The sequence below is a fragment of the Pseudoxanthomonas suwonensis J47 genome (assembly GCF_000513955.1).
In the GTDB taxonomy this organism is placed as follows: domain Bacteria; phylum Pseudomonadota; class Gammaproteobacteria; order Xanthomonadales; family Xanthomonadaceae; genus Pseudoxanthomonas; species Pseudoxanthomonas suwonensis_C.
The window spans coordinates 1-111,793 of record NZ_AZUZ01000011.1; the positions used below are offsets into that span (position 1 = coordinate 1).

Annotated in this window: 102 protein-coding genes, 4 pseudogenes and 1 riboswitch (1 of these 107 cut by a window edge); of the genes and pseudogenes, 54 read left to right on the forward strand and 52 right to left on the reverse strand. The window is 71.0% G+C overall.

What is annotated here, in order from left to right; all coding sequences use genetic code 11:
• Positions 1-180 precede the first annotated feature (180 nt).
• From bktB to M503_RS0103885, 5 genes and pseudogenes are all read right to left on the reverse strand, one after another.
• Positions 181-1,359 carry a beta-ketothiolase BktB gene (bktB, locus tag M503_RS0103865; RefSeq protein ID WP_028919385.1) on the reverse strand — a complete coding sequence of 393 codons (1,179 nt, stop codon included), beginning with the start codon at positions 1,357-1,359 and terminating at the stop codon, positions 181-183.
• Between the two features lie 15 nt (positions 1,360-1,374).
• Positions 1,375-2,145 (reverse strand): annotated as a pseudogene (locus M503_RS15615) (SDR family NAD(P)-dependent oxidoreductase); the annotation flags it as partial.
• Positions 2,146-2,206: 61 nt separating this feature from the next.
• Positions 2,207-3,058, reverse strand: coding sequence for a formyltetrahydrofolate deformylase (purU, locus tag M503_RS0103875; RefSeq protein WP_028919384.1), 852 nt, complete (start codon positions 3,056-3,058; stop codon positions 2,207-2,209).
• Between the two features lie 105 nt (positions 3,059-3,163).
• On the reverse strand, positions 3,164-4,261 hold the full coding sequence (locus M503_RS0103880) for an NADH:flavin oxidoreductase/NADH oxidase (protein ID WP_028919383.1): 1,098 nt from the start codon (positions 4,259-4,261) through the stop codon (positions 3,164-3,166).
• A gap of 69 nt (positions 4,262-4,330) precedes the next feature.
• Entirely contained in the window at positions 4,331-5,203 is an 873-nt protein-coding gene (locus M503_RS0103885; RefSeq protein ID WP_051414216.1) for an NAD-dependent protein deacetylase, read from the reverse strand.
• Positions 5,204-5,379: 176 nt separating this feature from the next.
• On the opposite strand from M503_RS0103885, the gene M503_RS0103890 reads away from it, so the two are divergent.
• The 3 genes from M503_RS0103890 (at position 5,380) to M503_RS0103900 (ending at position 7,251) form a co-directional block, all read left to right on the forward strand.
• Positions 5,380-6,273, forward strand: coding sequence for a fructose bisphosphate aldolase (locus M503_RS0103890; RefSeq protein WP_028919381.1), 894 nt, complete (start codon positions 5,380-5,382; stop codon positions 6,271-6,273).
• Positions 6,274-6,348: 75 nt separating this feature from the next.
• On the forward strand, positions 6,349-6,972 hold the full coding sequence (pncA, locus tag M503_RS0103895; protein ID WP_028919380.1) for a bifunctional nicotinamidase/pyrazinamidase: 624 nt from the start codon (positions 6,349-6,351) through the stop codon (positions 6,970-6,972).
• A 60-nt stretch (positions 6,973-7,032) separates the two neighbouring features.
• Complete coding sequence (locus tag M503_RS0103900) at positions 7,033-7,251, forward strand: oxidoreductase-like domain-containing protein (RefSeq protein ID WP_028919379.1); 219 nt, start codon at positions 7,033-7,035, stop codon at positions 7,249-7,251.
• Here M503_RS0103900 and M503_RS0103905 read toward each other — a convergent pair.
• The 6 genes and pseudogenes from M503_RS0103905 to M503_RS17705 form a co-directional block, all read right to left on the reverse strand.
• Positions 7,248-7,661, reverse strand: a complete 414-nt coding sequence (locus M503_RS0103905; RefSeq protein WP_028919378.1) for an acyl-CoA thioesterase — start codon at positions 7,659-7,661, stop codon at positions 7,248-7,250. The genes M503_RS0103900 and M503_RS0103905 overlap by 4 nt on opposite strands.
• Positions 7,662-7,807: 146 nt before the next feature.
• Complete coding sequence (locus M503_RS0103910) at positions 7,808-8,134, reverse strand: thioredoxin family protein (RefSeq protein WP_028919377.1); 327 nt, start codon at positions 8,132-8,134, stop codon at positions 7,808-7,810.
• Positions 8,106-8,618: a flavodoxin gene (locus M503_RS0103915; RefSeq protein ID WP_028919376.1), complete on the reverse strand. Its 513-nt coding sequence runs from the start codon at positions 8,616-8,618 to the stop codon at positions 8,106-8,108. The genes M503_RS0103910 and M503_RS0103915 overlap by 29 nt, the downstream gene beginning before the upstream one ends.
• Positions 8,619-8,705: 87 nt before the next feature.
• A complete protein-coding gene (locus M503_RS0103920; protein ID WP_028919375.1) occupies positions 8,706-9,749 on the reverse strand; it encodes a ribonucleotide-diphosphate reductase subunit beta in 1,044 nt (347 codons plus the stop codon).
• A 164-nt stretch (positions 9,750-9,913) separates the two neighbouring features.
• The gene (locus tag M503_RS0103925) at positions 9,914-12,406 is read right to left on the reverse strand and encodes a ribonucleoside-diphosphate reductase subunit alpha (protein WP_037060467.1); all 2,493 of its coding nucleotides are present in this window, start codon (positions 12,404-12,406) and stop codon (positions 9,914-9,916) included.
• 179 nt (positions 12,407-12,585) lie between these two features.
• Positions 12,586-12,793, reverse strand: a riboswitch (cobalamin riboswitch).
• A gap of 72 nt (positions 12,794-12,865) precedes the next feature.
• A pseudogene (locus tag M503_RS17705) lies at positions 12,866-13,349 on the reverse strand (2-oxoadipate dioxygenase/decarboxylase family protein); the annotation flags it as partial.
• Between the two features lie 22 nt (positions 13,350-13,371).
• Between M503_RS17705 and M503_RS17890 the strand changes: the two are divergent.
• The 3 genes and pseudogenes from M503_RS17890 (at position 13,372) to M503_RS17960 (ending at position 15,038) form a co-directional block, all read left to right on the forward strand.
• On the forward strand, positions 13,372-13,503 hold the full coding sequence (locus M503_RS17890) for a hypothetical protein (protein WP_269319385.1): 132 nt from the start codon (positions 13,372-13,374) through the stop codon (positions 13,501-13,503).
• 55 nt (positions 13,504-13,558) lie between these two features.
• Complete coding sequence (locus M503_RS15620; RefSeq protein WP_051414238.1) at positions 13,559-14,227, forward strand: DUF998 domain-containing protein; 669 nt, start codon at positions 13,559-13,561, stop codon at positions 14,225-14,227.
• A 131-nt stretch (positions 14,228-14,358) separates the two neighbouring features.
• A pseudogene (locus tag M503_RS17960) lies at positions 14,359-15,038 on the forward strand (fructosamine kinase family protein).
• Between the two features lie 274 nt (positions 15,039-15,312).
• On the opposite strand, the gene zapE reads toward M503_RS17960, so the two are convergent.
• Both zapE and M503_RS0103955 read right to left on the reverse strand, forming a co-directional pair.
• Complete coding sequence (gene zapE / locus M503_RS0103950; protein WP_028919372.1) at positions 15,313-16,413, reverse strand: cell division protein ZapE; 1,101 nt, start codon at positions 16,411-16,413, stop codon at positions 15,313-15,315.
• Positions 16,410-17,075: an alpha/beta hydrolase gene (locus M503_RS0103955; protein ID WP_028919371.1), complete on the reverse strand. Its 666-nt coding sequence runs from the start codon at positions 17,073-17,075 to the stop codon at positions 16,410-16,412. The genes zapE and M503_RS0103955 overlap by 4 nt, the downstream gene beginning before the upstream one ends.
• Positions 17,076-17,332: 257 nt before the next feature.
• Here M503_RS0103955 and M503_RS0103960 point away from each other — a divergent pair, with 257 nt between their 5' ends.
• The 6 genes from M503_RS0103960 (at position 17,333) to M503_RS0103985 (ending at position 21,937) form a co-directional block, all read left to right on the forward strand.
• On the forward strand, positions 17,333-18,193 hold the full coding sequence (locus M503_RS0103960) for a DMT family transporter (protein ID WP_028919370.1): 861 nt from the start codon (positions 17,333-17,335) through the stop codon (positions 18,191-18,193).
• A gap of 59 nt (positions 18,194-18,252) precedes the next feature.
• On the forward strand, positions 18,253-19,077 hold the full coding sequence (gene queF / locus M503_RS0103965; protein ID WP_028919369.1) for an NADPH-dependent 7-cyano-7-deazaguanine reductase QueF: 825 nt from the start codon (positions 18,253-18,255) through the stop codon (positions 19,075-19,077).
• A gap of 112 nt (positions 19,078-19,189) precedes the next feature.
• Positions 19,190-19,489, forward strand: a complete 300-nt coding sequence (locus M503_RS0103970; protein WP_028919368.1) for a LysM peptidoglycan-binding domain-containing protein — start codon at positions 19,190-19,192, stop codon at positions 19,487-19,489.
• A gap of 39 nt (positions 19,490-19,528) precedes the next feature.
• Entirely contained in the window at positions 19,529-20,020 is a 492-nt protein-coding gene (locus tag M503_RS0103975) for a hypothetical protein (RefSeq protein WP_024868441.1), read from the forward strand.
• 140 nt (positions 20,021-20,160) lie between these two features.
• On the forward strand, positions 20,161-20,940 hold the full coding sequence (locus tag M503_RS0103980) for a rhomboid family intramembrane serine protease (protein ID WP_028928106.1): 780 nt from the start codon (positions 20,161-20,163) through the stop codon (positions 20,938-20,940).
• 127 nt (positions 20,941-21,067) lie between these two features.
• A complete protein-coding gene (locus tag M503_RS0103985) occupies positions 21,068-21,937 on the forward strand; it encodes an acid phosphatase (RefSeq protein ID WP_051414222.1) in 870 nt (289 codons plus the stop codon).
• 15 nt (positions 21,938-21,952) lie between these two features.
• On the opposite strand, the gene M503_RS16770 is transcribed toward M503_RS0103985, so the two are convergent.
• Complete coding sequence (locus M503_RS16770) at positions 21,953-22,723, reverse strand: cupin domain-containing protein (RefSeq protein WP_051414224.1); 771 nt, start codon at positions 22,721-22,723, stop codon at positions 21,953-21,955.
• A 141-nt stretch (positions 22,724-22,864) separates the two neighbouring features.
• Positions 22,865-23,341 (reverse strand): Lrp/AsnC family transcriptional regulator, encoded by a 477-nt coding sequence (locus M503_RS0104000; RefSeq protein WP_028928108.1) that lies wholly within the window; start codon positions 23,339-23,341, stop codon positions 22,865-22,867.
• Between the two features lie 126 nt (positions 23,342-23,467).
• Here M503_RS0104000 and phhA point away from each other — a divergent pair, with 126 nt between their 5' ends.
• From phhA to M503_RS0104020, 4 genes are all read left to right on the forward strand, one after another.
• On the forward strand, positions 23,468-24,367 hold the full coding sequence (phhA, locus tag M503_RS0104005; RefSeq protein WP_037060436.1) for a phenylalanine 4-monooxygenase: 900 nt from the start codon (positions 23,468-23,470) through the stop codon (positions 24,365-24,367).
• A gap of 45 nt (positions 24,368-24,412) precedes the next feature.
• Entirely contained in the window at positions 24,413-26,518 is a 2,106-nt protein-coding gene (locus M503_RS0104010; RefSeq protein WP_051414226.1) for a TonB-dependent receptor family protein, read from the forward strand.
• An 88-nt stretch (positions 26,519-26,606) separates the two neighbouring features.
• Entirely contained in the window at positions 26,607-27,425 is an 819-nt protein-coding gene (locus M503_RS0104015) for a TonB-dependent receptor (protein WP_028928111.1), read from the forward strand.
• A gap of 133 nt (positions 27,426-27,558) precedes the next feature.
• Positions 27,559-28,761 (forward strand): aromatic amino acid transaminase, encoded by a 1,203-nt coding sequence (locus tag M503_RS0104020; protein WP_028928112.1) that lies wholly within the window; start codon positions 27,559-27,561, stop codon positions 28,759-28,761.
• 81 nt (positions 28,762-28,842) lie between these two features.
• On the opposite strand, the gene M503_RS0104025 is transcribed toward M503_RS0104020, so the two are convergent.
• Complete coding sequence (locus M503_RS0104025) at positions 28,843-29,025, reverse strand: hypothetical protein (protein ID WP_028919361.1); 183 nt, start codon at positions 29,023-29,025, stop codon at positions 28,843-28,845.
• Positions 29,026-29,174: 149 nt separating this feature from the next.
• Between M503_RS0104025 and M503_RS0104030 the strand changes: the two genes are divergently transcribed.
• The 4 genes and pseudogenes from M503_RS0104030 (at position 29,175) to M503_RS0104045 (ending at position 32,960) form a co-directional block, all read left to right on the forward strand.
• Complete coding sequence (locus M503_RS0104030) at positions 29,175-30,110, forward strand: Ku protein (RefSeq protein ID WP_024868432.1); 936 nt, start codon at positions 29,175-29,177, stop codon at positions 30,108-30,110.
• A 174-nt stretch (positions 30,111-30,284) separates the two neighbouring features.
• A pseudogene (gene ligD, locus M503_RS15640) lies at positions 30,285-31,136 on the forward strand (non-homologous end-joining DNA ligase); the annotation flags it as partial.
• Positions 31,137-31,224: 88 nt separating this feature from the next.
• Positions 31,225-32,331: a sensor histidine kinase gene (locus M503_RS0104040; RefSeq protein ID WP_028919360.1), complete on the forward strand. Its 1,107-nt coding sequence runs from the start codon at positions 31,225-31,227 to the stop codon at positions 32,329-32,331.
• A complete protein-coding gene (locus M503_RS0104045; protein ID WP_028919359.1) occupies positions 32,328-32,960 on the forward strand; it encodes a response regulator transcription factor in 633 nt (210 codons plus the stop codon). The genes M503_RS0104040 and M503_RS0104045 overlap by 4 nt, the downstream gene beginning before the upstream one ends.
• 63 nt (positions 32,961-33,023) lie before the next feature.
• On the opposite strand, the gene M503_RS15645 is transcribed toward M503_RS0104045, so the two are convergent.
• Positions 33,024-33,458, reverse strand: coding sequence for an alpha/beta fold hydrolase (locus tag M503_RS15645; RefSeq protein WP_037060438.1), 435 nt, complete (start codon positions 33,456-33,458; stop codon positions 33,024-33,026).
• Between the two features lie 9 nt (positions 33,459-33,467).
• On the reverse strand, positions 33,468-34,484 hold the full coding sequence (locus M503_RS0104055) for a sugar kinase (protein ID WP_028919358.1): 1,017 nt from the start codon (positions 34,482-34,484) through the stop codon (positions 33,468-33,470).
• 250 nt (positions 34,485-34,734) lie between these two features.
• Between M503_RS0104055 and M503_RS0104060 the strand changes: the two genes are divergently transcribed.
• The 4 genes from M503_RS0104060 (at position 34,735) to M503_RS0104075 (ending at position 46,015) form a co-directional block, all read left to right on the forward strand.
• Positions 34,735-37,494, forward strand: a complete 2,760-nt coding sequence (locus M503_RS0104060) for a TonB-dependent receptor (protein WP_028919357.1) — start codon at positions 34,735-34,737, stop codon at positions 37,492-37,494.
• 228 nt (positions 37,495-37,722) lie between these two features.
• Positions 37,723-40,887, forward strand: coding sequence for a TonB-dependent receptor (locus M503_RS0104065; protein WP_051414228.1), 3,165 nt, complete (start codon positions 37,723-37,725; stop codon positions 40,885-40,887).
• Between the two features lie 213 nt (positions 40,888-41,100).
• Entirely contained in the window at positions 41,101-42,144 is a 1,044-nt protein-coding gene (gene pelA, locus M503_RS0104070; protein ID WP_028919355.1) for a pectate lyase, read from the forward strand.
• 31 nt (positions 42,145-42,175) lie between these two features.
• Positions 42,176-46,015: a LamG-like jellyroll fold domain-containing protein gene (locus M503_RS0104075; protein ID WP_081720931.1), complete on the forward strand. Its 3,840-nt coding sequence runs from the start codon at positions 42,176-42,178 to the stop codon at positions 46,013-46,015.
• Positions 46,016-46,109: 94 nt separating this feature from the next.
• Here M503_RS0104075 and M503_RS0104080 read toward each other — a convergent pair whose 3' ends face one another.
• Together M503_RS0104080 and M503_RS0104085 are read right to left on the reverse strand one after the other, a co-directional pair.
• Positions 46,110-46,370 carry a hypothetical protein gene (locus M503_RS0104080; protein ID WP_028919353.1) on the reverse strand — a complete coding sequence of 87 codons (261 nt, stop codon included), beginning with the start codon at positions 46,368-46,370 and terminating at the stop codon, positions 46,110-46,112.
• Positions 46,371-46,423: 53 nt separating this feature from the next.
• Positions 46,424-47,317: a rhamnogalacturonan acetylesterase gene (locus M503_RS0104085; RefSeq protein WP_231472312.1), complete on the reverse strand. Its 894-nt coding sequence runs from the start codon at positions 47,315-47,317 to the stop codon at positions 46,424-46,426.
• 214 nt (positions 47,318-47,531) lie between these two features.
• Between M503_RS0104085 and M503_RS0104090 the strand changes: the two genes are divergently transcribed.
• Positions 47,532-49,127, forward strand: a complete 1,596-nt coding sequence (locus M503_RS0104090; protein ID WP_028919351.1) for a family 43 glycosylhydrolase — start codon at positions 47,532-47,534, stop codon at positions 49,125-49,127.
• Positions 49,128-49,141: 14 nt separating this feature from the next.
• Complete coding sequence (locus M503_RS15650; RefSeq protein WP_231472313.1) at positions 49,142-50,371, forward strand: sialidase family protein; 1,230 nt, start codon at positions 49,142-49,144, stop codon at positions 50,369-50,371.
• 36 nt (positions 50,372-50,407) lie between these two features.
• On the opposite strand, the gene M503_RS0104100 is transcribed toward M503_RS15650, so the two are convergent.
• Together M503_RS0104100 and M503_RS0104105 are read right to left on the reverse strand one after the other, a co-directional pair.
• Positions 50,408-52,069, reverse strand: coding sequence for a carboxylesterase/lipase family protein (locus M503_RS0104100; protein WP_037060442.1), 1,662 nt, complete (start codon positions 52,067-52,069; stop codon positions 50,408-50,410).
• 2 nt (positions 52,070-52,071) lie between these two features.
• On the reverse strand, positions 52,072-53,088 hold the full coding sequence (locus tag M503_RS0104105; RefSeq protein ID WP_051414230.1) for an alpha/beta hydrolase: 1,017 nt from the start codon (positions 53,086-53,088) through the stop codon (positions 52,072-52,074).
• Between the two features lie 193 nt (positions 53,089-53,281).
• Between M503_RS0104105 and M503_RS0104110 the strand changes: the two genes are divergently transcribed.
• The 9 genes from M503_RS0104110 (at position 53,282) to M503_RS0104150 (ending at position 62,952) form a co-directional block, all read left to right on the forward strand.
• A complete protein-coding gene (locus tag M503_RS0104110; RefSeq protein WP_037060443.1) occupies positions 53,282-54,082 on the forward strand; it encodes a 2-keto-4-pentenoate hydratase in 801 nt (266 codons plus the stop codon).
• Positions 54,079-55,098 (forward strand): TRAP transporter substrate-binding protein, encoded by a 1,020-nt coding sequence (locus tag M503_RS0104115; protein ID WP_028919347.1) that lies wholly within the window; start codon positions 54,079-54,081, stop codon positions 55,096-55,098. Before M503_RS0104110 ends, M503_RS0104115 begins: the two co-directional genes overlap by 4 nt.
• Before the next feature lie 9 nt (positions 55,099-55,107).
• A complete protein-coding gene (locus tag M503_RS0104120) occupies positions 55,108-55,656 on the forward strand; it encodes a TRAP transporter small permease (RefSeq protein ID WP_028919346.1) in 549 nt (182 codons plus the stop codon).
• Between the two features lies 1 nt (position 55,657).
• Positions 55,658-56,938, forward strand: a complete 1,281-nt coding sequence (locus tag M503_RS0104125) for a TRAP transporter large permease (RefSeq protein ID WP_028919345.1) — start codon at positions 55,658-55,660, stop codon at positions 56,936-56,938.
• Positions 56,939-57,021: 83 nt separating this feature from the next.
• On the forward strand, positions 57,022-58,077 hold the full coding sequence (locus tag M503_RS0104130) for a LacI family DNA-binding transcriptional regulator (RefSeq protein WP_024868416.1): 1,056 nt from the start codon (positions 57,022-57,024) through the stop codon (positions 58,075-58,077).
• A 152-nt stretch (positions 58,078-58,229) separates the two neighbouring features.
• Positions 58,230-59,078, forward strand: a complete 849-nt coding sequence (kduI, locus tag M503_RS0104135; RefSeq protein ID WP_028919344.1) for a 5-dehydro-4-deoxy-D-glucuronate isomerase — start codon at positions 58,230-58,232, stop codon at positions 59,076-59,078.
• A gap of 145 nt (positions 59,079-59,223) precedes the next feature.
• Positions 59,224-59,982 carry a 2-dehydro-3-deoxy-D-gluconate 5-dehydrogenase KduD gene (kduD, locus tag M503_RS0104140; protein ID WP_024868414.1) on the forward strand — a complete coding sequence of 253 codons (759 nt, stop codon included), beginning with the start codon at positions 59,224-59,226 and terminating at the stop codon, positions 59,980-59,982.
• 142 nt (positions 59,983-60,124) lie between these two features.
• On the forward strand, positions 60,125-61,258 hold the full coding sequence (locus M503_RS0104145) for a GDSL-type esterase/lipase family protein (protein WP_037060446.1): 1,134 nt from the start codon (positions 60,125-60,127) through the stop codon (positions 61,256-61,258).
• A 371-nt stretch (positions 61,259-61,629) separates the two neighbouring features.
• Positions 61,630-62,952 carry a sigma-54 interaction domain-containing protein gene (locus tag M503_RS0104150; protein WP_028919342.1) on the forward strand — a complete coding sequence of 441 codons (1,323 nt, stop codon included), beginning with the start codon at positions 61,630-61,632 and terminating at the stop codon, positions 62,950-62,952.
• A 42-nt stretch (positions 62,953-62,994) separates the two neighbouring features.
• On the opposite strand, the gene M503_RS0104155 is transcribed toward M503_RS0104150, so the two are convergent.
• The 7 genes from M503_RS0104155 to M503_RS0104185 form a co-directional block, all read right to left on the reverse strand.
• Entirely contained in the window at positions 62,995-64,353 is a 1,359-nt protein-coding gene (locus M503_RS0104155; RefSeq protein WP_037060449.1) for a hypothetical protein, read from the reverse strand.
• A gap of 55 nt (positions 64,354-64,408) precedes the next feature.
• Positions 64,409-65,197 (reverse strand): hypothetical protein, encoded by a 789-nt coding sequence (locus tag M503_RS0104160; RefSeq protein ID WP_028919340.1) that lies wholly within the window; start codon positions 65,195-65,197, stop codon positions 64,409-64,411.
• A 12-nt stretch (positions 65,198-65,209) separates the two neighbouring features.
• Positions 65,210-65,920, reverse strand: a complete 711-nt coding sequence (locus M503_RS0104165) for a C39 family peptidase (RefSeq protein ID WP_024868409.1) — start codon at positions 65,918-65,920, stop codon at positions 65,210-65,212.
• A gap of 151 nt (positions 65,921-66,071) precedes the next feature.
• Entirely contained in the window at positions 66,072-67,553 is a 1,482-nt protein-coding gene (locus M503_RS15655; RefSeq protein WP_231472314.1) for an adhesin, read from the reverse strand.
• A 57-nt stretch (positions 67,554-67,610) separates the two neighbouring features.
• Positions 67,611-68,267: a hypothetical protein gene (locus tag M503_RS0104175; protein ID WP_231472315.1), complete on the reverse strand. Its 657-nt coding sequence runs from the start codon at positions 68,265-68,267 to the stop codon at positions 67,611-67,613.
• Positions 68,264-68,752 carry a hypothetical protein gene (locus M503_RS0104180; protein ID WP_028928117.1) on the reverse strand — a complete coding sequence of 163 codons (489 nt, stop codon included), beginning with the start codon at positions 68,750-68,752 and terminating at the stop codon, positions 68,264-68,266. The genes M503_RS0104175 and M503_RS0104180 overlap by 4 nt, the downstream gene beginning before the upstream one ends.
• Positions 68,753-68,975: 223 nt before the next feature.
• A complete protein-coding gene (locus tag M503_RS0104185; protein WP_028928118.1) occupies positions 68,976-70,073 on the reverse strand; it encodes a PA0069 family radical SAM protein in 1,098 nt (365 codons plus the stop codon).
• 105 nt (positions 70,074-70,178) lie between these two features.
• On the opposite strand from M503_RS0104185, the gene cls reads away from it, so the two are divergent.
• The 3 genes from cls (at position 70,179) to M503_RS0104200 (ending at position 72,767) form a co-directional block, all read left to right on the forward strand.
• Positions 70,179-71,618 carry a cardiolipin synthase gene (gene cls, locus M503_RS0104190; RefSeq protein WP_037060451.1) on the forward strand — a complete coding sequence of 480 codons (1,440 nt, stop codon included), beginning with the start codon at positions 70,179-70,181 and terminating at the stop codon, positions 71,616-71,618.
• 121 nt (positions 71,619-71,739) lie between these two features.
• The gene (locus M503_RS0104195; protein ID WP_028919335.1) at positions 71,740-72,012 is read left to right on the forward strand and encodes a hypothetical protein; all 273 of its coding nucleotides are present in this window, start codon (positions 71,740-71,742) and stop codon (positions 72,010-72,012) included.
• Complete coding sequence (locus tag M503_RS0104200; protein ID WP_028928120.1) at positions 72,009-72,767, forward strand: pyridoxine 5'-phosphate synthase; 759 nt, start codon at positions 72,009-72,011, stop codon at positions 72,765-72,767. Before M503_RS0104195 ends, M503_RS0104200 begins: the two co-directional genes overlap by 4 nt.
• A 126-nt stretch (positions 72,768-72,893) precedes the next feature.
• Here M503_RS0104200 and M503_RS0104205 read toward each other — a convergent pair whose 3' ends face one another.
• From M503_RS0104205 to dnaA, 11 genes are all read right to left on the reverse strand, one after another.
• Positions 72,894-73,307: an ExbD/TolR family protein gene (locus M503_RS0104205; protein WP_024868402.1), complete on the reverse strand. Its 414-nt coding sequence runs from the start codon at positions 73,305-73,307 to the stop codon at positions 72,894-72,896.
• A gap of 3 nt (positions 73,308-73,310) precedes the next feature.
• On the reverse strand, positions 73,311-73,733 hold the full coding sequence (locus M503_RS0104210; RefSeq protein WP_024868401.1) for an ExbD/TolR family protein: 423 nt from the start codon (positions 73,731-73,733) through the stop codon (positions 73,311-73,313).
• A gap of 41 nt (positions 73,734-73,774) precedes the next feature.
• On the reverse strand, positions 73,775-74,530 hold the full coding sequence (gene exbB, locus M503_RS0104215) for a TonB-system energizer ExbB (protein WP_024868400.1): 756 nt from the start codon (positions 74,528-74,530) through the stop codon (positions 73,775-73,777).
• An 80-nt stretch (positions 74,531-74,610) separates the two neighbouring features.
• A complete protein-coding gene (locus M503_RS0104220) occupies positions 74,611-75,282 on the reverse strand; it encodes an energy transducer TonB (RefSeq protein WP_037060453.1) in 672 nt (223 codons plus the stop codon).
• A gap of 146 nt (positions 75,283-75,428) precedes the next feature.
• Positions 75,429-76,601, reverse strand: coding sequence for a tetratricopeptide repeat protein (locus M503_RS0104225; RefSeq protein WP_028928121.1), 1,173 nt, complete (start codon positions 76,599-76,601; stop codon positions 75,429-75,431).
• A 112-nt stretch (positions 76,602-76,713) separates the two neighbouring features.
• A complete protein-coding gene (locus tag M503_RS0104230) occupies positions 76,714-77,490 on the reverse strand; it encodes a M48 family metallopeptidase (RefSeq protein ID WP_231472316.1) in 777 nt (258 codons plus the stop codon).
• Between the two features lie 110 nt (positions 77,491-77,600).
• Entirely contained in the window at positions 77,601-78,368 is a 768-nt protein-coding gene (locus M503_RS0104235; protein ID WP_231472317.1) for a CPBP family intramembrane glutamic endopeptidase, read from the reverse strand.
• A gap of 61 nt (positions 78,369-78,429) precedes the next feature.
• Positions 78,430-80,874 carry a DNA topoisomerase (ATP-hydrolyzing) subunit B gene (gene gyrB, locus M503_RS0104240; RefSeq protein WP_028919330.1) on the reverse strand — a complete coding sequence of 815 codons (2,445 nt, stop codon included), beginning with the start codon at positions 80,872-80,874 and terminating at the stop codon, positions 78,430-78,432.
• Positions 80,875-80,983: 109 nt separating this feature from the next.
• Entirely contained in the window at positions 80,984-82,069 is a 1,086-nt protein-coding gene (gene recF, locus M503_RS0104245; protein ID WP_028919329.1) for a DNA replication/repair protein RecF, read from the reverse strand.
• An 85-nt stretch (positions 82,070-82,154) separates the two neighbouring features.
• Entirely contained in the window at positions 82,155-83,255 is a 1,101-nt protein-coding gene (gene dnaN, locus M503_RS0104250; RefSeq protein ID WP_028919328.1) for a DNA polymerase III subunit beta, read from the reverse strand.
• A gap of 289 nt (positions 83,256-83,544) precedes the next feature.
• Complete coding sequence (dnaA, locus tag M503_RS0104255; protein ID WP_028919327.1) at positions 83,545-84,882, reverse strand: chromosomal replication initiator protein DnaA; 1,338 nt, start codon at positions 84,880-84,882, stop codon at positions 83,545-83,547.
• A 241-nt stretch (positions 84,883-85,123) separates the two neighbouring features.
• On the opposite strand from dnaA, the gene rpmH reads away from it, so the two are divergent.
• From rpmH to M503_RS0104280, 5 genes are all read left to right on the forward strand, one after another.
• Positions 85,124-85,264, forward strand: coding sequence for a 50S ribosomal protein L34 (gene rpmH, locus M503_RS0104260; RefSeq protein ID WP_024868391.1), 141 nt, complete (start codon positions 85,124-85,126; stop codon positions 85,262-85,264).
• Between the two features lie 74 nt (positions 85,265-85,338).
• On the forward strand, positions 85,339-85,791 hold the full coding sequence (rnpA, locus tag M503_RS0104265) for a ribonuclease P protein component (protein WP_028919326.1): 453 nt from the start codon (positions 85,339-85,341) through the stop codon (positions 85,789-85,791).
• A 13-nt stretch (positions 85,792-85,804) separates the two neighbouring features.
• Complete coding sequence (yidC, locus tag M503_RS0104270; protein WP_028919325.1) at positions 85,805-87,508, forward strand: membrane protein insertase YidC; 1,704 nt, start codon at positions 85,805-85,807, stop codon at positions 87,506-87,508.
• Positions 87,509-87,617: 109 nt separating this feature from the next.
• Positions 87,618-88,955, forward strand: coding sequence for a tRNA uridine-5-carboxymethylaminomethyl(34) synthesis GTPase MnmE (gene mnmE, locus M503_RS0104275; RefSeq protein WP_028919324.1), 1,338 nt, complete (start codon positions 87,618-87,620; stop codon positions 88,953-88,955).
• A 181-nt stretch (positions 88,956-89,136) separates the two neighbouring features.
• A complete protein-coding gene (locus M503_RS0104280) occupies positions 89,137-90,126 on the forward strand; it encodes an energy transducer TonB (RefSeq protein WP_028919323.1) in 990 nt (329 codons plus the stop codon).
• 78 nt (positions 90,127-90,204) lie between these two features.
• Here the strand turns inward: M503_RS0104280 and M503_RS0104285 are convergent, their stop codons facing one another.
• The 7 genes from M503_RS0104285 to M503_RS0104315 form a co-directional block, all read right to left on the reverse strand.
• Positions 90,205-91,386, reverse strand: coding sequence for an ABC transporter permease (locus M503_RS0104285; RefSeq protein ID WP_028919322.1), 1,182 nt, complete (start codon positions 91,384-91,386; stop codon positions 90,205-90,207).
• Positions 91,383-92,129, reverse strand: coding sequence for an ATP-binding cassette domain-containing protein (locus M503_RS0104290; protein ID WP_028919321.1), 747 nt, complete (start codon positions 92,127-92,129; stop codon positions 91,383-91,385). The genes M503_RS0104285 and M503_RS0104290 overlap by 4 nt, the downstream gene beginning before the upstream one ends.
• Before the next feature lie 31 nt (positions 92,130-92,160).
• Positions 92,161-93,684, reverse strand: coding sequence for an alpha/beta hydrolase (locus M503_RS0104295; protein WP_051414234.1), 1,524 nt, complete (start codon positions 93,682-93,684; stop codon positions 92,161-92,163).
• 57 nt (positions 93,685-93,741) lie between these two features.
• The gene (locus M503_RS0104300; RefSeq protein ID WP_024868383.1) at positions 93,742-93,936 is read right to left on the reverse strand and encodes a helix-turn-helix transcriptional regulator; all 195 of its coding nucleotides are present in this window, start codon (positions 93,934-93,936) and stop codon (positions 93,742-93,744) included.
• A gap of 10 nt (positions 93,937-93,946) precedes the next feature.
• Positions 93,947-94,534, reverse strand: coding sequence for a hypothetical protein (locus M503_RS0104305; protein WP_051414236.1), 588 nt, complete (start codon positions 94,532-94,534; stop codon positions 93,947-93,949).
• Positions 94,531-94,698: a hypothetical protein gene (locus M503_RS17280; RefSeq protein ID WP_155951956.1), complete on the reverse strand. Its 168-nt coding sequence runs from the start codon at positions 94,696-94,698 to the stop codon at positions 94,531-94,533. Before M503_RS17280 ends, M503_RS0104305 begins: the two co-directional genes overlap by 4 nt.
• A gap of 634 nt (positions 94,699-95,332) precedes the next feature.
• Entirely contained in the window at positions 95,333-96,151 is an 819-nt protein-coding gene (locus M503_RS0104315; protein WP_051414243.1) for a ferredoxin--NADP reductase, read from the reverse strand.
• A gap of 46 nt (positions 96,152-96,197) precedes the next feature.
• On the opposite strand from M503_RS0104315, the gene M503_RS0104320 reads away from it, so the two are divergent.
• From M503_RS0104320 to M503_RS0104360, 9 genes are all read left to right on the forward strand, one after another.
• Positions 96,198-97,148, forward strand: coding sequence for an ABC transporter ATP-binding protein (locus M503_RS0104320; protein ID WP_024868380.1), 951 nt, complete (start codon positions 96,198-96,200; stop codon positions 97,146-97,148).
• A complete protein-coding gene (locus tag M503_RS0104325; protein ID WP_028920474.1) occupies positions 97,145-97,957 on the forward strand; it encodes an ABC transporter permease in 813 nt (270 codons plus the stop codon). The genes M503_RS0104320 and M503_RS0104325 overlap by 4 nt, the downstream gene beginning before the upstream one ends.
• A gap of 10 nt (positions 97,958-97,967) precedes the next feature.
• Positions 97,968-98,915 carry a 2-dehydropantoate 2-reductase gene (gene panE, locus M503_RS0104330; protein WP_028920475.1) on the forward strand — a complete coding sequence of 316 codons (948 nt, stop codon included), beginning with the start codon at positions 97,968-97,970 and terminating at the stop codon, positions 98,913-98,915.
• 63 nt (positions 98,916-98,978) lie between these two features.
• Positions 98,979-99,536 (forward strand): ECF-type sigma factor, encoded by a 558-nt coding sequence (locus tag M503_RS0104335; protein WP_028920476.1) that lies wholly within the window; start codon positions 98,979-98,981, stop codon positions 99,534-99,536.
• A 98-nt stretch (positions 99,537-99,634) separates the two neighbouring features.
• Positions 99,635-100,198: a hypothetical protein gene (locus M503_RS0104340; RefSeq protein ID WP_028920477.1), complete on the forward strand. Its 564-nt coding sequence runs from the start codon at positions 99,635-99,637 to the stop codon at positions 100,196-100,198.
• 8 nt (positions 100,199-100,206) lie between these two features.
• Positions 100,207-103,026, forward strand: coding sequence for a serine/threonine-protein kinase (locus tag M503_RS0104345; protein WP_028920478.1), 2,820 nt, complete (start codon positions 100,207-100,209; stop codon positions 103,024-103,026).
• Positions 103,027-103,115: 89 nt separating this feature from the next.
• Positions 103,116-103,796 carry a hypothetical protein gene (locus M503_RS0104350; RefSeq protein ID WP_155951957.1) on the forward strand — a complete coding sequence of 227 codons (681 nt, stop codon included), beginning with the start codon at positions 103,116-103,118 and terminating at the stop codon, positions 103,794-103,796.
• A 30-nt stretch (positions 103,797-103,826) separates the two neighbouring features.
• Positions 103,827-104,360 (forward strand): hypothetical protein, encoded by a 534-nt coding sequence (locus M503_RS0104355; protein WP_028920480.1) that lies wholly within the window; start codon positions 103,827-103,829, stop codon positions 104,358-104,360.
• Positions 104,361-104,388: 28 nt separating this feature from the next.
• Positions 104,389-105,402, forward strand: a complete 1,014-nt coding sequence (locus M503_RS0104360; RefSeq protein ID WP_028920481.1) for a hypothetical protein — start codon at positions 104,389-104,391, stop codon at positions 105,400-105,402.
• A 12-nt stretch (positions 105,403-105,414) separates the two neighbouring features.
• Here the strand turns inward: M503_RS0104360 and M503_RS0104365 are convergent, their stop codons facing one another.
• Positions 105,415-106,218: a TatD family hydrolase gene (locus M503_RS0104365; protein ID WP_028920482.1), complete on the reverse strand. Its 804-nt coding sequence runs from the start codon at positions 106,216-106,218 to the stop codon at positions 105,415-105,417.
• Between the two features lie 90 nt (positions 106,219-106,308).
• Between M503_RS0104365 and hrpB the strand changes: the two genes are divergently transcribed.
• Positions 106,309-108,804, forward strand: coding sequence for an ATP-dependent helicase HrpB (hrpB, locus tag M503_RS0104370; protein ID WP_028920483.1), 2,496 nt, complete (start codon positions 106,309-106,311; stop codon positions 108,802-108,804).
• Positions 108,805-109,110: 306 nt separating this feature from the next.
• Positions 109,111-109,500, forward strand: a complete 390-nt coding sequence (locus M503_RS0104375) for a hypothetical protein (RefSeq protein ID WP_028920484.1) — start codon at positions 109,111-109,113, stop codon at positions 109,498-109,500.
• Positions 109,501-109,515: 15 nt separating this feature from the next.
• Here the strand turns inward: M503_RS0104375 and M503_RS0104380 are convergent, their stop codons facing one another.
• From M503_RS0104380 to aceK, 4 genes are all read right to left on the reverse strand, one after another.
• Complete coding sequence (locus tag M503_RS0104380) at positions 109,516-110,088, reverse strand: pseudouridine synthase (protein WP_028920485.1); 573 nt, start codon at positions 110,086-110,088, stop codon at positions 109,516-109,518.
• Between the two features lie 41 nt (positions 110,089-110,129).
• A complete protein-coding gene (locus tag M503_RS0104385) occupies positions 110,130-110,429 on the reverse strand; it encodes a putative quinol monooxygenase (RefSeq protein ID WP_028920486.1) in 300 nt (99 codons plus the stop codon).
• Positions 110,430-110,539: 110 nt separating this feature from the next.
• Positions 110,540-111,403: a class I SAM-dependent methyltransferase gene (locus M503_RS0104390; protein WP_028920487.1), complete on the reverse strand. Its 864-nt coding sequence runs from the start codon at positions 111,401-111,403 to the stop codon at positions 110,540-110,542.
• A 166-nt stretch (positions 111,404-111,569) separates the two neighbouring features.
• On the reverse strand, positions 111,570-111,793 hold the 3' portion of the coding sequence (gene aceK / locus M503_RS0104395; protein WP_028920488.1) for a bifunctional isocitrate dehydrogenase kinase/phosphatase. It continues 1,486 nt past the right edge of the window; only the last 224 of its 1,710 coding nucleotides appear in the window; the start codon falls outside the window, past its right edge; it ends in the stop codon at positions 111,570-111,572.

Sequence of the window (111,793 nt, forward strand, 5' to 3'; positions counted from 1 at the left end):
CGCGCGAACGCAGGCCATCCATGGCCTGCTTGCGCCATACCCCCGCGCTGCCGCGGCTCCATCCGAAGCCGACCCACCTTGGCGCCGTTGCTGTTGGCGTTGCCGTTGCTGTTGCTGTTGCTCTTTGCTGTTGTACGACGACGCCTACGTCCCGTCGCAACAACGGGACGCCATGTCCCGCTAGACGCGCTCGAAGATCGCCGCGATGCCCTGGCCGCCGCCGATGCACATCGTCGCCAGGCCGTAGCGGCCATCGGTGCGGTGCAGCTCGTGGACCAGCTTCACCGTGATGATCGCGCCGGTCGCACCGACCGGATGGCCCAGCGAGATGCCGCTGCCGTTCGGATTGGTCCTCGCCGGATCGAAGCCCAGCGCATCGGCCACCGCGCAGGCCTGCGCCGCGAACGCCTCGTTGGACTCGACCACGTCCAGGTCCCCGACCGTCAGCCCCGCCCGCGCCAGTGCCGCACGCGTCGCCGGCACCGGTCCCATGCCCATGTACAGCGGCTCCACGCCCGCATGCGCATACGCGACCAGCCGCGCCAGCGGCTTCAACCCATGCCGCCGCACCGCCTCGCCCGTGGCCAGCACCACCGACGCCGCACCATCGTTGATGCCCGACGCATTGCCCGCCGTCACCGTGCCGTCGGCCTTGAACACCGGCCGCAGCCCCGCCAGGTCATCGGCACCCACTTCCGCGCGCACATGCTCGTCGACGCGGAACTCCGTCTCCCTGCCGCGGCGGCCCACCTTCACCGGCACGATCTGGCCGTCGAACCGGGCTTCCGCGATCGCCCGCGCCGCGCGCCGGTGGCTCTCCAGCGCCGCCGCATCCTGCCGCGCCCGGTCGATGCCATGGCGTTCGGCCACGTTCTCCGCGGTGATGCCCATCAGCACCTTGTCGAACGGATCCTTCAACCCCTCGTTGAGCGCATCCACCATCACCGCATCGCCGAGCTTGCGGCCCCAGCGCTGGCTGGGCACGTGGAACGGCACCCGGCTCATCGACTCCGCGCCACCGGCCAGCGCCACCTCGCAGTCGCCCAGCAGCAGCGACTGCGCCGCCGACACGATCGCCTGCAGGCCCGAACCGCACAGCCGGTTCACCGTGAACGCCGGCGTCTCCACCGGAACGCCCGCCTTCACCGCGACCACCCGGCCCAGGTAGGCGTCGGCCGGCTCGCTGGGCAGCACCTGCCCGTACACCGCATGGCCGATCACGGCGGGCTCGATGCCCGCGCGGGCGATCGCCTCGCGCGCCGTCGCCACGCCCAGGTCCGAAGGCGGCACCTCGCGCAGGCTGCCGCCGAAGGTGCCGATGGCCGTGCGCACGGCCGAGACAACGAATACGTCGGTCATGGGATTCCCCCGCGATCAGGCGGTCACGCCGGACTTTGCATGCCGCTGCGCGCTGGCCACCTCGCGCTCGGCCTGGGTGAAGCCGTAGTCGGGCACGACCTGGCCGGCGCTGTCCGAGACCACGTCCCACGCCGCCATCAGCCGCTCGCCCGCATCGTCGCCACCGCCGATATAGCAGCCTTCGGTCAGGGTCACGTAGGCGCGGGCGAAGTGCCCCGCGCCGGCGCAGACGACCGCGCGCGTCGGCGCGTCGTCCACGACCAGCGGCAGCAGCGCCGGGCTGACCAGCGACGGATCCAGCGCATCCAGCTGCTCCTGCGGCAGGATGCCTTCCATCATCCGCGTGTACGCGGTCGGCGCCAGGCAGTTGACCTTGATCCCGTACTTGGCGCCCTCGATGGCGAGGGTCTGCATCAGCCCGACCAGGGCCATCTTCGCCGCGCCGTAGTTGGCCTGGCCGATGTTGCCGTACAGGCCGCTGGACGAGGTGGTCATGACGATGCGGCCGAACTTCTGCTCGCGCATCACCTCCCACACCGCCTTGCAGCAGATCGCCGCGCCCATCAGGTGCACGTCCAGCACCAGGCGGAAGTCGGCCAGGTCCATCTTGGCGAAGCTCCTGTCGCGCAGGATGCCGGCGTTGTTGATGAGGATGTCGATGCGGCCCCACGCATCCATCGCGCGCTGGACCGTCGCCGCGACCGCGGCCTCGTCGGTCACCGAACCATTCCAGGCCGGAGCGGGCGCTCCCCGGTGGACACGCTGGCGTATGGAATGCCTGCATGCTGGCGCGCGCGGCGAAGCGCGCGCATGTGCAGGCGGTCATGGCGGCGCGGGCGCGCCGCGCTCAGCGGAACACGACGGTCCGGTGTCCGTTGAGCAGGATCCGGTGCTCGACGTGGCGGCGCACCGCGCGCGCCAGCACCTGCGATTCGATGTCGCTGCCCACCCGCACCAGGTCGCGCGGCGTCATCGCGTGGTCCACGCGCGCCACGTCCTGTTCGATGATCGGGCCTTCGTCCAGGTCAGGGGTCACGTAGTGCGCGGTGGCGCCGATGATCTTGACCCCGCGCGCGTGCGCCTGGTGGTACGGCTGCGCGCCCTTGAAGCTGGGCAGGAAGCTGTGGTGGATGTTGATCGCGCGCCCGGCCAGCGCCTGGCACAGCCGCGGCGAGAGGATCTGCATGTAGCGCGCCAGCACCACCAGGTCGATGCGCTCGCGCTCGACCAGGTCGAGGATCGCCTGCTCCTGCTGCGGGCGGTTGCCGGCATCCACCGGCAGGTGGTGGAACGGCACGCCGTAGGAGTTCGACAGCGCGGCGAAGTCGGTGTGGTTGGACGCCACCGCGGCGATGTCCACGCGCAGCTGGCCGCTGTGGGCGCGGAACAGCAGGTCGTTGAGGCAGTGGCCCTGCCTGCTCACCAGCACCAGCAGGCGCGCGCGGCGGCGCGCATCGTGCAGCTGCCAGTCCATGTCGAACTCGCCGGCGAGGTTGGCGAAGCGCTCGCGCACGACCTCCAGCGCCTGCGCCTCCGGCAGCTCGAAGTGCACGCGCAGGAAGAAGCGGCCGCTCTCCTCGTCGCCGTACTGCTGGGCGTCGAGGATGTTGCAGCCCTGGCCGAACAGCAGGCCGGAGACGCGGTAGACGATGCCGGTACGGTCCGGGCAGGAGAGGGCGAGGATGTGGTCGTTGCGCATAGGGCCGCCATGGTAGGCGAGCGCGCGACGCAATGGCACGGCGGTTGCCGGCGTTACCGCCGGCCCGGGGACGCGCCTGCGTCCCGCCGGCGGCCCGGCGCGGGCTCAGCGTGCGAACAGGCCGCGCACCGAAGCCGGTTCGCAGCGCAGGTGCTGCGGCGCCGGCGACAGGGTCGCGCCCAGTTCGGCGGCGGCATGCCATGGCCAACGCGGGTCGTAGAGCATGCCGCGGGCCAGCGCGACCGCGTCCGCGCGGCCTTCGGCCAGCACCGCCTCAGCCTGGCGCGGCCGGGTGATCAGCCCCACCGCGATCACCGCCATGCGCACCTCGCGGCGGATCGCCTCGGCGAACGGGACCTGGTAGCCGGGCACGGCGGCGATCTCCTGGCGCGGATCCAGCCCGCCGCTGGACACGTGGATGTAGTGGCAGCCGCGCGCATCCAGCGCGCGGGCCAGGGCGATGCTCTGCCCGAGGTCCCAGCCGCCCTCGACCCAGTCGGTGGCGGAGATGCGCACGCCCAGCGCGATCCGGTCCGGCAGCGCCGCGCGCACCGCGTCGAACACGCGCAGCACCAGACGCATGCGGTTCTCCAGGCTGCCGCCATATTCATCCGCGCGCCGGTTGCTCAGTGGCGACAGGAACTGGTGCAGCAGGTAGCCGTGCGCGGCATGGATCTCGACCACATCCAGCCCGGCGCGCACCGCGCGGTCCGCGGCCTGGACGAAGTCCCCGACCAGGGCGTCGATGCCGGCGGCGTCCAGCGCCTGCGGCACGCCGTGGTCGGCGTCGAAGGCCAGCGCCGAGGCCGAGACGGTGGTCCAGCCACGCGGATCATCGGCGGGGATCGCACCCTTGCCTTCCCACGGCCGGTGGGTCGAGGCCTTGCGTCCGGCATGCGCCAGCTGGATACCCAGCGGCATCGGCGACCAGCGCCGGATCGAGGCCAGCATCGCCGCCAGCGCCGCTTCCTGGTCGTCGTTCCACAGTCCGAGGTCGGCGTGGCTGATCCGGCCGCGCGATTCGACCGCTGTCGCCTCCAGCATGAGCAGGCCGGCGCCGGACAGGGCCAGGTTGCCGAGGTGGATGTGGTGCCAGTCGGAGACGCAGCCATCGTGCGCCGAGTACTGGCACATGGGCGCGATGACGATGCGGTTGGGCAGCTCGAGCGGCCCGAGCTGGAGCGGGGAGAACAGCAGGCTCATGGAAGGACGCCGGATGTTGGGACGCGCATTGCAGCAGCAGTTGCCGCCGCCATCAACCGCAACGGTGGATCACTGCATCGTCGCGCCGGCCAGCACGGACAGCGCCGACGCACAGTCGGCCCGTACCTTCAGCGCCAGCAGTCCGTCGGCGCGGGTCCGGCCCAGGTTCACCGCGGCCACCGGGATCCCGGCCTCCGCGGCCATGCGCGCGAAGCGGAAACCCGAATACACCATCAGCGAGGACCCGACGACCAGCATCGCGTCGCTGCGGTGCAGGGCCGCCACCGCCTGCTCCACCCGCGCCCGCGGCACGCTTTCCCCGAAGAACACCACGTCCGGCTTGAGCATGCCGCCGCAGTGCGGGCAGTCGGGTACCTGGAAACCGGCATAGTCGGCGCCCTCCAGGTCGGCGTCGCCGTCCGGGGCGATCCGCGCCACGCGCAGTTCCCAGCCGGGATTGGCCTCCAGCAGCGTGGTCTGGAAGGCGGCGCGGTCGCGGCGGTCGCCGCAGCCCAGGCAGACCACCGCATCGAGGCGGCCATGCAGGTCGACCACGGCCTGGCTGCCGGCGCGCTGGTGCAGGCCATCGACGTTCTGGGTCACCAGCAGCTCCACCCGGCCGGCGGCTTCCAGCGCGGCCAGCGCTTCGTGCGCGGCATTGGGCCGCGCGGCGGCGAAGTACTGCCACCCGGCCAGGCTGCGCGCCCAGTAGCGGCGGCGCGTGGCCGGCTCGCCGGTGAAGGCCTGCCAGCTCACCGGCGGGGTGCGCTTCCAGCCACCTTCGGCGTCGCGGTAGTCGGGAATGCCCGAGCGCGTGCTGCAGCCGGCGCCGGTCAGCACGAACAGCCGGCGGTGGCCGGCGATGAAGGATTCCAGCGCGGCGAGCTCCGCTTCCGCGCAGTCGCCGGCCAGCGCGAGGGTTTCATCCGGGACGCTTTGCATGGACAGCGATATTCCGCCGGCGCCGGCGATATGCAAGCCCGCAAACCGGGCGCGGCGATCAGGGCAACCCCCAGGGATGCGCGCCAAGACAGCGCTGTCGGCGGTTTCCGATGCTGCCAGGCCCAAGTCCCCGCGCTACCATTCACGCCTCCCGTAAACCACAGGAAACACCCGTCGTGGCCATCAATCCGCAGCAGAAGGACCGTATCGCTTCCGGCAAGGGCTTCATCGCCGCGCTCGACCAGAGCGGCGGCAGCACGCCCAAGGCACTCAAGCTCTACGGTATCGACGAGTCGGCGTACTCCGGCGATGCGGAGATGTTCGCCCTGGTGCACCAGATGCGTACCCGCATCGTGACCAGCCCGGCCTTCACCGGCGAGCGCGTGCTCGGCGCGATCCTGTTCGAACGCACCCTCGACGACCAGTTCGCCGGCCAGGACGCGGCCACCTACCTGTGGGAAACCAAGCAGGTCGTGCCTTTCCTGAAGATCGACAAGGGCCTGGAGGACGAGGCCAACGGCGTGCAGATGCTCAAGCCGATCCCGGGCCTGGCCGACCTGCTGGCCCGCGCCAAGGCCAAGGGCGTGTTCGGCACCAAGGAACGTTCGGTGATCAAGGCCAACAACCCGGCCGGCATCGCCGCCGTGCTCGACCAGCAGTTCGAGCTGGGCCAGCAGGTGCTGGACGCCGGCCTGGTGCCGATCATCGAGCCGGAAGTGGACATCAAGGCCGCCGACAAGGAAGCCATCGAGGTCGAACTGAAGAAGGGCCTGCTGGAGCGCCTGGACAAGGTCGACCCGGCCACCCCGGTGATCCTCAAGCTGACCCTGCCGAGCGTCGACGGCTTCTTCAAGGAGCTGGTCGAGCATCCGAGCGTGCTCAAGGTCGTGGCCCTGTCCGGCGGCTACAGCCGCGACGACGCCAACGCCAAGCTGGCGAAGAACCCGGGCGTGATCGCCAGCTTCAGCCGCGCGCTGACCGAAGGCCTGACCGCCCAGCAGAGCGACGAGGAGTTCAACCAGGCCCTCGACGCGGCGATCGAATCGATCTACCGCGCCTCGATCGCCTGATCGCGCTGGACGCCAGCGCCAGCGCGCCGGCGTCCTTTCCGTGGCGGGTGCGTCCCGCCCTCCGGCGAGGTCCCGATGTTCCCCGACGACACCGCCCTGATCGTGGTCGACCTGCAGCCGGACTTCATGCCCGGCGGCGCGCTGGCCTGCCACGACGGCGACGCGATCGTCCCCGGCATCGACGCGCTGCTGCGCGCGCGCCGCTACCGCACCGTCGTCGCCACCCAGGACTGGCATCCGCCGGGCCACGCCTCCTTTGCCAGCGCCCATCCGGGCCGCTCGCCCTTCGACACCATCGAACTGCACGGCCATCCGCAGACACTGTGGCCGGACCACTGCGTGCAGGGCAGCGCCGGCGCGGCGCTGGATCCGCGCGTGGACTGGACCCCGCTGGACCTGGTCCTGCGCAAGGGCACCGATCCACGGGTCGATTCGTACAGCGGCTTCCGCGAGAACCATGGTCCCGCCGGCACCCGCCCGGCCACCGGCCTGGCCGGCTGGCTGCGCGAGCGCGGCATCGCCGAGGTCCACGTCTGCGGCCTGGCCCGCGACTACTGCGTGCTGTGGACGGCTCAGGACGCGGCCGCCGCCGGCTTCCGCGTGCGCTTCCTCTGGGACCTCACCCGCCCGGTGACGCCGGACGGCGACGCGCCCACACGCCAGGCGCTGCAGGCGGGCGGCATCGCCATCGGCGTGTAAGCCCGTGTTCCATCCCGTCGCTACGCAGCCGTTGCAACGGCGGCTGCTAGGCTTTGCCGCATGAGTTCCCTGTCCGACCCCACCGGCCCGCAGGCCGCCGGCCACGATCCCGATCCGCCACCGGTGCCGCCGGAGAAGCCGCTGCCGGCCGAATGCTGTGAAAGCGGCTGCCCGATCTGCGTCTACGACCTCTACGCCGAGGCGCTGGACGACTACCGCCAGCGGCGCGCCGCATGGATTGCGCGCCACCCCGAGGCGACGCCGCCGCCGGAGACCTAGCCGGCCGCGGGCGCCGGCAGCGCCGGCACCGGCGTCGGCCGGCCCAGCGGATCCAGCGCGATCATCACGAAGCGCCCGCGCGTGCACAGCTTGCGCTCGCCGCTGAGCAGGTTCTCGGTGACCACTTCCACGTCGACGTTCATCGAGCTGCGCCCGACGCGGACGATGGTGGCGATCACCTCGACCAGGTCGCCCTTGTGGATCGGCTGGTTGAAGTCGACCTGTTCCGAGCGCGCGGTCACCACCGTGGTGCGCGCCCAGCGCGAGGCGACGATGAAGGCGGCCATGTCCATCCACGCCAGCGCCTGGCCGCCGAACAGCGTGCCCAGGTGGTTGGTGTGGTCGGGAAAGACCATGTGCAGCAGGCGTACTTCGGTCGAGCGGACTTCGGCATGTGGAACATCGGTCATGGCACGGTTCTCCATCGGTCTCGGCCTCCCGCGCGCATCATCGCCGATCCCCGGCCTTTCGTAGGAGCCGGCTTGCCGGCGGCCGCGACGTCGGCACAGGCGACGCGTTCACGGTTCCGACGACCGGGTCGCCGGCAAGCCGGCTCCTACAGGTGGGTGGCGACGACCTGGGCGATCTGCGGCGGCGACTGGAAGCCGGGCAGGCGCGCGACCTCGGCGCCGTCGCGGAACACGGCCAGGGTCGGGGTCTGGCGCAGGCCCAGGCCGCGGAAGAAGTCCTCGCCCACCTGCTCCAGCTTCACCTTGAGCAGGACCACGCCGGCCGCGGCCGGCTCGGCGGCGAACTTCTTCAGCGACAGCTCGAGCATGGTGCAGCCCGGGCAGCCGTCCTTGTGGAAGTCCACCAGCAGGCGCGGGTGGGCGGCGACGGCGGCGGCGTAGTCCTCAGGCGACGAAGCGTGCAGGGTCTGCATGGGTGGCGGTCTCGCTGGGCATGCCCGGGGCGGGCGGGGCTTGGGGTTGGGCCTGGGCCAGGACGTGGTCGGTCCAGCGCTGGATCTCCAGCGCGTCGCGCTCGCCGTGCGGCATCTGCTCGATCTCCAGGCGCGGATGCGCGGTGCCGAAGAACGCGGCGATCCGGCGCACCGCGCCGCAGTAGTACTCCGCGCCCCACTGGGTCTCGCCGGTGCCGAACACCGCCAGCCGGGACGGCCTGCCGACCGCGGCGACCAGCTCGGCGATGAGCGCCTTCATCTCCGCCGGCGTGCGCCCGCCGTTGTCGCTCCAGGAGCCGAGCAGGTACAGGTCGTGGCGCGGGTCGCCGGCATCGGCCAGGGCGTGGATCCCGGCCTCGATCCAGCTCACCTCGTGCCCGGCCGCCTCGCAGCGCGCGCGCACCTGGCGGGCGAGATCGCGGGTGTTGCCGCTCAACGAGGCGAAGGCGATCAGGATGCGCAAGGGTCGGACTCGATTTTCGCTCGATGGGGCAGGTTCCGGGGAGATGGCGCGAAAATCGACCCTGACCCCGGTTCTTGCCCGGGCGGGTCAGAGGTCGTCGAAGCCGTTGTCGACGTTGGTCTTCTTGTAGCTGGCGTTGCGCATCTCGAAGAAGTCGGTCTTGGTCTCGGTGAAGTTGTCGGCGTAGGCCTTGATCCACGGCATCACGTTGTCGGTGGTCTCCGCGTACAGCTTCTCGATGCCGAGCATGCCGGACATCTTGTTGGCGCGGTACTTCACGTAGCGGATCATCTCGTCCACGTCGATGCCGTCGATGCCGTCGAGCACCTCGCCGGTCCACTGCGTCTCCAGCTCGATCGCGTGCGCGAATGCCTTGTGCACGTAGTCGGTCAGCTCGTTGGTCTGCAGCTCCGGGTTCTCGCCGACGATGGCGCGGATCACCTCGCTGATGAACTTGGTGTGGGCCAGCTCGTCGCGGTTGATGAAGCTGATGATCTTGCCGGTGCCGGTCATCCGGTTCTGCCGCACCAGGTTGTAGAAGTAGGCGAAGCCGGAATAGAAGTTGATGCCTTCCAGGATCGAGGACTGGATCAGCGAGCGCAGCAGGGTCTCGGCGGTCTTCTCGCGCATGAAGTCGTCGTAGGACTCCATGATCGGCGCGTTGCGCTTGAGGATCGTCGGGTGGGTGCGGGCGATCTCGAACACGCGGTTCTGGTTGGCCAGGTCGGTGATCGAGGCCAGCACGTAGCTGTAGCTCTCGTTGTGGATCACTTCCTGCTGGCCGATGATCGCCGCGTTGGCGTGCGCGGCCGGGTCGGTGATGTACTCGGCGACGTTGTAGATGAAGCGCGTCTGCGGCGAGTCCAGCGTGGCCAGCAGGCCGATGATCGAGTCGTAGGCGTTGCGCTCGCGCGCGGACAGCTCGCCGTACTGCTTGGCGTCGCCCTTCATGTCCACTTCGTCGGGGATCCAGAAGTTGGTCGACAGCTCCTTGTACGCGCGGTAGAAGGACGGGTACGGGATGTCGTTCCAGTTGAGGATGCCGGACGTCTTGCCGTTGATGATGCCGGTCGAACGGTTCGGGTTGCGCGGCTCCAGGATCTTGATGCGGTCGAGCGGTGTGGCGGACATGGGTCTTCTCGTATTTCGGATGTCCAGACAGATCAATCTGGAGGGAAGCCCCCCTGAGTCAGGGGGGCGCGCCGAAGGCGCGGGGGTGTGGGTGCTGATGAGAAGGGGCCCGCGGTTCGCCCTGCGAACCGTGGGGCGTCAGCGCGAATGCGCTGGCGCTTCCCTTAGCTACTACACCACTCGCACTCGGCGACGTCGATGTCGTTGGAGCGCACGTAGTAGGTGGTCTTCAGGCCTTCGCGCCAGGCGCTCATGTGCAGCTCCAGCAGGGTGCTAGCGCGGATGGTGCTGGGCACGTAGAAGTTGAAGCTGATCGACTGGTCGACGTGGCGCTGGCGGCGCGCGTTCTGCCGCACCGAGGCGAACTGGTCGAGCCGGTACGCGCCCTTCTCGTAGTACGGCCAGGTTTCCAGCGACAGCCCCGGGGCGGCCACCGGGCGGCGGAAGTCCTTTTTCTCCTCGTAGTAGAACGCCGAGTAGACCGGGTCGATCGAGGCGGTCGAACCGGCGATCTGCGCGGTCGACATGTTTGGCGCCACCGCCACCAGCCAGCCGTTGCGCACGCCGTTGACCGCCACCTGCGCGGCCAGGTCCAGCCATTGCGGGCCGTTGTAGCCGCGGTCGCGGAAGTAGGCGCCGGTATGCCAGTCGCTGCCCGGGAACATGGCGTAGGTACCCTTCTCCCGCGCCAACTCCATGCTCGCCTGGATGGTCAGGTAGTTGATCCGCTCGTACAGCGCGTCGGCGTAGTCCTCGGCCTCGGTCGAGTTCCAGTGGATGCCCTTGAGCGCCAGCAGGTGGTGCCAGCCGAAGGTGCCCAGGCCGATGGCGCGGTACTTCTGGTTGGTGATCGTGGCCTGCGGCACCGGCAGGTCGTTGAGGTCGATCACGTTGTCGAGCATCCGCACCTGGATCGGGATCAGGCGCTCGAGCACGTCGGTGATCAGGTCGCCCTGGCCCTGCTGCGGAACCACGGCGCGGCCGAGGTTGATCGAGGACAGGTTGCAGACCACGAAGTCGCCGGCCTGCTTGGTGGTCACGATCTGGTTGCCGCTGATGATCTCCTGCATCAGCCGGGTCGGGCTCATGTTCTGCAGGATCTCGGTGCACAGGTTGGACGAATAGACCATCCCGCAGTGCTTGTTCGGGTTCTTCCGGTTGACCTCGTCGCGGTAGAACATGAACGGGTTGCCGGTCTCCAGCTGGCTGACCATGATCCGCTTGAACACGTCGATCGCCTTGACCGTCTTGCGGCCGATGCGCTCGTCGGCGACCACTTCCTCGTACTTCCTGCGGAACGTGCCCTCGCCCTTCTTCTCGTCGTAGAAGTCCTGCAGGTACCAGCCCTTGACCCGCTTGACCTCGTGCGGGTCGAACAGGTACCAGTCGCCGCGGCGCTCGACCGCCTCCATGAAGATGTCGGGGATGCACACCGAAGTGAACACGTCGTGCGCGCGCAGGCGCTGGTCGCCGTTGTTCAGGCGCAGGTCGAGGAAGGCCTCGATGTCGCGGTGCCAGATGTCCAGGTAGACCGCGACCGCGCCCTTGCGCTGGCCCAGCTGGTCCACCGACACGGCGGTGTTGTTGAGCTGCTTGATCCACGGCACCACGCCGCCGGAGGAGTTGGGCACCCCGCGGATCGCCGAGCCGGAGGAGCGCACGTAGCCCAGGTAGGCGCCGACGCCGCCGCCGCCCTTGGAAACCCGGGCGATGTCGGTGTTGGAGTCGTAGATGCCCTGCAGCGAGTCGTCGACCGTGTCGATGAAGCAGCTCGACAGCTGGCCGCCGATCTTGCCGGCGTTCTGCAGGGTCGGCGTGGCCACGGTCATGTACAGGTTGGACAGCGCCCAGTAGGCCTCGCCGACCAGCTGCATGCGCCGCTCGCGGCTGCCCTTGCCGGGCCCGTACTCGTCCTGCATCAGGTACAGCGCGATCGTCAGCCAGCGCTCCTGCGGCAGCTCGAACACCCCGCGCGAGTGGTCGGTGGCCAGGTAGCGGGTGGCCAGCAGGTACAGGCCGTTGTAGGCGAACAGCTTGTCGCGCTCCGGGTCGATCATGCGCCCGGCTTCCTGCAGCTCCTCCTTGGAGTAGGCGCGCAGGATGTCGTTGGAATACACGTTGCGGTCGGCCAGCGATTCCTGCAGGCCGACGTAGGAGCCGTACTTCTGCTCGGCGTCGTAGAAGCGGTTGCGGCTGGCGCGCTTGTACAGGCGGCGCAGGTACAGGCGCGCGGCGAAGTACTCCCACTGCGGCGCGGCCAGGTCCACGCGGGCCTCGGCCTCGCGGATCAGGTGGTCGACCAGGTCGTCGGCGTTGACCGCCTCCTTGCGCTCGACGAAGCCGAACACGCTGCGCTTGTAGTCGCCGATCTCCAGCATCGGGAACTCGGCGTGGATGGCGTCGATGCTGCGCTCCAGGCGGGCGCGGTCGAACGGGATCCGGCGGTTGCCGGCCTCCTTGGTGATCCAGGTGGAGACGCCCTGTTCGTCGGCCGGGGCGGACTCGGGCGCGGTTCCGGCCCGCGGCGGCGGCGGCACGACGTCGGCCGGATCGACCGCGGCATCGTCGCCGGCGGCGGGGGCCGCGGGCGCGGCAGGGCCGGCGGCGGCCGTGGCGTCTGCCGCCGGCGCGACGGCGGCGGGGGTTTCCTGGGGCATGCGCATCCTCCATGGCGTGGTGCACGCCGCGGCCCGCCCGCGCGAATCCGCGAAAGCCGGCCGGAATGGAGGATCGAAAAGCGGCGTCGCAGGAGCCGCGACCGCACGGAGCAACCGGCGGCGGACCTGCTTCGCCAGCCATCTCCCCCCGGAGATTCCGCGGCCGGCACCGCGCGCTGTGCTTCGCGCGGCCGTCGGCAGGTCTTCGGGCTCATGGACGCGGAAGGCGGCGCCTTCCTCCTAGCCCGTCGCTTCCCGGAGCCGTGCTCCAGTGCCAATGACGGGTTCGTTTCCATCTACCGCTGCGGGGCAGCGCCGGCATTGGACCGGCTTCCCTTTTGATCCGGAGGCTTGCGGGCCGCCGGAACCGACGGGCCACAACATAGTGGGGACGGGTCCGGTCGTCAACACTAAATCTGGGAACCGTGACTGCGCGGCGGCTTCCGGCGGGCGCCCCGCTCAGGCGCCGCGCAGTGCCTGCAGCGACTGCTCCTGCAGCGCCGCGTACAGCGCGAACGGATCGGCCACCGGGGCGCCCAGCGCGGCCTCGAACCGCGCCTGGTCCTGGTGCGCGTCGTAGGCCCGTTGCTCGTCGCCGCCGAGGTTGGACTGGAAGATGCCGGCGGCGCTGACCGGCAGGGAATCCTCGTAGACGATCGGGTCGGCGGTGGCATGGCCGGCGGCGACCAGCGCCTCCGGCGACAGCGCCGCGCGCGCCCGGCGCCAGCGCGCGGCCGCTGTCGGTCAGCCGGTAGCGGAAGTAGCCCAGGCCCTGGCGGCGCAGCTCGTCCAGGTCGTCGGGAAAACCGGCGAAGGCCTCGGCCAGCCGCCGCGGGTAGTCGTCGCCGGTGCTGCCGGCGCCGCCCGCCTGGCGGACCCCCGCCAGCAGGCGGTCGTAGAGCGCGCGCCCGGCGGGGGTCAGGGCCAGCCCGCGCTGTTCGATCGAGAAGGCGCAATCGCTGGGCGTGCGCATTGAAGTCCTGCCGGAACCGTTGACCCACATGGAGATCAACCGCGAGCTCGGCGCCCCCTCGGAGTACACCCGGCGCGTTGCCGCGTTCGTCGACGACGCGCTTGCCGACCACGCGCCGCGCTGACGCGGCGGATGCGCGTGGCATCATGCGCGCCGGCATGTCCGGCAGCGGGAAGGCGATGCGTGACGAGGGAAACACGGCAGAACGGCGCACGGCGTGGCTGGTGATCGCGCTGGTGGCGGCGTTCGCCGTCGCCGCGATCGCGGTGCAGGCGCTGCGGCGAGAATACGACTGGTGGCATGCGCCGCTGAGCTTCTACCTCGCCGGGCCCCACGGCGGCTGGCTGGTCGCCGCGTACTGCCTGCTCGGCGCCGGGCTCGCCGCGCTCGCGCTGGCGGTGCGCGACGTGACCGCGCCCGCCGCGCGCTACGCGCTGACGCCGGCGCTGTTCGTCGGCGGCGGCGCGTCGCTGGTGGTCACCGCGTTCTGGCCGGGGTCGAGCCCGGGCCATCCCGCCGATGCGCTCGGCGAACTGGTCCACGGCCTCTCGGCGGTCGCCAGCTTCCTCCTGGTCGGGCTGGGCATGCTGCTGCAGTCGCTGGGCCTGCTGCGCGATCCCGGCTGGCGCGGCGCGGCGAAACCGCTGGTGGCGCTGGCCGCGCTCGCGTTCATCGCGCTGTGGACCCACGTGCTGTGGCGCGAACTGCCGCGCGGCGCCTCGCAGAAGGCGGTGATCGCGCTGTACCTGCTGTGGGCGCTGCTGCTGGCGTGGCGGCTGCGCGGCCGCGCAACGGCGCCCGAATCCGCGTCGGCACCGGCATCGCGCGCGGCGCCGGAGCCGCACTAGCGCCGCGCATGCGCGGCGACCTCGCGTCGCGGATCGCCGGGCTCGGGGACGGGCTGCACCGTCTGCGCCTCGGCGACGGCCGCGCCGCGGTCGTCAAGCGGCGCCGGGGGGCGCCCGCGGGCTTCTTCGCGATGGAGGCGCACGGGCTTGCGCTGCTGCGCGACGCCGGCGGCCTGCGCGTGGCGGAGGTGATTGCAGTCGGGGACGGCGCGATCGTGCTGGAGGATCTCGGCACGGGCCGACCCTCGACGGCGCACTGGCGGGCCGCCGGCCGCGCGCTCGTGCGGCAGCATGCGCGGGTGTCCGATCGCTTCGGCCTCGATCGCGACGGCTGGTGCGGCGACGGCGCGCAGGCCAACACGCCGATGCTCGACGGCTGGCGGTTCTTCGCGGAGTGCCGGCTGCTGCCGCAGGGACGGCGCGCGTTCGATGCCGGGCTGCTCGGCGCCGCGGACGTCGCCGCGCTGGAACGGCTGTGCGCGCGATGCGCGAATGCGTTCCGCGACAGCCGCCCTCGCTGCTGCACGGCGACCTGTGGATCGCCAACCTGCACCCCTGCGCCGACGGCGGCCTGGCGCTGATCGACGCGGCCGCCGCCCACCACGGCTGGGCCGAGGCCGACCTGGCGATGCTGACCCTGTTCGGCGAGCCGCCGGCCGCGTTCTTCGACGCCTACCGCGAAGCCTCCGGCATCGATCCGGGCTGGCGCGACCGGGCGCCGCTGTACAACCTCTACCACCTGCTCAACCACCTCAACCTGTTCGGCGGCGGCTACCTGGGGGTGGTGCGGGCGGTGCTGGGTCGCGTCTGATCCGGGCGGAGGCGGTCGTGCCCGGGCCGGGAACGCGACCGCCGATCGGCTGCGATGTTTGTAGGAGCCGGCTTGCCGGCGACCGCGACGTCGGCGCAGGCGACGCCATCCTGGTTCCGACGACCGTGTCGCCGGCAAGCCGGCTCTTACAGAAGGCGGGCACGAAACCACGGCCCCGGCGCACGAGAGGTTTCCCGGGAGCACCGCCTTCGGCCACTCCTCAGAACGCGGCGGCATTCAGCCGGGTGACGCCCGCCAGTGCCGCGTCGGCGCTTCAGCCGCGATGCGTGCGCGCCAGGTACTCGGCGCTCTGCATCTCGATCAGGCGCGAGGCGGTGCGTTCGAAGGCGCCGGCCAGGCGGGTGCCGGCGTACAGCGCCACCGGCGCGGCGGCGGCGGTGCAGACCAGGGTCACCTGGCGGTCGTAGAGTTCGTCGACCAGGTTGACGAAGCGGCGAGCGGCGTCCTCGTTGCCGGCGTCGAAGCGGGGGATGCCGCCGAGCAGCACCACCTGGAACTCGCGCGCGATCTCGATGTAGTCGGCGGTCGAGCGCGGGCCCTCGCACAGCTCGGCGAAGTCGAACCAGGCCACGCCGGCGGCGCGGGCGCGCACGGCGACCGCGCGGCCCTCGATCTCCAGCGTTCCGCCGCGCACCGGCGCATCGCCCGCCAGCGCGTGCCAGCGTTCCTGCAGCCAGGGCTCGCTGCCGGCGTCCAGCGGCTGCCGGTACACCGGCGAACGGGTGAGCGCTCGCAGCCGGTAGTCCTCGCGGCCGTCGGCCGCCAGTTCCACGCAGTGCGCGCGCAGCTGCGCGATCGCCGGCAGGAAGCGCTCGCGCTGCAGGCCGTCGCGGTACAGGTGCTGCGGCGCGGTGTTGGAGGTGGTCACCAGGGTCACGCCCTCGGCGAACAGCCGTTCCAGCAGGCGGCCCAGCAGCATCGCGTCGCCGATGTCGGTGACGAAGAACTCGTCCAGCACCAGCACCCGCAGGCTGGCGCGCCATTCGCGCGCGATCCGCGCCAGCGGGTCGGCCTGGCCGGCGTGGACCCGCAGCTGCTCGTGCACGCCGCGCATGAAGCGATGGAAATGGGTGCGCTGCTTCTGCGCCAGCGGCAGGCCGTCGTAGAACAGGTCGACCAGGAAGGTCTTGCCGCGGCCGACGCCGCCCCACAGGTACAGGCCCTTCACCGGCGCCGGACGCCGGCCCAGCCCGAGGCGGGCCAGGAAACCGGTCGGCGTGGCTTCCAGCAACTGGCGGTGGATGCGGTCCAGCTCGCGCAGCGCGGCGTGCTGCGCGGGATCGTCGCGCCAGCGCCCGGCGGCGGCACCCTCGGCATAGGCCTGCGACGGCAGGCGCGTGGCGGCCGCGCTCATGCCTGCGGCAACCACGCCTTCACTTCGTGCTGGATGGCGCCACGCAGGTCGATCAGCTTGCGGTGGAAGAAGTGGCTGGTGTCGACCATGCGCACCAGCTGCGGCTTGCGCGGCAGGCCGTCGATCCAGTCGTAGACCGCCTGCGGGTCGACGATCTCGTCGGCATCGCCCTGCACGACCAGCCATGGCACTTCCGGTACTTCGATCGGGCCGAAGTCCCAGCCGCGCCCGCTGGCCGGCGGCGCGATCGAGATCAGCGCATCCGGCTGCAGCCCGGCGGCGGCGGACAGGGTCACGTACGAGCCGAAGCTGAAACCGGCCAGCCACAGCGCGTCGGCCGGGCGCGCCGCGCGCACCCAGTCGACCACCGCGCGCAGGTCCTCGCGTTCGCCGACGCCATGGTCGAAGGCGCCTTCGGAGGCGCCGGTGCCGCGGAAGTTGAAGCGGACGGTGGTGGCGCCCAGCTCGCGCAGCGCGCGGGCGACCATGGTCACCACCTTGTTGTGCATGGTGCCGCCCTCGGTGGGCAGCGGATGGCAGACCACCGCCGTCAGCGCGCGCGCGTCGGCGGGATCGGGCAGGTCGACGGCGACTTCGAGCGCGCCGGCCGGTCCGTCGAGCAGCAGCGTGCCCGACTCGGTGGGGAAGGGGGGATTGGCCATGGGCATATTGTACGGCGCGGCTGTCGGGCCTCCGTAGGCAAGCCCCTCTGCCTCCGGGTGAGGCGGCATGCCTGCGTGCCGCTGGCGCGGAGCGGGGGTTGGGAAGAGGGTTTGTGTCCCGACGACGGTCGGCACTTCCACGTAGCCGGGCTTCCTACCCTCACCCCCGGCCCCTCTCCCGGGGGAGAGGGGAGGGCAGTCGGGGTCCAGACATGGGTGCGGCCATACAATGGCCGCCCCTTCCACGGCACGCCGCCATGCACTTCATCCTGCTGAGCATGACCTGCAGCGTGCTGGTCTCGGTGCTGCTCAAACTGGCGCCGCGGCGGGGCTGGGACGTGGGCCAGATGGTCACCTGGAACTACCTGGGCGCGGCCATGCTCAGCGCCTGGCTGCTGCGTCCGCCGCCGGCCGCGCTGCGCCACGGCGACGCGCCCTGGCCGGAGCTGCTGGCGCTGGCCGTCGTCCTGCCGACCCTGTTCCTCGTGCTGGCCGCGGCGGTGCGCCGCACCGGCATCGTCCGCAGCGATGTCGCCCAGCGCCTGTCGCTGCTGCTGTCGCTGGGCGCGGCCTTCCTGCTGTTCGGCGAACAAGCCGGGGCGATGAAACTGGCCGGACTCGCCCTGGGCCTGTGCGCGGTGGTCGGCATCCTCGCCCGCCCGGACACGCATGCGGCGCCGGACCGGCGCGGCTGGATGCTGCTGCTGGCAGTGTGGATCGGCTTCGCCGTGGTCGACGTGCTGCTCAAGCGGCTGGCCGTGGCCGGCACGCCGGCGACCGCCGCGCTGCAGGTGGCCTTCGTCCTGGCCTTCCTCGGCATGCTGCTGTGGCAGGGCTGGCGGCGGGTGCGCCACGGCGTGCGCCCGGGCCTGCGCCACATCGCCGCCGGCCTGCTGCTGGGCCTGCTCAACTTCGGCAACATCGTGTTCTACGTGCGCGCCCACCAGTCGCTGCCGGAGAGCCCGGCGGTGGTGTTCGCCAGCATGAACATCGGCGTGGTGGTGCTGGGCACCGCGGTCGGCGTGCTGGCCTTCGGCGAGAAGACTTCCACCCTCAACCGGATCGCCATCGCGCTGGCGGTGCTGGCGATCGGGCTGATCTCGCTGGCGCCACGCTAGCAACCGCTTCCCGGGCGCCGCTCGGCCGGCGTTGGGGAAGCAGCCCCTAGAATGTGCGCATGAGTACGCCGCACGAATCCAGCCTCGGCCGCGAGGTCGCCTACCCCACCCGCTACGAGCCGGGCCTGCTGTTCCCGATCCCGCGCGCCGGCGCGCGCGCCGAACTGGGCCTGGCGACGGGCGACGCCCTGCCGTTCGCCGGCCACGACCGCTGGCACGCGTACGAGCTGAGCTGGCTGGACGGGCGCGGCAAGCCCTGCGTGGCCACCGCCACCGTGCAGGTACCGGCCAGCTCGCCGAACCTGGTCGAGTCGAAGTCGCTCAAGCTCTACCTCAACTCGCTCAATGCGCACCGCTTCGACAGCGCGGAAGCGGTGCTGGCATGCATCGCTGGCGACCTGTCGCGCAGCGCCGGCGCACCGGTGACGGTGGCCTTGGGCCTGCCGCCGATGGCTGCCGCCGCGGACGACGAAGGCGAATCGCTGGATGCGATCGAGGCCGACTTCGACCGCTACGGCCCGCCCGATGCCACGCTGCTGTCGGCCCGGGCCGGCGACATCGTCGAGGAGCACCTGCAGTCTTCGCTGCTGAAATCCAACTGCCCGGTCACCGGCCAGCCGGACTGGGCCAGCGTGCACCTGCGCTACCGCGGCCCGCGCATCGACCGCACCGGGCTGCTGCGTTACCTGGTGAGCTTCCGCGAGCACGCCGAATTCCACGAGCAGTGCGTGGAGCGCATCTTCCTCGACGTGCTGCGCCGGTGCGCGCCGCAGAGCCTGTCGGTGGAAGCGCGCTACACGCGTCGCGGCGGCCTCGACATCAATCCCTGGCGCGGCACTGCCGACACCACGCCGCCGCCTGCGCGACGCGACGAGCGCCAGTAAGCGCGTCGCCCGCGACGGGCGACACGCTCCAATGAATGTTTCACGAGCCCCGGATACTTTGTTAACAGGGGCTGTGAGACGGTGGCCGCGCCTTCCGAACCGGGCCACGCGCATGAGCAACGGCAACAAGCCGGACTTCTCCAACGTGCAGGGCGGTGTCCGCAGCACCGAGGGCGAGCGTGCCGATTTCGGCAACGTCCAGGGCGGCGTGCGCTCCACCGAGGAGATCGTCAACCCGCCGGAACAGACGTACACGGTCGCCAAGGGCGACACGCTGTCGGCCATCGCGAAGCAGTTCTACGGCAAGGCCAGCGCCTGGCCACGGATATTCGACGCCAACCGCGACCAGCTCGACGATCCGGACCGGATCCAACCCGGCCAGGTGCTGAAGATCCCGCCGGCGAAGGACTGACGTCCACCGCGCCGCTCCGTGCCCAACAAGGACCCCGACATGAGCCGCAACCGCCTGCTGTATCCCCTTTCCGCCGCGCTGGCCGCCACGCTCGCCCTGTCGGCATGCAAGAAGTCCGAGCCCGCTCCGCCGCCCGCGCCCGCAGAAACGGCGCCGGTCGCCACGCCGATGGAGCCGGCCGCACCGGCCACCGCCGCGAGCGTCACCAGCGTCGATCTCGGCAACAGCGTCGGTCCCGACAACCGCGTCGCCGCGTCGGCTACCACCTTCGCGCCGAACGACACCATCTACGCCGCGGTGACCACGCGCACCGCCGATGCCGCCGCCACCGTGCCCGGCCAGCTTTCCGCGCGCTGGACCTACCAGGACGGCCAGACCGTGCACGAGGAAAGCCGCGACCTGAACCTGACCGGCGACGGCGTGACCACGTTCCAGATCAGCAAGCCCGACGGCTTCCCGGCCGGGCGCTACAAGGTCGAAATCTCCCTCGACGGGTCGGTGGTCCAGTCGAAGGAGTTCGAGGTGAAGTAGGGAAGGACGGCTCTCTCTCCTGCTCTCTCTCCCAGCAGGGCGAGTCAGATTGGGCGCGGTGCGAACCGCGCCCTCTTTTTTGGCCCTTGATTCCCCCGGTCGCGGCCGCCATGGAAGAGGTTCGAACCATGGGAGCGCCCATGCCAGACCATCCATCGCCGCCTGCGCCCGATCCCGCCAGCGACCGCCGGCGCCTGCTGTTCGCCTTCAACTGCAGCCTCGGCTTCGTCCTGCTGCTGGTCGTGGTCGCGGCAATGCAGGCGCGGCTGCCGGTGGCGGCGATGTCGGTCACGCCCGGCACGCTGGCCGGCCTGCCCGGCCTGCTTACCGCGCCGCTGCTGCACGGCTCGGCCGCGCACCTGGCCGCCAACGCGACCGCGCTGCTGATCCTCGGCACGCTTGCTGGCAGCGTCTATCCGCGCGCCACCGTGCGCGCGCTGCCGCTGATGTGGCTGGGCTCCGGACTGGGCGCGTGGCTGCTGGGCGAACCCGGTTCGCACCACCTCGGCGCCAGCGGCGTGACCCACGGCCTGATGTTCCTGGTGACCACGCTGGGCCTGCTGCGCCGCGACCGTCCCTCGATCGCGGCGGGCATGATCGCGATGCTGTTCTATGGCGGCTCGGTGCTGACCGTGCTGCCGCATGGCGATGGAATTTCCTGGCAGTCGCACCTGGGCGGCGCCATTGCCGGCACCGTCTCCGCGCTGCTGTTCCGCCGCCTCGATCCGCTGCCGCCACGCAAGCGCTACAGCTGGGAAATCGAGGAAGAGGAGCAGGCACTGCAGGCGCGCGAAGAGCACGACACCTTCGAGCTTCCACCGCCGCGCGACGTGCCGGTGCTGTGGCGGCGCGAGGACGACGACGGCCCCGGCCAGGTGCTGCCGTTCCGCCCACGGTCGCCGCGCACGCCGCCGGATTGAGCCGCATCCGCCGCGGTGGCTGCGGCCGCGAAGCTTCCATCGATCGCTGCACACGGGGCATCATGCCGCCCGGATGAGGCCGGGACCGTCCGCGGTCCCGGCCTCCCTGCTACCCGGAGAACCCCGCATGTCGTTCCGTCTGTCGCGCCTGGCCGCGGCTTCGCTGTTCCTCGTCCTTGGCGCCTGCGCCACCACCGCCGCGCCGCCCGCCGCGGAACCGGCGACCACGCCGGGCATGCCCGCCGCCGCGGACATGCCCGAGCTGCGCCCGGGCTTCATCGCCGGCTACCTGGCCACCGCCGCGCTGCCCGACAGCCTCGCCCTGGTACCTGCGCCGCCGGCCGCCGGCAGCGCCGCGCTGGAACAGGACCACGCGGTGATGCGCGCGGCGCTGGCGCTGCGTGACACCCCGCGCTTCGAACAGGCGCGGCTCGACGCCGACCTGCACTTCCCGTTCGCGGCCGGCACCTTCGCCTGCGCGCTGGGCACCGACATCACCGAGCAGGACACCCCGGCCACCTGGCGCCTGCTGCGCCGCTCGCTGGCCGACGCCGCCGCGTCCACGCGCAAGGCCAAGAAGCACTACGAGCGCCCGCGTCCGTTCGTGGAGAACGCCGCGCCGACCTGCACGCCGGAGGACGAGGAAGCGCTGCGCAGCAACGGCTCGTATCCGTCCGGCCACACCACGATCGGCTGGATGTGGGCGCTGGTGCTGTCGCAGGCGGTGCCCGAGCGCACCACCGCTCTGCTGGCGCGCGGCCGCAACTTCGGCGAAAGCCGCCTGGTGTGCAACGTGCACTGGCAGAGCGACGTGCTGCAGGGCCGCTTCATGGCCGCCGGCACCTTCGCCCGCCTGCAGTCGCACCCGGAGTTCCGCGCCGACATGGCCGCCGCCACCGACGAGCTGGCCACCCGCGCCGGCCGCGGCACGGTGACCCAGCGCGACTGCGGCGCCGAGGCGGCGGCGCTGGCCCAGGCGCTGGAAGGCGTGCTCTGACGCGACGGCGCCGGTTCAGTTGCCGGCCGGCGCCTCGCACCAGGCGATGAAGGCTTCGCTGCTGCTGGCGAAGCCGCGCACCCGCGCCAGTTCCCACGGCCGTTCGCAGCGGCCGGTGCGCGCGCACCAGCGGAAGCCGGCCGGCGCCAGGCAGCCATGCGCGTCGCGCTGGCCGCCGATGGCTTCCCGGTTCGCCGGCTTTGCGCCCCCTCCGCCGGCCTGCGCCGCTTCCACGCGTGGCGCTTCGGCCTGCTGCAGCCAGCGCTCGTGGCGGCCGGCCAGTTCGATCATCCGTGGCAGGAATTCCGGGTCGCCGCGCTTGACCGTGCGGTTGAGCGCGGCGCGGTCGATGAAGAACTGCTCGAAGCCGGCCGGGGTGATGGTCAGCACCGTCTTCACCGGGGTGGTGCCGGTATTGCCCTGGGCGTGGACCGCGCCTGGCGGGATCACCACGTGCGAGCCGGCCGGATACTCGCGCGTGCCTTCGGCGGTATCCACGGTCAGCGTGCCCTCGACCACGTAGTAGCGCTCCTCCATGGTGTCGTGGCGATGCCACGGCGTGCGGTAGCCGGGACCTTCGTCGAGCTCGATCACCGCGTAACGGCCGCCGGTGGCCTCGCCCGGCACCAGCAGGCGGTAGGTGCCGGCGTCGTAGGCCACCGCCGCCGCGTCGGCCGGCGCGACGCCGTGCACCGCAGCGCGCGCCGGGTCATCCGGTGCCTGCGCTGCAATCGCGCCACCCGCGAATCCCGTCGCCAGCAGCATTGCCAGTCCGATCCTGCGCATCGCCTTCCTCCGGTGGTGGGCATACGTAGCGGGTCAACGCGCCGGCGGCCGGTTGCCGGCCAGCGTCCATGGCCTGTGTACCCATGTACGCGAAGCGCGCCCGCAAAGTGGCAGGCCGTGACCTTGCCACTACCGCGGCGCTCAGCCCGGCAGCGGCAGCCCGCCGGACGCCTTCACCGTGCGCAGCACGAAGCTGGAATTGACGTCGGCCACGCCGGAGGCGTTGAGCAGGCGGTCGAGCAGGAAGCGCGAGAAGTGCTCCAGGTCGCGCACGTAGACGTGCAGCAGGTAATCCATGTCGCCGGTCAGGGCGTGGCAGGCGACGACCTCGTCCCAGTCCTGCACCGCCGCGACGAAGCGCTCGATCCCGGGGGCGCCGTGCTTTTCCAGCTGCACGCGGACGAAGGCCTGCAGGCCCAGGCCCAGCGCCTGCGGGTCCAGCCGGGCGCCGTAACCGGTGACCACGCCGCTGGCCTCCAGGCGCTGGATCCGGCGCAGGCAGGCCGAGGGCGACAGGTTCACCTGCGCGGCCAGGTCGGCATTGCTGGCGCGGCCCTCGCGCTGGAGCAGGGCCAGCAGGCGCAGATCGGTGCGGTCAAAGGCGGGAGTAGCAGCCATTTGTTGCCCTGCAGCATCGGTTTCGTGCAACAAGATTGCAGGCGGGGCGCAGTTTCCTGCAACTTTGCAATCCCGTTGCGCGGCTTCCCGCCTACGCTGGACCCTCAACCGAGGAGCTTGCGACCGATGGCCGAAACCGCCGCCACCCCGCGCCGCGTCGAACACCAGCAGACCGACAAGGGCTACGTCCCGGTCTACACCACGGCCGTGGTCGAGCAGCCCTGGCAGGACTACAGCGCCGACGACCACGCCACCTGGGGCACGCTGTACACGCGCCAGCGCGAACTGCTGGACGGCCGCGCCTGCGACGAGTTCCTGCGCGCGCAGGACGCGATGGGCATGGAGTCGCGCGCGATCCCGCGCTTCGACCAGCTCAACGAGGTGCTGGGCGCCGCGACCGGCTGGACCCTGGTCGGCGTCGAAGGGCTGCTGCCGGAACTGGACTTCTTCGACCACCTGGCCAAGCGCCGCTTCCCGGTGACCTGGTGGATCCGCCGCCCCGAGCAGATCGACTACATCGCCGAGCCGGACCTGTTCCACGACCTGTTCGGCCACGTGCCGCTGCTGATGGACCCGATGTTCGCCGACTACATGCAGGCCTACGGCGCCGGCGGGGTGAAGGCGCACGCGATCGGCCCGGAGGCGCTGCAGCAGCTGACCCGGCTGTACTGGTACACGGTGGAGTTCGGCCTGATCCGCCAGGCCGACGGGCTGCGCATCTACGGCGCCGGGATCGTCTCGTCCAAGGGCGAATCCCTGTATTCGCTGGAGTCGGAGGCGCCGAACCGGATCGGCTTCGACCTGGAGCGGATCATGCGCACCCGCTACCGGATCGACACCTACCAGAAGACCTATTTCGTCATCGACAGCTTCGAACAGCTGATGCAGGCCACCGCCCCGGACTTCACCCCGATCTACGCGCGCCTGGCCGCGCTGGAGACGATCCCGGCCGGCGACGTGCGCGACGGCGACGAGGTGATCCACCGCGGCACCGGCGAGGGCTGGGCCAGCGGCGGCGACGTCTGACTTCCGGCCCTGTACCGGGGCCGGGGCCCCGATACACTGGGCCGCATGCACCGGCCCCGCCGCCCCCACCGGCACCGCGGTGCGCTGCTGGCCGCCGCCTGCAGCGCCGTCGCGGCCGCACATGCACAACCGGCCACCGACCTGCCGGGCGTCTCGGTCACCGCCCGGGTCGAATCGGCACCGGCCTTCGACCTGCCCGCCTCGATCGACGTCATCGCGCTGGACGGCACGTCCACCCGCGCGCAGGCCACGCTGTCCGAAGCGCTGGGCAGCGTGCCGGGCGTGCTGGCGCGCGAACGCCAGAACCTGGCCCAGGACACCCAGCTGTCGATCCGCGGCTTCGGCGCGCGCGCCACCTTCGGCGTGCGCGGCGTGCGCCTGTACGCCGACGGCATCCCGGCAACGATGCCCGACGGCCAGGGCCAGCTCTCGCATTTCGCCCTGGCCGCGGCCGAGCGCGTGGAAGTGATGCGCGGGCCGTTCTCCGCGCTGTACGGCAATTCCTCCGGCGGCGTGGTGCAGCTGTGGAGCGCCGACGGCACGGATGACACGCAGGCGGTGCTGCGCGCCACCGGCGCCCGCTGCGGCAACCGTTCGGCCAGCGCGCGCCTGCTCGGCGAGGCCGGCGGCACCGGCTACCACCTGGCCGCTTCGCGCTTCGAGACCGACGGCTTCCGCGAGCACGGCGCCGCGCGCCGCGATTCGCTCAACCTCAAGCTGCACCGCGAGCTGGACGGCGACGGCCGCCTCGAGCTGGTCGGCAACTTCCTCGACGCGCCCGACGCGCAGGATCCGCTGGGCCTCAACCTTGCGCAGCTGCGCGAGGACCCGCGCCAGGCGCCGCCGCAGGCGCTGCAGTACGACACCCGCAAGTCGGTGCGGCAGGGCCAGCTCGGCCTGGCCTGGAGCCAGCCGCTGGGCGGATCCACGCGGCTGCGGCTGAGCGCCCATGGCGGCCAGCGCCAGGTCGAGCAGTACCTGGCCGTGCCGGTAGCCGCGCAGGCCAGCCCGCTCAGCGCCGGCGGCGTGGTCGACCTGGACGGCAGCTATGGCGGCGCCGACCTGCGCCTGGCCTGGACGCCCGGCGAGGGCGACTTCGAACTGACGGTCGGCACCAGTGCGGAACTGCAGACGCAGCAGCGGCGCGGCTACGAGAACTTCGTCGGCGACCGCCTCGGCGTGCGCGGCCGCCTGCGCCGCGACCAGGACGACCGCGTGCACGGTTTCGACCAGTACGCCCAGGCCTGGTGGCGGCTGGCGCCGCGCTGGTCGCTGCAGGCCGGCGCGCGTTACAGCGAGGTGCGCTTCCGCTCGCAGGACCGCTACGTCACCGCCGCCAACCCGGACGACAGCGGCCGCGCCGGATACTCGGAATTCACCCCGGTGGCCGGCGTGGTGTTCGCCCCGGCCGGGGACCTGCGCGTCTACCTCTCCGCCGGCCGCGGCTTCGAGACGCCGACCTTCAACGAACTGGCCTACCGCACCGACGGCCAGGGCGGCCTGGCCTTCGACCTGCGCCCGGCGGTGAGCGACAACCTGGAGCTGGGCCTGAAGTGGCGCGGCGACGGCGGGCGCCTGCTGCAGGCGGCGCTGTTCCGCGCCGACACCGACGACGAGCTGGCGGTGGGGCGCAACAGCGGCGGGCGCAGCAGTTACCGCAACGTCGGCCAGGCGCGGCGGCAGGGTGCGGAACTCTCGGCGCGGCTGCCGCTGGCGCAGGCCTGGTCGCTGGACCTGGCCGCGACTTGGCTGGACGCGCGCTTCCGCGAGGGCTTCTGCAGCGGCAGTTGCGCCACGCCGGCCGACGCGGTGCCCGCCGGCGCACGCATCCCCGGCCTGCCGCGCCGCCATGGCTGGTTGCGCCTGCAGTACGCCGGCACGGCCTGGGAGCTGGCGGCGGAGGCCAGCGCGGTCTCGGCGCTGGTCGCCGACGACCGCGGCACCGCGGTGGCGCCCGGTTACGGCCTGCTCGGGCTGGAAGCCGCGCGCGCGCTCTCGCTGCGCGACGGCCGCCTGCGCGCCTTCGCCCGGCTCGACAACCTGCTCGACCGCGCCCATGTGGGCTCGGTGATCGTCAACGAGGCCAACGGCCGCTACTACGAACCCGGGCCCGGGCGCAGCCTGCTCGTCGGCCTGGAATGGCGCCCGTGAAGCGGCGCGCGGCGGGCGTATAGTCGTCCCACCGGCCGTCCCGGTCCGCCCGTGGCGGGCCCGGCAGCCTTCCCGGAACGGGGGACGTATGCGCACCTCGCGTCGCTGGGTGACCGCGCTGCTGGCGGCGCTGCTCGCGCCCGGCACCGCCGCGGCCGTGGAGCCGCTGGACCGCTTCAGCTTCAGCATCGGCACCTACCTCACCCGCTTCGACACCCAGCTGCGCGCCGACGGCGAAACCGGCCGCGGCACCCGGGTCGACCTGCGCCGCGACTTCGGCCTGGACCCGGAGGCCCGGATCGCCTTCGCCGGCCTGACCTGGCGGCCGTTCGACCGCCACGAGTTCGGCGTCGGCTATTTCGCCGACAGCGTCGAAGCGGACCGGCGCCTGCAGCGCGACATCGTGTTCGAGGACAAGGTCTACGAGGCGGCGAGCACGGTGCACGCGCGCTACGACCTGGACAGCATCGAGGCGTACTACGTGTGGTGGGCCTTCAGCGAGGACACCTGGGCGCTGGGCCCGCGCGTGGGCCTGACCTGGTACCAGGTGGACTTCGGCCTGAAGGCGACGCTGCAGATGGACGGCACGCCGGCCACCGGCGAGCTGGAGGAACACTACAAGGGCGACCTGCCGGCGCCCACGATCGGCGCCGGCTGGCGCTGGACCCCGGCCCGCGACTGGCGCGTCTCCGCCGACGCCGGCTGGCTGTCGACCGAGGTCAACGGCATCGACGCCGACATCGGGTACGGCCGCGTGGGCCTGGAATGGCATCCGCGCCCACGCTTCGGCGTGCTGCTGGACTACAGCCGGTTCCAGATCGACGCCAGCACCCGGCGCCGCGACTTCACCGGCCACCTGCGCATGCACAACAGCGGCGTGCGCCTGGGCCTGGTGTTCCGCTACTGAGGTCGCAGCCCTCCGTCTCAGCCGAAACGGTCGAGGCCGTCCGGGCGGCCTGTTACGATTGGGCGGTTTGCCGGCGCGCCATCCGCGTGGCCCGCAGGCCGAACATCCTTCCCCCAGCATCCAGAGTGCAGCCGTGTCCTTCTTCACGAACGTCGAACTGGTCCCCGGCGACCCGATCCTCGGCCTGACCGAGGCGTACAACGCCGATTCCCGCTCCACCAAGGTCAACCTCGGCGTGGGCATCTACTACGACGAACAGGGTCGGATCCCGCTGCTGAAAGCCGTGCAGCAGGTCGAGCAGTCGCTCTCGGCCTCCGCGCGCCCGCGCGGCTACCTGCCGATCGACGGCCTGCCGGCCTACACCCAGGCCACCCGCGAACTGCTGTTCGGCAAGGATTCGCCGCTGCTGGCGGCCGGCCGCGTCGCCACCACCCAGACCGTCGGCGGTTCCGGCGCGCTGCGCGTCGGCGCCGAACTGCTGCGCAAGGTGCTGCCGCACGCCACCCTGGCGCTGAGCAACCCGAGCTGGGAAAACCACCGCGCGGTGTTCTCCGCCGCCGGCTTCGAGGTGGTGGACTACACCTACTTCGATGCGGCCACCCACGGCGTCGACTTCGCCGGCATGCTCGCCGACCTGCAGAAGCTGCAGCCGGGCACCACCGTGCTGCTGCATGCCTGCTGCCACAACCCGACCGGCGCCGACCTCACCGTCGAGCAGTGGAAGCAGGTCGCCGCGGTGGTGAAGGAACGGCAGCTGTTCCCGTTCATCGACATGGCCTACCAGGGCTTCGACAAGGGCCTGGCCGAGGACGCCGCGGCGATCGCGGTCATGGTCGAGGCCGGCATCGACAGCTTCATCGTCGCCAGCTCGTACTCCAAGTCGTTCTCCCTGTACGGCGAGCGCGTGGGCGCGCTGTCGGTGGTGGCCGCCAGCGCCGAACAGGCCAGGGCGGTGCAGTCGCAGGTCAAGCGCATCATCCGCACGATCTACTCCAGCCCGTCCACGCATGGCGCGGCGCTGGTCGCCGGCGTGCTCGGCAGCGCCGAACTGCGCGCGCTGTGGGAACAGGAGCTGGGCGAGATGCGCACCCGCATCCACGCGCTGCGCGCGGGCCTGGTCGAGAAGCTGGCCGCGGCCGGCGCGCCGGAGTTCGGCTTCATCAACCAGCAGGCCGGCATGTTCTCGTACTCGGGCCTGGGCCGCGCCCAGGTCGACCGCCTGCGCGACGAGTTCGGCATCTATGCCGTGGGCACCGGCCGCATCTGCGTGGCCGCGCTCAACCAGGGCAACCTGGAGTACGTGGCCAAGGCGGTGGCGACCGTCAGCCGCGGCTGAGGCATTCCGCCGGATGCACGCAGGGAAGGCCCGGTTCGCCGGGCCTTCCGCTTTTCCGGGGTGCTGAATGCGTGCAGGGCGTTATTCGGGCACCTTCGCCGGGACGAACGGCGAGACCGGATCGCTGGCCGGGAAGGTTTCCTCCAGCGCCTCGTCCTGGTTCTCGTCCTCGCGCTTCTTGCGCTCCTCGCGCTCGCGCGGGGTCTCGGGATGGTCGTGCTGCTCGCCCGGCAGCGGGGGATCCTTGCGGTCTCGCGGAGCCATGCTGGCGGTCTCTCGGGGGGACGGGCGGTCATGCTGGCTCCGCTCCCGGGAAGGCGGCGTGATCGGCGGCGAAATGCCCGGTAAACGCCGTCACGGACAGGCGACGGCAGGCGTGGAACGCTGGCGCTTCCGTCACCCGGAGTCCCGCCATGGCCCGCCCGATCTGGACCGGCACCCTGTCCTTCGGCCTGCTCAACGTGCCGGTGTCGCTGATGTCCGGCGAGCGCCGCACCGACCTGCACTTCCGCATGCTCGACTCGCGCGACCGCAAGCCGGTGCGCTACGAGCGGGTCAACGCCGACACCGGCGAGGAAGTGCCGTGGAAGGACGTGGTCAAGGCCTACGAGTACGACAAGGGCAGCTACGTCGTGCTCGAGGAATCGGACATCAAGGCCGCCGCGCCGGAGAGCCACGAGACGGTGGAGGTGGAGACCTTCGTCGACGTTGCCGAGATCGACCCGCGCTATTACGAGAAGCCCTACGTGCTGGTGCCGGCGAAGAAGGCAGAAAAGGGCTACGTGCTGCTGCGCGAGACCCTGCGCGCCAGCAACCGCGTCGGCATCGCCCGGGTGGTGATCCGCACCCGCCAGTACCTGTCGGCGGTGCTGCCGCAGGGGGACGCGCTGATCCTGATGCTGCTGCGCTACCCGCAGGAACTGGTCGACCCGGCCGATTACGCGCTGCCGGAAGGCAAGCCGTCCGACTACCGCGTCACCGCGCGCGAACTGCAGATGGCCGAGCAGCTGATCGATTCGATGAGCGGCAAGTGGAAGGCCGACGACTACCGCGACGAGTTCCGCGAGCGCCTGCACGCGATCATCCGCAAGCGGGTCAAGAGCAAGGGCGGCACGGCGAAGATCGAGGAAGAGGCCGAGGCACCGGAGGAGGCCACCACCAACGTGGTCGACTTCATGGCCCTCCTGCAGCAGAGCCTGGACGCGAAGAAGCGTACCCCGGCGAAGAAGGCCGGCAAGGCGGCGAAATCGACTGCCGGCAAGTCCACCGGCAAGACCGCGGCGAAGACCACCCGGCGCGCACCGGCCAAGAAGGCGCGCAAGGCCCCGGCCAAGCGCAAGGCCGGGTGACCTGGCCTGCCGATACGGACCGTTGCCGAGCCTGAACCCGCCATGCCAGCCCGCAAACCGGCGAAAGCACCCGCGAAGCGTGGCCCGAAGCGTGCGCCAGCGGATACGCGTGCCGCACGTCCACGCCGACCCGGCGGAGCCGCGGACAAGGACGGGTCGACGGTCGCCGCCGGGGTATCGATCACCCATCCGGAGCGGGTGGTATTCGCCGCCGACGGGATCACCAAGGGCGAAGTCGCCGCGTACTACGCCGCGGTCGCACGCTGGCTGCTGCCGGAGGCGGCGCGGCGCCCGCTGTCGCTGGTGCGCTGCCCGGATGGCGCCGGCGGCGAATGCTTCTTCCAGAAGCACCATGGTCCGGGCTTCGGCAAGGCCGTGCATGCGATCCCGCTGCGGCAGAAGAGCGGCGTCGAGGACTACCTGTACATCGAGGACGAGGCCGGGCTGCTGCAGCTGGTGCAGATGAACGCGCTGGAGCTGCATCCCTGGGGCGCGACCATCGACAACCCCGAGCGCGCCGACCGGCTGGTTTTCGACCTGGATCCGGGCGAGGGCGTGCCCTGGGCCGAGGTGCGCGACGCCGCGCGCCTGGTGCGCCGGCGCCTGCGCGCGGCCGGGCTGGAGAGCTTCCTGCGCCCGAGCGGCGGCAAGGGCCTGCACGTGGTCGTGCCGCTGGCGCCGGCGGCACCGTGGGACCGGGCCAGCGCGTTCTGCGAGGCGTTCGCGAAGGCGCTGGCCGGGGACAAGCCGGAGCGGTTCGTCGCCAACATGCGCAAGGACCTGCGCAGCGGCCGCATCTTCCTCGACTGGCTGCGCAACACCCGCGGCGCGACCAGCGTGACAGGCTGGTCGCTGCGCGCGCGCGAACACGCCACCGTGGCCCTGCCGCTGCGCTGGGAGGAGCTGGCGAAGGTCGATTCGCCGGCCTGGCCGAGCATGGCCCGGGCGCTGCAGCGCGCATCGCGCCTGCGGCGCGACCCGTGGGACGGCATCGACACGCTGCGCCAGTCCCTGCCGGACAGCTGAGCGTCGCAGCGCCACCGGCGCAGTGCCGGAAGTCACAACCTGTGTCTCCGCCATTGCCAGGCGCATCGCGGGGCGGGAGCATTCGCGCATGCGCCAGGCTTTCGCCAACCTGCTGCGGCCCCTGCCCCTGGCCGGGCTGCTGACCATCCTCACCGTCGGTTACGCGATGCGCTTCACCGCGCCCGGCCAGCGCCTGCTGGCGGGATCCGCGCTCGGCGTCTTCCTCGTGCTGTTCGTGCTGCTGAGCGTGGTGCCCGAGCGCATGCGCCGGGTCCACCACGCGGTACTGCTGCTGATGCCGGTGGTGATCGTGGTGCTCAGCACGGCCAGCGCCAGGGTCGGCGCGGCGCAGGTGCTGATGGTGGTGTGGGTGGCCTGCGCCTTCACCACCTGGCCGCGGGCGCTGGCCATCGGCGCGGCGCTGCTGGCCAACGCGGCCTTCTACCTGGCCCTGCGCGGCGGCAGCGAAGGCGACCCGCTGCCGATGGTGCTGATCAACATGGGCTTCCAGGCGCTGGCGGCGATCTGCGTGCACTACGCGCGTGCAGCGGAGGAATCGCGCGATGCGCTGGCCCGGGTCAACGCCGACCTGCTCGCCACCCGCGCCCTGCTCGCCGACAGCGCGCGCGACGCCGAACGCCTGCGTCTGGCGCGCGAACTGCACGACGTGGCCGGGCACAAGCTCACCGCGATGCGGCTGAACCTGCGCGCGCTGGCCAGCGACCCGGCGCTGGCCGGGCACCCCGGCATCGCCCTGGCCGAACGCCTTTCGGGCGAGCTGCTGGGGGACCTGCGCCAGGTCGTGCAGTCGCTGCGCGACGACCGCGGCCTGGACCTGGCCACTGCGCTGCGCGCGCTCGCCGCGCCGTTCCCGCGCCCGCTGCTGGACGTCGCCATCGCCCCGGGCGTGCGCATCGCCGACCCGGCCGTGGCCGAGGCGGTGCTGCGCCTGGCCCAGGAAGCGCTGACCAACGCCGCGCGCCACGCCAACGCCGAGCACGTGTGGCTGCACATCGACGAGGAGGACGGCCGCCTGCGTATCGACATCCACGACGACGGCTGCTGCGGCGAGCGCCTGCGCGAAGGCAACGGCATCGCCGGCATGCGCGAGCGCCTGGCCGCGCTGTCCGGCAGCCTGGAACTGGATCGCACCGACCGCGGCGGCCTGCGCCTGCTGGCGAGGCTCCCGGCATGAGCCGCCTGCGCGTGGCCCTGGCCGACGACCAGGCGCTGGTGCGCGCCGGCCTGCGCGCGCTGCTGGAGGGGCTGGGCGTGGAAGTCGCGTTCGAGGCCGAGGACGGGCAGGGCCTGCTCGACGCGCTGCAGCTGCAGGCGGTTGACATGGTGCTCAGCGATATACGCATGCCCGGCCTGGACGGCATCGCCGCCCTGCGCCGGCTGCGCGAAACAGGCGACGCCACCCCGGTGCTGCTGCTGACCACCTTCGACGACAGCGACCTGCTGCTGGATGCGCGCGAGGCCGGCGCCCAGGGCTTCCTGCTCAAGGACGCCGCCCCGGCGGAACTGCACGAGGCCATCGTCCGCGTCGCCGGCGGCGACACCCTGCTGGCGCCGGTCAGCACCGACCCGGTGCGGGCGCGCTACCGCTTCCATGACGAGACCCCGCCGCACGACGGCTTCAACGAACGCGAGGTGGCGATCCTGCGCCTGCTCGCCGGCGGCTACTCGAACAAGGAGATCGCGCGGAGCCTGTTCCTGGCCGAGGGCACGGTGAAGAACTACGTGTCCAACATCCTCGACAAGCTCGGCACCCGCGACCGTACCCGCGCCGTGCTCAAGGCGATCACCCTGCGCATCATCTGACCCGCGATCGCCGGCCGGCGCCATCGGCGCCGCGCCGGCGATGCGTCGCAAGGTCGCGTTTGCTCAGCGACCGGCGGCACGCAGGATCAGGTCGGCGACCTCGCGCGGGTGCGAGACCATCGCCAGGTGGCCGGCGTCCACCTCGATGGTGGTGGCGTCCATGCGCTTGGCCAGGAAGCGCTCCAGGCCCGGATCGATGGTCTGGTCGTCGCGGGCGACGACGTAGAACGACGGGCGTTCGCGCCAGGCCGCGACGGTGGTGCGGGCGCCGAACAGCGAGGTCGCGGTCTCGCCCTGCACCGCGTACAGCTCGCGCGCCTGGGCCGGGGCCACGCCGTTGGCGAAATGGCGCAGGAACGCATCCTCGGACAGGCGCGTGTAGCCGTCGCGGGTCTGGATGCCGGCCCGCGCCGGACCGGCCGGGAACCTGCCAGCCAGGGCGACGAAGTCCTCGCCGGCATCCGGCGCGCGCGCGGCCACGTAGACCAGCGCCGACACCTTCGAGGCTCAGCGCTTCACGTCGAAGCGGCCCTCGCCCATCAGCGCCTCGACGTCCGCCTCCGACACCAGGTTGAAGTCGCCCGGGATCGAATGCTTCAGGCAGCCGGCGGCCAGGCCGAAGCGGATCGTGCGCTCCGGCGCCCAGCCGCGGCACAGGCCATGCAGCACGCCGGCGGCGAAGGCGTCGCCGCCGCCGATGCGGTCGACGATCGGGCCCACTTCCTCCTGCGGCGCCAGCGCGGTGCCGGCCGTGCGCCCCACCAGCACGCCGGACAGGGCGTGGTGGTCGACGTTGCGCGGGGTGCGGATGGTGCAGGCCATCCACTGCAGGTTCGGGAACGCGGCGAAGGCGTCGGCCGCGGCGGCCTCCACCCGCGCCAGCGGTTCGGGCTGCGGGTACTGCCCGCCCAGGACCACGCCCATGTCGCGGTAGTCGGCGAACAGCAGGTCGGCCTCGGCCATCAGCTCCGACAGGATCGCCCTGGCATCGCCCTTCCACACTTCCCACAGTTTCGGCCGGAAGTTGCCGTCGAAGGACACCCTGACCCCGGCGGCGCGCGCGGCGCGCGCGGCGGCCAGGGCCGCGGCGGCGGTGTTGGCGCCCAGCGCGGGGGTCACCCCGGACAGGTGCAGCCAGTCGGCGCCGCCCAGCAGGGCCGGCCAGTCGTAGGCGTCGGCCGGGGCCAGGGCGAAGGCCGAGCCGGCGCGGTCGTAGAGGACTTCGGCCGGACGCTGCGCGGCGCCGGGGGCGAGGAAGTACAGGCCCATGCGGCCGGGCACGCGGCGCAGGCCGGAGGTGTCCACGCCGTGGCGGCGCAGTTCGCCGGCGGCGGCTTCGCCCAGGGCGTTGTCGGCCACGGTGCCGGCCGCGGCAACCTGGTGGCCGAACTGGGCCAGCGACACGCCGACGTTGGCCTCGGCGCCGCCGATGCGGACCTCCAGCGCCGGGCTCTGCAGCAGCCTTTCCCGGCCCGGCGCGCTCAGCCGCAGCAGGAGCTCACCGAAACACACGACACGCGCCATCTTTCCTCCCTGGTATGACGGCCTGCGACGCGGGCATGGTGGCATGCCATGGGATGCCCACGCGGTTGGCCAGCGGTGTCATTCTAGCGTGGCCGGCTCGGCCGGGATGGCAAGTGCGCGGGCGGGCCGTGCTGCGCTGCAAGATGAACGACCCTGCCGGCGATGTTAGCGTCTTGTTTGACCAGCGGTGTCATCCGCTGGCTGCGCATTTCCAATTCAAACTTGCGAGTATTTTCCTCTGGGAGGGGACATGAATACCCGGAACACCCGCCGTAAGACACCGGTTACCTTGCTGGCCGCGTCGATCGGCCTCGCCCTGTACATGCCGTCGGCGATCGCGCAGGACGCCACCGAGGCGCAGGGCACGGCCACCGACCTGGATACCATCGTCGTCACCGGCTACCGGGCCAGCCTCGAGCGCGCGCAGGACATCAAGCGCGGCGAGATCGGCATGGTCGACGCGGTCGTCGCCCAGGACATCGGCAAGTTCCCCGACCTCAACCTGGCCGAGTCGCTGCAGCGCATCCCGGGCGTGGTCATCACCCGCGACGGCGGCGAAGGCCGCCAGATCACCGTCCGCGGCCTGGGCCCGGACTTCACCCGCGTGCGCCTCAACGGCCTGGAAGCGCTGAGCACGGTCGGCAGCACCGACGGCGCCGGCGGCACCAACCGCAGCCGCGGCTTCGACTTCAACGTGTTCGCCTCGGACCTGTTCTCGCAGCTGGTCGTGCGCAAGACCGCCTCGGCCGACGTGGACGAAGGCTCGCTGGGCGCCACCGTCGACCTGCGCACCGCGCGTCCGTTCGACTACGACGGCTTCACCGCGGTGACCAACATCCAGGGCAGCTGGAACGATGCCGCCCGCGCCGCCACCCCGCGCATCGCCGCGCTGATCGCCGAGACCTGGGCCGACGGCAAGGTCGGCGGCCTGCTCTCGGTCGCCTACTCCGAGCGCGAGACCGTCGACGAGGGCAGCGGCACCGTGCGCTGGGCCAACGGCCCGGCCAACGGCAACTTCAGCGCCGCCTCGCCGTTCCAGGAAGCCCGTTCGGCCGACGTGTTCGCGCCGCGCTTCCCGCGCTACACGCTGATGGAGCACGACCAGAAGCGCCTGGGCGTCACCGCCTCGCTGCAGTTCCGCCCGACCGACAGCACCGAGATCAACTTCGACGCGCTGTACTCGAAGATCGACGCCGAGCGCGACGAGAAGTACATCGAGGCCAACGGCCTGAGCAAGTCGTCGGCCGACGGCAAGCGGCAGATCATCGTCAACCGCGGCGAGATCCGTAACGGCGCGCTGGTCTACGCCGAGATGGACAACGTCGACATCCGCGCCGAGAACCGCCACGACGAGTGGACCACCGAGTTCACCCAGTTCAGCCTGGATGGCAAGCACGAGTTCAGCGACAGCTTCTTCATGACCGCCAAGGTCGGCACCTCGAAGTCGGACCACAAGAACCCGGTCCAGGCCACGGTGATGATGGACAAGCTGGACGTCCAGGGTTACAGCTACGACTACCGTGGCAACATGAACAAGCCGGTCTTCAACTACGGCGTCGACCCGACCGACCCGAACGGCTGGACCCTGTCCACGATCCGCCTGCGCCAGAACTACGTGACCAACGAGTTCGATACCGGCCAGGTCGACTTCACCTGGTTGGCCACCCCGTCGTTCACCCTGCAGGGCGGCATCCAGGCCAAGGACTACACCTTCGACTCGATCGAGCGCCGCCGCACCGCGACCGAAACCATCGTCCCGAACTTCTCCGACGGCACCCGCATCGTCCCGGCCGACATGACCGAGTTCGGCAAGCTGACCGGCGTCAACGGCCACCCGGGCAAGTGGGTGGTGCCGGACTTCGACAAGATCGTGAACCTGTTCGGCGCGCTCGGCGGCGACGGCACCTTCGCCCTGTCCAACTACGCCCCGAGCGACCGCACCGTCGAGGAGAAGGACCGCGGCGGCTACCTGATGGGCAAGTTCTCGACCGACCTCGGCGCGATCCCGCTGTCGGGCAACTTCGGCGTGCGCTACGTCAAGACCAAGCAGAGCTCCACCGGCGTCGCCACCGCCAGCGGCCAGCCGGTCCCGGTGACCGTCTCGCGCGAGTACAGCGACACCCTGCCGTCGCTGAACCTGGTCGCCGAGCTGACCCCCGACTTCCTGGTCCGCTTCGGCGCCGCCAAGGTCATGTCGCGTCCGGGCCTGGGCAGCCTGACCCCGGGCGTCACCGTCAGCGTCAGCGGCAGCGCGCGCACCGTCAGCGGCGGCAACCCGATGCTGGATCCGACCCGCGCCAAGACCTACGACCTGGGCTTCGAGTGGTACTTCGACGAAGGCGCGATGCTGGGCCTGGCGGCGTTCTACAAGGACATCGACAGCTTCATCCAGAACACCCGCGAGTCGCGCGTCTACGCCCAGAGCGGCCTGCCGGCCAACCTGCTCGACGGTACCACCGCCACGGTCAACGACGAGTTCGTGTTCACCGTGCCGATCAACACCCCGGGCGGCAGCCTGCGTGGCCTGGAGTTCAACTACACCCAGCCGTTCACCTTCCTGCCGGGCTTCTGGCAGAACTTCGGCGTGCAGCTGAACTACACCTACGTCGATTCGGAGATCCAGTACCTGCTGTCCAGCGGCGCCGCGGCGCAGAAGGCGGCGATGACCGGCCAGTCGAAGAATTCGTGGAACGCCACCGTGTTCTACGAAGGCGAGCGCTTCTCCGGCCGCATCTCGGCGACCAACCGCAACGACTACCTGATCCAGGTCCCGGGCACCGAGACCGGCTTCAACAGCGCCGCCAACGGCGTGCACGGCCAGAGCGGTTCCACGGTGCTCGACGCCTCGATCCGCTACAAGCTGAGCGAGAAGGCCGAGCTGAGCCTGGAAGGCAGCAACCTGACCAACGAGGCACAGGAGTCGTGGGTGGCCAACCCGAACGTGTCGCTGCCGCTGGAGTACAGCGAGACCGGCCGCACCTTCCTGCTGGGCCTGCGCTACAAGTTCTGAGGCCTGCCGGCTGTTGCGTGAACGGAGGGCCGGGGCGGCAACGCCCCGGCCTTTTCCTTTGTGCGGCTGCCTGCCGGGTGTTGCGATGCAAGATGCCAAGCCCCGCGGCCGCTGCTAGGTTCGCTTTGACCATCGGTGTCATCGACACCGGCGCCCCCTTGGGCCGATGCCGGACCGCCCCCTGTTGCCCGACCTATCCGCACCACCAACCCCTGGGAGGGATCTGGAATGCCGAAGCACGTTCGTATCGGAAAGACACCGGTTACCTTTCTGGCCACCTCCATCGCGGCCGCCCTGGCCCTGCCCGCCGCGGCGCAGGAGGGTGGCGCCGCCCAGGACGTCACCGAGCTCGACCGGGTGACCGTCACCGGCTACCGGCAGAGCCTGCAGAAGTCCCTGGACGAGAAGCGCTATTCGACCGAACAGGTCGACGCGATCTTCGCCGAGGACATCGGCAAGTTCCCCGACCAGAACCTGGCCGAGTCGCTGCAGCGCATCGCCGGCGTGTCCATCGACCGCGAGGGCGGCGAAGGCCAGCGCATCTCCATCCGCGGCCTGGGCTCGGACTTCACCCGCGTGCGCCTGAACGGGCTTGAGGCGCTGGCCACCTCCGGCACCGGCAGCGCCGGCGTCAACCGCAGCCGCGGCTTCGATTTCAACACCTTCGCCTCCGAGCTGTTCAGCCAGGTCAAGGTCAACAAGACCCAGTCGGCGCAGATGGACGAGGGCTCGCTCGGTTCGACCGTGGACCTGCGCGGCTCGCGCCCGTTCGACTTCGACGGCTTCCGCGCCTCGGCCAGCGCCCAGGTAGGCTACGGCGAGATGGCCGAGGAATACGACCCGCGTGTGTCCGGGCTGCTGTCCAACACCTGGGCCGACGGCCGCTTCGGCGCCTTGCTGTCGGCCTCCTACAGCAAGCGCAATGTGTTCGAGGAAGGCTACAACCCGGTGCGCTGGGAACACGGCAACCACCGCAACTCCAACCAGAGCAACGCCAACAACAACGGCACCTATGGCTTCTNCTCGCCGGTGGGCTACACCCCGCAGACGCCGCGCAACCCGCTGTCGAACGAGACGCCTGCAGGCACCGGCTCGCAGGCCAACCAGGACCGCAACAACGGCTGGGGCAGCTTCGGCATCGACGCCAACAACTGCGGCACCGGCCTGCCGCGCCCGGCCAACACGCCGGAGAACATCGCCGCCTACGAGACCGCGACCAACGCCTGGCACCCGCGCTACCCGCGCTACATCCGCACCGCCAGCGAGATCGAACGCATCGGCGTGACCGGCGCGCTGCAGTGGCGCGCCTCCGACGACACCCTGCTCAGCTTCGACGCCATGTACTCGGAGCTGTCCAAGGACCAGCGCGAGGATTCGCTGGGCGCCAACCTGCACCGCGCGGCCAACCTGGGCGGCAAGACCCAGATCGTGGTCCGGGAGGCCGAGGTCGACAGCATGAACCGCCTGGTCTACGGCGTGTTCGACAACGTCGACTTCCGCACCGAGTCCACCAACATCCAGGAATCGACGAAGTTCCAGCAGTACAGCCTGAGCCTGGAACACCACGTCAACGATTCGGTCCGCCTGGACGCGCAGCTGGGCCACTCCAGCTCCGACTACGAGCGGCCGGTGTTCTCGCTGGTCAGCTTCGACAACCAGAACCTGGACGGTTTCGTGCTGGACCTGCGCGGCAACCCCGACATGCCGCGGATGACCTTCCCGTTCGACCTCAACGACGCCTCGGCCTGGTCCTGGCTGGGCTACGGCGCCGTGCCGGTGAACAGCAACGGCACCGCGCGCGGCAGCAACATCAGCGAGGTCCGGCTCAACCCGAGCTATGTCGAGAACAGCTTCGACACGGCCAAGGTCGACCTGCAGTTCGACATCAACCCGACCTTCACCCTCCGCGGCGGCCTGGCCTACAAGGACTACGACATGGCCTCCGAGGAATACCGGCACATCAGCTACGGCCGCCTGGCCCAGGCGCTGCCGTCCGGGCTCACCGTCGCCGACCTGAGCACCACGCTCACCGGCTTCGGCAAGAACCTCTCCGGCGCGCCGTCCAGCTGGCTGGTGCCGGACTTCGGCAAGATCGTCGACCTGCTGGACATCTACTGCAACTGCGACTCCGGCGCGCAGGGCGGCGACTACCGCTTGGCCAGCATCGGCCACTTCGGCGCCTCGAACAACAACTTCGAGGTCAACGAGCGCAGCATGGCCGCCTACCTGCAGCTGGACTTCAACACCGACCTGCTGGACCGCGCTCTGCGCGGCAACATCGGCGTGCGCGTGGTCGACACCCGGATCACCGCTTCCGGGTGGGCGCCGTGCGCGGCGGCCTCGCCCGACCTGAACTCGCCCAACTGCCAGGCCTTCTTCGGCGTGGCCAGCGCCACCGCGGCGCCGGGCGACCGCTACCTGGTGCGCAGCGAGGTCACCCACGACTACCAGGACGTGCTGCCCTCGCTGAACCTGGCCTGGGACCTGACCGACGAGCTGGTGCTGCGCTTCGGCGCGGCCAAGACCATGGCCCGGCCGACGCTGGGCTACCTGTCGCCCGGCGTGAGCGGCGGCCCGACCCAGTACTTCGACGACGGCCGCACCTACTCGATCAACATGGGCAACCCGAAGCTGGACCCGTACCGGTCGACCAACTACGACCTGAGCCTGGAGTGGTACTTCGCCGAAGGCGCGCTGCTGTCCGGCGCGGTGTTCTACAAGGACATCGACAGCTACATCCAGCGCACCCGCCTGATCTCCACCTGGGAGGGCATGGGCTACTCGCTGGACCTGCTGCCGGCGGGCTTCACCCCCGACACGCTGTTCAACGTGCAGAGCTACTACAACACCCCGGGCGGTCCACTGAAGGGCTACGAGCTCAGCTACCAGCAGCCGTTCTCGTTCCTGCCCGGGTTCTGGCGCAACTTCGGCGTGCAGCTGAACTACACCCACGTGCAGTCCAGCATCCAGTACTGGTTCAGCACCGCGGCCAACAGCAACACCACGGTGGTCACGACCACGACCGAGAACGACCTGGTCAACCTGTCGCCGAACTCGCACAACGCGACCCTGTACTACGACGACGGCAGGTTCAGCGCGCGCATCTCCACCAGCTACCGGGACGGCTACATCGGCGAGGTGCTCAGCCGCGAGAACGTCTGGGACCTGGACGGCAACGAACTGGTCACCGCCGACGTGACCGGCAAGGATTCGGTGCGCAACGTCGACTTCAACATGTCCTACCGGATGAACAGCAAACTGAGCCTGACCTTCGAGGCGATCAACCTCACCGACACGCCGGACCGCCGCTACGTCGACTCGACGCTGCGGCTGCCCGACCGCTACACGGTGAACGGCCGCCAGTACTACCTCGGCGTCCGCTACCGCTTCTGACGTGTCGTACCGGCCACGCCCGCCGCAGTCCCCCTCCCGGCGTGGCCGGCTTGCCCGGACGCGTGCACGGCGCGATCGCCTCGACGGCACGCGGACGGGCGTTTTCCTTCATCCGCCCGGCCGGTATGCCCGCGCAGCGGCCGGCTCCCATGCCGGGCGATTCCGGCAACGGCGTCGCGCCACGCCTCCACGAAGACCGTATCGATGAGACGCATGCACCTCCGGCTCCTGCTGCTGACCCTGCTGCTGCCGGCCTCCGCCATGGCCGGCGACACCCACGCGGCCCTCGACCCGGTGGCCGAGAACATGCTGCTGCTGCAGACACCCTCCGGCGGCTGGTCGAAGCACTACAGCGGGAAGAAGGTCGACTACGACCGCCACTACGACGAAGCCGAGCGCGCCGCGCTGCGTGCGTCCGGCCGCCCGGACGACGCCACGATCGACAACCACGCCACCACGAGCGAGATCGCCTACCTGGCGGAGGCGCACGCGCGCACCGGCAATCCCCTCTACCTCGACGCGGCCCGGCGCGGCGTCGAATACCTGCTGCGCGCCCAGTACGCGAACGGCGGTTGGCCGCAGTTCTTCCCGGACCGCTCCGGCTACCGCGCCCGCATCACCCTCAACGACGACGCGATGGTGCATGCGATCGCGCTGCTGCAGGACATCGCCGAACGCCGCGGTGGACTGGCCACGCTGGCACCGGAATTCGGCGCGCGCGCGGCCGACGCGGTCGCCCGCGGCATCGACTGCCTGCTTGCGCTGCAGGTACGCATCGACGGCCAGCCCACCATCTGGGCGGCGCAGTACGACGAGGCCAGCCTCGAACCGGCACAGGCCCGCAGCTACGAGCTGCCTTCGCTGGCGGTGGCAGAGTCGGTGGGCGTGGTGCGCCTGCTGATGCGCCAGCCGAACCCGGACCCGCGCGTCGTCGCGGCGATCGAAGCGGCGGCGCGCTGGTTCGAGGCGCACCGCCTGCCCGGCCTCGCCCTGCGCCACGTCGAGGCGCCGCACGAGGAAACCGGCCGCGATGTGCTCGTGGTACCGTCCCCCGGCGCGTCGTTGTGGGCGCGGTTCCATGATCTGCGCACGCAGCAGCCGCTGTTCGCCAACCGCGACGGCCGGCGCGTGGACTTCGCCGACCTTCCGAACGAGCGCCGTACCGGCTACGCCTGGTACGGCACCTGGCCCGGGCCACTGCTGGCCGAGGAACTGCCGCGGTGGCGGCAGGTCCAAGCCGCGGCAGCCCGCCCCTGACCCCACACCGCAACACTGGAACAGCAACACGATGACCCATCCGATCCACCCGGGCAGGCGCCTGCTCGCGATCCTCCTCGCTTCCGCACTCGCCTCCCCCGCCCTGGCCGCCGGCAACGCGCCGCAGCTGCTGTTCCGCGTCTCCGCCGATAGCGGCTTCGTCGCCGACCACGCCAATGGCGACGCGGTCCCGAACTTCCAGGACAAGGTGAAGATCGTCCCGACCGGCGTGCAGGGCGGCGCGATCGAATGGGCCGACGACGGCGTGCTGGCCTGGAACGCACCAGGCAACATCTACGCCGAGCGGGGCACGCTGTCGTTCTTCTGGCGCCCGCGCTACGAGGTCGGCGAGGCGCCGTTCGTGATCTTCCGCGTCGGCTATGCCGACCACAGCAGCTGGGACATGGCCTGGCTGCGGATCGACTGGAACGGGCACGGCTTCGATGCCTTCGTCACCGATGCCAACCTCGCCCGCACCCGGGTGTCCTTCAGGCTGGACCGGGTGCCTGGCCCGCAGGACTGGATGCACCTGGCCTTCGCCTGGGACGAGACCCAGGGCGTGCGCCTGTACGTGGACGGGCGCGAGGTCGCGCGCGAGCAGGCGACGGGCGACTACGACGCGGCACTGGACCAGCTCGGCCTCGCCGGGCGGGTGATGGCGCCGTACCAGGTGCAGAGCCGCTACAACTTCCTGCGCGGCAGCGATTTCGACGAGATCCGCGTGTACGACCGGATGCTCGACGCGCGCGGCGTGGCCGCGCTGGCCAGCCGTGGCGACCTGGCCAGGGCCACGGCCGACAGCGCGGTGCCGGTCGACACGGGCGCGCGCCGTGCGGCCTGGAACCACCGCTACGGCTGGGAGGCCGGCCGCGTGCCGCCGGCGCTGCAGGCGCCGGACACCTCGATCCGCCACGTCGGCTTCGACGACGTGAAGGACCTCAAGCAGTGGATGTGGAAGGGCAGCGACGGCATTCCCGAGACCACCTGGCCGGGCGTGTACAACCGTTCGCGCCTGCCCGGCCGCAACGACTACTTCCAGCTGCCGGACTGGAACACCTACGTCGAAGGCGGCAAGGCGCTGGACCTGGCGATGCCGGGCGAGCCGTTCAACCGCATCGAGATCCGCGGCGCGGCCTTCGGCCAGGCCACCTGGAAGGACGCCGACGGCCGCGAACAGCCGCTGTTCGAGCGTCCGCGCGGCCTGGTCCGCAGCGTCGACCAGTTCGCCACGCGCACCGGCGGCCAGGTGCGCTTCACCAACACCGAGCAGGAAACCCCGATCCAGGAGATCTGGGCCTACCACGTCAGCGACGCCGCCGAGCCGGAAGGCACGGTCAAGCAGACCTACCTGGTCGACAGCGCGGTGCTGCCCGACTACGGGAACGTGCAGGCGCTGCGCCAGTACATCGATGGGCGCTTCCTGCCGGAGGCGCGCAGCACGGTGATGGCCCTGCCGAAGGGCGCCGGCTCGCGCAAGCGCGCTGGCGACGCCGGCCTTGAAGCCGGTCTGCCCACCGAGCCGGCACCGATCGTGCACGTGCTCATCCCCTCCAGCGTCGGCGACGCGCCAGCGGCGCAGCCGCTGATCCGCAGCTGGGCCTACAGCTGGGAGAACATGTACGACGGCCTCGACGGCGTGGCCATCGACATCCCTGCCCTGGACCTGCCGGCCACCGCCAACGGCCTGATCCCGCTCAACATCCGCGTCAAGGATCCGATCTGGCCGGCGCGCGACATGATCGACGTGTCGGTGTCGGTGGCGCCGAAACAGAAGCGCACCCTGTGGCTGGACCTGCGCGACCGCATCCTCACCGCCGACAGCCTGTGGATCAGCATCGCCTCCGGCGCGCCGGGCTTCGACGCGCACTCGCTGGACGGCGCCGAGATCCGCCTGGTGTTCAAGGACCGCGCCGAGGCGAAGAAGCAGCACCTGGCCGACCGCTTCAACCAGGTGCGCGACAACTGGGGCTTCCTGGTCGAGGAGCACACCACCTCCAAGCGCCAGCGCCTGTACGCGCGCGTGCACGCCGACCTCAGCGACCTGCTGCGCGTCGACCCGGACCACGAGCTCGGCCGCCAGTACTGGAACTACATCAGCTACAACAGCCAGGGCCGCCCGCCGGTGGCCCTGCCGCAGCCGCCGAAGGGCGTGCCGCTGTGGGCGTTCCGCCAGGTCGAGGACCTGAAGCTGGCGCGCCGCTTCGTCGACTGGTGGATCGACAACCGCCAGGTCGAGTACGGCGATTTCGGTGGCGGCATTTCCGACGACAGTGACCTGGTCCAGCAGTGGCCGGGCCTGGCGCTGATGGGCGTGATGCCGGACCGGCTCAACGCCTCGCTCACCGCGCTGTCCGACGCGGTCTACCGCAACGGCATGTTCAGCAACGGCCTCAGCACCATCGAGACCGACGAGCTGCACTCCTACGAGGAAGGCATCAACGCCAACAGCGCGATGCTCTACCTCAACTGGGGCGACCCGCTCACCCTCGAGCGGCTGATGGAGACGGTGAAGGCGTTCGACGAGAAGATCATCCTGCGCAACCCGCAGGGGCACCTGCTGTTCTCCAGCAACTGGTTCGGCGGCAACAAGGTCTACCGCGACCCGAACTGGCAGTGGCAGAAGCCGTACTCGTTCCCGGCGCTGCACCCGGCCTTCCTGCTCGGCGACTGGAACGCCGATCCGACCGGCCGCAAGCTGGTCACCGGCCTGGCCGACGGCTACCTGGCCCACGCCTGGACCGGCAAGGACGGGCGCTGGCTGCTGCCCAACGAGATCCACTGGGCCACCGGCGAAACCCGCGGCGGCGAGCTGCTCGACGGTTCCGGCGGCGGCGACACCATGCACCTGTTCTGGGCGGCTTGGCGCTGGACCGGCGACGAGCGCTACCTGCGCGCGCTCGACTACCGCATCGGCCGCGGCGGTCCGGCCGGCCTGTCCAACCTCGGCGAGAACTTCATCGGCGTGCTCGGCCGCGAGGGCGACTGGGGCAAGGCCCTGGTCGAGGCCGCCGACAAGGGCGCGACCGGCTTCCCGAGCCTGGCCGCGTGGCAGCTGACCGGCGACAAGAAGTACCTGGAAGCCCTGCACGCCGAAGGCATCGAGTCGAAGCTGCTGCGCCGCTACATGATGACCGAGGGCCACTGGTGGTCCGACCGCGTCGAGGCGCCGACCGAGTTCCTGCAGCGCGCGCGCCTGGGCGGCATCGCGCTCAAGCGCAACCAGTCCTATCCGGGCCACACGGTGAGCTGGCGCTTCGCCGAGGCAGACGGCGCCGAGCAGGTGGCGATCCTGGTGCCGGATCCGCGCCGCGACCGCTTCAAGGTGATCGGCTACAACCTGGGACCGAAGCCGCTGCACGCGAGCATGACCGGCTGGAACGTCGAGGCCGGCACCTGGCGCATGACCTCGGGCATCGACGGCGACGGCGACGACCGCATCGACGGCAAGCCCAGCACCCGCGAGTTCGCGTTCGAGAAGAGCGCCTCGGTCGACGTGGTGTTCCCGGCCGGCCGCACCGTGGTGATGGAGTTCGAACTGGTGCAACCGGGCACGCCGGTGGAGACCCGCGCAGACCTCGGCATCGGCCGCGGCGACGTGCGCGTGTCCGGTGACGCGGTGGAGGTGACCGTACACAGCCTCGGCCATGCCGCCACGGGGGCTGGTTACGCGGTACTGGAAGACGCACGTGGCCGCGAGCTGGCGCGCGTGGCGGTGCCGGCGCTGGAAGCGCCGCTGGACCTGCAGCCGCGCACCACCACCGTCTCGCTGCCGCTGGGCGGACGCAAGGCCGACGGGCTGTACGTGCGAGTCGGCCTGGAAGGCGACGGCGAGGAAGTGACCCGGCTCAACAACCGCCGCGCCGTGCGCTGAGCGGCGCCGGCGAAGTCCACGAGGAAGGGCCGGACATCGTCCGGCCCTTTTTCTTTTCCCGATCGGTCACGCGGCGACGATGCCACGCCGCGTGTTACAGCGGCAGCGCCTGCCGCAGCACGACCATGGCGATGGCCGCCACCAGCCACGCCACCACGCGCTTGCCCAGGCCACTGTCGGCCGGCGCGCGCGCGAAGCCCACCACGAAGGCATGCGCCGGCAGCGCGATCACCAGCAGGAAGGCGGCGATCCAGTACAGCGTGTCGTCGCCCAGCCACGGCCACAGCCAGGGCATCACCACGCCGGTGAATACCCCGGCGAGCGCGGCGGTCAACGGTGTCGGTGTGATCTTCATGCGGTGGTGGCCTCCCCGTGGCGCCCGAGTCTAGCGCGACCGCGGGTGCGGGCTCACGGGACCAGCTGGCGGCGCAGCGCCGGTACCTGCCGCGCCAGCTCGTCGGCGACGATCGCGGCGAAGAAGGCCGCGCCCTCGCCGCCGAGGTGGGTGTAGTCGAAGGCCTGCTTCGGCGTGCCCATCGGCTCGACGGACGCGTTGTCCAGCACGGGCGCGACGGCAGGCGCCGGACCCGCGGCCGTCGGCGGCGCACCGATCGTGGTGCCGGCCTGCGCGGCGGTGACCTGCTCCGGCAGCGGCCGCGCCTGGGCGAAACGCATCGCCTGCACCGGGCCCATGGCCTGCACCGCGGCGGTGCTGCGCGCGTGCAGGTCCACCAGCGGCACCTGCAGTTCCTTCGCCACCCGGCGGATGCTTTCCGCCCACGGCGCCAGGTCGTCGACCAGCTTGCCTTCGCGGAACTGGCGGCGGGTGAGCGGCGTCAGCAGCACCGGCACCGCGCCGGCGGCGCGCGCTTCCCCCACGTAGCGGCGCAGGTTGTCGGGGAACTCGCGTTCCAGGTCGGTGGAGCGCCCGGGCTTGCCCGGCTGGTCGTTGTGGCCGAACTGGATCAGCACGTACACCGCCTGGTACGGGCCCGGGCCCATCTCGTGCAGGGCGATGTCCCAGGAACCTTCCGCGCGGTAGTTGTAGGTGCTGCGCCCGCCGCGGGCCAGGTTCACGCAGGCCACGAACGAGGTGACGTGGTCGGCGCAGAACGCCGGACCCCAGCCGCCCTGCACCGCGGTGGTCGAGTCGCCGACGAGGACGATCTTGCTGGCGCGGATGGGCGTCACCGGCGGGCGTTCGCCGATCGACGGGTCGACGGCGGGGTGGACGCTCCCGGCGGCCAGAAGCAGGGCGAGCAGCGAAGCGGGCGGAAGCAGGCGCGGCAGTCCAGGCGTCATGACAGGTCATCTCGGGGGAGAAGGCGGGCGAAAACCGCTGGCCATCGGTGTCATGCAGGCAGCACGAGCGGTTCCAATGTTGCGCACTGTAGCCCGGAGCCGGCGCCCGGCCTTGCTGCGGCGCAGGATGGCCGCAGCCACAAGGGTCTGATAGGTTCGTTGACCATCGGTGTCATCGCGTGGCACCACCTCCCCCACGACCCGAAGGACTGCCATGGCCCTGCGCCGTTTCCGCGCCCCAGCCCTGTCGACGCTGCTGCTGCTGCTGCCGCTGGTGGCCACCGCCGAGCCGACCAGCCCGTGGAAACGCGGCATCGAGAACCAGCGCCAGGCCGACCTCGGCGACGGTACCTTCCTCAACCCGGTGTTCGCCGGCGACCGGCCCGACCCGTCGGTCCTCAAGGACGGCGACGACTACTACCTGACCCTGTCCTCGTTCGATGCCTACCCCGGCCTGCCGATCTGGCACTCCCGCGACCTGGTGAACTGGGTACCGCTGGGCCACGCGATCACGAAGAACGTCGGCTCGATCTGGGCGCCGGACATCGTCAGGCACGACGGCCGCTACTTCATCTACTTCCCGGCACGCACCGGCGGCACCGAAGGCAGCACCCGCAGCAACTGGGTGGTGTGGGCCGACGACATCCGCGGCCCGTGGAGCGAGCCGGTCGAGCTGGGCCTGGGCAAGTACATCGACCCCGGCCACGCCGTCGGCGAGGATGGCAAGCGCTACCTGTTCCTCAGCGGCGGCGACTACGTGCAGCTGTCCGACGACGGCCTGCGCGTGGTCGGCGAACCGAAGCACGTGTACGACGGCTGGCAGTACCCGGAAGAGTGGGACGTGGAGTCCTACGCCCAGGAAGGCCCGAAGATCCACAAGCGCGGCGACTGGTACTACATGACCACCGCGGTCGGCGGCACCGCCGGCCCGCCGACCGGGCACATGGTCATCACCGCGCGCTCCAGGTCGATCCACGGGCCGTGGGAGAACTCGCCGCACAACCCGATCACCCGCACGCGCAGCCGCGACGAACCGTGGTGGTCGCGCGGCCACGCCACCGTGGTCGAAGGCACCGACGGGCGCTGGTGGATGATCTACCACGGCTACGAGAACGGGTACTGGACCCTCGGCCGCCAGGCGCTGCTGGAGCCGATCGAATGGACCGCCGACGGCTGGTTCGTGGCGAAGGGCGGCGACCTCGGCCAGCCGCTGCGCAAACCCAGCGGCACCAGGGTCGGCGAGCACGGCATGGCGCTGACGGACGGCTTCGACGGCCAGGCGCTCGGCCACCAGTGGTCGTTCTTCAACCCCGCGAAGGACGAGTACCGGCGCCTGTCCTTCGGCAACGGCGCGATGACCGTGCAGGGCAAGGGCCGCACCCCGGCCGACAGCTCGCCGCTGACCGTGATCGCCGGCGACAAGGCCTACGAGTTCGAAGTGGAGATGGAGATCGAACCGGGCGCGGTCGGCGGGGCGCTGCTGTTCTACAACGAGCGCCTGTACGCCGGCGTGGGCAGCAACGGCGAGCGCTTCGTCATGCACCGCTACGGCCAGGAGCGGCCGACCGGCGGCCTGCCGCCGGGCAAGGGTGGCAGGTTGTGGCTGCGGGTGACCAACAACCAGCACGTGGTCACCTTCCACACCAGCACCGACGGCAGGGACTGGGAGAAGTACCCGGTGCAGATGGAAGTGTCCGGCTACCACCACAATGTGGCAGGCCAGTTCCTGGCGCTGAAGCCGGCGATCTACGCGGCGGGGCAAGGGAAGGTGCACTTCCGCGACTTCCGCTACCGCGCGCTCGACTACTGAGCGCGACGGTCGGCATGCGCCTGCGGATGGAACTGGCGATCGCGATGCTGCTGGCCATGGCGGCCGGCAGCGCCGCCGCGCCGGATCCGGCTGCTGCCGGAGCACCGCCTTACCACGTCGCCCCGGGCCTGCTCGACCACCAGGCGCCGGACCTTGGCCTGCGCACGGCCACAGGCACTCGCAGCGCCACGGTGTTCCGGGCCACGCCCGAGCAGGGCATGTTCAACAACGGCGCAGTGCCGGTGGTGTTCAGGGGCCGGCTCTACGTGCAATGGCAGAACTCGGCGCGCGACGAGGACTCTCCGGACACGCGCGTGCTCTACAGCCACAGCGACGACGGCGAACACTGGGCCGCGCCGGCGGTGCTGATGGAGGCCAGCGAGGACGGGGCCATGCATTCCAGCGGCGGCTGGTGGACCGATGGCGAAACCCTGGTCGCCTACATCAACGTGTGGCCAGGCGGCTTCCAGTCCGGCGACGGCGGCTGGACCGGCTACCGGCTCAGCCGCGACGGCATCGACTGGTCGCCGCTGCGCCCGGTCACCGGTGCCGATGGCGCGCCGGTGGACGGGGTGATCGAACAGGATCCGCACCGCCTGGCCGACGGCCGCATCCTCACCGCCTTCCACCGGCGCCCCGGCATCGTCGCCGCACCGTTCTTCACCGACGATCCGCTGGGCGTGTCCGGCTGGCGTCGCGGATCCATGCGCAACCTGCCGCACGCAGGCCACGCCAGTCGCGAACTGGAACCGAGCCTGTTCCTGCGCAGGGACCGCGACGGCCGCGAATGCGCGGTGATGGTGTTCCGCGACCAGGGCGACAGCTACCGGCAGCTGGCCAGCGAAAGCTGCGACCGCGGCGAAAGCTGGACCATACCGGCGCTGACCGCGATGCCGGATTCGCGCGCCAAGCAGAGCGCCGGCAACCTTCCCGACGGCAGCGCCTTCCTGGTCAACGCGCCCAGCGGCCAGCGCGAACGCATGCCGCTGGCGCTGACCCTGTCGGCCGAAGGCCGCTGCTTCGACCGCACCTTCCTGCTGCGCGGCCGCGACGACCTGCCGCCGCTGCGCGCCGAGGGCCGCTACAAGCGGCCCGGCTACCACTATCCCAAGAGCGTGCTGTGGAACGGCCGCCTGCTCGTCGCCTACGCGGCGAACAAGGAGGACGTGGAGGTCAGCCAGGTGCCGCTGGCATCGCTGGCTGCGGACGACGCGCGCGCCGCCTGCGCGGGCGCGTCGCACTGAGCACGGACGCCACGCAGGGCGCCCGCGCCCGCCGCGTCACAGCGTCCCGCGCTGCACGAACGGTGCCTGCTGCCAGAACGCGCGCTCGCCGCCGCGCGGATCGTCGACCAGCACGGGCGGTGCGTCGAACAGCATCGTCTGCCGCCGCGGCAGCGAGTACGGCTCCCAGCGCGGAATGCCGGCATGGTTGGGATCGCCGTGCCGGGCCAGCGCCAGCAGCGCGGCGCTCATCGCATCGGCTACCGCCTGCGCCCCGGCGCCGTCGCCGGTGCGCGAGCCGGGCTGGCGGATGTTGTCGAACACCAGCGGGATGTCGAGGGTGTGGAAGGCGCGGAACCTGCCGCCATCCAGCGGCGAGCCCCAGTCCAGCTGGTAGGCCCAGGTCGGCGCCGCGCCCTGCGGCTGGCGCGCGCGCACTTCCAGTTCCTCCACCGCACCGCGCCAGGAACGCCCGGCGGTGGTGGCGGCGAAGAACACCTCCGAGGGCGTGTAGTGCGGATACAGCGCGCGGTAGTGCGCGACCACCAGGTCGGCGCGGATGTCGACGTACTGCTGCTTCTCCAGCCGCGCCGGCAGTTCGTCCCAGTCCAGCTCGAAGTTCTCCGGGTCGCCGCCGAGGAAGGCGCGGGTCTCGTCGCGGGTGTTGCCGATCACCATCGGGATCGCCGCCGACTGCGCCGGCGCGTCCGGCCAGAACGGATGCCGCGGCAGCACCTCGCCGTCCATCACCGGGCCGAAGTACAGACGCGTGTCCTCGATCCGCGAGAAGTCGCGCGCGGCCGTGCCCTCGAGCACTTCCTCCAGCGGCAGCGCGCGCAGCCTCGCCAGCGCATCGCCCGCCTCCGGATCGATGCCCACGGTGCGCAGGAACAGTTGTGCCCGCTGCGTGGCCGCGCGGGGACCGGCGGCGGTGACCTGCTGGCCGCTCATCGTCCAGGCCTTGTGGAACAGGCCGCGCGCGGCCGGCATCGCCATCAGCGTGGCGATCTTGGCGCCGCCGCCGGACTGGCCGAACACGGTGACGTTGCCCGGGTCGCCGCCGAACGCGGCGATGTTGTCGCGCACCCACTGCAGCGCCAGCACCAGGTCCAGCTGGCCGGCGTTGCCGGAGGTCGCGTATTCCGCCCCGCCGAGCAGGCCCAGGTAGAGGTAGCCGAAGGCGTTGAGGCGGTGGTTCACCGTGACCACGACCACGTCGCCGCGCTCGCACAGGCGCCGGCCGTCGTACAGCGGGTCGCTGCCGGAACCGGTGTCGTAGCCGCCGCCATGGATGTAGAACAGCACCGGCCGCCGCGCGCGCGCATCCAGGCCCGGCGTCCACACGTTGAGGAACAGGCAGTCCTCGCTGCCGGGGCCTTCCTTGCCGCGCTGGGGGGCCGACCCGGCGTAGCCGGTGGCCTCGGCCACGCCGCGCCATGGCCGCGCCGCGAGCGGCGCGCGGAACCGCACCGGCGTGGTGTCCTCGCCGTAGCGGATGCCCCGGAACACATGCACGCCCTGTTCGCGTACGCCGCGCACGCGTCCCGCGCGGGTCGCGGCCACGGTAGACGCGGGCTGCGCGGCGAATGCCGCCGGCAGCACGCCAGCCACGGCCAGGCCCGCGCCGAGCCCGGCGGCCTGCAGCAGGCGGCGCCGCGCCGGATCCGCGGGCGCGGACTGCGCCGGAGACAGGAAAGGATGCTTGCGATCGCCGGCCATGCTTACTCCCGTGCAGGTTCGTTGTCTGTCGCACCCGGCGCCGCCGGCAGCGGCGCGTGCGCGCGGATCCATTCCACCGCCAGCGTCGGCCACAGCGGCAGGGTGCCGTGCGCGCCACGCACGCCGAAGCCGTGGCCGCCTTTCGCGTAGAGATGGGTCTCGTGTTCGATGCCGGCCGCGCGCAGCGCCGCTTCGAACAGCAGGCTGTTTTCCACCGGCACCACGTCGTCGTCCTGGGCGTGCAGCAGGAACACCGGCGGGGTGTGCGCGTCGACCCGGTTCTGCGCCGAATACATGCGCACGGCGTCCGCATCGGGTGCATCGCCCAGCAGCTTCTGCCGCGAGCCTGGATGGGCGTGCGCGCCCATGTCGATCACCGGGTAGACCAGCACGGCGTAGGCCGGGCGCGCATCGAGTCCATCGGCATCGTCGACCGGCGCATAGACGCGCTCGTGATGGCGCGTGGCCAGGCTCGCGGCCAGGTGGCCGCCGGCGGAAAAGCCCATCACCCCGACGCTGGCCGGATCGATGCCCCATTCGCGCGCCTGGCTGCGGACCAGGCGCATCGCCCGCTGCGCGTCGGCCAGCGGCACGTCGCGTGCGTTGGCGTGGCCTTCGCCCGGGAGCCGGTACTGCAGCACGAACAGGGTCAGCCCGGCCTGCCCGGCGAAGGCCGGCAGCAGGGCCGTTCCCTCCTTGTCCAGGACCACCCGCTGGTAACCGCCGCCCGGCAGCACCAGCAGGGCACGGCCGTCGGGGCGGGCCGGGCGGTACACGTCCAGCCAGGGGCGGGCGACGCCGTCGACGTAGCGGTCGGGCAGGGCAGGGTCGCTGCTGCGTTCGACGATGCGCTGGGGCAGGTCCAGGCCTTCCGAGCCAGGCGGGGTACCGGGCCACAGCGGTATCTGGCGGTCGGGCGCCGGGGGCGCGGCCCCGGCATCGGCGGCGACGGCGGCCGGCAGCAGCGACAGCGCCACCAGGGCGGCCCTGAAGCGGTGACGCAGGCGGCGGATTGGCATGGTCACGGACCCTCCCGGTTGTTGCGTTGCAGCGTGCAGTAAGGCCTTGGCGCAGTGCACATTGCTACATGACACCGGTTTACCATATACAGCTTCCGCGCCCGCTGTCGATCCGCGGCGCAACACGTTACGGGCCTGTTCCCGGGGAGACATCTTGAGTACTGCAACTGGCCACCAGGACGCCACGCCGCCGATGCCCGAACTGGCCGGCATCGCCGACCGCTTCGTCGCCGCCCGGCGCGCGGGCGCCGCCCTGGAAGCCTTTCCCGGCGAGATCCCGGCCGACCTGGTGACCGCCTACCAGGTCCAGGACCTGGCCATCGCCCGGTGGCCCGACCGGGTGGTCGGCTGGAAGGTCGGCTTCATCGCCCCGGAGCGCCGCGACGTGTCCGGCGACGAACGCCTGCTGGGCCCGATCTTTGCCCGCCAGCTGTGGAATGCCACCGGTGACAGCATGCCGATCCCGGTGTTCACCGGCGGCTTCGGCGCGGTCGAGGCCGAATACGTGCTGCGCCTGGACGCCGACGTCCCGGCCGACAAACTGGAGTGGACGCCGGAGGAAGCCGCGGCCGTGCCGAGTACGCTGTTCGCCGGCGTCGAGGTGGCCAGCAGTCCGCTGGCCACGATCAACGAACTGGGTCCGCGCGTGGTGGTGTCCGATTTCGGCAACAACAACGGCCTGGTCCTCGGTCCGGAGATCCCGGAATGGGCCTCGCTGGACGAAGCCACGCTGCTGGCCGGGACCTTCATCGACGGGGCCAGCGTCGGCAGCGGCGGCGCGCAGCGCCTGCCCGGCGGCCTGCGCGCCGCCTTCGCCTTCGCCCTGGCGCGTTCGGCGCGCCGCGGCCGCCCGCTGAAGGCGGGCGAGTACATCGCCACCGGCAATGCCACCGGCATCCACGACATCGTCGCCGGCCAGGCCGCGCGCGTCGTGTTCGACGGCTACGCCATCCTGGACTGCCACGCCGTCCCCGCGGGGAACAGCGACGCATGAGCGGGCTGACCCGTCGACGCCTGCTGCTGGGCGGCGCCGGCGCGGCCTGCGCGCTGCCGCTGGCGATGGGCGGAAGCGCCTTCGCCGCCGGCGCGGCCGATCCTTCCGGTCGCCACCTGCTCACCGCCACCGACGTCCACGTCTCCGACTACCCGACCGTGGAAGCGGTGCGCTGGATCGGGCAGACGCTGGAACGCGAGACCGGCGGCCGCCTGTCGATCCGCCTCTACCACTCCGGCCAGCTCGGCCGCGAGTCCGAGGCGATCGACATGGCCCGCTACGGGGTGATCGACATCACCCGCGTGTTCGCCGGCGCGCTCAACAACGCCTTCCCCCTGACCCAGGCGCTGTGCCTGCCGTACGTGTTCGACTCGGTCGAACACATGCGCCGGGTCATCGACGGCGACGTCGGCGAGGCGGTGCTGCGCGGCTTCGAGAGCCGCGACCTGGTCGGCCTGGCGATCTACGACTCCGGCGCGCGCTGCTTCTACAACACGAAACATCCGATCGTGGAGCCGAAGGACCTGCACGGCATGAAGATGCGCGTGGCGGCCTCGGACATCTTCATCCGCCTGGTCCGCCTGCTCGGCGCCAACCCGACGCCGATGTCGCTGGGCGAGACCTTCTCGGCGATGGAGACGCACATGATCGACGGCGCCGAGAACAACATGCGCAGCTTCCACTCCAGCCGTCACTTCGAGGCGGCACGGTACTGGTCGGAGACGCGCCATTCCTACGCGCCGGACGTGCTGCTGATGTCGCGCGCCAGCTTCGAGGCGCTGACGCCGTCCGACCGCAACCTGCTGGTCCGCGTGGCCCGCGAGTCGGTGCCGGTGATGCGCGGGAAGTGGGATGCCTCCGAAGGCGCCGCGCGCAAGGCCGTGCTCGCCCACGGCATCCAGGCCAACGAGTGCGACCTGGACGCCTTCCGCGCCGCCGCCCAGCCGCTGCTGGACGAGTACCAGCGCAAACCGGGCATCGATGACCTCTACCGTCGCATCCGCGACCTCGCCTGATCGGATCCAATGACCGAGACCGCTTCCCCCGTCCCGGCCAGCCCCGTGCAGCGCGCGCTGGACCGGCTCGCCGGCATCGTCATCGCCATCGCCGCCACCGCCCTGGTCGGGCTGGTGGTGGTGCAGGGCTGGCAGGTGTTCACCCGCTACGTGCTCAACGATTCGCCCAGCTGGACCGAACCGGTGACCCTGCTGCTGCTGGCCATCGCCATGGCGATGGGCGCCGCCGCCGGCGTGCATACCAACCGCCACTTCGGCTTCTTCCTGCTGCACGACCACCTGCGTCCGGCCGTGCGCCGCGCGATCGACGTGGTCGTGCCGCTGGTGATCGCCGGCATCGGCGCAGTGGTTTCGTACTGGGCCGGCGTGCTGCTGCTCGACGGCCTGGACATCCGCGCCGCCGGCGCCAACCTGCCGCAGAGCATCAACTACCTGCCGCTGTCGCTGGGCGGCGCGCTGATGGTCGTGTTCGCGCTCAACCGGCTGTTCCTCGCGTTCGCACCTGCAGCGCCGGCCACGCCGGCCGCACCGCCGGCACCGCAGGACGGAGACCTCTGACATGGCCATCGCCCTGCTCTTCCTCGTATTCGCCATCCTGCTCATCATCGGCGTGCCGGTGGCCTTCGCCCTGGCCGCCGCGTCGCTGGTGACCCTGCTGTACCTGGACCTGCCGTCGGTGGTGCTGGTCCAGCAGATCTCGGCCGGCTCCGGTTCGGCCTCGCTGATCGCGATCCCGCTGTTCATCTTCGCCGGCGAGATCATGATGCGCGGCGGCATCTCCGAGCGCCTGATCGCGCTGGCGTCTTCGCTGGTCGGCCGCCTCCGCGGCGGCCTGGGCCAGGTCTCGGTGCTGTCCTCGCTGTTCTTCGGCGGCGTGTCCGGTTCGGCCATCGCCGACGTCTCGGCGGTCGGCGGCACGATGATCCCGCAGATGGTCAAGCGCGGTTACGACCGCGATTTCGCCGTGAACGTCAGCATCACCGCGGCGCTGGTCGCGCTGCTGGTGCCGCCCTCGCACAACCTGATCCTGTTCTCGGCCGCGGCCGGCGGCGGCCTGTCGATCGCCCGGCTGTTCGCGGCCGGCATCGTCCCGGCACTGCTGATGACCGTGGCGCTGATGGTCACCGGCTACGCGGTGGCGCGCCGCCGCGGCTACGGTACCGAGCCGTTCCCGGGCATGCGCGCGGTGATGGTGCGCCTGGTCGCGGCGCTACCGGGCCTGGGCCTGGTCGCGCTGATCTTCGTCGGCATCCGCGCCGGCATCTTCACCGCGGTCGAGTCGGCGGCCATCGCCGTGGTCTACGCGCTGCTGGTGACGGTCGTGCTGTACCGGCAGCTGCGCCTGCGCGAGTTCCTCGACACGGTGGTGCACGCGGCACGCAGCACCGGCGTGATCCTGTTCGTGATCGCCACCGCGGCGGTGTTCGGCTGGCTGCTGGCCTACCTGCAGGTGCCGGCGGCGGCGGTGGAGTTCCTGCAGTCGTTCGCGCACAGCAAGTACATGGTGCTGCTGATGATCGTGGTCATGCTGCTGCTGCTGGGCACCTTCATGGACCTGGCGCCGATGATCCTGATCTGCACGCCGATCTTCCTGCCGGTGGCCAAGGCCTACGGCATCGACCCGATCCACTTCGGCCTGGTGCTGGTCCTGACCGGCGGCCTGGGCCTGGTCACCCCGCCGGTGGGCTCGGTGCTGTTCATCGGCACGGCGATCGGCAAGATCAGCGTGGCCGAGGCCATGCGCACGATCTGGCCGTTCTGGCTGGCCGGCCTGGCCGTGCTGCTGGTCGTGGCCTTCTTCCCGCAGCTGTCGCTGTGGCTGCCCGACATCCTGGCCTGATCCCGTCCGGCCCCGGCCGGCCGGGGCAGTCCGCCGGCCACCGCTGGGGCTAGAATCGGCCCAACCTTCCATCGAAAGCTTCCATGCCCGCGCGTCCTTCCCAAGCCTCGCAGACCCCCCGGGCCGCCACCGGCAAGGCGGCGACCATCAACGACATCGCGCGGCTGGCGGGCGTTTCCAAGAAGACCGTTTCGCGGATCATCAACAACTCGCCGCTGGTACGTAAGGACACCCGCGAGAAGGTCGAGGCGCTGATGCGCGAGGTCGGCTACGTGCCCGACCCGCTGGCGCGCGGCCTGGCCTTCCGCCGCTCGTTCCTGATCGGCATGGTCTACGACAACCCCACCGCGCAGTACATCGTCGACATGCAGTACGGCGCGCTGGACGCGCTGCGCGAGTCGGGCTTCGAACTGGTGGTGCATCCCTGCGACACCCGCAGCCCCGGCTACATCGACGGGGTGCGCCGTTTCGTCCAGCAGCAGAAGCTGCACGGGGTGATGCTGGTGCCGCGCGCCTCCGAAGACCAGAACCTGGCCGACATGCTGGCCGAGATGGGTTGCCGCTACACCCGCATCGTGCCGGTGGGCTTCGAGGACACCGACGGCCGCATGATCGTCACCCACGACCGCGACGGCGCGGCGGAGGCGGCCGACTACCTGCTCACCCTGGGCCACCGCGACATCGCCCTGATCACCGGTCCGCAGGCCTACCGCTCGGCGGTGGAGCGCACCACCGGTTTCGTCGAGACCCTCGCACGGCGCGGGATCGAGGTGCCGAAGGACCGCATCATCGAGGCCAGCTACACCTTCGAGTCCGGCGTGGCCGCGGCCGAGAAGCTGCTGGCCGGCAAACAGCGCCCGACCGCGATCTTCTGCGGCAACGACGAGATGGCCGCCGGCGTCTACAAGGTGGCCATGCGCGCGGGCATCAGCATCCCGCGCGACCTGTCGGTGATCGGCTACGACGACAGCCCGCTGGCCTCGCGCCTGTGGCCGTCGCTGACCTCGGTCCGCCGCCAGACCCGCGACACCGGCCGGATCGCCGCGAGCATGCTGATCCGCACCGACAACGCGCCGCTGCCGGTGGCCAGCGTGCGTCCGCACCTGATCGTCCGCGACTCCTGCCAGCCCCCCGCCTGAGCCCCGCCGGAGGCGGCTTCCCGGGCCGTGCCGGCGTTTGTCGCATTGCGGTATGACACCGGTTACCATCGTCCGCTAGAATGCCGCTTCAATGCACCACCCTGGCCGGGAATCCCAAGCCCCGGCCTTGCGTACCGAGGAGCCCCGAGCCGATGTACCAGAAGACCTATTACGCGACCCACCCCGGCGTGATGCAGGGCGCCAGCAACGACGAGCTGCGCGACCTGTACCTGATCGGCGACCTGTTCGCCGCCGACGAGGTGCGCCTGAACTACACCCACTACGAGCGCTTCGTGATCGGCGGCGCCGCCCCGGTCAGCAAGGCCGTGTCGCTGCCGAAGCAGACCGAGCCGGCCTCGGCCGCGGGCAAGCCGTTCCTGGAGCGTCGCGAACTGGGCGTGATCAACGTCGGCGCCGGCACCGGCACGGTGACCGTCGACGGCACCGAATACGTGCTCGGTCCGAAGGACGGCCTGTACGTGGCAATGGGCAGCGAGGAAGTGAGCTTCTCCTCGGCCGACGCCGCCAACCCGGCGAAGTTCTACCTGACCTCGACCCCGGCGCACGCCCGCTTCGAGACGAAGCAGCTGTCGATCAAGGACGCCGTCGCCCTCGACCGCGGCGCGCTGGAGACCAGCAACGAGCGCACGATCTACCAGTTCGTCGTGCCGGCGACCTGCAAGTCCTCGCAGCTGCTGCTGGGCCTGACCGTGCTGAAGCCGGGCAGCGTGTGGAACACCATGCCGCCGCACCTGCACGACCGCCGCAGCGAGGTCTACTTCTACTTCGACCTGGGCGAGAACGACCGCGTCTACCACTTCATGGGCCAGCCGGACCAGCAGCGCCACATCGTCATGAAGAACGACGAGGCCGTGGTCTCGCCGCCGTGGTCGATCCACATGGGTTCGGGCACGTCCAACTACGCCTTCATCTGGGCGATGGGCGGCGAGAACCTCGACTACACCGACATGAACGTGCTGGACATCTGCCAGCTCAAGTGACGCGGCGCGCCGCTGCGGCGGCGCGCGCTTCGCCGGCGGGACCATCCCGCCACTCCCTACGGAACGCCGCGCCGCCCGCGCGGCTTCCCCGCAGAAAACGCCTCCGGCGGGCCGATCCCCGCCCCACGAACAACGAGGACCGCTCATGGCAAACAACCCGTTCAGTCTGGAAGGCAAGGTCGCCCTGGTCACCGGCGCCAACACCGGCCTCGGCCAGGGCATCGCCCTGGCGCTGGCCGAAGCCGGCGCCGACATCGCCGCCGCCGGCATCGTCGAGGCCACCGAGACCGGCGAGAAGGTGCGCGCCCTGGGCCGCCGCTTCCTCAACCTGCAGGCGAACCTGATCTCGATCGAGCCGGTCGAGCGCCTGGTCAAGGAAACCGTCGAAGGTCTCGGCGGGCTGGACATCCTGGTCAACAACGCCGGCCTGATCCGCCGCGCCGATGCGGTGGAGTTCAGCGAGAAGGACTGGGACGACGTCATGAACGTCAACATCAAGTCCGCCTTCTTCATGTCGCAGGCCGCCGGCAAGCACTTCATCGCCCAGGGCAGCGGCAAGATCATCAACATCGCCTCGATGCTGTCGTTCCAGGGCGGCATCCGCGTGCCGTCGTACACCGCGTCCAAGAGCGGCATCGCGGGCATCACCCGCCTGCTGGCCAACGAGTGGGCTTCCAAGGGCATCAACATCAACGCCATCGCCCCGGGCTACATGGCCACCGACAACACCGCCCAGCTGCGCGCCGACGAACAGCGCAGCGCCGAGATCCTCGGCCGCATCCCGGCCGGCCGCTGGGGCACGCCGGCGGACCTGGGCGGCACCGCGGTGTTCCTGGCCAGCCGCGCCTCCGACTACGTCAACGGCGCGATCATCCCGGTCGACGGCGGCTGGCTGGCGCGCTGATCCCCACGTCGGAATGTTCCCGGCCGCGGGCACGCGGCGCCCAGCCAACGACGCTGCACCTCTCCACGCCCGCGGGCCGGCAAGTTACCGGCAACCTTTGCCCCGTCCCGGCCTGCCGACGACGGGGCGTTTTTTCTGGAGCATGCCCATGACCACCAGGCTGCTGTCGCTGCTGCTGATCCTCGCCTGCATCGCCGGCACCGCGCAGGCCGAAGCGGCGCGGCGCGTCTTCCTCGCCGGCGACTCCACCGTCGCCGAGTACGGCCCCGAGCGCGCGCCGCGCAACGGCTGGGGCCAGCAGCTGCAGTCGTTCCTCGATCCGGCCGCGCTGGAAGTGCGCAACCACGCCATTGGCGGGCGCAGCTCGCGCAGCTTCATCGAGGAAGGCCGGCTCGACGCGATCGCCAGGGAACTTCGCAAGGGCGACGTGCTGCTGGTGCAGTTCGGCCACAACGATGCCAAGATCGAGGACCCGACGCGCTACACCGACCCGTCGGAGGAGTATCCGCGGTGGCTGATGCGCTACGTGGAACTGGCGCGCAGCCGCGGCGCCACGCCGATCCTGGTCAGCCCGGTGTCGCGGCGGATCTGGGACTTCGGGTCGCTGCTGGACACCCACGCCCGCTACACCGACGCGATCCGCGCCCTCGCCGCGCGCGAACAGGTCGCTTTGATCGACCTCAACGCCAGCAGCAGCGCGTGGATCCGTGCACTCGGTGACGAGGCCTCCAGGCCGTATTTCGAGCACGTGCCCGAACGCGGCGTGCGCGACGACACCCACCTCAGCGTCGCCGGCGCCACCCTGGTCGCCTGCCTGGTGGTGCGCGACTGGAAAGCGCTGGATCCGTCGCTGGCCGGGCACGTGGTGCGCGACACCGACTGCGGTGCGCCGCCGACCGCACGCGCCGACAGGGCTGCACAGGCGCATCCGTCCTCGGTGGTGCACGAACGCGACTTCGCACGGCAGCAGCCCGGGCCGCACGGCGGTCCCGGCACGACCACCGGCTACACGCTGTTCGCCGACGCGCCGGGCCTGCCGTTCGTGATGCGCAAGCGCGTGCTGCATCCGGGCGCGGGCATCGGCCTGCACCAGCACCACAAGGACGAGATCTACTACGTGCTGGAAGGCCGCGGACGCTACGTGCTCGATGGCCAGGCCTACGACGTCGGCCCCGGCCACGCGATGCTGACCCGCTCCGGCAGTACCCATGCGATCGAGCAGGTGGGCGAGGAACCGCTGGTCCTGATGCTCGCGTACCCCGCGAAAACGCCGTGACGCTGTCGTCACATGACTGAATGAAATATGGGCAGTGAGGCGCGCGCTGTCCCTTGCGCGCGCCGGTCGTCGTTTCTTCCCGATACAGAAGAGACATGCGCGAAGCCTCGCGCATCCCGGGGGACCATCATGAACTGCCCGATCCGAGAAGCACCGCCAGGCCGATCCCGGCCCCGCCTCCCTGAAGCCAGGCAGCGCCGTCGATGCTGAAGGCCCGCGCGCATGCGCACCGCGGCGGAGGTTCCGCCGCGCGGCCTTCCCGACCACGCCCACCCACTGTCACCGGACGATGACGGCCTGACGGCGCGCCCTTGCGCCGCCGGCGGCCATCCGCCGGTCGGCATGCGGAGCGACGCAGGGAGCAAGGAACGATGGCGGTAGTTCCCGAAATCCGACCACGCTGCATGATCTGGCTGGGGCAGCCCACGCCCCGCGAACGCGAGCTGCTGGCCGCGGCTGGCTGGGAGCTGCGCGTGATCGACGATCCCCGCGGCGCGCGCATCGGCCTGCGCGGCGGCGACCGCGTCGCCGTCCTGCTCGACCTGCGCGGCGCCGAACCGGCCTGGGCCGACGCGATGCGCGGCCTGCTCGGCCCGCATTCCGACCTGCCGCTGATGCTGCTAGGAGGCCCGCGCGAGGCCACCCGCGGCGAAGGCCTGCTGCAGCTGCGCGAACCGCTGGACCTGGACCAGATCCAGCAGCTGGCGCAGATCGTCGATGGCGGCTGCCAGGACCATGGCCGCGCCGGCACCGACTGCCTGGTCGGCAACAGCGCGCCGATGCTGGCCGTGCGCGCGGCCCTGTACAAGTTCGCGCCGGTGGACCTGCCGGTGCTGGTCACCGGCGAAACCGGCACCGGCAAGGAACTGGCCGCGCGCGCCCTGCACGAGATGTCCTCGCGGCGCGGCCGCCCGTTCATCGCGGTCAACTGCGGGGCGCTGCCGGCGACGCTGGTGCAGTCGGAACTGTTCGGCCACGAGAAGGGCGCGTTCACCGGCGCCACCGCGCGCAGGATCGGCCTGTTCGAGGCCGCCGACGGCGGCACCATCTTCCTCGACGAGATCGGCGACCTGCCGCTGGACGCGCAGACCAACCTGCTGCGCGTGCTGCAGGAAGGCACGCTCGAGCGGGTCGGCAGCCACCACACCATCCGCATCGACGTGCGCGTGGTCGCGGCCACCCACGTCGACCTCGAGGAAGCGGTGGCGCAGGGCCGGTTCCGTGAGGACCTGTTCTACCGCCTCGACGTCCTGCGCCTGCACATGCCGCCGCTGCGCGAACGCGGCGACGACGTGGAACTGCTTGCGAAGCACTTCCTGGCCGCGTTCCGCGAGCAGCACCGCGTTCGCGCGCGCGGCTTCGACGCGTCCGCCCGCCGCCAGCTGCGCGCCCACGCCTGGCCGGGCAACGTGCGCGAACTGCTCAACCGCGTGCGCCGCGCGGCGGTGGTGTGCGAAAGCGAGCTGATCGACGCCGCCTCCCTGCAGCTGCACGAGTCGGCGGCCGCGGCGGCCGTGCATGGCGACGGCCTGGACGACGTGCGCGTGCAGGCCGAACGCGAGGCGATCCTCGCCACCCTGCGCGAGTCCGGTTTCAACGTCAGCGAATGCGCGCGGCGCCTGCGGGTATCGCGGGTGACGGTCTACCGGCTGTGCCGCAAGCACCAGCTGGAACTGGAATCGCTGCGCACCTGACAGCGGCTCCGCGACGGCGCCGGCCGGCGTCCCGCACGGCCCTTACAGGCTGTACGGGATCTTGAAGCCGAGGCTGAAGTCCGGCGCGTCCGGGGTCAGGCCGATGCCGAGCAGGCCGACCATGGTCGCGTGCGGGTTGAGCGCGTAGGTCACGCCCAGGTTGAACATCGCCGCGTTGGCGTCGCTGCCGATGACCTTGGTCCACGGCTGCCCGTCGTAGCGGGTGCGGGCGCGGGCGCTCATGCGGTTGCTCAGCGACATGCTGAAGCTGGTGCGTTCGTTGAAGGCGAAGGCCACGCCGGCGCCGTAGTAGAACGAGTCGCCGAGCTTCACCTCGCCCGGGTTGACCGTGTCCGGGTTGTTGTCGATGTCGTCGAAGCTGGACTTGAACGAATAGGTGTAGCCGATGTTGCCGAACAGGATCGCCGGGTCGCTGGTCTTCACCGCCGACAGGCCGATGCTGGTCTGCCAGGCGCCGTTGCCGGTGGGCTGCTCCTCGGGCACGGCGAAGCGGATGAAGTCGTCGTCGTCGCGTTCCAGCACCCGCCACGGGATCCCGTAGGGCTCCTGGCCGGTCGGCGCGGTGACGCCGAAGTTCAGCACCATCTCCGGGCGTGCGCCGCGTTCGGGCAGCAGGCGGAAGTTGGCGCTGGCGGTGATGTCGCCCAGGCCGCTGCCGGTGGTCTCCTCCTGCGCGATCGCCGCGGCCGCGCCGCCGGCGCCGCCCTTCTGGTAGACGGTCTTGCGCGCGATGTAGGGCACGTCCAGGTTGAGGGTGAGGCGCGGGCTGACGCCCCAGCGCGCGGCGAGGTTGTAGTTGAGCGTGTCGGATTCGACGTTCTCGACGGCGATGCTGCCGAGGAAGATCGCGTCCAGGGCGAGGAAGCCGTTGAGGGTGAGCTGCTTGCGGTCGTAGCGGTTGTAGGTGAGGCCGTTCTCGATGGTCAGGCGCTGGTCGAACAGCGCGCGCGCCTGCTGCTTCACGTCGGCCACGCTGCGCGACTCCTCCGCGCGCGCCTTCTCCGCATCCGCGGCGGAACTGGCATAGCCGTCCTGGGGCTGCGCCGGCGAGCCCGAAGGTTCGGCCGGGGGCTCGGCCCGCGCCGCTGCCGCGGCCGCGGCGGTGGCTGCCGGGGTCTGCGCCAGCGGCGTGCCGGCAGCCGGGACCTTGCCGGCCAGGCGCGCCTGCAGCGCCTGCACCTGCATGTCCAGTTCGCGCAGGCGCCGCACTTCCTGGGCGTAGCTGGCCTTCAGCTCGGCCAGCTGGGAGGCGAGCTGGCGCAGGTCCGCCTCGTCTTCCGGGTTGGAGGCGTCGGCCTGCTGGGCCAGGGCGCCCGGAGCCGCGGCCCCCAGCGCCACGGCGATCGCGATACGCAGTGCGGAAGCGGATGCCGCCGGCATCTTCCTGATCACGTGCTTCTCCTTGCTCGCTGCGGTTGGCAGGCCGGAGCCTGCGTCAGTAGCCGACGGCGATGCCGCGGCTCAGTGCGATCGCTTGGGCGACGTTCTGCCCGAGCGAGGCGCGTGCCTGGGTGCTGCTGCTGCGGACCAGGTCCAGTTCCAGCCAGTTGCTGGCCATCTGCCCGTCGCTGGCCAGCTGGATGCTCTGGCCCATGCCGCTCTGGCCGATCCACTGCTCTACGGCGCCGTGGCCGTCGACCTGCAGCAGCACGCGGGCGGCGTTTCCGTCCAGCGTGGCCAGCGCGGTCATGCCGTTGACGCTGGTGCTGGCGAGCACCGACGCGGCCGGGTCGGGTTCGGGCGCGGTCGGCACGTCGCCGTCGCGCATGTTGATCGAGGCGACGTTGATCGCGCGGTTGCCGTCGCCGGCGACCTGCACGCTCTGCACCATGCCGCTGGCGTTGGCCAGGCCGGCGGCGTCGACGTGGCGGTCGCCGTCCGGGGTGGGCATCGGCGCGTTCGCCGCAGTGATGCTCACGCGCGGCTCGAAGGTCACCTTCGGCGCCTGCGGGCGGCTGACGTCGACGCCCACTTTCATGGTGCTCTTCAGCTGCGCGCCGGCCTGGGTCTGCCAGGTGGAGACCATGGTCACCCCGAACCACGCCACCTTGTTGTCGCCGACCGTGTAGCGGCCGCGCATGTCGCCCATTTCCTCGTCGCTCAGCTCGACCAGCCCGGTACCCGGGGCCGGCGGCGGCGCCTCTTCGACGTGCGCCAGGGCAGGCAGGGCCACCGGGGTGGTTGCCAGCCCGAGGGCGATGCAGAGCCTGCGTTTGGTGTTCATGGTGGAGTCCTCTCAGAACAGGTCGGCATGGGAGAAACCGAAGTCGAGCAGCTCGGCGTCGGTGATCGGTCCCTGCCGCGCGTACAGCGCCCGCGCACTGGGCCTGGTGGTGGGTTGCAGGAGCACGGTGTTGCGGTCGAAGTCGGTGCCGATAACGACGAATACCGCGCGCGACGGCCAGGCGGCCATGAACTCCGGCAGCGGGATCACCCGGTTGCCGAGGATCGGGTCGCCGACCTCGACGACCTCGCCGCGCACCTGCTTGAGCACGACGAAGTGGCGGAAGCCGTTGACGTCCATCAGGGCCAGGGACGGCACGCGCAGCGAGCGCAGGCGTGCCTCGTCGATGCGGTAGCCGCGGCCGCGCATGCCCAGCGACTCGACGTAGCGCTTGATGTCCAGCAGGGAGAAGCCGCGTTCCTTGACGACTTCCGGGTCGGCCAGCGCGAGCATGCCTTCGATGACCGTGTCCTCGTCCGCATCCAGGTGGTATGCGTAACGCAGGATCGTGGCCAGCGAGGCCGCGCCGCAGCTGTAGTCCGTCTGCTGGCGCACCAGGTGGCGGAAGCGCGATTCGCGCATGCTCTCCACCGGCGTGTGGTACAGCGCGCCGTTGGGCAGTACCCCGCTGAAGGCCACTTCCGCCGCGCGCGCCTGGACAGGCAGCGTGGACAGCAGCGGCAGGGCCAGCAGGGCCAGGCTCGGGAGCAGCGTGCGCGACATGGCGGGTCCTGGTGCGAAAGGGGAATGGGGCGCCGGTTCGATGGAGTTGGAACACCCCGCCCCGGGGGGGCGGAGCGGGGTGTTCCGTGATTTCCCGGCCACGGCGGATGGCCGGGAGTCACTCCTTTGCCCTTGCGGGCCTAACCGTGGATCACTCGCCGGACGGCGGCGGCGGCGGCGGCGGCGGCGGGGTTTCGCCACCACCACCACCCGCGGACGGCTGGGCGACGGCCATCGACAGGCTGTTGGCCTGCTGGTTGCCGGTGCCGGCCGACACGTTCACGCCGATGTTGCCGCTGGCGCGGGCGAAGGCGTCGCCGGACAGCGAGGCGGTGTTGGTCGTGTAGGTATCCACGACGTCACGCGCGATCGTCACGTAGCCGCTGAGGCTGGCCCACAGGTCGGCATAGCCGAGCTCCAGGAAACCGATCTCGCCGCTTTCCTCGCCGGCGTAGGTGCCGCTTTCGGCGTTGTCGAAGCCGATACCACCGACGCCGGGCTTGTTCGGGTTGGCGACCGCGTTCTGGATCGAGGCGTCCATGTCGATATGGCCGGTCTCATTGCCGTTGGTGTGCGGCAGCGCGCCACTCCACGTATCCAGGTAGAAGTTGTCGGTCTGGTAGGAGTTGCCGGTGCCCGCGTAGGTGCCGCTCTCGCTACCGCTGTAGCTGCCACCACCGACGGCGACGGTGCCGCCGGCCACGCGGCCGCGCAGGTCGATGGCGATCCTGTCGTACTGCACGTCACGCTTCGGCGCGTTGAGCGTGAAGTTGTCGTGCGACTGCTGGTTGGAGCTCACGGCAGCCGAGGCGTACCGCGAGGTCGCGACCGAGGCGGCCAGCGCGTTCTTCTGCTGGTTGTTGTTGCCGGAGGTGACGTTCACCCCGATGTTGCCGCTGGCATCGGCGAAGGCGGCGTCGCGGACGCTGGCGACGTTGGTGTTGCCGATGTTCTTGGTGATGTTGCTGGTGCCGAACTGCTGCACGAACACCTTCGAATCGGCCAGGCCGAAGGCGAAGGCGGCGTCGACGGCCGACAGGGCCGCGGCGTTGTCCTGCTGGTTGTTGTCGCCGGCGGCGACGTTGAAGCCGAGGTTGCCTTCGGCGGCGGTCGCGGTGTTGCCGCTGATCGACGCGTCGTTGGTCAGGACGTCGTTCCAGCCGAAGTTGCCGCTGTTGTGCTGGCGGTTGTCGACCACGGCCAGGGAGGCCGAATCGATCGGCAGGTCGCCGGACACGGTCGGGCTGCCGGAGAAGTCGATGTCGGAGGTCAGCGACAGGTCGGACTCGAGTTCCGCCGAGACGCCGTGCTCGTCGAGTTCCTTGTCGACGTTCACGGTGACGTTGACGTTGACGTTCTTGTCGTAGTCGATATCGGTGTCGATGTCCGTATCGATGTCAGTGTCGATGTCGGTCTTCGCCGTGTACTCGTTCTCGACCTTGTTCTTGACCTGGCTCTCCCACTTGTTCTTGACTTCGTTCTCGAACTTGTTCTTGACCGTGTTGGTCAGCTCGTTGTGGCTGGTGTTGTCGATGTGGGTGTCGATGTGGGTGTGGATGTCGACATCGACCGCAGCGGCGTTACCGGCGGCAGTCGCGGCCACGACGGCCACGGCGAGCACGGTCCATTTCATGTTCCCTTTCATGATGTCCTCTCTCTCTTGCTCTGGTTGGGTGGATTTCCTACCGCCTCACGGGCCCGGTGGGAGCGACAACGTCAGGACGTTGCCGGTCTCGTTGGCCGAGCCCGCGATCTGGTTGAGCTGCAGCGCACCCTCGAACCCGCGCAGCGCGGTGGCCTCGACGGCCACGTTGCGGCTCGCGGTCCTCCCCGCCGGGTGCGGGGCGCGCTGACGCTCCGCCGACGCGAACTCGACGGTCGACAGTTGTTGCCTGTCGGTCGTCGACTCGCGCATGCCCTGTTGCGCCAGCACCATCGACACCGCGTTGACTTCCGCGTTGCCGCTGCCGCTGGCCTGGTTGATCGAAGCGAGTCCACCGGCGCCGGCCAGGGCCGAGCCGCCGATCGTGGCGCTGGCCTGGGCCGGGACGTCGTAGACATCGCCGCTGGCCCGCTGGCGCGCGTCCACATGGGTGCTGGCGTTGGGGCCGACCGCGATGGCGCGCAGGTTGGCCTGCCGGTTGTGGTCGCCGGCGGCCTGGTTGACCGCGATCGCGCCCTGGCTCCCGGACAGCGCGCGGTCGTCGATGCGCGACTGCGCCAGGTAGCCGAGCATCTCGGCGTAGGTATCGTCCGCGGCGCGCGCGGCCGTCGCGCTGGCCAGCAGCGCCAGCAGCACCGTCACGGTGAAGGCGAGCTGGCGGAACTGGAGGAATGCGCGCCTCACGGCCCGGTCCCCTGGTTGCCGCCGACCGGGAACTGGGAGAGCGCGCCGGAGATGGTCGGCGCAATGCCGCGGGTGGCGCCGGTGACCGCACCGGTGACGCCGCCGACGCGGCCGCTGATGCTGCCGCCGGAGAGCATGCCTTCGCCGCCGACGCGGCCCAGCGAGCCCTGCAGGGCGCGCTCGGTGGCTGCCGTGGCGAACGGCACCGGGCCGCCCGAGGGACCGGCGGACAGCAGCCCGGAGATCTCGTCGTCGGACATCTCGCCGGTACCCAGGGTCGCGTTGATCTCCCGGTTCGGCTTCGGATCGGCGATCAGGGCGAGGCCCGGCGGCACCTGGCGGTAGGCGTGGCGCGCATGGACGTCGCGCATCACCACCATCTCGCCGCGATTGGGATAGACGCCGATATGGGCGTCCGCAGCGAAGGCCCCGGCGGCGGGCAGCGACGCCAGCAGGAGGCAGGCCAGGATCCGGGTCGGTCGCATCGCGGGTCTCCCATGGAGGGTGGGAGAACAGGAGCACGAGCCGTGCCACCTGATTTTTTCCAGCGGAATCAGCGTGTTGCGAAAGAAGCGGTGGGCGCGGCCGGCAACCGGGTGTTACACCGCGGTTGCGGCGGAAGCAGCCGCGCCCGCGCAAACCCGCGCCGGTACTGCGTTTGCGCCGGTTGTATCGCGGCTGTTACACCCCGGCGGCGCGTTTACAGGTTCAGAACAATTCGCCCTGCGGCGAGGCCGCGCGCGGCGGCGCGAAGCGGCTGCAGTCGAGCCGGTGCCCGCGCAGGCCGGCATAGCCGAAGCGGCGCCAGGCCAGGACGAAGCGCTGCTCCAGCAGGTCCGCGTAGCGCCCGCGTCCGCGCATGCGGGTGCCGAAGCCGGATTCGTAGTCGCGCCCGTCGCGCATCTGCTGCAGCGTGCTCATCACGTGCGCGGCACGGTCGGGCACGTGTGCCTGCAGCCAGTCGCGGAACAGCGGCGCCACCTCGTGCGGCAGGCGCAGCAGGATGTAGCTGGCGCTGCTTGCGCCCGCGGCGCGCGCGGCTTCGAGTACCGCCTCCATCTCGTGGTCGTTGACCCATGGAATGGTCGGCGCGAACAGCACGCCCACCGGCACGCCGGCCGCGTGCAGTTTCTCCATCGCCCGCAACCGCGCGTGCGGCGCGGCCGCGCGCGGTTCCAGCTTCGCCGACAGGTGCGGATCGAGCGAGGTGACCGAGAAGTGCACGTGCACCAGGTCCTGTTCCGCCAGCGGCTGCAGCAGGTCCAGGTCGCGTTCGACCAGCGCGTTCTTGGTGACCAGGCTGACCGGGTGGCGGAACTCCAGCATCACCTCCAGCAGCTGCCTGGTCAGGCGCAGGCGCCGCTCCAGCGGCTGGTAGGCGTCGGTGTTGATCCCCAGCGCGATCGGGCTGGGCTGGTAGCCCTTGCGCGACAGCTCGCGCCGCAGCAGTTCCGGCGCGTTGGTCTTGGCGAAGATCTTCGTCTCGAAGTCCAGGCCGGGGGACAGGTTGAGGTAGGCGTGGCTGGGCCGGGCGAAGCAGTAGCTGCAGCCGTGCTCGCAGCCGCGGTACGGATTGACCGACTGCGAGAAGCCGACGTCGGGCGAACTGTTGCGGCTGATGATGCTGCGCGCGGTTTCCTCGCGGACCTCGGTGCGCGGACGCAGCGGATCCGGCCCGGACTCGTCGTCGGCCGTGGCCGGGTGGCCCGGCACGGTCCAGCCGTCGTCCACGGCTTCGGTGGTGGTGGTTTCGAAGCGGCCCGGCAGGTACTGGCGCGAGCCGCGGCCCTTGATCGTCGCGCCCATCGCCGCAGGGTACGCCGGCCCGGTCTCGCCGGGCGCGACGCGGGCCTCCCCGTACGGTTGCCGTTCAAGCCGCCTTACGCACCGGGGCTCGCCTAGAATCGGGCCATGACTCCACTGCTTGAGTTGTGGGACCGGCTCGTCGACCTGCCCCGCCTGGGCCTGTACCTGGGTCTCGCGTGGGCGTTGTACATGGTGGGCCTGGGGGTATGGATCGTGCTGCAGAAGCGCGAACCGGTGGCCACCCTGAGCTGGCTGATGTCGCTGGCGCTGCTGCCGTACATCGGCTTCGTCATCTACTTCCTGCTCGGCCCGCAGAAGATCCAGCGCCAGCGCCTGCGCCGCGGCCGTTCGCGCACGGGCATGGAGCAGTTCAGCGGCCTGGCCGGCGAGGAGCTGAAGTCGGTCGAACTGGCGCGCCTGGGCCAGTCGGTCACCGGCCTGCCGCCCTCGACCGCCGCCGCGGTGCAGTGGCTGGTGGACGGCAGCGGCAAGTATCCGGCGCTGCTGGAGGCGATCGCTTCGGCGCAACACCACATCCACCTGCAGTACTACATCTGGATGCCGGACCGGACCGGCAAGGCCTTCCTCGAGGCGCTGGTCGAGCGCGCCCGCGCCGGCGTGCAGGTGCGGCTGCTGCTGGACGCGGTCGGCTCCGGGAAGATCCGGCGTCGCCACCTGCAACCGCTGCTCGATGCCGGCGGCCAGGTGTGCTGGTTCCATCCGACGAAGTTCCGGCCCTTCACCCGGCCGTGGCTCAACCTGCGCAGCCACCGCAAGATCGTCGTGATCGACGGCCACACCGGTTTCATCGGCGGGATGAACATCACCGACGAGGAGGACGAACGCCTGCTGCCGGAGGCCTACCGCGACCTGCACCTGCGCGTGGACGGCGAGGTCGTGCGCAGCCTGCAGCTGGTGTTCGTGGAGGACTGGATCTACGCCGACAGCTGCCCTGCGTCGGACTTCGGCGCGCCCGAGTACTGGCCGGCCTGCGACCCGGGCCCGGTGCGCGCGCAGGTGCTGGTGTCCGGCCCGGATTCGTCCTGGGAAGCGATCCATCGCCTGCACGTGGCCGCGATCCACGAGGCGCGGCGCCGGGTGTGGCTGGTCACGCCCTACTTCGTCCCCGGCGAGGCGGCGCGCATGGCGCTGACCTCGGCGGCGTTGGGTGGCCTGGACACGCGCCTGCTGGTGCCGCGCTGGAGCGATTCGCGGCTGGTCACGCTGGCCGCGCGCTCGTATTTCGACGAGCTGCTCAAGGCCGGCGTGCAGGTCTACGAGTACGGGCCGCGCATGCTGCACACCAAGGCCCTGCTTGCCGACGACCTGTGCATCGTCGGCAGCGCCAACTTCGACCACCGCAGCTTCCGCCTGAACTTCGAGGCCTCGCTGATGCTGCAGGACGCCGAATCCTGCGCCGGACTGGAACAGCTGCTGCAGGGCGAGTTCCTGCGCGCGCGGCGGGTGCGCCTGGACCGGCCGTCGGGCCTGTGGCGGCACCGCCTGCCCGAGGCCTGCGCGCGCCTGATGTCGCCGCTGCTGTAGGCCGCGGCGACGGGCGGACGGGCGCCGCGGATGCGCGGTGGCCGCCGGGGCCCGCGTCGCGGCATCATGGCGGCCGACCGCGGCACGGGGCCACGGTGCTCCACCGGGAGGCTATCGATCGATGCACTGGCTTTACCTGCTGCTGGCCGTCGGCGCGCTGCTGCTGGCGATGAACGCATCCCATGTCTGGCTGGTCATGCTGGCGCTGCTGGCCACGCTGGGTTTCCTCGCCCTCTGGGCGCGCGGCTGGTACCTGGAGCGCATCGGCGAGAGCCAGCGCGACGAGTCGGCGATGATCGACCCGGTCGAACTGCGCCGCCTGCGCGAACTGGCCGAGGCCCGCAGGCGCGCCGCCGCCACCGGCGCGAGCGATGCGGAGCCGCCGCAGGCATGAGCACCCGGCTGAGCGTCAACGTCAACAAGGTTGCGGTGCTGCGCAACTCGCGCGGCGGCCAGGAGCCGGACGTCGCCGCCGCCGCGCGCGCCTGCCTGGCAGCGGGCGCGCACGGCATCACCGTGCATCCGCGCCCGGACCGGCGCCACATCGTCGCCGAGGACCTGCCGCCGCTGGCCGCGCTCACCGCGGAGTTCGGCGTGGAACTCAACATCGAGGGCAATCCGTTCGCGCCGCCGCGCCCGGGCTATCCGGGCCTGCTCGAGCTGTGCCGGCAGGTGCGCCCGGCCCAGGTCACCCTGGTGCCCGACAGCGACGGCCAGCTGACCTCCGACCATGGTTTCCGCTTCGACGGCGACACCGGCGCGCTGGCCGCGCAGGTCGCCGGCTTCGCCGCGCTCGGCTGCCGGGTCAGCCTGTTCGTCGATCCGGACGTCGACCAGCTGGAACGCGCCGCGGCCCTGGGCGCGCACCGCATCGAGATCTACACCGGTCCCTACGCGGAAGCCTTCGCCGCCGGCGACCCGGGCCAGGCCCTGGCCGCCTGCGCCGCCACCGCGCGCCGGGCCAGCGCCGCCGGGCTCGGGGTGAACGCCGGCCACGACCTCTCGCAGGCCAACCTGGGGCTGTTCCTGGACACGGTACCCGGCGTGGAGGAGGTCTCGATCGGCCACGCCCTGGTCGGCGAGGCGCTGTACGCCGGGCTGGACGCCACCGTGCGCGGCTACCTGTCGATCCTGGAGCGCGCCAGCTGAGCCCTCCGGCGGCACGCCGTCCGTTTCCCATGCGCGCATAAAAAACGCCGCCCCGGAGGGCGGCGTCAGTGGCTTGCCTTGCGGTCCCGCCGCTGCAGGAAGCGGGACCTGCGAGGCGCGCCAGTCTTACTGGTTGACGAAGTTGATCTTCATCATCTGCGCGTTCTTCGCGGCCGCCAGCACCCGGGCCGTGGTCTCGTACTCCGAGTCCGCGCTGGCGTCGATGCGCAGCTCCGGCTGGTTGGTCGGATCGCGCTGCACTTCGGTCTCCATCATCTGGGGCAGCGCGGCCAGCGAGACCGGGCTGTTGTTCCAGAAGACCTGGTTGGTGGCATCGATGCGCAGGTCGATCGGCGGCGGCGGTTCGCGCAACTGCGGCGGCGGGTTGATGACCCGCTGCGGCAGGGCCACGTCGATCTGGTAGGTCATGATCGGCGCGGTGACGATGAAGATGATCAGCAGCACCAGCATCACGTCCACGAGGGGCGTGACGTTGATGTCGGCCATGGGGCCCTTGCCGGATCCGGAACTGAAAGCCATGGCTTAGTGACCCTTCTCTTTGGTGGCGACGAAGCCCACGTCGAGCATGCCCTGGTTCTGCGCGATCTTGGTCACGTCACTGATGATGCGCATCTTCGTGGTCTTGTCGCCACGCAGGTTGAGCTTGGGCTGCGGCGTCTGCTGGGCGACGCTGGAAAGACGCGACTCGATCACCTCGCGGGTGACCGGCTCGTCGTTCCAGAACAGCGAGCCATCCTCCTTCACCGAGATGGTGATGGGCATGACCCGCGGTTCGTCCTCGTCCTTGGCGACGACGTCCGTTTCCGGCAGCTCGATCTTCACTTTGTGCTGCATCAGCGGCGCAGTGATGATGAAGATGATGAGCAGCACCAGCATCACGTCCACGAGGGGCGTGACGTTGATGTCGGCCATTGGGCCGCCGCTGTTGTCGGAACTGAAGGCCATGCGGGCTCTCCGTTACTTGCCTGCGACTTCTGGGAACCGGCTCAGCGCACGCGCGAGCCGGTGGCGAAGAAGTCGTGCAGATCGTGAGCGAACGAATCGAACTTGGCGATCGTGGCGCTGTTGATCTTGCTGAAGAAGTTGTAGGCGAACACGGCCGGGATCGCGACGAACAGACCGATCGCGGTCATGATCAGCGCTTCACCCACCGGGCCGGCGACGGCGTCGATCGAGGCGGAGCCGGTGGCACCGATCTTGATCAGCGCGCCGTAGATGCCCCACACGGTGCCCAGCAGGCCGACGAACGGAGCGGTCGCACCGACGGTCGCCAGCAGGATCATGCCCGACTGCAGCTTGCTGCTCTCGCGGGTGACGGCTTGGCGCAGGGCGCGGTCGACGAACTCGGAGCGGCTCAGCGACTCGCCCAGGCCGGTGCCGGCGCCTTCGGCGCGCTGGTGGTGGGCGGCGGCCTGCGCGGCGTCCAGGGCGATCTTCGAGAACGGCTCGCTACGCGGCTGCTCTTCCATCGCACGGATGGCTTCCTGGGCGTTCGGGGCGTCCCAGAACGCGTTGACCACGCGGTCGGCGGCCGACTTCAGGCGGGTGTTCTTGATGGCGTTGAAGATGGTCCAGTACCAGGACGCGGCCGACATCAGGACCAGGGTGAGGAGCACGATCCACGAGACGGCGAACTCGCCCGGATTGGCGACCATCTCGCTCAGCAGGTGGTCGAAGCCCATCTGCGTGAGGGCGGAGGCGTTGCCCCCGGCGGCGGCGGCGATGAAGAGTTCCTGCAGCATGACGCTTACCTTTGGTTTGTTTGGTGGAGAAGGAAGGCGGAAACGCTAGGCCCGGTTTCCGTCAGGGAAACAAACGGACATCAACCCAGGGTGAAGTTCACCGGGACCCGAACGCGACCGGCCGCCTTCTGGCCGTTCACAGTCGCGGGATTGAAACGCCACTTGCGGGCGGCCTCCATGGCGGCGCGGTCCAGGTCACGGTTGCGGCTGGACTTCTCGACCGACACGTTGGTCACGTTGCCGTTGGCGTCGACATCGATGACCAGGATGACCTCGCCCTCGATGCCGGCGCGCGCGGCGGCCGGCGGATAGCGCGGCGGATTCATGTTCTTCGACGAGATGTCGACGCTGGCGCCGATGTCGGCGACCGGGGCCGGCGGGGCCGGCGGAGACGGCTCCTGGTACACGTCGGTCGGGCGCGGCTCGGCCACGTCGATCGGCGGGGCTTCCGGCGGCGGCGGAACCGGGGACGGCTTCGGCGGCGACAGCTCCTTGATCGGCGGCGGCGGCTTGTCCTGCGGCGGCGGCGGCGGCGGCGGCGGGGGCGGCGGCGGCGGTGCGTCGACGAGGGTGACGAGGACGTTGCGCTCTTCCTTGACGTCGGCCTTGGGGGCGACGGCCGGGATCAGCAGCAGCATGAGCGCGGCCAGGTGCAGCGCGATGACGAACGCAATGCCGATGATGCGCGGCCAGCTGAGCCCGCGATCCTCGGTTTCTTCGTAGTTCCTGTGGACGACCAGTTGTTCAGCCATGCGCCTAGTGACTCGGGTGTGGGGCCGGGCCTCGAGGAAAGCGTTTCCACCAGAGGCCCAGGTTCTCGCGGGTGACACCGCATGAACCGCCAAGCATATACCAAATACCGCGTCCGATGCCTAGGACGCGGCGCTTTTACGTTTTCTTACTTCAAGTTGATGATCTTGCGGGCGTCCTCGGGCTTCTTCACGCCCTTGGCCAGCGCCTGCTGGGCCGCCTGCTTGGCCTCCGGGACGCGGCCTTCCTGCCACAGCACGCGGGCCAGGTTCAGGTAGGTCTCGCCGTCCTTGGACAGGGGGGCGGCCTTCTGCCAGGCGTCGATCGCCTGCGGGATCTGCTCGCTGTAGTAGTAGGACTGGGCCAGGGCCACGTAGGTCTGGTAGTCCTGCTTCAGCACGCCCTTCTGCACGCCCTCGTTGATGACCGCGATGACGTCCTTCTCGCGGCCGTCCATGTTGGCGTAGGTCACGTACAGCTGGCGGTACTCGCGCTCCTCGGTGAGCTGGCCGGCGGCACGCAGCTTCTCCATCACCTCGGCGGCCTTGTCCATGCGGTCGGCCTGGGCGTAGATGGTGGCCAGGTTGACCTGGGTCTTCTTGTCGTTCGGGTTCTTCGCCACCAGCTGTTCGGCGAGGGCGATCGCCGCGTCGTTCTGGTCGGATTCGGCGTAGGCCGCCATCAGCAGCTGGACCCAGTTGTCCTTCGGCTCCGGCGTCGAATCGATCGCCTGCTTCAGCACCGGGATCGCTTCCTGGAAGCGCTCCAGCTGGTACAGCGCCTGGCCCTTCAGTGCCAGGTCGTCGGCCTTCTTCGACCCGCTTTCGGCGAGGTAGCGGTCGAGGGTGGCCAGGCCTTCCTGCAGTTCGTCGTCGCCCAGCTGCAGCTGCGCCAGCATCAGCATCGACTGGAAGTGGCCGTTGTTGTCGAGGCCGCCGATTTCCAGCGCCTGCTTCAGGTAGGCCTTCGCCGCCGGGATGTCGTCCAGGTTGTACGCGGCCTGCGCGGCCAGCTGCGCGGCGACCGAGCGGTCGTATTCGTTGGCCACGTCCAGCGCCAGGATCTCGTCGGCGAGGACGCGGGTCTGCTCGGCGTCGTCCTTGTTGTAGACGTCGATCAGCTTCTGCAGCTTCTTGCCGGCCTTGGCCGACGGCTTGATGCCCGGTTCCTCGCGCGTGGCCTCCGGGAACATCGCTTCCGCCTTCGCGGACTTCTTCGATTTGGCCGAAGTCGGGGCGGCGGCCGCGTCGGCGATCACCACGCCCCCGAGCGCGGCAGCGACGAACAGCGACAGGAGGGCTTGCTTGCTGCGGAATTTCATTGGATCACCTCTTGCGGGCCGCCTGTTTTCGGGCGGCGACGGAAACCGGGTCGGCAACGCTAACAGAACCGGCCTTCTTACGGAATGGCACAAGCTGCCAGTTTTTTTCGGGTCACGGACCGCACTGTGGCGTACGGCCGGCGCGTCGCGCCTCCTGCGCGAGCGGCTGCAGCGCGGGCGCGCGGGCTTCCAGCGCACGGATGCGGTTCTGCGGATCCGGGTGCGTGGACAGCCACTCCGGCGAACGTCCGCCGCCGGAAGCCATCATGTTCTGCCACAGGTCCACGGCCTGCGCCGGATCGAAACCGGCCTGGGCCATCAGGCGCTGGCCGATCTCGTCGGCCTCGCTCTCCTGGGTGCGCGAGAACGGTAGCAGCACGCCCAGCTGGGCCAGCGTGCCGCCGCCCTGGGTCACCAGGTCGCTGCCGGTCTGGCCATAGCGGGCGCCGGCGAGTGCACCGATCACCGCCAGTCCGGTCGACGTCGCCGCCTGGCGGGAGACGCGTTCGTTGGTGTGGCGCGCGTAGACGTGGCCGATCTCATGGCCGATCACCGCCGCCAGCTGGTCCTGGTTCTTCGCCACCTTGAACATGCCGCTGTTCACGCCGACCTTGCCGCCGGGCAGCGCGAACGCGTTGGGCGTGTCGTCGACGAACACCGCCGTTTCCCACGGCAGGTTGCGCCATTCGGGCGGCAGGTGCGGGACGAGGGCATCGACCACGCATTGCACGTAGCGGCTCTGCTGGCCGCCCGTGGTCTGCTGCTTGCTCTTCATCTCGGCGAAGGCCTGCGCGCCCATCTGGTTGAGCTGGGCGTCCGAATAGGCCATGTACTGGGTACGGCCGGTCGGCGAAGTCGTGGTCGCGCACGCCGCGACGACGACCGCCATTGCCAACGCGAGCGCGGTCGGCTTCCAGTGCATGTGCAGGGCAACCCCCGTTCCGGTACCTGAAGGAAAGTGTCCGCGTTGCCGGCTTAACTTTTCGTCAAGCGGGTCCTTCAGGCCAGGCCGTGCAGGGCCAGCGCTATGCCGTTGTTCAGCGCGTGGGCGATCACCGCCGCCCACAGCGTGCCGGTGCGCCAGTACACCCAGGCGAAGACCGCGCCCAGGCCGCCGTAGACCAGCCACAGCAGCAGCATCGCCGGCAGCGTGTTGCCGTGGCTGAGGAAGGGCACTTCGTGGGCCAGGGCGAAGGCCAGGCTGCTGAGCACCAGGCCCAGCCAGGGGCGGCCGGCGCGCAGGAACCGCCCGAACAGCACGCGCCGGAACAGCAGTTCCTCGTAGGCCGGGGCCAGGACCACGACGAACAGGGCCAGGAACACCGGCCAGCGCGCAGCGGCTTCCTCGACCATCGCCTCGTTGGTCGGCACCGGTTCGATGCCGGCCTGCCGGCCCAGCCAGCTGAACAGCGACGAACCGAGGAATACGAGCACGCCGCCGGCCAGGGTCCAGCCCCAGGTCAAGGGCCGCCGCAGCGCCGCCAAGGAGCGGGCGCGTTCGGCGGCGCTGGCCGGCTGGCGCAGGAAGTACAGGCTGAGCGCGATGGTTCCAGTGGAAAAGATCACCAGCACGATCTGCGCGAGCACGCCGGGCTGGCCGATCCCCCTCGCGAACTGGCCCGGGTCGGCGCCGGACTGCTGCAGCGTGATGAGCTGCCACAGGCCCCAGGCGATGCCGCCGGCGAGGCTGATCGCCAGCATGAGGAACACCGCCAGGCCGATGTCGGCGAGGAACGCGCCGACCAGCGGCGCGGTGCGTGGCGGCATGGCAGGCACGTCCGGCGGCAGCGCCGGTGGCGCTGCCGATGCCGGGACGGCGGCCCCCGGATCAGACATCCAGGTTGGCGACCTTCAAGGCGTTGGTCTCGATGAACTCGCGGCGCGGCTCGACCACGTCGCCCATCAGCGTGCTGAAGATGCGGTCGGCGGCGACCGCGTCCTCGATGCGCACGCGCAGCAGGCGGCGGGTATCCGGGTTCACCGTGGTTTCCCACAGCTGCTCGGGGTTCATTTCGCCCAGGCCCTTGAAGCGCTGGATCTGGCGGCCCTTCTTCGCCTCCTCCAGCAGCCAGGCCTGGGCCTGGGCGAAGCTGGTGACCGGCTGCGACTTGCCGCCGCGCACGACCTGCGCGCCTTCGCGGACCAGGCCGTGCAGCAACGCCGCGGCGTCGCGCAGCGGGCGCAGCTCGCCGCTTTCGAAGATCGACAACGGCAGCACCTGCAGCAGCTCCTCGCCCATGTGCCGGCGGGTGACCTGCAGCGCAGCCGGGCGCGACTCGGTGGCCGGCAGCAGCTTCAGCGCATAGCGCGGGCTGCCGAGCTTGCCGCGGTTGAGGCGCGCTTCCAGCGCCTGCAGTTCGTGCTGCCCGTCGGTGTTCTGCGCCAGGTGCTGCGCGTCCAGCGGGGTGAAGTCGATCAGCGCTTCCAGCAGCAGCGGGTCGAAGCGGTGGCTGTTGCGCGCGATCGCCTCGCGCGCGCCGGCGTAGGCCAGCAGCAGCTTCTCCAGGCCCTCGCCGCTCACCGGCGGTTCGCCCTCGGCCGGCACCAGCGCCGCGTTCTCCACGGCATTGCTGGCCAGGTAGCTGTCCAGCGCCGCGTCGTCCTTGAGGTACAGCTCGGTCTTGCCCTGCTTGATCTTGTACAGCGGCGGCAGGCCGATGTAGACGTGGCCGCGCTCGATCAGCTCCGGCATCTGCCGGTAGAAGAACGTCAGCAGCAACGTGCGGATGTGCGAGCCGTCCACGTCCGCGTCGGTCATGATGATGATGCGGTGGTAGCGCAGCTTGTCCGGGTTGTACTCGTCCTTGCCGATGCCGGTGCCCAGCGCGGTGATCAGCGTGCCGACCTCCGCCGAGGACAGCATGCGGTCGAAGCGCGCGCGTTCCACGTTGAGGATCTTGCCGCGCAGCGGCAGCACCGCCTGGTTCTTGCGGTTGCGGCCCTGCTTGGCCGAGCCGCCCGCCGAGTCGCCCTCGACGATGAACAGTTCGGACAGTGCCGGATCCTTCTCCTGGCAGTCGGCCAGCTTGCCCGGCAGGCCGGCGATATCGAGCGCGCCCTTGCGGCGGGTCAACTCGCGCGCCTTGCGCGCGGCCTCGCGGGCACGGGCGGCGTCGACCACCTTTTCCGCGATGGCACGGGCTTCCTGCGGGTGTTCCTGGAGGAACTCCTCCAAACGCGCACCGAACGTGCTCTCAACTGCCGGCTTCACCTCGGAACTGACCAGCTTCTCCTTGGTCTGGCTGGAGAAGCTCGGGTCCGGGACCTTCACCGACAGCACGGCGATCATGCCTTCGCGCATGTCGTCGCCGGACAGGTTGATCTTGGCCTGCTTGGCCAGGCCGTTCTGCTCGATGTAGTTGGTGAGGGTGCGGGTCAGCGCGGCGCGGAAGCCGGCCAGGTGGGTACCGCCGTCCTTCTGCGGGATGTTGTTGGTGAAGCAGAACATCGTTTCCTGGTAGGCGTCGGTCCACTGCAGGGCCACGTCCACCACGATGCCGTTGGCTTCGCCGGTCACCGAGATCACGTTCGGGTGCAGCGGCGTCTTCAGCTGGGCCAGGTGCTCGACGAAGCTGCGGATGCCGCCTTCGTACTGGAACACGTCCTGGCGGCCTTCGCCGCGCTCGTCGATCAGGGTGATCTTGACCCCGGAGTTCAGGAACGAGAGCTCGCGCAGGCGGCGCGCCAGGATCTCGTAGTGGAACTCGGTGTCGGTGAAGATTTCCGCCGCCGGCTTGAAGCGCAGGCAGGTACCGCGGCGCTCGGAGGCTTCCAGCTGCTTGAGCGGGTACAGCGGCTCGCCCAGCGCGTATTCCTGCTGCCAGTGGAAACCGTCGCGCCAGATGTCCAGCCACAGGTGCTCGGACAGCGCGTTGACCACCGACACGCCGACGCCGTGCAGGCCGCCGGAAACCTTGTAGCTGTTGTCGTCGAACTTGCCGCCGGCGTGGAGCACGGTGAGGATCACCTCGGCCGCCGAACGGCCCTCCTCCTTGTGCGTATCCACCGGGATGCCGCGGCCGTTGTCGGAGACCGCCACCGAGCCGTCCTCGAGGATGCGGACGACGATGTCGTCGGCATGGCCGGCCAGGGCTTCGTCGACCGAGTTGTCGACCACCTCGAACACCATGTGGTGCAGGCCGGTGCCATCATGCACGTCGCCGATGTACATGCCGGGGCGCTTGCGCACCGCTTCCAGGCCACGCAGGACGGTGATCTTGCTGGAGTCGTAGGAATCGTTGACGGGGGTGGAGCTCTGGATCTGTTCGCTCATGCGCTCGCCGCAATCGGGGCCGGGCCGCGGCAGGAGGCCACGACACCTTAGCTATAGGAATCAGCGGCTGATTATAGCAGCCCCGCCCCCTTGACCTGACGGGCGGGATTTACTCTGCGATCAGGCCGTGTTCCACGTGGAACACGCGACAGGCGGCGGGCAGTTCGCGCAGCGCCTCCGGGACCTCGGTAGCGGTCACGAACAGCTGCACGCCGGGCTGTTCCAGCAGGAATTCGAGGGTGCGGCGCTGGTGCTCGCGGTCCAGCTCCGATGGCAGGTCGTCCAGGGCCATCACCGGCCAGTGCCCCCGCCGCCCGGCGTAGTCCGCGGCCTGCGCCAGCAGCAGGGACAGCGCGGCCAGCTTGGTCTGGCCGCGGGACAGGGCTTCCCTGCCCGGCAACCCCGCCAGGCGCAGGCTCCAGTCGGCCCGGTGCGGCCCCACCCCGGTGTGCCCGCTGGAACGGTCGCGGTCGCGGGCCAGCAGCAGGGCATCTGCCAGCGACAGCTCCTGCCGGCGCCAGCCGGGCTGGAATTCCAGGGCCAGCAGCTCTGGACCCGTGCTCAGGCGGCGGCCGATGTCGGCGGCGCGCGGCATCAGCTCGCCCAGATAGCGCTCGCGGAAGGCGGTGAGCACTTCCCCGCTCTCGGCCAGCTCCGCATCCCAGGCGTCCAGCTGGGCATTGGAGCCGCCGGCCTTGAGCAACGCATTGCGCTGCTTGAGCGCCCGGGCATAGCGTCGCCAGAGGGCCATGAAGTCCTGTTCCACGTGGAACAGGCCCCAGTCGAGATAGCGGCGACGGTTCTCCGCGCCTCCTGCGACCAGCGCGTGGCTGCCGGGTTCGAAGGTCACCACGGCGAGAGCGGCGCACAGCTGGCCCAGATGGGCGACATCCCGCCCGTCCAGCCGCCCGGTCCAGGCCTGCCCGGTATGGCGGAGACCGGCACGGCGCGAAATGCCGCCCGTGCCCTCCTCCCACTCCACGAACACTTCGACCGCTTCGGCCCCGTCGCGGACCAGCCCGTCCCGGACCCGTCCGCGGAAGCTGCGGCCGTAAGCCATCAGGTGCAGCGCCTCGAGCACGCTGGTCTTGCCGGCCCCATTGGCGCCGGTGATCAGGTTCAGGCCGGGCGCCGGGGCCAGTTCCGCATGCTGGAACCGGCGCAGGTCGCCCATCACCAGCCGCGTCACCCGCACCGGCCGGTATCCAAAGTACGACGCCCGGCGAGGGCCGGGCGTCGTTCGGGTTCCACGTGGAACATGGTTCGGTCCACGGCGTCGGTCAGAGGCGCAGCGGCATCACCACGTGCCGGCAACGGCTGTTGCTGGCCTCGCGGACCAGGGCCGAGGAGTTGGCGTCGCGCAGGGCCAGCACGACGTGCTCGTCGCGCAGCGCGCCCAGCGCGTCCAGCAGGTAGTTCACGTTGAAGCCGATAGCCAGGTTGTCGACCTTGGTGTCGGCCTCGATCTCTTCCTGGGCCTCTTCCTGCTCCGGGTTGTGCGAGCTGATCCGCAGCTGGCCCGGCGAAACCTCGACGCGGACGCCGCGGTACTTCTCGTTGGACAGGATCGCAGCACGCTGCAGGGCCGCACGCAGGACCTCACGGTCCAGCTTGACCTCCTTCTCGGCGCCGATCGGGATCACCGCCTCGTAATCGGGGAAACGGCCGTCGATCAGCTTCGAGGTAAAGGTCACGTCGTCGCGCTTCACCCGGATGTGGCTGCGGCCCAGTTCCAGCTCGAGCGCGCGGTCGCCGCCTTCCAGCAGGCGCTGCAGCTCGGTCACGCCCTTGCGCGGGACGATGATCTGGCGCTTGGCGCCGGAAGCGCCTTCCAGCGGGGCTTCGCACAGGGCCAGGCGGTGGCCGTCGGTGGCCACGCAGCGCAGCGACTGGTCGCGCAGGTCGAACAGCAGGCCGTTGAGGTAGTAGCGCACGTCCTGCTGGGCCATCGCGAACGCGGTGCGTTCGATCAGCTCCTTCAGGCCGCCCTCCGGCACGCCGATGCGTTCGGTGGCTTCGACCTCGTCCACGGACGGGAAATCGTTGGCCGGCAGCGTCGCCAGGGTGAAGCGACTGCGCCCGGCCTGCACGGTGACCTTGTCGCCGGACTGGCTCACGGTGACGCGGCTGCCGTCCGGCAGCGCACGCACGATCTCGAACAGCTTGCGCGCGGGGATCGTGGTCTCGCCGTCCTGCGCGTCATCGACCGCGGCACGGGCCACCATCTCCACTTCCAGGTCGGTGCCGGTCAGCGAGAGCTGGCCGCCCTGCACCTGCACCAGGAAATTGGCCAGGACCGGCAGGGTCTGCCGTCTTTCAACGACGTTGACGACCTGGGCCAGGGGCTTGAGAAAGGCCTCGCGTTGCAGAGTGAAACGCATGGGAGTCCGTGCCTCTACGCTTTGAAGGAATGTGGAATAAATCTAAAAGAGGTGGTGCTGGAGTCGGTCCTGACCTGTGGATAACAGCACCAACTATTTGAATTACAATAAATTTGTTTGAGGGTAAAGTCTGCGTGCAAGGCCGGTCGGGGCGGTGGGACAAGCTGTGGATGGTTTTGCGCGTCGCATTTTGTCCCCGGTTTATCCCCAGCCCGTCCCCCTGCTCTCCACCGCGTATCCCGCCGCAAATCTACCTCACCTGCGGGAACGCGTCGTGGCACCCGTTTCCTTACTCGCTGAGCTTGCGGATCAGCTTGTCCCAGTCCTCGCGCAGCTTGCCGTCGGTCTCCATCAGGCTGCGGATCTGCCGGCAGGCGTGCAGCACGGTAGTGTGGTCGCGACCGGCGAAGGCGTCGCCGATCTCCGGCAGGCTGTGCTCGGTCAGTTCCTTGGTCAGCGCCATCGCGACCTGGCGCGGGCGCGCCAGCGATCGGGTGCGGCGCTTGGACAGCAGGTCCTTGACCTGCAGCCCGTAGTAGTCGGCCACGGTCTTCTGGATGTTGGGGATGCCGATCGCCTGCTGCTGGGCGCGCAGCAGGTCGCGCAGCGTCTCCTGGGCGAACTCGATGCTGATCGCGCGGCCGGTGAAGTTGGCGCGCGCCGCCAGGGTGTTGAGCGCGCCTTCCAGGTCGCGCACGTTCGAGCGCATCTTCTTGGCCAGCAGGAACGCCACCTCGTCCGGGATCTCGGCGCCGCGCTCGCGGGCCTTGGCCAGCACGATCGCCGCGCGGGTCTCGAAGTCCGGCGGGTCGATCGCCACCGACAGGCCCCAGGCCAGGCGCGACTTCAGCCGCGGCTCCAGGCCGTCCACCTCGCGCGGGTAGCGGTCGCAGGTCATGATGATCTGCTGCCGGCTGTCGAACAGCGCGTTGAAGGTGTGGAAGAACTCTTCCTGGGTGCGGTCCTTGCCGGCGAAGAACTGGATGTCGTCGATCAGCAGCGCGTCGATCTGCTGGAACTGGCGCTTGAACTGGTCGGCGGTCTTCTCCTGCAGCGAGCGGAAGAAGGCGTTGTAGAACTGCTCCGAGCGCAGGTACAGCACGCGCGCGCCGGGGTTCAGGCGGCGCATCTCGTTGCCGGCGGCGAACATCAGGTGGGTCTTGCCCAGGCCGGTGCCGCCGTACAGCAGCAGCGGGTTGTGGGCGCGGTCGCCCGGCTTCTGCGCCGCCTGCCAGGCCGCGGCGCGGCCGAGCTGGTTGGAACGGCCTTCGACGAAATTCTCGAAGGTGTAGTGCGGGTCCAGGTTGCCGTTGAACGGCTCGGCCGGGACCGGCGCCGGGCGGGCGCTGGCGGTGGCCATCGCGGCCGTGGCGGGCTTCGGCGGTTCGGCCGCGCGCGGGCGCGAGCCGATCTCCAGGGCCACGTTCAGGCCGGCGAAGTGCCGGGCCAGCTCGCGGATCCGCGGCAGGTAGCGGTCGCGCACCTGCTCGACGATAAAGGCGTTGGGGGCGTAGAGGACGACGCTGTCCGCGCGTTCCTCCGCCTGCAGGGGTTTGAGCCAGGTATGGACGTCTTCGGCCGGGAATTCGGCCTCCAGACGTTCCAGACAGCGGGGCCAGGCATCCATCGGAAAGGCAAAGCTCATGGGGCGGTCGCCGGTCGCCAGGGGCGCCGCCGGGGACCGGGAGGGTCGGGGGATCGGACTGGGCAGACTACCATCCGGACCTGCTTTTCCCAAGAATCATCCACAGGGCATCCACAGGCTCGTTGACAGGCCGCACGGCCGCAAGTGCCGCAAAGGTTGACCCGCGGCGGGGCCTCCCCTAGACTTTCCGGTTCTTTCGATCCGACTTCAGCCGAGTGCCACCATGGCCACCAAGCGCACCTACCAGCCCAGCAACCTCAAGCGCAAGCGCGACCACGGTTTCCGTGCCCGCATGAAGACCGCCGACGGCCGCAAGGTCCTCGCGCGTCGCCGCGCCAAGGGCCGCAAGCGCCTCTGCGCCTGATCGCCTCCCGGCCCCGCCTGCCGCGTGCAGGCCTGCCTTCCGCAGACCGGGGCCGCCGCGATCCACAGCCCACGATGAATCCCGGCCCGCGCGCGCGATTCCCTCGCAGCGCGCGGGTTCGTTTGCGCGCCGAATACACCGCGGTGTTCGAGCAGGGTCGCCGCCACGGCGATGCCCTGTTCGGCCTGCACTGGGTGCCCGGCGACCAGCCCGCGCGGCTGGGCCTGGCCGTGTCGCGCAAGGTCGACCCGCGTGCGGTCGGCCGCAACCGGATCAAGCGCGTGCTGCGCGAGGCCACCCGCCACCTGCGTCCGCAGATGGCTGGCGGCGACTACGTCGTGGTCGCGCGTCCGGCCGCGGCCCGCGCCAGCAATGCCCAGCTGTTCGAGGCCTACGTGAAACTGCTGCGGCGGCTGGGCGCATTGCCCCACCCGGGCGCCGGCGGCACAATGCCCGCGGCCACTCCGGCCGGATTGCAGCCCTCTTCCCCGACTTCCTCTTCCAGGCCGGACCCCCACTCCGGCTGAGCCTGCCTGCCCGATGAACCAGACCCGCGTATTCCTGATCCTTGCCTGGCTGATGGTGGCGACGCTGCTATGGATGGAGTGGGGCAAGGAGCAGGCCGCGCCTGCCGCGCCCGCCACCCCGGCCGCCGCGACCACCGACGGCGTGCCCGCCTCGGTCCCGGCCGCGGTCCCCGCTGCCGCCACCGGCGATGCCGCCGTGCCGTCCGCCACCGCGCCGTCGGTGCCGGACGCCGCCGTCGCCGCGGCCCCGGCCGGCCCGAGCCGGGTCAGCGTGCGCACCGATACCCTGGACCTGGTCCTGGACGGCGGCGCCGTGCTGCAGGCCGACCTGCCGCAGTTCCCGCAGACCCGCGAGGCCGGCAGCCCGCCGGTGCGCATGTTCGACACCGACCCGGCGAAGTTCTACGCCGCCCAGCTCGGCTGGGTCAGCGCCAGCGGCGCCGCGCCGAACCACCAGTCCGGCTTCGTGCCGGAGGGCAGCGAGCGCGAGTTCGTCCTGGCCGACGGCCAGCAGCAGGTCGAGGTCCCCTTCATCTGGAACGGGCCGGACGGCGTCAGCATCCGCCGCACCTTCACCCTGACCCGCGGTTCCTACGCGATCGAAGTGCGCGACGAGGTGGTCAACCGCGGCAGCGCGCCGTGGCAGGGCCAGGTCTACCGCCAGCTGATCCGCAAGCCGCTGGTGATCGAGCGCGGTTATACGAAGCCGGAGTCCTTCAGCTTCACCGGCGCGGCCTGGTACGACGGCGACTACCAGCGCCGCAAGTTCGACGAGGACTACCTCGAGGACGGCCACGTCAACGCCAAGGCCTCGCGCGGCTGGATCGCGATGCTGCAGCACCATTTCTTCAGCGCCTGGATCCCCGAAGGCGACCAGCCGTCGACGATCTCGCTGGACCAGCCGGCCACCGGCGCGCTGGTGCGCGAGCTGGGCGAGGTCGTGCAGGTCGCCCCGGGCGCCACCGCCACCAGCCAGGCCCGCCTGTACGTCGGTCCGAAGCTGGTCTCGCAGATCCGCGCCCAGCAGGTGCCGGGCCTGGAGCGCGCGGTCGACTACAGCCAGTTCTCGATCCTGGCGCTGCTGGGCGAAGGCCTGTTCTGGGTGCTCAGCCACCTGTACGGCCTGTTCGGCAACTGGGGCTGGGCCATCATCGGCCTGGTCGTGGTGGTGAAGGGCCTGATGTATCCGCTCTCCGCGGCGCAGTACAAGAGCTTCGCCAAGATGCGCAAGTTCCAGCCGCGCATCCAGCAGCTGAAGGAACGCTATGGCGACGACCGCCAGAAGTTCCAGGAAGCGATGATGGAGCTGTACCGCAAGGAGAAGATCAACCCGATGGGCGGCTGCCTGCCGATCCTGGTGCAGATGCCGGTGTTCCTGGCGCTGTACTGGGTGCTGGTGGAGTCGGTCGAGCTGCGCCACGCGCCGTGGATCCTGTGGATCCAGGACCTGACCGCGCGCGACCCGTACTTCATCCTGCCGGTGATCAACGTGGCGGTGATGTGGTTCACCCAGAAGCTGCAGCCGGCGCCGGGCATGGATCCGGTGCAGCAGAAGATGATGCAGTTCATGCCGGTCGCCTTCGGCGTGATGATGGCCTTCTTCCCGGCCGGCCTGGTCCTGTACTGGGTCACCAACGGCGCGCTGGGCCTGCTGCAGCAGTGGTACATGATGAAGAAGCACGGCGAGCCGGCACCGAAGCCCACCGCGGCGAAGTAAGCGGACCGCATGAGCAAGGAACCCGCCGCCCAGGCGGGTTCCTTGTTTGTGGCGGGCAGGCGATCCCGCGAACCGCTAGGCTTTCCACCAGATCCAGGGCCGACTACCGATGAACCAGCCCGACACCATCGCCGCGATCGCCACCGCGCCCGGTGCCGGCGGCGTCGGCATCGTGCGCCTGTCCGGGCCGCGCGCACTGCAGATCGCGCACGCGCTGTGCGGCCGCGAGGCGCCGCCGCGGCAGGCGCTGCGCGCGCTGTTCCGCGACGCCGACGGCGAGGTGATCGACGACGGCATCGTCCTGGCCTTCCCCGCGCCGCGCAGTTTCACCGGCGAGGACGTGGCCGAACTGCAGGCCCACGGCAGCCCGGTGCTGCTGCGCGCGCTGGTGGCGCGTTGCATCGAACTGGGCGCGCGCCAGGCGCGGCCGGGCGAGTTCAGCGAACGCGCCTTCCTCAACGGCAAGCTGGACCTGGTCCAGGCCGAGGCCATCGCCGACATGATCGCCGCCGCCGACGTGCGCGCCGCTCGCGCGGCGCGGCGTTCGCTGGACGGCGTGTTCTCGCAGCGCGTCGAGGCGCTGGCCGACACCCTGCTGCGCCTGCGCGTGCACGTGGAGGCGGCGATCGATTTCGTCGACGAACCGATCGAGACGCTCGGCATTCCCGCCGTCCGCGCCGGCATCGGACAGCTATGCGCCGACCTGCGCACCCTGCTGGCCGAGGCCGAGCGCGGCCGCCGCCTGCGCGATGGCCTCCACGCGGTGCTGCTCGGCCCGCCCAATGCCGGCAAGAGTTCGCTGCTCAACGCGCTGGCCGGCGACGCCCGCGCCATCGTCGCCGACGTGGCCGGCACCACGCGCGACGTGCTGCGCGAGACCGTGCGCATCGACGGCCTGGAACTGGTGCTGGCCGACACCGCCGGCTTGCGCGAGGGCGGCGACGAGATCGAACGCGAAGGCATGCGCCGCGCCCATGCCGAGGTGCAGCGCGCCGACGTCGCCCTGCTGGTGCTGGATGCCCGCGATCCGCAGGCTGGCCGCGCCGAGCTGGAGGCCGCTGCTGCCGGCGTGCCGGAACAGCTGTGGATCCTCAACAAGTCCGATCTGCTCGACCCGGCCGCGCCGGCCCCCGCCGGCGGCATCGCCGTGTCGGCGAAGACCGGCGCCGGCCTGGACACCCTGCACGCCGCGCTGCGCGGACTGGCCGCCGGCGGCGCGCCGGAAACGGTGGAGGGCGAGTTCAGCGCCCGCGCCCGCCAGGTCGCCGAACTGCAGCAGACCCTGGAACACGCCGGCGCCGCCCTGGCCGAACTGGACGCCGGCCACCTCGAGCTGGCCGCCGAGGAACTGCGCCTGGGCCATGCCGCGCTCGGCCGCATCACCGGCCAGGTCAGCGCCGACGAACTGCTCGGCCACATCTTCTCCAGCTTCTGTATCGGCAAGTAGTCCGCGGTTTGTTGATCTGTGTCACACTTTTTCGCGGCGATCTTGGCCGCCGCATTCCCGCCAGGGCCGTGCCGCGCTTGTGATGCGGGCCGGCGAGGTTGACAATCGACCGGGGATGGCGCGAGCTGAAAGGGGGATCGCGCCAGATGCCGTACAACAGCTTTTCCACGGGGGAGTACTGATGTTGTCCATGACGATTTCGCCGAAGTCGCGGCTGTGCGCGGGCCTGTTGCTGGCCATCGCGCTGGGCGCCTGCTCCAAGCAGGAAGAATCCGCGCCGGCCACCGCCGCGGAAGGCACGCGCGCCTCCACCTCCGCGGCCCCGGCACCGGCCGTCGCTGCCGAGGTGCAGGCGATGGGCGCCGACCAGCTGCGCGAGGCCGCCGGCCAGGCCCTGCGCGAGAACCGGATGTACGCGCCGGCCGGCGACAACGCCATGGAGTACTACCTGGCCCTGCGCGACAAGCTGCCCGACGACGCTTCGGTGACCAGCGCGCTGACCGACCTGATGCCGTACACCGTGATCGCCGCCGAACAGGCGGTGGCGCGCGAGCAGTTCGACGAAGCCCAGCGCCTGGCGGCGCTGATCGAGAAGGCCGACAGCGCCGCCCCGGCGCTGCCGCGCCTGCGCCAGGCCATCGACAACGCGCAGCAGGCGGTGGCCCAGCGCAGCGAGGCCGAAGCCGCCCGCGCCAAGGCCGAGGCCGAAGCCCGCAAGCAGCAGCTGGCCGCGCAGCAGGCGGCGCAGCAGGCCGCCGAGGCCGAGGCGGCCCGCCGCCTCGCCGAACAGCAGGAAGCCGCGCGCCAGGAAGCCGCCCGCCGCGAGGCCGAGCAGCGCGAAGCCGCCGCCCGCCAGGCCGCGGCCCAGCAGCAGCAACAGCAGGCCGCGCAGACCGCCCAGCAGGCCCCGGCGCAGCGCAACCTGCGTCCGATCAGCATGCCGGCCCCGCGCTATCCGCCTGATGCGCTGCGCGCGGGCCTGTCCGGCGAAGTGCTGGTCGAGTTCACCGTGGGCAGCGACGGTTCGGTCACCGATGCGCGCGTGCTGCGCGCCAACCCGGCCCGCACCTTCGACCGCGAAGCGCTCAACGCGGTCCGTCGCTGGCGCTTCGAGCCGGTCGACGCACCGGTCACCACCCGCCGTACCGTGGCCTTCAGCCCGGGCGGCTGAGCGGTTCCAGCAACGGAAACGGAAAGGCCCGGCATTGCCGGGCCTTTCTTCTTGCGTGCGGGGCGGGTCCCGCGGCCATCAGGTGGAGATGGCCAGCTTCTCCTGGCGGTAGCGCATCACCGCCGCCAGCCACAGCAGCAGGGCCAGGCCCAGGCTGCTGCCGAGGTAGATGCCCCACATCTGCGCGGTGACCGGCTCGCTGCGGATCACCTTCAGCAGCAGCTGGTTCTGCGCCAGGAACGGCACCGCGAACTGCCACAGCTGGGTCTTCACCGGGTTCACCATCAGCATGAGCGTGGGGATCATCGGCAGCAGCATCAGCCAGGTCATGTGCGTCTGCGCTTCCTTCAGGCTCTTCGCGGCCGCGGCGAGGAAGGTCAGCAGCGAGGTGCCGATCAGCAGCATCGGCAGCAGCACGAACAGCATCTTGCCGATCGACAGCAGCGACACGTCCAGCGAGCGCGCCGTGCCCGTGGCCATCTGCGCGCTGAGCTTCAGCGCCAGCAGCGAGAGCAGCAAGGTGCCCAGGCCCAGTACGATCGCCGCGGCGATCTTGCCGCTGACGATGGCGCCGCGTGCGGCCGGCGTGGCAAGCAGGGGTTCCAGCGACTGCCGTTCGCGTTCGCCGGCGGTGACGTCGAGCACGAGCGCCGCGCCGCCGAGGAAGGCGGTGATGATCAGGAAGTACGGCAGGATCACCGCCAGCAGCCGGCCGCGCTGGGCTTCCGGCGTGGACACGTCCAGCGTGCCCACCGCCACCGGCCGGGCCACGCCCGCGTCGATGCCGCGCACCATCAGGCGCAGCGAGCCGACCTGGCCGCTGTAGGCGGCCAGCGCCCCGCGCACGCGCTGGCCGGGGATCTCCGCGTCGCGCTGGGTCGAATCCAGCATCACCTCCACCAGCGCCGGGCGTCCGGCGCGCCAGTCCTCGGCGAAGCTTTCGGAGATGCGCAGGCCCACGTCGTGCTGCTGGGAACGCAGCGCGTGCTCGAGGTCCGCGGGCGCCTCGATCGCGCGGATGCCCTGCGTGCCGAGGAAGGCCACCAGGTTGGGCGCGCGTTCGATGCCGATGGTCGGCACCTCCAGCACCTGTTCGATCTGGGTGCGCGCGCGCTTCTCGCCGAGGGTGCCGATGCCGAGGATGATCGCCGGGAACAGCAGCGGGCTCAGCAGCAGGGTCAGCGCCAGGGTGCGGCGGTCGCGGCTGATGTCGCGCAGCTCCTTGAGCATCACCGTCCACGTCGTTGCCAGGATGCTCATGCGTGCAGGCCCTCCTCCGAGCCGATCACCTTGACGAAGGCGTCTTCCAGGTTGTCCTCGCCGGTCTGTTCGCGCAGCTGGTCGGCGGTGCCGGCGGCCACGACCTGGCCCTTGGCCACGATCACGATGCGGTCGCAGAGCGCGGCGACCTCCTGCATGATGTGGCTGGAGAAGATCACGCAGCGGCCTTCGTCGCGCAGCTTGCGCAGGAACTCGCGCATCGCGCGCGTGGTCATCACGTCCAGGCCGTTGGTCGGCTCGTCGAGGATCACGTTGCGCGGATCGTGGACCAGGGCGCGCGCGATCGCGGTCTTGGTGCGCTGGCCCTGCGAGAAGCCTTCGGTCTGCCGGTCGAGGATGTCGCCCATGTCCAGCGCCGCCGACAGCGCCTCGATGCGCTCGGCAGTGCGCTGCGCGGACAGCCCGTGCAGGCGCGCGAAGTAGGCGATGTTCTCGCGCGCGGTCAGGCGCTTGTACACGCCGCGCGCGTCGGGCAACACGCCCAGGGCGCGGCGCACCGCCATGGGATCCTTCGCCGGATCGATGCCGTCCACCTCGATGCGGCCCTGGTCGGGCTTCATCAGCGTGTAGAGCATGCGCAGCGTGGTGGTCTTGCCGGCGCCGTTGGGGCCGAGCAGGCCGGTGATCTGGCCGTCGTGCGCGTCGAAGCCGACGCCGGACACCGCCTTCACCAGGCCGGTCCTGGTCTTGAAGCTCTTGTGCAGGTCGTGGGCGCGGATCATGTCGCGTCTCCCGCGTGGATGCGTCGGTTCATCAGGGTTCCCATCCATTGAAGCTGGTGAAGGGCGGCACGTAGGTCATCGTGTCCAGGCAGCTGGCATCCAGCGCCTTGGCGTCGGCCGATTCCATGAACTGTCCCAGCAGGCGCGGCATGCAGCCGAGCCCGAAGGTGCCGTGGCCCTGGCCGCGCACGACCAGGTGGCGGCCGTTGGGCAGGGTCTCCAGCACGCGCTCGCCGAAGCGCGGCGGCGTCACCGGATCCAGTTCGCCGGACAGCAGCAGCACCGGCAGGTCCGACGCCAGCGGCGCGGTGGAGTCGTCCGGCCGGCTGCCATGCGGCCAGTGCGGGCACGCTGCGAAGAACATGCGCGCCACGTCCGGGCCGAGCAGGGTGCCTTCGGCGCTGGCGTCCTGGTGGCGGTCGGCGTCCTCGGCGCAGATCACCGACCACTGCATGCCGCGCGCCATCGAGCCGGCGGTATTGCGCCCCATCAGTTCATACAGCGACATCAGCGACGCGTAGCGGCCGTGGCTGGCCTCGTCCAGCACCAGCGGCAGCAGCGCGGCGGTCTGCGGCATGTACGAGAACAGGAAGGCCAGGCTGGTCACGGTCTGCGCGTTGACGGTGCCGGTGCGCATCTCGCCGGTGCTCGGATCGCGGTACTCGACCTGTGCCGGCCCGGCGCGCAGTCTCTCGACCAGGCTGCCCAGCTGCGCGCGCGCATCCTGCGGGAAGCGCTGCGCGCAGGCGGGCAGCTCGCGGCACTGCGCCGACTGCAGCGCCAGCGCGTCCTCGAAGGTACGCGCGAACTCGCCGCCGACGACCAGGTCGTTCGGCGCCACGCCGTCGAGCACGATGCTGCGCACGTGCTGCGGATAGCGCTTCGCGTACTGCTGGGCCACGCGGGTGCCGTACGAACCGCCGACCAGATTGATCTTCTGCGCGCCGATGGCCTCACGCACCGCATCGAGGTCGGCGATGGCATCGGTGGTGGTGTAGAAGCGCGTATCGGCGCGCCCGGCCACCTCTTTGGCGCAGCGGCGCGCGAACGCGGCAAGCGCCTCCGCATCCGCCGGACCCGCCTGCGCCGCCGACTCCTCTTCAGTCGGTTCGCAGGCCAGCAGGTTGGAGCCGCCGGTGCCGCGCTGGTCGACCAGCACGACATGCCGCTGCCGCCGTATCTGGCCGAACGCGCCGTCGATCACCGGCCACACCTGCACCGCCGACTGGCCCGGGCCTCCGGCAAGGAAGAACACCGGATCGTCCGTCGCCGCGCCTTCGTCGGTGGCCGGCAGCCAGGCGAGGTTGAGGCGGATCTTCCGCGCCTCGGGATTGGCGCGATCCTCCGGCACTTCGAAGGTGGCGCATTGCGCCTGCACGTTGTTCGTGCCCGCGCCGCTGGCCAGCGTGCACGGCTCGAAGGCGATCTCGCCGTAATGGCGGGTGGCGCTGTCCTGCTTCGCCTGTTCGGCGTCGTCGCAGCCGCCGAGCAGCGCGACCGCCAGCGCCAGGGCGCCGATACGGAACACCTGCTTGCGTGGATTACCGGGGGTCATCGAACGGGTTCTCCGTGGATGGAAGGTGGAAGGAACGGAAGGAGGGGAGGCGCCTGCTCAGTCTTCCGGCAGGAACACGTCCTCGATGCGCAGCCCGAACAGGCGCGCGATGCGGAACGCCAGCGGCAGGCTGGGGTCGTACTTGCCCGTTTCCAGCGCGTTGATCGTCTGCCGCGACACCTGCAGCTGTTCGGCCAGCTCGCCTTGCGACCAGGCCCGCGCCTCGCGCAGTTCACGCAAGCGGTTGTTCATCGGCCGGCGCTCACTGGTACCGGCGCGAGACCGCGACCTTGGCCAGGCCGTAGGCGAAGCAGACCAGTGGGAACACCCAGATCATCGCCGCGCCTGCCGGCACGTCGATGACCTTCGCCAGCTGCAGGAAGCCGCCGGCCATGTACAGCAGGCAGACGAAGGCGGTGGCGATGCTCACCGCTTCCAGCTCGATGCGTTGCTGCAGCTCGTCGACGTCGCGGATGTAGCGCACGATCGCGCGCAGGGCGAAGGCGATCGGCGGCACCGGCAGCAGCGCCACCAGCGCGCGCAGCAGCGGATCCATGTCCTCCACGCGCCTGAGCACGGTGATCGACGCCAGCAGCACCACCACGTAGGCGCCCATCGCCAGCAGCATCTCGCGGGTGTAACGCCGGCGCAGGCTGGCCGTGGCGACGTCGCAGGAATCGGGCAGGCGCCAGCGCAGCAGCGCGGCGAAGCCCAGGCCCAGCCCCGTGCCGACCAGCAGCCCGGACACCAGCGCCGGGATCCGCTCCGGCAGCAGCTGCGGCAGGCCCAGCCCCAGCCCCGCGCAGAGCACCGCCCCGCCCAGCATGACCGCGGGATGCGAGGCCTTCATCGCCCCCATCCCTGGCGGAGGAGCGCACCCAGCCCCAGCGCGGTGAACAGCAGGCCGGCGAGTAGCATGCCCGGCACCCTGACCCCGGCCAGCCACGCGCCAAGCAGGGCCAGGCCCGTGCCGAGGAAGCCATCAGCGGAATCCTTGATGCAGAAGCTGTCCATCGCCCTACTCCCTGTCAAGTTTGCTTGACAGACGATAGAGGCGAGGGCGGCTTGTGTCAAGCGTCCTTTACAAGGCGCCGGCCCAAGCCCCGTTCCCCCGGGGGAGGCGGCATGTTTGCGCGCTCGCGCATGGCGCCGAACGCCCGCGTCCCATGGACGCCGGCAGGGGCGCGGAGTGGGGGTGGGGCGAGAGTAGGTATTCCGACGCCGCTGGGTTCCCGACCCTCACCCCCGGCCCCTCTCCGGAGGGAGAGGGGAAATAGAAGCCACAACCCCAACGCGCCGAAAGACGCGGTAGTGCGGGGGTATGCCGCAAGCAGGCCATGGATGGCCTGCGCTCGCGCGTTGGAGCCANGGAGGGCGGAACCGCGCGATGCGGCATACCCCCGCACTGCCGCGGCTCCGTCCGAAGCGGGCCGCGCCAATGCTTTCAAGCAGTGAACTGTGGATGCGGTGAGGCAACAGGCGCGTGGCGACGCGCCAGACGTCGCCAGCGCCCTCGTTCATTCCCGGCGCCCCCGCACTGCCGCGGCTCCGTCCGAGGTCGGCCACCCCAGTGCCTTTGCTCTCTACCGATCTCCCCCAAAAATGTTCGCTGCGGATCAACGCGCGCGGAACCGGGATCGCTGGCGCCCTACTTGTTGCTGACGTACTTCTCGCGCCGGATCTGCGCCACCGGCAGGCCGTAGCCCTTCAGCGCCTCGAAGCTCGCGTCGACCATGTCCGGGTTGCCGCACAGGTAGGCGATGTCCCCCGCCGCATCCGGCGCGAACTCCGCCAGCTGCTGCTGCACGTAGCCATGGCGCACGTCCGGATGGTCCAGCGCCGAGCCGGCCGCCGGCAGCTCGCGCGACAGGCACGGCACGTAGCGGAAGCCCGGATGCGTCCCGGCGAAGGCGCGGAAGTCCTCCGCGTACAGCAGCTCGCCCGGCGTGCGCGCACCGGACAGCAGCACCACCTCGATGCCGCGCTCGCGGATCTGCTGCGCCAGCACCGGCAGCATCGAACGGTACGGCGTCACGCCCGTGCCGGTCCCGATCAGCAGGTAGCGGCGGTTACGGTCGCCCGGCATCAGGCAGAAGCGCCCGTACGGTCCGCTGGCATTGACCCGGTCGCCGATGGCCATGCCCTCGAACAGCGCCGTGGCCGCGCCGCCAGGCACGTGGCTGACCGCGATCTCCACCGATTCGCCCGGACCGATCGCATGGTCGTGGATCGTCGCCAGCGAATAGCTGCGCCGCGCCGGCGTGCCGTCCGCGTAGTCGAAGTGGATCTGGATGAATTGCCCCGGAACGAAGTCCAGCGGCTTGCCATCGTCGCGCGCCAGCACGTAGTGGCCGATGGTGGGCGCCAGCATGCGGCGTTCGACGAGGCGGAGCGGGAACTGGACGGGCACGATGGTGGTTTTCGCAACAGTGTGTAGCCGGGTCCAGGCCCGAGGCGCTCCTATAATAGCCGTTGCCCAGAGCAGGCGCCGATACGGCGCGAAGGCCCCCCTGATGAACCCCACCCACGAGGCAGCCGTCCCCGCGCTGCGCGTGCGCGAACTGCGCAAGACCTACGACAACGGCGTCGAAGCGCTCAAGGGCGTGTCCCTCGACGTGGCGCCCGGCGACTTCTTCGCCCTCCTCGGCCCCAACGGCGCCGGCAAGTCCACCCTGATCGGCATCGTCAGCTCGCTGGTGAACCTGACCTCCGGCTCGGTCGAGGTGTTCGGCACCGACCTGGTCGCCCGCCGCAGCGACGCGATGCGCCTGATCGGCCTGGTCCCGCAGGAGATCAACTTCAACCTGTTCGAACAGCCGTTCGACATCCTGGTCAACTACGCCGGCTTCTACGGCGTGCCGCGCGACGAGGCCGAGGCGCTGGCCGAGGTCGAGCTGCGCCGCGCCCACCTGTGGGACAAGGCGAAGGTGATGAGCCGCACCCTGTCCGGCGGCATGAAGCGCCGGCTGATGATCGCCCGCGCGATGATGACCCGGCCGAAGCTGCTGATCCTCGACGAGCCCACCGCCGGCGTGGACATCGAGATCCGCCGCGACATGTGGCGCGTGCTGCGCGAGATCAACGCCGCCGGCACCACCATCATCCTCACCACGCACTACCTCGAGGAAGCGGAGAACCTGTGCCGCAACCTCGCCATCATCGACCGCGGCACGATCGTCGAGCAGGGGCCGATGCGCGCGCTGCTGGCCAAGCTCGACGTCGAAGGCTTCCTGTTCGACATCGACGGCGCCCTGCCAGCGCAGCTGCCGGCGATCGAAGGCACCACCCTGGTCGCGCTCGACGACCACACCCTGGACCTGGACATGCCGCGCGCCATGGACCTCAACCGCGTGTTCGCCGCGCTCGACGCCGCCGGGATCCGGATCCGTTCGATGCGCACCAAGAGCAACCGCCTGGAAGAGCTGTTCGTGCGCCTGACCGGCAAGCAGCAGGAGGCCGCATGAAGGACACCGCCAGCCCCGCCGTCGCGACCGCGCGCAGCGATACCGCGCGCAACTGGATCGCGCTGGCCACCATCGTCCGCCGCGAGGTGCGCCGGATCCTGCGCATCTGGGGCCAGACCCTGGTGCCGCCGGCGATCACCATGACGCTCTACTTCCTGATCTTCGGCGGCCTGATCGGCTCGCGGATCGGCGACATGGGCGGCTACGACTACATGCAGTTCATCGTCCCCGGCCTGGTGATGATGAGCGTGATCCAGAACAGCTACGGCAACATCTCCTCCTCGTTCTTCGGCGCCAAGTTCGGCCGCCACGTCGAGGAGCTGCTGGTCAGCCCGATGCCGAACTGGGTGATCCTGTGGGGCTATGTCGCCGGGGCGGTGCTGCGCGGGCTGATGGTCGGCGTGATCGTGCTGGGCATCGCCATGTGCTTCACCTCGGTGCGGATCCCGCACCCGCTGGTGACGCTGAGCACCGTGCTGCTGGGCGCGACGATCTTCTCGCTGGCCGGCTTCGTCAACGCCGTGTACGCCAAGAAATTCGACGACGTGGCGATCGTGCCGACCTTCATCCTGACCCCGCTGACCTACCTGGGCGGCGTGTTCTATTCGGTGACCCTGCTGCCGGGATGGGCGCAGGCGGCGACCCACGCCAACCCGATCTTCTACATGGTCAACGCGTTCCGCTACGGCCTGCTCGGCACTTCCGACGTGCCGCTGTGGGTGGCCTACGCGCTGATGCTCGGCTTCACCGCCGCGCTCGCCATCCTCTCGCTGTGGCTGCTGCGCCGCGGCGTGGGCCTGCGCAGCTGAGGAGGCGACGATGCGCATCCTCGTGCTCGGCGCCGGCGGTACCGGCGGCTATTTCGGCGGGCGCCTGGCCCAGTCCGGCGCGGACGTGACCTTCCTGGTGCGGCCGGCGCGCGCGCGGTCGCTGGCGCGCGAAGGCCTGCGCATCCGCAGCCCGCTCGGCGACGCCGACCTGGCGGTGGCCTGCACCACCGCCGAGGACCTGCCTGCGCTGGCGGCCGCGAACCCGTTCGACCTGGTCCTGCTGGCCTGCAAGGCCTACGACCTGGACAGCGCGATCGCCGCGGTCGCCCCGGCGGTCGGCCCGGCCACCACCGTGCTGCCGATCCTCAACGGCCTGCTCCACTACGAAGCGCTGGATGCGCGCTTCGGCCGCGACCGCGTGCTCGGCGGGCTGTGCTTCATCAGCGCCAGCAAGGGTGCGGACGGCGGGATCGTGCACCACGCGCGGCCGGCCTCGATCACCTTCGGCGAACGCGACGGCGGCGGCAGCGAACGGGTCGCCGCGTTCGCCGCGCTGTGCGCCCAGGCGGGCATCGATTGCCGCGCGGTGGACGACATCGCCCGCGAACAGTGGATCAAGTTCTCCTTCCTCGCCGCGCTGGCCGCCGGCACCTGCCTGATGCGCGGCAGCGTGGGCGAAGTGGTCGCCGCCGAGGGCGGCGCTGGGTTCATGCGCGCGCTGCACGCCGAATGCCTGGCCGTGGCGGCGGCCGCCGGCCAGCCGATCCCGGAGCCGGCCCAGGCCACCGCCCTGGCCCAGCTCACCGCGACCGGCTCGGAGATCAAGGCCTCGATGCTGCGCGACCTCGAAGCCGGGCAGGCGGTGGAAGCGGCGCATATCGTCGGCGACATGCTGCACCGCGCCCGCACCGCCGGCCTGGAGGCCCCGCTGCTGCAGGCCGCCTGGGTGCACCTGCAGGTCTACCAGGCCGGCCGGGCCGCGAACCGCCAGTCCTGACGCCCCCGCGACGGCCGCGCTAAGCTTGCCCCGATCCCGCCCTGGCGCGGGATGGGGGGCGGCATGGGGCAGGAGTTCGAGATCACCGGGCTGCTGGCGCGCGCGCGCGAAGGCGACCGCCAGCCGCTGACCGAAGTCTTCCAGGCCCTGTACCCGGAGCTGCACCGCATCGCGGTGGCCCGGGTCGGTGGCGGCGACCGCACCGTCACCCCGACCGTCCTGGTCAACGAGCTCTACCTGCGCCTGGCCAACGGCGGCCTGCCGGAACTGGCCGACCGCCGCCACTTCTTCGTCGCCGCGGCGCAGGCCATGCGCTGGATCCTGGTCGACCACGCGCGCCGCTCCAGCGCCGGCAAGCGCGGCGGCGGCCTGGTCGGGATCACCCTGGACGAGGGCCTGGTCGACGGCATCGCCGATCCCGATACCCGCATCCTCGCCCTGCACGAAGGCCTGGAGGCGCTCGAACAGATCGACCCGCAGCGCCGCCAGGTGGTCGAGCTGCGCTACTTCGTCGGCCTGGGCTTCGCCGAGATCGCCGGGCTGCTCGGCTGTTCCGAGCGCACCGCCAAGCGCGAGTGGGAGCGGGCCCGCGCCTTCCTCTACAGCATGCTGCTGCCATGACTGGCACTGCCGCGCCCTGGACTCCGTATGTGGGTCGGGAGCGTCGGCCGGACGATCGCGTCCACCGGGATCGCTCTCCGTCATCCGGAGACAGGGACATGAAGCTGAAATCGACGATGTGGATCGTGGCGCTGGGCCTGGCGGCACCGTGCTGCGCGCTGGCGCAGGACGCGTCCGATGCGATCGTGGGCGAGAAGGGCGTGGTCGAACGCAGCGAGGCCAAGCCCGGCAAGGCCGGCATGGTCGGCGACGACGCGAGGGCCAGGGCCAGGCTGGGCGTGATCGGCGAAGAGCGCCCGCAGGCGCAGCTGCAGGCCGTGCGCCACGGCGCCCTCGGGCCGGCGGGAACCCCGGGCATCCGCGCCGGAAACGACAATACCGGCAACAGCAACGGCCCCAAGGAACCGGTCAACAAGGACCCGAAGGGCCCCGACAAGCTCGTCCACACGCCCGCGCTCGCCCGGCTTGGCCAGGGCGTGGCCATGGATCCCAAGGAAGAGCCGCCGAAGGACAAGGATCCGAAGGATCCGAAGGGCCCGGACAAGCTCGAGCAAGCCCTGCTGCGCGACGAGGCCGTGGGCACGCGCGACCTGCGCCAGGCCACGCAGAACCGCGCAGGCCAGCAGGCCACCCGCGCGGCCAGCCAGGCGACCGGACCCTAGGAGGCGCGATGGTCTTCGCCGGCGGGGCCATGGACGGACAGGAGCGTGAGCTGTGGCGGCGCGCGGACGCGCTCTTCGATGCGCTGCTCGACCTGCCCGAAGACCAGCGCGAAGCCCGCCTCGCGGAACTGACCGCCGACGAGGCCCTGCGCATGCGGGTGCGCCGCCTGCTGGCCGCGCACTCGCGCCCTACCGGTCCGCTGGACCAGCCGCCGCCGGCGCTGCAGCTGCCGGCGGCGGCGCTGGTGGGACAGCGCCTGGGCCGCTGGCGCCTGCAGGAGGAGATCGGCCGCGGCGGCATGGCCGTGGTCTACCGCGCCACCGCCGAGGACGGCGCCGAAGGCCAGGTCGCCGCGGTCAAGGTCCTGACACTCGGCAGCGTCGCCCGCCATGGCCGCGACCGCTTCCTGCAGGAACAGCAGGCGCTGCTGCGCCTGCGCCATCCCTACATCGCCGCGCTCTACGACGCCGGGGTCAGTGCCGACGGCACGCCATGGCTGGCGATGCAGCTGGTCGAAGGCGAACCGATCGACCGCTGGTGTACCCGCCGCGGCCTCGATGCCGCCGCGCGCGTGCGCCTGATGCTGCAGGTCTGCGCGGCGCTGGACTACAGCCACCGCAACCTGGTCGTGCATCGCGACATCAAGCCGTCGAACGTGCTGGTCGATGCCGACGGCCACGTGCGCGTGCTCGACTTCGGCATCGCCCGCACCCTCGACGGCGAAGCACTGGCCCTGACCAGCACCGCGCTGCAGGCGCTGACGCCCGAGTACGCCGCGCCGGAACAGTTCGCCGGCGCACCGCCGGCCACGGCGATGGACGTGTACGGCGTCGGCGCCCTGCTCTACCGCCTGCTCGCCGGCGTGGCCCCGCGCCAGGGCATGCGCGGCGGCGAGGTCACCGCGCCCTCGAAGGCGCTGCGCCAGCGCGCCGAGACCGATCCGGCGCAGCGCCAGCTGGCCGCGCAGCTGCGCGGCGACCTCGACACGATCGCGCTCAAGGCCCTGGCCGAACGTCCCGAGGACCGCTACGCCAGCGTCGCCGCGCTGTCCGAGGACCTGCGCCGCTGGCTCGACCGCCTGCCCATCGCCGCGCATCCGCCGAGCCTGCGCTACCGCCTGCGCAAGTTCGCCGTGCGCAACCGCTGGCCGGTGGCGGGTGCCGCGGCGACGGCGCTGCTACTGGTCGCGGGTATCAGCGGCACGGTCTGGCAGATGCGCAAGGCGCAGGCCGAAGCCGCGCGCGCCAACGCCCTGGCCGAGGAATCGCAGGCCCAGCTCGATTACCTGGACAGCCTGCTGGAGGTGCTGGCGCCGGGCACCGAGGAATCGCGCGAGATCGACCGCGCGCAGCTGCTCGCCGAGGCGACCTTGCGCGCGCGCAGCGAGCTGGCCGACCGTCCGCGCGTGCTCGCCGCCGTCGAGCTGCGCCTGGGCCTGCTGGCCGAGGCGATCGGCGACTATGCCCGGGCCGCCGACCTGTTCGATGCCGCGCTGGCCCGCCGCCGCGAGCTGTTCGGCGACGATTCGGCGGCCACCGCCGACGCCCTGGCCAAGTCCGGCTACGTGCGGCCGCACCTCAATCCGCCGGCATCGGAGGAAGGATTGCGGCGCATGGACGCGGCATTGCCGGTGCTGCGCCGGCACGCCCCGGGCAGCGGCGAACTGGTGCGCACGCTGAGCGCCTCGATCAGCGTGCTCGGCGAACTGGACCGCTATCCGGAAGTGGACGCACGCATGCAGGAAGCGATGGCGCTCTGCGACGCGCCGGCGGCACCGGAAGAGGAGTGCGCCGCGTTCTGGCTCAACGCCGGCAGCTACTACGAACGGGTCAGCGAACCACGGCGCTCCGCGGAGCTGCTCGAGCGCGCGCTGGAAGTGCGCCGCCGCCGCTCCGGCGCCGAGCATGCCGACACCCTGCTCGTGGCCAGCCGCCTCGGCGCGGTCTACGCCGGCATGGGCGAGCTGGGTCGCGGCCTGGCCCTGCTGGAGGAAGTGGTGGGCTCGCAGCGGCGCATCTACATCCGCCCGAACCGGCAATCGGTGACCACGCTGCAGTTGCTGGCGCGCCTGGTCGCGGCCAGCGGCGACGTCGAGCGCGCGCTGGTGCTCAATGCCGAATACCTCGAACAGGTCCAGGCGCTGTTCGGCGACGGGCATCCCACCGGCGCACTGGGCCATACCGAACGCGGCAGCCTGCTGTTCGCCGAAGCGCGCTTCGCCGAGGCCGCCGAGGCTTTCGCCGAAGGCCTGCGCCGCTACCGCCTGGCGCACGGCGACGCCGGCGCGGCGATCGCCGAGGGCAACTATGCCGACGCCCTGCGCGAGCAGGGCCAGGCCGCGCGGGCGCTGCCGCTGCAGCACAGCTCGCTGCAGGTGATGGAACGCCTGTTCGGCGCGGAGAACCCGCGCGTGGCCGCGCGCCTGGGCAACCTCGCCCGCACCCAGGCCGCGCTTGGACAGCACGCGCAGGCGCTGGAGCATTACGCGCGCGCCATCGAGCTGTATGCGAAGCACGCGCGCGAACAGGGCGGCGATCCGGACAACGCCGCCTACGTGGCCGCCTGGCGCGCGCGCAGCCTGCTGGCCCTGGGCCGACGCGACGAAGCGGAGGCCGAGCTGCGCCGCAGCGTCGGCCAGATGCAGGCCAATCCGCAGGCCAACCCGCGCATGCTCAACGAGGCCTTCGCCTTCCTGGTCGAAACCGCCTGCCAGGTGCGCGCCGCCGACTGCGCGGACCTGCGCCTGCAGGCCGAGGTGCGTCTGCAGGAGGACATCCCCGGTATCGCCAAGCTGCGCCTGCGCCAGGCCCTCGCCGCCCGCGGCTGAGCCGCTGTCACTTTCCGCGCCGGCATTGCGTATGTCGGTCAGGAGCGGCTGCCGGGCAGGGCAACCGCAGGGCGACGGAGGGCAGCGCGATGCGGGAAAGCCGGAAGCGGGCGACGGGCGTGGTGGCGGTGCTGCTGCTTGCGCTGGCCGCGGGCGGCTGCCGTCCTGCCGCACCCGGCCATTCCGACGTGGATCCGGCGCGCCTGCAGGAAGCGGTGGCCCGGTACGAGTCCGCCGTCGCCTGGCTGCTGGGCGCCGACCAGGCCGAGCTGCAGGCGTGCTGGACCGAGGACCGCGAAGACTTCGCCCGGCGGCTGGCCGCGTGCGCGGACCCGGCCTGCCGCAGCGACGCGCTGCGCGCGCGCCTGGCCGAACTGGAAGGCTGGCAGGCCGACCACCAGCGCATCGACGGCCTGGCCCTGGTGCCGCCGCGACAGGAGCTGCTGGCCGTGCTCGCCCCCGAGGAAGGCGCTGCGCCGCCGGGCCTGGACCGCCGTCCGTCGCAGGCGCTCGACGGCGTGCTGGTCCACGCCGTCGCCGATCCCGAACACATGGGCCTGGCCCTCGCCGGCAGCGGCGGCACGCACGTGGTCGTGTTCGAGGCCGAGCTGGGCAACCAGGACGGCCACGGCGTGCTGCAGGAACTGGCCGGCACCCGGGTACCGGTGCGCGTGCATGGCCACCTGGCCACCGCGCCGGACGGCATCGACAACTTCGACACCGCGCGCTGCCGCCGCGTCTACCGGCTGCCCGGGTCTTCGCCCCGCTGATTCCCCAATTTTCACGGAAGGAGAGCCGCAATGAAGCCGCAACGTTCCACCGTCCTGGCCGCGGGCCTGGTCCCGCTGCTGTCGCTGGCGGCGATCGCGCCGGCCAGTGCCGCCAGCGATGCCTGCATCGTCGGCACCTGGCAGCCGATCGGCAACGCCGCCGCCGAATGGATGCAGCGCAACGCCCCGGGCATCCGCGTCGCCGTCGAGCAGCAGCAGGGCGCGCTGGAGTTCCGCGCCGACGGCAGCTACGCCGCCGCCGGCAGCGCCACCGCCAAGGCCAGCTCCGAGAACATGTCGGCCACCACGCGCGATACCCGCTTCCAGGCGCAGGGCACCTGGAGCACGGACGGCGGCCGCCTGACCCTGCGCCCGTCGCGCGAATCGATGAGCGGGACGATGAAGATCCAGGGGCCCAACGGCCGCACCATCGAGATGCCGATGCCCAAGGGGCCGGCGCAGGTGCAGGAGATGCAGTACGCCTGCGGCGCCACCGAGCTGGAAACGCGCACGGCGATCCGCAACGCCACCCCGATCGTGCAGCGCTACAAGCGCCTGCGCTGACGCCACCCCACCCGACAAGGACATCGCAATGCATATCCATGATCTGCCCGCCCGCGGGCCGCTCCGCTGCACCCTGCTTCTCGTCGCCGCACTGTTCGCCCCGGTCCTGCACGCGCAGGTCGTGCTGCCGGGCAAGGCGGCGAAGATCCAGATCCCGGTGGGAACCTGGTCCGAATCCAGCGCCGTGGCCAACGGCCTCACCGGCAGCGGCAACGGCGCCAACCAGCCGGCGCTGCCGCAGGTGGCCGCGCTCAACGGCTTCCTGCTCTCGTTCGGCAACGGCGACCACAAGCTGCGCCAGGTCGGCGTGCTGGCCGACGGCCGCTACACCCGCTTCGCCTTCGCCGACAGCAATGGCGACGACCCCTTCCGCGCCAGCGCCGGCTGGACGACCTTCACCCACGGCACCGCCGGCGAGGTCAGCGCGGTCGGCGGCGGCAAGTTCCGCATCCCGCTGCCGACGCAGAAGCCGGCCGGGCACGTGCTGGTGCTGCGCGGCTTCGAGTTCCGCCGCGCCGACGGCAGCGACGCCAACCTGCGCAACATCAGCGTGTGGCTGGACAGCGAGCGCAACGTCGCCGAGGTCTCGCTCACCGACGACCAGGGCCTGGACTTCCGCGGCCTGGAACGCACCCTCGGGCTGGCCGCCGCGGCCGGCGCGACCCTGCTGCCGGGCCTGCTCGAGGCCGCGCACATGGACGCCACCCGGATCGCGGCGCGCAACATCCCGCAGATGGTCGGCAAGTACCGCGGCTACAAGGTGACCGTGCAGTACGCGTGGATCCCGCAGGGCCTGGTGCAGCAGGAAGGCACCCTCGCCGGCGGTGGCGGCGACCTCGACCGTCCGCGCGTGGCCACGCCGGTGCATGCGCTGCAGGGTTTCGAGTTCACCTTCGACAACAGCGACCACCACCTGCTGACCCTGGCGGTGAACGCCGACGACCGCGGCCGCCGCGTGTTCGCCTTCCAGGACAACAACCGCGACGATCCGCTGCACTGGACCGTCAACTACCTCACGCTGAAGCCCGAGCTGCGCCGCTGAGCGGCGCGGCCGTCAGGGCAGGCGGAAGAAGGCCCGTGCCGTCGCGGTGCTCGCCGCCGCGACGGCCTCCACGGCCTCGCCGCGGTCGCGCGCCAGTTCCTCGACGATGTGCGGCAGGAAGGCCGGCTCGTTGCGCCGGTCCTTGGGCATCGGCCTGAGCGTGCGCGGCAGCAGGTAGGGGGCGTCGGTTTCCACCATCAGCCGGTGGGCGGGGATGTTCTTCACGATCTCGCGCAGGTGCTGGCCGCGGCGTTCGTCGCACAGCCAGCCGGTGATGCCGATGTGCCAGTCCCGGTCGAGGTAGTCGAACATCTCCTCGCGGGTGCCGGTGAAGCAGTGCACCACCGCCGGGCCATGGCGGCCGTCGAACTGCTTCATGATCGCCATGAAGTCCTCGTGCGCGTCGCGCTGGTGCAGGAACAGCGGCTTGGGATTGCCGGCCGCGGCCAGGTCGGCGGCGATCTGCAGCTGGCGTTCGAACGCGCGGCGCTGCGCCGGCCGCGGCGAGAAGTCGCGGAAATAGTCCAGCCCGCACTCGCCCACCGCCACCACCTCGGCGTGCGCATGCAGCGCGCGCAGTTCGGCGTCGCATTCCTCGGTGTATTCGGTGGCGTGGTGCGGATGCACGCCGGCGGTGGCGTACAGCACGCCCGGATGGCGGCGGGCCAGTTCCAGCGCCTGCGGGTTGTGCTCGCGGCTGGCGCCGGTCACCACCATCTGCGCCACCCCGGCCGCGCGCGCGCGCTGCAGCACCGCGTCCAGGTCGTGCCCGAAACTCTCGTGGGTGAGGTTGGCGCCGATGTCGACCAGTTGCATGGAACGTCCGCTCGCGAAAACACGCATTTTACCCGGGCGTCGGAGCCCGGTTCCCGCGCCGGGCCCGCGGGCGACTATCATCGCCGGCCCATGCAGTTCCCCATCAGCCCGCTGCTGCCCGCGATCCGCGACAGCCTCGCCACGCACCCGCGCCTGGTGCTCGAGGCCCCGCCCGGCGCCGGCAAGACCACCCAGGTGCCGCTGGCGCTGCTCGATGCGCCGTGGCTGGAAGGGCGCAGGATCGTGATGCTGGAACCGCGCCGGGTGGCCGCGCGCAGCGCCGCCATGTTCATGGCCCGGCAGCTGGGCGAGGAGGCCGGGCAGACCGTCGGCTACCGCATCCGCTTCGAGAACCGGGTGTCGGCGCAGACCCGGATCGAGGTGGTCACCGAGGGCATCCTGACCCGGATGATCCAGGACGATCCGCTGCTGGAAGGCGTCGGCGCCCTGCTGTTCGACGAATTCCACGAGCGCCACCTGTCCGCCGACCTCGGCCTGGCCCTGGCCCTGGACGTGCAGGCGCAGCTGCGCGAGGACCTGCGCGTCGTAGTCATGTCGGCGACTCTCGACGGCGAACGCCTGGCGCGCTTCCTCGACGCCCCACGCCTGTCCAGCGAGGGCCGCTCGTTCCCGGTGGAGATCGGTCATTTCCCGGCGCGCCGCGACGAGGCCTTGGAAGCGCAGGCGCGGCGCGCAGTGGAACAGGCGCTGGCCCAGCACCCGGGCGACGTGCTGGTGTTCCTGCCCGGCCAGCGCGAGATCGCGCGGCTCGGCGCGGCGCTGGACGCCGCGGGCCTGCCCGGCGACGTCGAAGTACTGGCGCTGCACGGCGAGCTGCCGGTGGAGCAGCAGTCGAAGGTGCTGCAGCCGGCGCCGGACGGCCGCCGCCGGGTGGTGCTGGCGACCAACGTCGCCGAATCCTCGGTGACCCTGCCCGGGGTGCGCGTGGTGGTCGACTCCGGGCTGGCGCGCGAGCCCCGCTTCGATCCCAACAGCGGTTTCTCGCGCCTGGACGCGGTGGCCATTTCGCAGGCGTCGGCCGACCAGCGCGCCGGCCGTGCCGGCCGCGTCGCCGAAGGCTGGGCCTGGCGGCTGTGGCCGGAATCGCAGCGGCTGGAAGCGCAGCGCCGTCCGGAAATGGCCCAGGTCGAACTGGCCGGGCTGGCGCTGGAGCTGGCCGCCTGGGGCAGCGACGCACTGCGCTTCGTCGACCCGCCGCCACCCGGCGCCCTGGCCGCCGCGCGCGAGCTGCTGCAGCGGCTGGGCGCGCTGGACGGCCATGCGATCACCGCGCTGGGCCGGCGCATGCTGGCGCTGGGCACGCATCCGCGGCTGGCGTCGATGCTGCTGGCCGCCCGCGGCCCGCGCGAACAGGCGCTGGCCGCCGACCTGGCCGCGCTGCTGGAAGCGCGCGACCCGCTGCGCAGCCGCAGCGACGCCCTCGCCGAACGCTGGCGCGCGCTGGCCGCGTTCCGCGCCGGGCGCATGCCCCCCGATGCCAGCCGGTCCGCCCTGGCGGCGATCGATGCGGCGGCCAGGCAGTGGCGCCGCCGCCTGCGCTGCGAGGCCGCGCCGCCGGCCGAGATCGAGGCGCACGAGCTGGGCGACCTGCTCGCCCACGCCTTCCCCGACCGCATCGCCGCGCGGCATCCGGCCGATCCGCTGCGTTACCAGCTGGCCAACGGCCGCATGGCGCGCCTGTTCGAGGACAGCGCACTGCGCGGCGAACCGTGGCTGGTGGCCAGCGAGCTGCGCTTCGAGGCGCGCGGCGACGCCCTGCTGCTGCGGGCCGCGCCGGTGGACGAGGCGCGCCTGCGCGCCGACTTCCCCGACCGCTTCGTCGAGGAGGAAGGCGCGGTCTGGGACGGCGAACGCCGCGCCCTGGTGGCCCGGCGCGAATCGCGCTTCGACCGCATCGTGCTGGACAGCCGCCCCGCCGGCCGCGTCGACCCGGCGCAGGCCGCGCAGGCGCTGACCGCGGCGGTGCGCGAGCTGGGCCTGGAGGCGCTGCCGTGGACCGAAGGCCTGCGCCAGTGGCAGGCCCGCGCGGTATCGCTGCGCCAGTGGATGCCGGAGCTCGGCCTGCCCGACATCGGCGATGTCGCCCTGCTGGCGACGCTGGACGATTGGCTGAAGCCGGCCTTCGCCGGCAAGACCCGCCTGGACGCACTGTCGGAGGAGGAGCTGGGCGAGGCGCTGAAGTCGCCGCTGGAATGGAACCTGCGCCAGCAGCTGGACCGCCTGGCCCCGGTGCGGATCACCGTGCCCTCGGGCATGGAGCGGCGCATCGAATACGCGCTGGACCACGAAGGCCAGGCGCAGCCGCCGGTGCTGGCGGTGAAACTGCAGGAGCTGTTCGGCCTGGCCGACACCCCGCGCATCGCCGATGGCCGCGTGCCGCTGACCCTGCACCTGCTCTCCCCCGGCGGCCGCCCGCTGCAGGTCACCCGGGACCTGCGCGGCTTCTGGGACCGCACCTATCCGGAGGTGAAGAAGGAGATGAAGGGGCGCTATCCCAAGCATCCGTGGCCGGACGACCCCTGGACGGCCACGGCTACGCATCGCGCCAAGCCGCGGGGCACGTGAGGGGTTCGTCGCCCATGGCGACGGTGGAACGGGCAGGCTGCCAAGGAAGAGTACTGGCACGGCGCGGCCGCACGATCCCTGGACGGCCCCGCAACCCATCGGGCGAAACCGCGGGGCACGTGAGCGGTTCAGCCGCGCTGGCTGTCTGGAATCTTCCTGCGCCGCGGATGCACCGCCCGTGATGTCGGTGTAGCGTGAGGGGCACGGCATGGACCGGCCTGCACGCGGCAGACTGCCGCTGACGCCCCATGCACGGCCCGTCGCCGACACTGGCGGCGTCCCCACTTTCCCGCCACGGATTGCGCCATGAGCAAGATGACCATCATCACCGACCGCGCGATGGAGCTGGCCGAGCAGGCCGGCGCCGGACTGCGCAACGCCGGAGCCAGCCTGCGCGACGCCGGCGTCGGTGCCGAGCAGTGGATCCGCACCGGCGCCGCGCTGGGCGCGGCCAAGGCCGGCTTCAACGTCGCCCGCGGCACCGTGCGCCGGCACCCCGTCGCGGTCGCCGCCGCCGCCGCGGTGGTCGGTGCCGGCGTGCTGGCCTACGTGATGTACCGCAAGCGCCGCCAGGAAGAGCGGCAGGCGCCGATCGACGGCCAGTCGCGTCGCGTCTCCCGCGAAGGCAACGGTGCCCCGCGTGCCCGTCCGCGCGCGCGTCGCACTTCGGCCGCGGACGACACCGCCAGCACCTGAGTGCAGGCGCGGCGCTTACGCCGCGCCGTCCACCTGGCGCCAGCTGCCCGGTGGCAGCCAGCCGGCTTCCGGTCCCTGGCCCAGCGCCAGCCGGTGCCGGCCGATCGCCACGCGTACCAGCCGCAGCGTCGGCAGGCCGACCGCCGCGGTCATGCGCCGCACCTGGCGGTTGCGGCCTTCGCTGATCGCCAGCTCCAGCCAGGCATCCGGCACGGTCTTGCGATAGCGCACCGGCGGATCGCGCGGCCACAGCTGCGGTGCCGGATCGAGCCGCCGCACCTTCGCCGGTCGCGTCGGCCCGTCGTTGAGCACCACTCCCTCGCGCAGCGCCTGCAGCTGTTCCGGCTGCGGGTCGCCCTCCACCTGCACCCAGTAGGTCTTCGGCAGCTTGTGCCGCGGATCGGTCAGGCGGTGGGCGAGGCCGCCATCGTCGGTGAGCAGCAGCAGGCCCTCGCTGTCGTGGTCCAGGCGGCCGGCAGCGTATACGCCCGCCGGCAGGCCGAAGCCGGCCAGGGTCGGCCGCGGCGGCACGCTGCGGTCGGTGAACTGGCACAGCACCCCGTAGGGCTTGTTGAACGCGATCAGCATCCCGGCAGCGGCTGCGGGGTGGAACGGTGCGGCATCGCGGATCAGTCCTGCGCCAGGCCGTGCCCACCCAGCGGGCGGGTCAGCACGTGCGAATCGAAGCCGGCGATCAGCGGCCGCGCGCGGGCGATCGCTTCGCGCACCGCGGGCAGCTGCAGCGAGGCTTCATGGCTGGCGGCGTTGTCCCAGACTTCGGTGATCCACAGGGCGTCCGCGTCGTTGGGATCCTCGGCGACGACGTAGCTCAGGCAGCCGGGCATGCCGCGGATGCCATCGAGCAGGATCGCGGCAAGTTCATCGCGGTTGCCGGGGGTGGCGCGCAGGCGTCCGATGAGACCGTGCATGGGGGAGGGCTCCGGTGGGGGGGCGGAGTGGTGGAACGTCGGAGGAAAAGCGCTGGCAGCGTCACGGCCACTGGGCCGCGGTCGCGGCGCCAGCGCTCTCACCATTCATTTCATTCCCGGGACGGTTTCACGAAGCGCAGGGTCATGCGGTCGCTTTCGCCGATGGCCTGGTACTTCGCTTGGTCCACCTCGTCGTGGTTGTTGGTGGGCGGCAGGGTCCACACGCCGTTCGGGTGGTCCTTGGTGTCGCGCGGGTTGGCGTTGACCTCGCTGCTGCCGGCCAGCTCGAAACCGGCGGCGGTCGCCAGCGCGATCACCTGGTCCTGCCCGACATAGCCGCTCCCGTCGTCGGCCGGCACGTCGGCCTTGGCGCGGTGCTCGACCACGCCGAGCACGCCGCCGGGCTTGAGCACCTCGTAGAAGCCCTTGAACATGCCCTCGGCCTGGCCGGCGCTGCGCCAGTTGTGCACGTTGCGGAAGGTCAGGACCATGTCGGCCGAACCGGCCTCGCCGAACACCGGCGCCTTCGGGTCGTAGGCCACGACCTCGGCCTTGCCGAACTGCTCCGGCGCGCCGGCGAACTTCTTCGCCAGGCCGTCCTTCCCGCGCTGGTAGTAGTCGCGCTGGCGTCCGGGCTGGAAGGCGTCCGGATCGACCACCGCGGCCACGTAGCGACCCTTCGCCGACAGGTACGGCGCCAGGATCTCGCTGTACCAGCCGCCGCCGGGGGTGATCTCGACCACGCGCATGTCCGGGCGGATGCCGAAGAACGCCAGGGTCTGGCCCGGATGGCGCCAGGGATCGCGGGCGACATTGCCCTCGGCGCGCCAGCTGCCGTCGATCGCCGCCTGCAGCGCGGCGTCGGGCGCCGGCAGGCTGGCGGCATCGGCGGGCTTGGTTGCCTGCGCGGCGGGAACGCCCAGGGCCAGGGCGATGGCCACGGCACAGGCGGCGGAACGGGACATGCGGATCATGCACGGGCTCCTGCGGAAAGTGCGGCCGAGACTAGCATTGGGAGCCGGGATTCGGGATTAGGGATTCGTGATCCGAAAGAGCAGGAGCGGCTTTCCGGTCGCCGCGGCATGACCGGAGGAGCTTTTACGAATCCCCAATCCCGAATCCCGAATCCCCCCCGATTCGTTACGCCAGGCGCAACGAATCGGGATACGGCGGCGTGTCCGGCCATTCGCCGCGGCGCAGCGCGGCCTGCAGGGTGCGCCACCACTGCGGGTCGAAGATCGCCCCGTGCACGGTCTTCAATGCCGCCAGCAGCGGCCCCGGCAGGCCCATGAACATGCCGAAGCGCTCCGGGAACACATCGTCGGGGTCGACGTGGAACCACGGCTCGGCCGCCACCTGCTCCT

What these genes read in the sequence shown, in the direction of transcription:
- bktB (WP_028919385.1), bottom strand. Translation starts at nt 1,359, where the DNA reads ATGACCGACGTATTCGTTGTCTCGGCCGTGCGCACGGCCATCGGCACC.
- purU (WP_028919384.1), bottom strand. Translation starts at nt 3,058, where the DNA reads ATGCGCAACGACCACATCCTCGCCCTCTCCTGCCCGGACCGTACCGGC.
- M503_RS0103880 (WP_028919383.1), bottom strand. Translation starts at nt 4,261, where the DNA reads ATGAGCCTGCTGTTCTCCCCGCTCCAGCTCGGGCCGCTCGAGCTGCCC.
- M503_RS0103885 (WP_051414216.1), bottom strand. Translation starts at nt 5,203, where the DNA reads ATGCAAAGCGTCCCGGATGAAACCCTCGCGCTGGCCGGCGACTGCGCG.
- pncA (WP_028919380.1), top strand. Translation starts at nt 6,349, where the DNA reads ATGTTCCCCGACGACACCGCCCTGATCGTGGTCGACCTGCAGCCGGAC.
- M503_RS0103900 (WP_028919379.1), top strand. Translation starts at nt 7,033, where the DNA reads ATGAGTTCCCTGTCCGACCCCACCGGCCCGCAGGCCGCCGGCCACGAT.
- M503_RS0103905 (WP_028919378.1), bottom strand. Translation starts at nt 7,661, where the DNA reads ATGACCGATGTTCCACATGCCGAAGTCCGCTCGACCGAAGTACGCCTG.
- M503_RS0103910 (WP_028919377.1), bottom strand. Translation starts at nt 8,134, where the DNA reads ATGCAGACCCTGCACGCTTCGTCGCCTGAGGACTACGCCGCCGCCGTC.
- M503_RS0103920 (WP_028919375.1), bottom strand. Translation starts at nt 9,749, where the DNA reads ATGTCCGCCACACCGCTCGACCGCATCAAGATCCTGGAGCCGCGCAAC.
- M503_RS0103925 (WP_037060467.1), bottom strand. Translation starts at nt 12,406, where the DNA reads ATGCCCCAGGAAACCCCCGCCGCCGTCGCGCCGGCGGCAGACGCCACG.
- M503_RS15620 (WP_051414238.1), top strand. Translation starts at nt 13,559, where the DNA reads ATGCGTGACGAGGGAAACACGGCAGAACGGCGCACGGCGTGGCTGGTG.
- zapE (WP_028919372.1), bottom strand. Translation starts at nt 16,413, where the DNA reads ATGAGCGCGGCCGCCACGCGCCTGCCGTCGCAGGCCTATGCCGAGGGT.
- M503_RS0103955 (WP_028919371.1), bottom strand. Translation starts at nt 17,075, where the DNA reads ATGGCCAATCCCCCCTTCCCCACCGAGTCGGGCACGCTGCTGCTCGAC.
- M503_RS0103960 (WP_028919370.1), top strand. Translation starts at nt 17,333, where the DNA reads ATGCACTTCATCCTGCTGAGCATGACCTGCAGCGTGCTGGTCTCGGTG.
- queF (WP_028919369.1), top strand. Translation starts at nt 18,253, where the DNA reads ATGAGTACGCCGCACGAATCCAGCCTCGGCCGCGAGGTCGCCTACCCC.
- M503_RS0103970 (WP_028919368.1), top strand. Translation starts at nt 19,190, where the DNA reads ATGAGCAACGGCAACAAGCCGGACTTCTCCAACGTGCAGGGCGGTGTC.
- M503_RS0103975 (WP_024868441.1), top strand. Translation starts at nt 19,529, where the DNA reads ATGAGCCGCAACCGCCTGCTGTATCCCCTTTCCGCCGCGCTGGCCGCC.
- M503_RS0103980 (WP_028928106.1), top strand. Translation starts at nt 20,161, where the DNA reads ATGCCAGACCATCCATCGCCGCCTGCGCCCGATCCCGCCAGCGACCGC.
- M503_RS0103985 (WP_051414222.1), top strand. Translation starts at nt 21,068, where the DNA reads ATGTCGTTCCGTCTGTCGCGCCTGGCCGCGGCTTCGCTGTTCCTCGTC.
- M503_RS16770 (WP_051414224.1), bottom strand. Translation starts at nt 22,723, where the DNA reads ATGCGCAGGATCGGACTGGCAATGCTGCTGGCGACGGGATTCGCGGGT.
- M503_RS0104000 (WP_028928108.1), bottom strand. Translation starts at nt 23,341, where the DNA reads ATGGCTGCTACTCCCGCCTTTGACCGCACCGATCTGCGCCTGCTGGCC.
- phhA (WP_037060436.1), top strand. Translation starts at nt 23,468, where the DNA reads ATGGCCGAAACCGCCGCCACCCCGCGCCGCGTCGAACACCAGCAGACC.
- M503_RS0104010 (WP_051414226.1), top strand. Translation starts at nt 24,413, where the DNA reads ATGCACCGGCCCCGCCGCCCCCACCGGCACCGCGGTGCGCTGCTGGCC.
- M503_RS0104015 (WP_028928111.1), top strand. Translation starts at nt 26,607, where the DNA reads ATGCGCACCTCGCGTCGCTGGGTGACCGCGCTGCTGGCGGCGCTGCTC.
- M503_RS0104025 (WP_028919361.1), bottom strand. Translation starts at nt 29,025, where the DNA reads ATGGCTCCGCGAGACCGCAAGGATCCCCCGCTGCCGGGCGAGCAGCAC.
- M503_RS0104030 (WP_024868432.1), top strand. Translation starts at nt 29,175, where the DNA reads ATGGCCCGCCCGATCTGGACCGGCACCCTGTCCTTCGGCCTGCTCAAC.
- M503_RS0104040 (WP_028919360.1), top strand. Translation starts at nt 31,225, where the DNA reads ATGCGCCAGGCTTTCGCCAACCTGCTGCGGCCCCTGCCCCTGGCCGGG.
- M503_RS0104045 (WP_028919359.1), top strand. Translation starts at nt 32,328, where the DNA reads ATGAGCCGCCTGCGCGTGGCCCTGGCCGACGACCAGGCGCTGGTGCGC.
- M503_RS0104055 (WP_028919358.1), bottom strand. Translation starts at nt 34,484, where the DNA reads ATGGCGCGTGTCGTGTGTTTCGGTGAGCTCCTGCTGCGGCTGAGCGCG.
- M503_RS0104060 (WP_028919357.1), top strand. Translation starts at nt 34,735, where the DNA reads ATGAATACCCGGAACACCCGCCGTAAGACACCGGTTACCTTGCTGGCC.
- pelA (WP_028919355.1), top strand. Translation starts at nt 41,101, where the DNA reads ATGCACCTCCGGCTCCTGCTGCTGACCCTGCTGCTGCCGGCCTCCGCC.
- M503_RS0104075 (WP_081720931.1), top strand. Translation starts at nt 42,176, where the DNA reads ATGACCCATCCGATCCACCCGGGCAGGCGCCTGCTCGCGATCCTCCTC.
- M503_RS0104080 (WP_028919353.1), bottom strand. Translation starts at nt 46,370, where the DNA reads ATGAAGATCACACCGACACCGTTGACCGCCGCGCTCGCCGGGGTATTC.
- M503_RS0104085 (WP_231472312.1), bottom strand. Translation starts at nt 47,317, where the DNA reads ATGACGCCTGGACTGCCGCGCCTGCTTCCGCCCGCTTCGCTGCTCGCC.
- M503_RS0104090 (WP_028919351.1), top strand. Translation starts at nt 47,532, where the DNA reads ATGGCCCTGCGCCGTTTCCGCGCCCCAGCCCTGTCGACGCTGCTGCTG.
- M503_RS15650 (WP_231472313.1), top strand. Translation starts at nt 49,142, where the DNA reads ATGCGCCTGCGGATGGAACTGGCGATCGCGATGCTGCTGGCCATGGCG.
- M503_RS0104100 (WP_037060442.1), bottom strand. Translation starts at nt 52,069, where the DNA reads ATGGCCGGCGATCGCAAGCATCCTTTCCTGTCTCCGGCGCAGTCCGCG.
- M503_RS0104105 (WP_051414230.1), bottom strand. Translation starts at nt 53,088, where the DNA reads ATGCCAATCCGCCGCCTGCGTCACCGCTTCAGGGCCGCCCTGGTGGCG.
- M503_RS0104110 (WP_037060443.1), top strand. Translation starts at nt 53,282, where the DNA reads ATGCCCGAACTGGCCGGCATCGCCGACCGCTTCGTCGCCGCCCGGCGC.
- M503_RS0104115 (WP_028919347.1), top strand. Translation starts at nt 54,079, where the DNA reads ATGAGCGGGCTGACCCGTCGACGCCTGCTGCTGGGCGGCGCCGGCGCG.
- M503_RS0104120 (WP_028919346.1), top strand. Translation starts at nt 55,108, where the DNA reads ATGACCGAGACCGCTTCCCCCGTCCCGGCCAGCCCCGTGCAGCGCGCG.
- M503_RS0104125 (WP_028919345.1), top strand. Translation starts at nt 55,658, where the DNA reads ATGGCCATCGCCCTGCTCTTCCTCGTATTCGCCATCCTGCTCATCATC.
- M503_RS0104130 (WP_024868416.1), top strand. Translation starts at nt 57,022, where the DNA reads ATGCCCGCGCGTCCTTCCCAAGCCTCGCAGACCCCCCGGGCCGCCACC.
- kduI (WP_028919344.1), top strand. Translation starts at nt 58,230, where the DNA reads ATGTACCAGAAGACCTATTACGCGACCCACCCCGGCGTGATGCAGGGC.
- kduD (WP_024868414.1), top strand. Translation starts at nt 59,224, where the DNA reads ATGGCAAACAACCCGTTCAGTCTGGAAGGCAAGGTCGCCCTGGTCACC.
- M503_RS0104145 (WP_037060446.1), top strand. Translation starts at nt 60,125, where the DNA reads ATGCCCATGACCACCAGGCTGCTGTCGCTGCTGCTGATCCTCGCCTGC.
- M503_RS0104150 (WP_028919342.1), top strand. Translation starts at nt 61,630, where the DNA reads ATGGCGGTAGTTCCCGAAATCCGACCACGCTGCATGATCTGGCTGGGG.
- M503_RS0104155 (WP_037060449.1), bottom strand. Translation starts at nt 64,353, where the DNA reads ATGCCGGCGGCATCCGCTTCCGCACTGCGTATCGCGATCGCCGTGGCG.
- M503_RS0104160 (WP_028919340.1), bottom strand. Translation starts at nt 65,197, where the DNA reads ATGAACACCAAACGCAGGCTCTGCATCGCCCTCGGGCTGGCAACCACC.
- M503_RS0104165 (WP_024868409.1), bottom strand. Translation starts at nt 65,920, where the DNA reads ATGTCGCGCACGCTGCTCCCGAGCCTGGCCCTGCTGGCCCTGCCGCTG.
- M503_RS15655 (WP_231472314.1), bottom strand. Translation starts at nt 67,553, where the DNA reads ATGAAATGGACCGTGCTCGCCGTGGCCGTCGTGGCCGCGACTGCCGCC.
- M503_RS0104180 (WP_028928117.1), bottom strand. Translation starts at nt 68,752, where the DNA reads ATGCGACCGACCCGGATCCTGGCCTGCCTCCTGCTGGCGTCGCTGCCC.
- M503_RS0104185 (WP_028928118.1), bottom strand. Translation starts at nt 70,073, where the DNA reads ATGGGCGCGACGATCAAGGGCCGCGGCTCGCGCCAGTACCTGCCGGGC.
- cls (WP_037060451.1), top strand. Translation starts at nt 70,179, where the DNA reads ATGACTCCACTGCTTGAGTTGTGGGACCGGCTCGTCGACCTGCCCCGC.
- M503_RS0104195 (WP_028919335.1), top strand. Translation starts at nt 71,740, where the DNA reads ATGCACTGGCTTTACCTGCTGCTGGCCGTCGGCGCGCTGCTGCTGGCG.
- M503_RS0104200 (WP_028928120.1), top strand. Translation starts at nt 72,009, where the DNA reads ATGAGCACCCGGCTGAGCGTCAACGTCAACAAGGTTGCGGTGCTGCGC.
- M503_RS0104205 (WP_024868402.1), bottom strand. Translation starts at nt 73,307, where the DNA reads ATGGCTTTCAGTTCCGGATCCGGCAAGGGCCCCATGGCCGACATCAAC.
- M503_RS0104210 (WP_024868401.1), bottom strand. Translation starts at nt 73,733, where the DNA reads ATGGCCTTCAGTTCCGACAACAGCGGCGGCCCAATGGCCGACATCAAC.
- exbB (WP_024868400.1), bottom strand. Translation starts at nt 74,530, where the DNA reads ATGCTGCAGGAACTCTTCATCGCCGCCGCCGCCGGGGGCAACGCCTCC.
- M503_RS0104220 (WP_037060453.1), bottom strand. Translation starts at nt 75,282, where the DNA reads ATGGCTGAACAACTGGTCGTCCACAGGAACTACGAAGAAACCGAGGAT.
- M503_RS0104225 (WP_028928121.1), bottom strand. Translation starts at nt 76,601, where the DNA reads ATGAAATTCCGCAGCAAGCAAGCCCTCCTGTCGCTGTTCGTCGCTGCC.
- M503_RS0104230 (WP_231472316.1), bottom strand. Translation starts at nt 77,490, where the DNA reads ATGGCGGTCGTCGTCGCGGCGTGCGCGACCACGACTTCGCCGACCGGC.
- M503_RS0104235 (WP_231472317.1), bottom strand. Translation starts at nt 78,368, where the DNA reads ATGCCGCCACGCACCGCGCCGCTGGTCGGCGCGTTCCTCGCCGACATC.
- gyrB (WP_028919330.1), bottom strand. Translation starts at nt 80,874, where the DNA reads ATGAGCGAACAGATCCAGAGCTCCACCCCCGTCAACGATTCCTACGAC.
- dnaN (WP_028919328.1), bottom strand. Translation starts at nt 83,255, where the DNA reads ATGCGTTTCACTCTGCAACGCGAGGCCTTTCTCAAGCCCCTGGCCCAG.
- dnaA (WP_028919327.1), bottom strand. Translation starts at nt 84,882, where the DNA reads ATGGATGCCTGGCCCCGCTGTCTGGAACGTCTGGAGGCCGAATTCCCG.
- rpmH (WP_024868391.1), top strand. Translation starts at nt 85,124, where the DNA reads ATGGCCACCAAGCGCACCTACCAGCCCAGCAACCTCAAGCGCAAGCGC.
- rnpA (WP_028919326.1), top strand. Translation starts at nt 85,339, where the DNA reads ATGAATCCCGGCCCGCGCGCGCGATTCCCTCGCAGCGCGCGGGTTCGT.
- yidC (WP_028919325.1), top strand. Translation starts at nt 85,805, where the DNA reads ATGAACCAGACCCGCGTATTCCTGATCCTTGCCTGGCTGATGGTGGCG.
- mnmE (WP_028919324.1), top strand. Translation starts at nt 87,618, where the DNA reads ATGAACCAGCCCGACACCATCGCCGCGATCGCCACCGCGCCCGGTGCC.
- M503_RS0104280 (WP_028919323.1), top strand. Translation starts at nt 89,137, where the DNA reads ATGTTGTCCATGACGATTTCGCCGAAGTCGCGGCTGTGCGCGGGCCTG.
- M503_RS0104285 (WP_028919322.1), bottom strand. Translation starts at nt 91,386, where the DNA reads ATGAGCATCCTGGCAACGACGTGGACGGTGATGCTCAAGGAGCTGCGC.
- M503_RS0104290 (WP_028919321.1), bottom strand. Translation starts at nt 92,129, where the DNA reads ATGATCCGCGCCCACGACCTGCACAAGAGCTTCAAGACCAGGACCGGC.
- M503_RS0104295 (WP_051414234.1), bottom strand. Translation starts at nt 93,684, where the DNA reads ATGACCCCCGGTAATCCACGCAAGCAGGTGTTCCGTATCGGCGCCCTG.
- M503_RS0104300 (WP_024868383.1), bottom strand. Translation starts at nt 93,936, where the DNA reads ATGAACAACCGCTTGCGTGAACTGCGCGAGGCGCGGGCCTGGTCGCAA.
- M503_RS0104305 (WP_051414236.1), bottom strand. Translation starts at nt 94,534, where the DNA reads ATGAAGGCCTCGCATCCCGCGGTCATGCTGGGCGGGGCGGTGCTCTGC.
- M503_RS17280 (WP_155951956.1), bottom strand. Translation starts at nt 94,698, where the DNA reads ATGGACAGCTTCTGCATCAAGGATTCCGCTGATGGCTTCCTCGGCACG.
- M503_RS0104320 (WP_024868380.1), top strand. Translation starts at nt 96,198, where the DNA reads ATGAACCCCACCCACGAGGCAGCCGTCCCCGCGCTGCGCGTGCGCGAA.
- M503_RS0104325 (WP_028920474.1), top strand. Translation starts at nt 97,145, where the DNA reads ATGAAGGACACCGCCAGCCCCGCCGTCGCGACCGCGCGCAGCGATACC.
- panE (WP_028920475.1), top strand. Translation starts at nt 97,968, where the DNA reads ATGCGCATCCTCGTGCTCGGCGCCGGCGGTACCGGCGGCTATTTCGGC.
- M503_RS0104335 (WP_028920476.1), top strand. Translation starts at nt 98,979, where the DNA reads ATGGGGCAGGAGTTCGAGATCACCGGGCTGCTGGCGCGCGCGCGCGAA.
- M503_RS0104340 (WP_028920477.1), top strand. Translation starts at nt 99,635, where the DNA reads ATGAAGCTGAAATCGACGATGTGGATCGTGGCGCTGGGCCTGGCGGCA.
- M503_RS0104345 (WP_028920478.1), top strand. Translation starts at nt 100,207, where the DNA reads ATGGTCTTCGCCGGCGGGGCCATGGACGGACAGGAGCGTGAGCTGTGG.
- M503_RS0104350 (WP_155951957.1), top strand. Translation starts at nt 103,116, where the DNA reads ATGCGGGAAAGCCGGAAGCGGGCGACGGGCGTGGTGGCGGTGCTGCTG.
- M503_RS0104355 (WP_028920480.1), top strand. Translation starts at nt 103,827, where the DNA reads ATGAAGCCGCAACGTTCCACCGTCCTGGCCGCGGGCCTGGTCCCGCTG.
- M503_RS0104360 (WP_028920481.1), top strand. Translation starts at nt 104,389, where the DNA reads ATGCATATCCATGATCTGCCCGCCCGCGGGCCGCTCCGCTGCACCCTG.
- M503_RS0104365 (WP_028920482.1), bottom strand. Translation starts at nt 106,218, where the DNA reads ATGCAACTGGTCGACATCGGCGCCAACCTCACCCACGAGAGTTTCGGG.
- hrpB (WP_028920483.1), top strand. Translation starts at nt 106,309, where the DNA reads ATGCAGTTCCCCATCAGCCCGCTGCTGCCCGCGATCCGCGACAGCCTC.
- M503_RS0104375 (WP_028920484.1), top strand. Translation starts at nt 109,111, where the DNA reads ATGAGCAAGATGACCATCATCACCGACCGCGCGATGGAGCTGGCCGAG.
- M503_RS0104380 (WP_028920485.1), bottom strand. Translation starts at nt 110,088, where the DNA reads ATGCTGATCGCGTTCAACAAGCCCTACGGGGTGCTGTGCCAGTTCACC.
- M503_RS0104385 (WP_028920486.1), bottom strand. Translation starts at nt 110,429, where the DNA reads ATGCACGGTCTCATCGGACGCCTGCGCGCCACCCCCGGCAACCGCGAT.
- M503_RS0104390 (WP_028920487.1), bottom strand. Translation starts at nt 111,403, where the DNA reads ATGATCCGCATGTCCCGTTCCGCCGCCTGTGCCGTGGCCATCGCCCTG.